The 115343-nt window shown below is 61.4% G+C and carries 105 protein-coding genes and 2 tRNA genes (2 of these 107 running past the window's edge); 49 read left to right on the forward strand and 58 right to left on the reverse strand.

Features of this window, described 5'->3' with window-relative positions; translation table 11 throughout:
• From E0H22_RS21280 to E0H22_RS21290, 3 genes are all read left to right on the forward strand, one after another.
• Nucleotides 1–136, forward strand: partial view of an NAD(P)H-quinone oxidoreductase gene (locus tag E0H22_RS21280; RefSeq protein ID WP_233022962.1) — the final stretch only. 860 nt of this gene lie to the left of the window's left edge; only the last 136 of its 996 coding nucleotides appear in the window; the start codon falls outside the window, past its left edge; the stop codon is at nt 134–136.
• A gap of 135 nt (nt 137–271) precedes the next feature.
• Nucleotides 272–3151: an EAL domain-containing protein gene (locus E0H22_RS21285; protein WP_233026465.1), complete on the forward strand. Its 2880-nt coding sequence runs from the start codon at nt 272–274 to the stop codon at nt 3149–3151.
• Between the two features lie 114 nt (nt 3152–3265).
• Nucleotides 3266–4849, forward strand: a complete 1584-nt coding sequence (locus E0H22_RS21290) for a glycosyltransferase 87 family protein (protein ID WP_233022963.1) — start codon at nt 3266–3268, stop codon at nt 4847–4849.
• A 2-nt stretch (nt 4850–4851) separates the two neighbouring features.
• Here E0H22_RS21290 and E0H22_RS21295 read toward each other — a convergent pair whose 3' ends face one another.
• Nucleotides 4852–5508: a YqgE/AlgH family protein gene (locus E0H22_RS21295; RefSeq protein ID WP_233026466.1), complete on the reverse strand. Its 657-nt coding sequence runs from the start codon at nt 5506–5508 to the stop codon at nt 4852–4854.
• 183 nt (nt 5509–5691) lie between these two features.
• On the opposite strand from E0H22_RS21295, the gene E0H22_RS21300 reads away from it, so the two are divergent.
• Together E0H22_RS21300 and E0H22_RS21305 are read left to right on the forward strand one after the other, a co-directional pair.
• Nucleotides 5692–6528, forward strand: a complete 837-nt coding sequence (locus tag E0H22_RS21300; RefSeq protein ID WP_233022964.1) for a protein-disulfide reductase DsbD domain-containing protein — start codon at nt 5692–5694, stop codon at nt 6526–6528.
• Between the two features lie 130 nt (nt 6529–6658).
• Entirely contained in the window at nt 6659–8035 is a 1377-nt protein-coding gene (locus E0H22_RS21305) for a flippase (RefSeq protein WP_233022965.1), read from the forward strand.
• A gap of 48 nt (nt 8036–8083) precedes the next feature.
• Here the strand turns inward: E0H22_RS21305 and E0H22_RS21310 are convergent, their stop codons facing one another.
• From E0H22_RS21310 to cysG, 11 genes are all read right to left on the reverse strand, one after another.
• Complete coding sequence (locus E0H22_RS21310; RefSeq protein ID WP_233022966.1) at nt 8084–8872, reverse strand: 3-hydroxybutyrate dehydrogenase; 789 nt, start codon at nt 8870–8872, stop codon at nt 8084–8086.
• Nucleotides 8873–8899: 27 nt separating this feature from the next.
• Nucleotides 8900–10054 carry a DUF3734 domain-containing protein gene (locus E0H22_RS21315; RefSeq protein ID WP_233026467.1) on the reverse strand — a complete coding sequence of 385 codons (1155 nt, stop codon included), beginning with the start codon at nt 10052–10054 and terminating at the stop codon, nt 8900–8902.
• A gap of 106 nt (nt 10055–10160) precedes the next feature.
• Nucleotides 10161–10673, reverse strand: a complete 513-nt coding sequence (locus E0H22_RS21320) for a CAP domain-containing protein (RefSeq protein WP_233022967.1) — start codon at nt 10671–10673, stop codon at nt 10161–10163.
• 223 nt (nt 10674–10896) lie between these two features.
• Entirely contained in the window at nt 10897–11934 is a 1038-nt protein-coding gene (locus E0H22_RS21325) for a sulfate/molybdate ABC transporter ATP-binding protein (protein WP_233022968.1), read from the reverse strand.
• Entirely contained in the window at nt 11924–12817 is an 894-nt protein-coding gene (gene cysW / locus E0H22_RS21330; protein ID WP_233022969.1) for a sulfate ABC transporter permease subunit CysW, read from the reverse strand. Before cysW (E0H22_RS21330) ends, E0H22_RS21325 begins: the two co-directional genes overlap by 11 nt.
• A 6-nt stretch (nt 12818–12823) precedes the next feature.
• On the reverse strand, nt 12824–13612 hold the full coding sequence (cysT, locus tag E0H22_RS21335; protein WP_233022970.1) for a sulfate ABC transporter permease subunit CysT: 789 nt from the start codon (nt 13610–13612) through the stop codon (nt 12824–12826).
• Nucleotides 13613–13726: 114 nt separating this feature from the next.
• Nucleotides 13727–14716, reverse strand: a complete 990-nt coding sequence (locus E0H22_RS21340; protein ID WP_233022971.1) for a sulfate ABC transporter substrate-binding protein — start codon at nt 14714–14716, stop codon at nt 13727–13729.
• Between the two features lie 258 nt (nt 14717–14974).
• A complete protein-coding gene (locus E0H22_RS21345; protein WP_233022972.1) occupies nt 14975–15487 on the reverse strand; it encodes a DUF934 domain-containing protein in 513 nt (170 codons plus the stop codon).
• Nucleotides 15474–17129 carry a nitrite/sulfite reductase gene (locus E0H22_RS21350; protein WP_233022973.1) on the reverse strand — a complete coding sequence of 552 codons (1656 nt, stop codon included), beginning with the start codon at nt 17127–17129 and terminating at the stop codon, nt 15474–15476. The genes E0H22_RS21345 and E0H22_RS21350 overlap by 14 nt, the downstream gene beginning before the upstream one ends.
• An 11-nt stretch (nt 17130–17140) precedes the next feature.
• A complete protein-coding gene (locus tag E0H22_RS21355) occupies nt 17141–17455 on the reverse strand; it encodes a DUF2849 domain-containing protein (protein ID WP_233022974.1) in 315 nt (104 codons plus the stop codon).
• Nucleotides 17452–18888 carry a siroheme synthase CysG gene (cysG, locus tag E0H22_RS21360; protein WP_233022975.1) on the reverse strand — a complete coding sequence of 479 codons (1437 nt, stop codon included), beginning with the start codon at nt 18886–18888 and terminating at the stop codon, nt 17452–17454. The genes E0H22_RS21355 and cysG overlap by 4 nt, the downstream gene beginning before the upstream one ends.
• Nucleotides 18889–19194: 306 nt before the next feature.
• Between cysG and cysP the strand changes: the two genes are divergently transcribed.
• From cysP to E0H22_RS21380, 4 genes are all read left to right on the forward strand, one after another.
• Nucleotides 19195–20208 (forward strand): thiosulfate ABC transporter substrate-binding protein CysP, encoded by a 1014-nt coding sequence (cysP, locus tag E0H22_RS21365; protein ID WP_233026469.1) that lies wholly within the window; start codon nt 19195–19197, stop codon nt 20206–20208.
• 236 nt (nt 20209–20444) lie between these two features.
• Entirely contained in the window at nt 20445–21272 is an 828-nt protein-coding gene (gene cysT / locus E0H22_RS21370) for a sulfate ABC transporter permease subunit CysT (RefSeq protein WP_233022976.1), read from the forward strand.
• Nucleotides 21272–22138: a sulfate ABC transporter permease subunit CysW gene (cysW, locus tag E0H22_RS21375; protein WP_430715177.1), complete on the forward strand. Its 867-nt coding sequence runs from the start codon at nt 21272–21274 to the stop codon at nt 22136–22138. Before cysT (E0H22_RS21370) ends, cysW (E0H22_RS21375) begins: the two co-directional genes overlap by 1 nt.
• A 126-nt stretch (nt 22139–22264) precedes the next feature.
• Nucleotides 22265–24427 carry a malate synthase G gene (locus tag E0H22_RS21380; protein WP_233022978.1) on the forward strand — a complete coding sequence of 721 codons (2163 nt, stop codon included), beginning with the start codon at nt 22265–22267 and terminating at the stop codon, nt 24425–24427.
• A gap of 252 nt (nt 24428–24679) precedes the next feature.
• Here the strand turns inward: E0H22_RS21380 and E0H22_RS21385 are convergent, their stop codons facing one another.
• Together E0H22_RS21385 and E0H22_RS21390 are read right to left on the reverse strand one after the other, a co-directional pair.
• Nucleotides 24680–25315, reverse strand: coding sequence for a DUF2865 domain-containing protein (locus E0H22_RS21385; RefSeq protein WP_233022979.1), 636 nt, complete (start codon nt 25313–25315; stop codon nt 24680–24682).
• Between the two features lie 36 nt (nt 25316–25351).
• The gene (locus E0H22_RS21390; RefSeq protein WP_233022980.1) at nt 25352–26134 is read right to left on the reverse strand and encodes a L,D-transpeptidase; all 783 of its coding nucleotides are present in this window, start codon (nt 26132–26134) and stop codon (nt 25352–25354) included.
• A 254-nt stretch (nt 26135–26388) separates the two neighbouring features.
• Here E0H22_RS21390 and E0H22_RS21395 point away from each other — a divergent pair, with 254 nt between their 5' ends.
• From E0H22_RS21395 to E0H22_RS21405, 3 genes are all read left to right on the forward strand, one after another.
• Complete coding sequence (locus tag E0H22_RS21395) at nt 26389–27450, forward strand: AI-2E family transporter (RefSeq protein WP_233026471.1); 1062 nt, start codon at nt 26389–26391, stop codon at nt 27448–27450.
• Between the two features lie 82 nt (nt 27451–27532).
• Nucleotides 27533–27925: an ElaB/YgaM/YqjD family protein gene (locus E0H22_RS21400; RefSeq protein ID WP_233022981.1), complete on the forward strand. Its 393-nt coding sequence runs from the start codon at nt 27533–27535 to the stop codon at nt 27923–27925.
• 92 nt (nt 27926–28017) lie between these two features.
• Nucleotides 28018–28497: a hypothetical protein gene (locus E0H22_RS21405; RefSeq protein WP_233022982.1), complete on the forward strand. Its 480-nt coding sequence runs from the start codon at nt 28018–28020 to the stop codon at nt 28495–28497.
• 60 nt (nt 28498–28557) lie between these two features.
• Here E0H22_RS21405 and E0H22_RS21410 read toward each other — a convergent pair whose 3' ends face one another.
• On the reverse strand, nt 28558–29001 hold the full coding sequence (locus E0H22_RS21410; protein ID WP_233022983.1) for a hypothetical protein: 444 nt from the start codon (nt 28999–29001) through the stop codon (nt 28558–28560).
• 596 nt (nt 29002–29597) lie between these two features.
• On the opposite strand from E0H22_RS21410, the gene E0H22_RS21415 reads away from it, so the two are divergent.
• Nucleotides 29598–30578: a Bug family tripartite tricarboxylate transporter substrate binding protein gene (locus tag E0H22_RS21415; RefSeq protein ID WP_233022984.1), complete on the forward strand. Its 981-nt coding sequence runs from the start codon at nt 29598–29600 to the stop codon at nt 30576–30578.
• A gap of 175 nt (nt 30579–30753) precedes the next feature.
• Here E0H22_RS21415 and E0H22_RS21420 read toward each other — a convergent pair whose 3' ends face one another.
• Nucleotides 30754–31551, reverse strand: a complete 798-nt coding sequence (locus tag E0H22_RS21420) for a response regulator (RefSeq protein ID WP_233022985.1) — start codon at nt 31549–31551, stop codon at nt 30754–30756.
• Between the two features lie 239 nt (nt 31552–31790).
• Between E0H22_RS21420 and E0H22_RS21425 the strand changes: the two genes are divergently transcribed.
• Nucleotides 31791–32006: a NepR family anti-sigma factor gene (locus E0H22_RS21425; RefSeq protein ID WP_233022986.1), complete on the forward strand. Its 216-nt coding sequence runs from the start codon at nt 31791–31793 to the stop codon at nt 32004–32006.
• Entirely contained in the window at nt 32006–32554 is a 549-nt protein-coding gene (locus E0H22_RS21430; protein ID WP_233022987.1) for a sigma-70 family RNA polymerase sigma factor, read from the forward strand. The genes E0H22_RS21425 and E0H22_RS21430 overlap by 1 nt, the downstream gene beginning before the upstream one ends.
• Before the next feature lie 81 nt (nt 32555–32635).
• Here the strand turns inward: E0H22_RS21430 and E0H22_RS21435 are convergent, their stop codons facing one another.
• From E0H22_RS21435 to urtA, 14 genes are all read right to left on the reverse strand, one after another.
• The gene (locus E0H22_RS21435) at nt 32636–34285 is read right to left on the reverse strand and encodes a CHASE domain-containing protein (protein ID WP_233022988.1); all 1650 of its coding nucleotides are present in this window, start codon (nt 34283–34285) and stop codon (nt 32636–32638) included.
• 358 nt (nt 34286–34643) lie between these two features.
• Nucleotides 34644–35273: an urease accessory protein UreG gene (gene ureG, locus E0H22_RS21440; RefSeq protein WP_233022989.1), complete on the reverse strand. Its 630-nt coding sequence runs from the start codon at nt 35271–35273 to the stop codon at nt 34644–34646.
• 474 nt (nt 35274–35747) lie between these two features.
• A complete protein-coding gene (locus E0H22_RS21445) occupies nt 35748–36551 on the reverse strand; it encodes an urease accessory protein UreF (RefSeq protein ID WP_430715178.1) in 804 nt (267 codons plus the stop codon).
• Entirely contained in the window at nt 36475–37098 is a 624-nt protein-coding gene (locus E0H22_RS21450) for an urease accessory protein UreE (protein ID WP_233022990.1), read from the reverse strand. The genes E0H22_RS21445 and E0H22_RS21450 overlap by 77 nt, the downstream gene beginning before the upstream one ends.
• 67 nt (nt 37099–37165) lie before the next feature.
• Nucleotides 37166–37465: a putative quinol monooxygenase gene (locus tag E0H22_RS21455; protein WP_233022991.1), complete on the reverse strand. Its 300-nt coding sequence runs from the start codon at nt 37463–37465 to the stop codon at nt 37166–37168.
• A gap of 266 nt (nt 37466–37731) precedes the next feature.
• Nucleotides 37732–39444 (reverse strand): urease subunit alpha, encoded by a 1713-nt coding sequence (ureC, locus tag E0H22_RS21460; RefSeq protein ID WP_233022992.1) that lies wholly within the window; start codon nt 39442–39444, stop codon nt 37732–37734.
• A 1-nt stretch (nt 39445) separates the two neighbouring features.
• The gene (locus E0H22_RS21465; protein WP_233022993.1) at nt 39446–39751 is read right to left on the reverse strand and encodes an urease subunit beta; all 306 of its coding nucleotides are present in this window, start codon (nt 39749–39751) and stop codon (nt 39446–39448) included.
• 7 nt (nt 39752–39758) lie between these two features.
• A complete protein-coding gene (locus E0H22_RS21470) occupies nt 39759–40061 on the reverse strand; it encodes an urease subunit gamma (protein ID WP_233022994.1) in 303 nt (100 codons plus the stop codon).
• Nucleotides 40062–40089: 28 nt separating this feature from the next.
• Entirely contained in the window at nt 40090–40917 is an 828-nt protein-coding gene (locus E0H22_RS21475; RefSeq protein WP_233022995.1) for an urease accessory protein UreD, read from the reverse strand.
• Between the two features lie 11 nt (nt 40918–40928).
• Nucleotides 40929–41624: an urea ABC transporter ATP-binding subunit UrtE gene (gene urtE, locus E0H22_RS21480; RefSeq protein ID WP_233022996.1), complete on the reverse strand. Its 696-nt coding sequence runs from the start codon at nt 41622–41624 to the stop codon at nt 40929–40931.
• 2 nt (nt 41625–41626) lie between these two features.
• Complete coding sequence (gene urtD, locus E0H22_RS21485) at nt 41627–42442, reverse strand: urea ABC transporter ATP-binding protein UrtD (RefSeq protein WP_233022997.1); 816 nt, start codon at nt 42440–42442, stop codon at nt 41627–41629.
• Entirely contained in the window at nt 42442–43611 is a 1170-nt protein-coding gene (gene urtC / locus E0H22_RS21490; protein WP_233022998.1) for an urea ABC transporter permease subunit UrtC, read from the reverse strand. The genes urtD and urtC overlap by 1 nt, the downstream gene beginning before the upstream one ends.
• A 205-nt stretch (nt 43612–43816) precedes the next feature.
• Entirely contained in the window at nt 43817–45427 is a 1611-nt protein-coding gene (gene urtB, locus E0H22_RS21495) for an urea ABC transporter permease subunit UrtB (RefSeq protein WP_233022999.1), read from the reverse strand.
• A 175-nt stretch (nt 45428–45602) separates the two neighbouring features.
• Nucleotides 45603–46925, reverse strand: a complete 1323-nt coding sequence (urtA, locus tag E0H22_RS21500; protein ID WP_233023000.1) for an urea ABC transporter substrate-binding protein — start codon at nt 46923–46925, stop codon at nt 45603–45605.
• Nucleotides 46926–47447: 522 nt separating this feature from the next.
• On the opposite strand from urtA, the gene E0H22_RS21505 reads away from it, so the two are divergent.
• The 3 genes from E0H22_RS21505 to E0H22_RS21515 all read left to right on the forward strand — a co-directional run bounded on the left by E0H22_RS21505 (nt 47448) and on the right by E0H22_RS21515 (nt 49750).
• A complete protein-coding gene (locus tag E0H22_RS21505) occupies nt 47448–48926 on the forward strand; it encodes a DEAD/DEAH box helicase (RefSeq protein ID WP_233023001.1) in 1479 nt (492 codons plus the stop codon).
• A 25-nt stretch (nt 48927–48951) separates the two neighbouring features.
• Nucleotides 48952–49233, forward strand: coding sequence for a translation initiation factor IF-1 (infA, locus tag E0H22_RS21510; protein WP_211910085.1), 282 nt, complete (start codon nt 48952–48954; stop codon nt 49231–49233).
• 304 nt (nt 49234–49537) lie between these two features.
• Entirely contained in the window at nt 49538–49750 is a 213-nt protein-coding gene (locus tag E0H22_RS21515; RefSeq protein ID WP_016842648.1) for a cold-shock protein, read from the forward strand.
• Between the two features lie 107 nt (nt 49751–49857).
• On the opposite strand, the gene E0H22_RS21520 is transcribed toward E0H22_RS21515, so the two are convergent.
• From E0H22_RS21520 to E0H22_RS21535, 4 genes are all read right to left on the reverse strand, one after another.
• The gene (locus E0H22_RS21520; protein ID WP_233023002.1) at nt 49858–50460 is read right to left on the reverse strand and encodes a TadE/TadG family type IV pilus assembly protein; all 603 of its coding nucleotides are present in this window, start codon (nt 50458–50460) and stop codon (nt 49858–49860) included.
• Between the two features lie 16 nt (nt 50461–50476).
• Nucleotides 50477–51034 (reverse strand): TadE/TadG family type IV pilus assembly protein, encoded by a 558-nt coding sequence (locus E0H22_RS21525; protein WP_233023003.1) that lies wholly within the window; start codon nt 51032–51034, stop codon nt 50477–50479.
• A 157-nt stretch (nt 51035–51191) separates the two neighbouring features.
• Complete coding sequence (locus E0H22_RS21530) at nt 51192–51707, reverse strand: pilus assembly protein N-terminal domain-containing protein (RefSeq protein WP_233023004.1); 516 nt, start codon at nt 51705–51707, stop codon at nt 51192–51194.
• Nucleotides 51708–51869: 162 nt separating this feature from the next.
• Nucleotides 51870–52718, reverse strand: a complete 849-nt coding sequence (locus E0H22_RS21535; protein WP_233023005.1) for a sterol desaturase family protein — start codon at nt 52716–52718, stop codon at nt 51870–51872.
• Nucleotides 52719–53003: 285 nt separating this feature from the next.
• Between E0H22_RS21535 and E0H22_RS21540 the strand changes: the two genes are divergently transcribed.
• The 10 genes from E0H22_RS21540 (at nt 53004) to E0H22_RS21580 (ending at nt 61821) form a co-directional block, all read left to right on the forward strand.
• Entirely contained in the window at nt 53004–53168 is a 165-nt protein-coding gene (locus tag E0H22_RS21540; RefSeq protein ID WP_233023006.1) for a Flp family type IVb pilin, read from the forward strand.
• 85 nt (nt 53169–53253) lie between these two features.
• Nucleotides 53254–53388: a hypothetical protein gene (locus E0H22_RS25970; RefSeq protein ID WP_283818747.1), complete on the forward strand. Its 135-nt coding sequence runs from the start codon at nt 53254–53256 to the stop codon at nt 53386–53388.
• A gap of 76 nt (nt 53389–53464) precedes the next feature.
• On the forward strand, nt 53465–53989 hold the full coding sequence (locus tag E0H22_RS21545) for an A24 family peptidase (protein WP_233023007.1): 525 nt from the start codon (nt 53465–53467) through the stop codon (nt 53987–53989).
• A 122-nt stretch (nt 53990–54111) separates the two neighbouring features.
• Nucleotides 54112–54906 carry a Flp pilus assembly protein CpaB gene (gene cpaB / locus E0H22_RS21550; RefSeq protein WP_233023008.1) on the forward strand — a complete coding sequence of 265 codons (795 nt, stop codon included), beginning with the start codon at nt 54112–54114 and terminating at the stop codon, nt 54904–54906.
• 14 nt (nt 54907–54920) lie between these two features.
• Nucleotides 54921–56369 carry a type II and III secretion system protein family protein gene (locus E0H22_RS21555; RefSeq protein ID WP_233023009.1) on the forward strand — a complete coding sequence of 483 codons (1449 nt, stop codon included), beginning with the start codon at nt 54921–54923 and terminating at the stop codon, nt 56367–56369.
• A 14-nt stretch (nt 56370–56383) separates the two neighbouring features.
• Entirely contained in the window at nt 56384–57118 is a 735-nt protein-coding gene (locus E0H22_RS21560) for a CpaD family pilus assembly protein (protein ID WP_233023010.1), read from the forward strand.
• Nucleotides 57115–58386, forward strand: coding sequence for a CpaE/TadZ family protein (locus E0H22_RS21565; RefSeq protein WP_233023011.1), 1272 nt, complete (start codon nt 57115–57117; stop codon nt 58384–58386). The genes E0H22_RS21560 and E0H22_RS21565 overlap by 4 nt, the downstream gene beginning before the upstream one ends.
• Nucleotides 58387–58407: 21 nt before the next feature.
• Nucleotides 58408–59850, forward strand: a complete 1443-nt coding sequence (locus tag E0H22_RS21570) for a TadA family conjugal transfer-associated ATPase (RefSeq protein ID WP_233023012.1) — start codon at nt 58408–58410, stop codon at nt 59848–59850.
• A gap of 12 nt (nt 59851–59862) precedes the next feature.
• Nucleotides 59863–60837: a type II secretion system F family protein gene (locus tag E0H22_RS21575; RefSeq protein WP_233023013.1), complete on the forward strand. Its 975-nt coding sequence runs from the start codon at nt 59863–59865 to the stop codon at nt 60835–60837.
• Between the two features lie 9 nt (nt 60838–60846).
• Nucleotides 60847–61821 (forward strand): type II secretion system F family protein, encoded by a 975-nt coding sequence (locus E0H22_RS21580; RefSeq protein ID WP_233023014.1) that lies wholly within the window; start codon nt 60847–60849, stop codon nt 61819–61821.
• A 12-nt stretch (nt 61822–61833) separates the two neighbouring features.
• Here the strand turns inward: E0H22_RS21580 and E0H22_RS21585 are convergent, their stop codons facing one another.
• Nucleotides 61834–62643 (reverse strand): tetratricopeptide repeat protein, encoded by an 810-nt coding sequence (locus E0H22_RS21585; RefSeq protein WP_233023015.1) that lies wholly within the window; start codon nt 62641–62643, stop codon nt 61834–61836.
• A gap of 165 nt (nt 62644–62808) precedes the next feature.
• On the opposite strand from E0H22_RS21585, the gene E0H22_RS21590 reads away from it, so the two are divergent.
• Both E0H22_RS21590 and E0H22_RS21595 read left to right on the forward strand, forming a co-directional pair.
• Nucleotides 62809–64191, forward strand: coding sequence for a leucyl aminopeptidase family protein (locus E0H22_RS21590; RefSeq protein WP_233023016.1), 1383 nt, complete (start codon nt 62809–62811; stop codon nt 64189–64191).
• Nucleotides 64184–65026, forward strand: coding sequence for a C40 family peptidase (locus tag E0H22_RS21595; RefSeq protein WP_233023017.1), 843 nt, complete (start codon nt 64184–64186; stop codon nt 65024–65026). Before E0H22_RS21590 ends, E0H22_RS21595 begins: the two co-directional genes overlap by 8 nt.
• On the opposite strand, the gene E0H22_RS21600 is transcribed toward E0H22_RS21595, so the two are convergent.
• The 7 genes from E0H22_RS21600 to E0H22_RS21630 all read right to left on the reverse strand — a co-directional run bounded on the left by E0H22_RS21600 (nt 65010) and on the right by E0H22_RS21630 (nt 74153).
• Nucleotides 65010–65657, reverse strand: coding sequence for an NUDIX domain-containing protein (locus tag E0H22_RS21600; RefSeq protein ID WP_233023018.1), 648 nt, complete (start codon nt 65655–65657; stop codon nt 65010–65012). The genes E0H22_RS21595 and E0H22_RS21600 overlap by 17 nt on opposite strands.
• Nucleotides 65658–65661: 4 nt before the next feature.
• A complete protein-coding gene (locus E0H22_RS21605; protein ID WP_233023019.1) occupies nt 65662–67299 on the reverse strand; it encodes an ABC transporter ATP-binding protein in 1638 nt (545 codons plus the stop codon).
• A 9-nt stretch (nt 67300–67308) separates the two neighbouring features.
• A complete protein-coding gene (locus E0H22_RS21610; RefSeq protein ID WP_233023020.1) occupies nt 67309–68487 on the reverse strand; it encodes an ABC transporter permease in 1179 nt (392 codons plus the stop codon).
• Nucleotides 68487–69596 carry a microcin C ABC transporter permease YejB gene (locus E0H22_RS21615; RefSeq protein WP_233023021.1) on the reverse strand — a complete coding sequence of 370 codons (1110 nt, stop codon included), beginning with the start codon at nt 69594–69596 and terminating at the stop codon, nt 68487–68489. Before E0H22_RS21615 ends, E0H22_RS21610 begins: the two co-directional genes overlap by 1 nt.
• A 1-nt stretch (nt 69597) precedes the next feature.
• Nucleotides 69598–71457 (reverse strand): extracellular solute-binding protein, encoded by a 1860-nt coding sequence (locus E0H22_RS21620; RefSeq protein ID WP_233023022.1) that lies wholly within the window; start codon nt 71455–71457, stop codon nt 69598–69600.
• A gap of 14 nt (nt 71458–71471) precedes the next feature.
• Nucleotides 71472–73373, reverse strand: a complete 1902-nt coding sequence (locus tag E0H22_RS21625; protein WP_233023023.1) for an extracellular solute-binding protein — start codon at nt 73371–73373, stop codon at nt 71472–71474.
• Nucleotides 73374–73601: 228 nt separating this feature from the next.
• Complete coding sequence (locus E0H22_RS21630) at nt 73602–74153, reverse strand: c-type cytochrome (RefSeq protein ID WP_233023024.1); 552 nt, start codon at nt 74151–74153, stop codon at nt 73602–73604.
• Nucleotides 74154–74399: 246 nt separating this feature from the next.
• Here E0H22_RS21630 and E0H22_RS21635 point away from each other — a divergent pair, with 246 nt between their 5' ends.
• Together E0H22_RS21635 and E0H22_RS21640 are read left to right on the forward strand one after the other, a co-directional pair.
• Nucleotides 74400–75140 carry a 3-deoxy-manno-octulosonate cytidylyltransferase gene (locus tag E0H22_RS21635; RefSeq protein ID WP_233023025.1) on the forward strand — a complete coding sequence of 247 codons (741 nt, stop codon included), beginning with the start codon at nt 74400–74402 and terminating at the stop codon, nt 75138–75140.
• A 21-nt stretch (nt 75141–75161) separates the two neighbouring features.
• Complete coding sequence (locus tag E0H22_RS21640; protein WP_233023026.1) at nt 75162–76037, forward strand: prephenate dehydratase; 876 nt, start codon at nt 75162–75164, stop codon at nt 76035–76037.
• 48 nt (nt 76038–76085) lie between these two features.
• Here the strand turns inward: E0H22_RS21640 and E0H22_RS21645 are convergent, their stop codons facing one another.
• Together E0H22_RS21645 and E0H22_RS21650 are read right to left on the reverse strand one after the other, a co-directional pair.
• Nucleotides 76086–76493: a YciI family protein gene (locus tag E0H22_RS21645; protein WP_233023027.1), complete on the reverse strand. Its 408-nt coding sequence runs from the start codon at nt 76491–76493 to the stop codon at nt 76086–76088.
• 82 nt (nt 76494–76575) lie between these two features.
• Entirely contained in the window at nt 76576–77592 is a 1017-nt protein-coding gene (locus E0H22_RS21650; RefSeq protein ID WP_233023028.1) for an LLM class flavin-dependent oxidoreductase, read from the reverse strand.
• 404 nt (nt 77593–77996) lie between these two features.
• Between E0H22_RS21650 and metF the strand changes: the two genes are divergently transcribed.
• Nucleotides 77997–78893 (forward strand): methylenetetrahydrofolate reductase [NAD(P)H], encoded by an 897-nt coding sequence (gene metF / locus E0H22_RS21655; protein ID WP_233023029.1) that lies wholly within the window; start codon nt 77997–77999, stop codon nt 78891–78893.
• Between the two features lie 2 nt (nt 78894–78895).
• Nucleotides 78896–82774, forward strand: coding sequence for a methionine synthase (gene metH, locus E0H22_RS21660; protein WP_233023030.1), 3879 nt, complete (start codon nt 78896–78898; stop codon nt 82772–82774).
• Nucleotides 82775–82903: 129 nt separating this feature from the next.
• Here the strand turns inward: metH and E0H22_RS21665 are convergent, their stop codons facing one another.
• Nucleotides 82904–83884, reverse strand: a complete 981-nt coding sequence (locus E0H22_RS21665) for a magnesium transporter CorA family protein (protein ID WP_233023031.1) — start codon at nt 83882–83884, stop codon at nt 82904–82906.
• A gap of 421 nt (nt 83885–84305) precedes the next feature.
• Here E0H22_RS21665 and E0H22_RS21670 point away from each other — a divergent pair, with 421 nt between their 5' ends.
• Entirely contained in the window at nt 84306–84989 is a 684-nt protein-coding gene (locus E0H22_RS21670; protein WP_233023032.1) for a L,D-transpeptidase, read from the forward strand.
• Nucleotides 84990–85048: 59 nt separating this feature from the next.
• Here E0H22_RS21670 and E0H22_RS21675 read toward each other — a convergent pair whose 3' ends face one another.
• Nucleotides 85049–86077 (reverse strand): extensin family protein, encoded by a 1029-nt coding sequence (locus E0H22_RS21675; RefSeq protein ID WP_233026475.1) that lies wholly within the window; start codon nt 86075–86077, stop codon nt 85049–85051.
• Between the two features lie 191 nt (nt 86078–86268).
• On the opposite strand from E0H22_RS21675, the gene E0H22_RS21680 reads away from it, so the two are divergent.
• Entirely contained in the window at nt 86269–87897 is a 1629-nt protein-coding gene (locus tag E0H22_RS21680; RefSeq protein WP_233023033.1) for a fatty-acid--CoA ligase, read from the forward strand.
• 46 nt (nt 87898–87943) lie between these two features.
• Here E0H22_RS21680 and E0H22_RS21685 read toward each other — a convergent pair whose 3' ends face one another.
• Complete coding sequence (locus E0H22_RS21685) at nt 87944–88399, reverse strand: GatB/YqeY domain-containing protein (RefSeq protein ID WP_233023034.1); 456 nt, start codon at nt 88397–88399, stop codon at nt 87944–87946.
• A 102-nt stretch (nt 88400–88501) separates the two neighbouring features.
• Nucleotides 88502–90139, reverse strand: coding sequence for a glycosyltransferase family 39 protein (locus E0H22_RS21690; protein ID WP_233023035.1), 1638 nt, complete (start codon nt 90137–90139; stop codon nt 88502–88504).
• 218 nt (nt 90140–90357) lie between these two features.
• On the opposite strand from E0H22_RS21690, the gene carA reads away from it, so the two are divergent.
• Nucleotides 90358–91548, forward strand: a complete 1191-nt coding sequence (gene carA / locus E0H22_RS21695) for a glutamine-hydrolyzing carbamoyl-phosphate synthase small subunit (protein ID WP_233023036.1) — start codon at nt 90358–90360, stop codon at nt 91546–91548.
• Nucleotides 91549–91729: 181 nt separating this feature from the next.
• Nucleotides 91730–92215: a PaaI family thioesterase gene (locus tag E0H22_RS21700; protein WP_233023037.1), complete on the forward strand. Its 486-nt coding sequence runs from the start codon at nt 91730–91732 to the stop codon at nt 92213–92215.
• 58 nt (nt 92216–92273) lie between these two features.
• Here the strand turns inward: E0H22_RS21700 and E0H22_RS21705 are convergent, their stop codons facing one another.
• Complete coding sequence (locus E0H22_RS21705) at nt 92274–92795, reverse strand: Dps family protein (RefSeq protein WP_233023038.1); 522 nt, start codon at nt 92793–92795, stop codon at nt 92274–92276.
• A 236-nt stretch (nt 92796–93031) separates the two neighbouring features.
• On the opposite strand from E0H22_RS21705, the gene E0H22_RS21710 reads away from it, so the two are divergent.
• The 5 genes from E0H22_RS21710 to E0H22_RS21730 all read left to right on the forward strand — a co-directional run bounded on the left by E0H22_RS21710 (nt 93032) and on the right by E0H22_RS21730 (nt 99044).
• Nucleotides 93032–93727 (forward strand): class I SAM-dependent methyltransferase, encoded by a 696-nt coding sequence (locus tag E0H22_RS21710; protein WP_233023039.1) that lies wholly within the window; start codon nt 93032–93034, stop codon nt 93725–93727.
• 83 nt (nt 93728–93810) lie between these two features.
• Nucleotides 93811–93887, forward strand: a tRNA-Ala gene (locus tag E0H22_RS21715).
• A gap of 262 nt (nt 93888–94149) precedes the next feature.
• Complete coding sequence (carB, locus tag E0H22_RS21720) at nt 94150–97614, forward strand: carbamoyl-phosphate synthase large subunit (protein ID WP_233023040.1); 3465 nt, start codon at nt 94150–94152, stop codon at nt 97612–97614.
• 214 nt (nt 97615–97828) lie between these two features.
• The gene (gene greA, locus E0H22_RS21725; protein ID WP_233023041.1) at nt 97829–98305 is read left to right on the forward strand and encodes a transcription elongation factor GreA; all 477 of its coding nucleotides are present in this window, start codon (nt 97829–97831) and stop codon (nt 98303–98305) included.
• 337 nt (nt 98306–98642) lie between these two features.
• A complete protein-coding gene (locus E0H22_RS21730; RefSeq protein ID WP_233023042.1) occupies nt 98643–99044 on the forward strand; it encodes a DoxX family protein in 402 nt (133 codons plus the stop codon).
• A gap of 105 nt (nt 99045–99149) precedes the next feature.
• On the opposite strand, the gene E0H22_RS21735 is transcribed toward E0H22_RS21730, so the two are convergent.
• Complete coding sequence (locus E0H22_RS21735; protein WP_233023043.1) at nt 99150–99629, reverse strand: Lrp/AsnC family transcriptional regulator; 480 nt, start codon at nt 99627–99629, stop codon at nt 99150–99152.
• A gap of 258 nt (nt 99630–99887) precedes the next feature.
• Between E0H22_RS21735 and trxB the strand changes: the two genes are divergently transcribed.
• Both trxB and E0H22_RS21745 read left to right on the forward strand, forming a co-directional pair.
• A complete protein-coding gene (trxB, locus tag E0H22_RS21740; RefSeq protein WP_233023044.1) occupies nt 99888–100853 on the forward strand; it encodes a thioredoxin-disulfide reductase in 966 nt (321 codons plus the stop codon).
• Nucleotides 100854–100892: 39 nt separating this feature from the next.
• Nucleotides 100893–101786, forward strand: coding sequence for a LysR family transcriptional regulator (locus E0H22_RS21745; protein ID WP_233023045.1), 894 nt, complete (start codon nt 100893–100895; stop codon nt 101784–101786).
• 316 nt (nt 101787–102102) lie between these two features.
• On the opposite strand, the gene E0H22_RS21750 is transcribed toward E0H22_RS21745, so the two are convergent.
• Nucleotides 102103–104358, reverse strand: a complete 2256-nt coding sequence (locus tag E0H22_RS21750) for a heavy metal translocating P-type ATPase (protein ID WP_233023046.1) — start codon at nt 104356–104358, stop codon at nt 102103–102105.
• 616 nt (nt 104359–104974) lie between these two features.
• Between E0H22_RS21750 and E0H22_RS21755 the strand changes: the two genes are divergently transcribed.
• A complete protein-coding gene (locus E0H22_RS21755; protein WP_233023047.1) occupies nt 104975–107368 on the forward strand; it encodes a bifunctional diguanylate cyclase/phosphodiesterase in 2394 nt (797 codons plus the stop codon).
• 72 nt (nt 107369–107440) lie between these two features.
• Here E0H22_RS21755 and E0H22_RS21760 read toward each other — a convergent pair whose 3' ends face one another.
• The 3 genes from E0H22_RS21760 to E0H22_RS21770 form a co-directional block, all read right to left on the reverse strand.
• A complete protein-coding gene (locus E0H22_RS21760) occupies nt 107441–108121 on the reverse strand; it encodes a ParA family protein (RefSeq protein ID WP_233023048.1) in 681 nt (226 codons plus the stop codon).
• A gap of 207 nt (nt 108122–108328) precedes the next feature.
• Nucleotides 108329–108700, reverse strand: coding sequence for a hypothetical protein (locus E0H22_RS21765; protein WP_430715293.1), 372 nt, complete (start codon nt 108698–108700; stop codon nt 108329–108331).
• A gap of 106 nt (nt 108701–108806) precedes the next feature.
• Entirely contained in the window at nt 108807–109094 is a 288-nt protein-coding gene (locus E0H22_RS21770; RefSeq protein ID WP_233023050.1) for a hypothetical protein, read from the reverse strand.
• Nucleotides 109095–109292: 198 nt separating this feature from the next.
• Here E0H22_RS21770 and E0H22_RS21775 point away from each other — a divergent pair, with 198 nt between their 5' ends.
• Nucleotides 109293–109940: an SGNH/GDSL hydrolase family protein gene (locus tag E0H22_RS21775; protein WP_233023051.1), complete on the forward strand. Its 648-nt coding sequence runs from the start codon at nt 109293–109295 to the stop codon at nt 109938–109940.
• Nucleotides 109941–109954: 14 nt separating this feature from the next.
• Here E0H22_RS21775 and E0H22_RS21780 read toward each other — a convergent pair whose 3' ends face one another.
• The 4 genes from E0H22_RS21780 to E0H22_RS21795 all read right to left on the reverse strand — a co-directional run bounded on the left by E0H22_RS21780 (nt 109955) and on the right by E0H22_RS21795 (nt 111682).
• Nucleotides 109955–110179, reverse strand: a complete 225-nt coding sequence (locus E0H22_RS21780; RefSeq protein ID WP_233023052.1) for a hypothetical protein — start codon at nt 110177–110179, stop codon at nt 109955–109957.
• Between the two features lie 123 nt (nt 110180–110302).
• Nucleotides 110303–110379, reverse strand: a tRNA-His gene (locus tag E0H22_RS21785).
• Nucleotides 110380–110555: 176 nt separating this feature from the next.
• Nucleotides 110556–110990 (reverse strand): phasin, encoded by a 435-nt coding sequence (locus E0H22_RS21790; protein WP_233023053.1) that lies wholly within the window; start codon nt 110988–110990, stop codon nt 110556–110558.
• Nucleotides 110991–111307: 317 nt separating this feature from the next.
• Complete coding sequence (locus E0H22_RS21795; protein WP_233023054.1) at nt 111308–111682, reverse strand: phasin; 375 nt, start codon at nt 111680–111682, stop codon at nt 111308–111310.
• A 358-nt stretch (nt 111683–112040) separates the two neighbouring features.
• Here E0H22_RS21795 and E0H22_RS21800 point away from each other — a divergent pair, with 358 nt between their 5' ends.
• Both E0H22_RS21800 and E0H22_RS21805 read left to right on the forward strand, forming a co-directional pair.
• On the forward strand, nt 112041–115145 hold the full coding sequence (locus E0H22_RS21800; protein ID WP_233023055.1) for a PAS domain-containing protein: 3105 nt from the start codon (nt 112041–112043) through the stop codon (nt 115143–115145).
• Nucleotides 115146–115329: 184 nt separating this feature from the next.
• Nucleotides 115330–115343 carry the 5' portion of a Fe(3+) ABC transporter substrate-binding protein gene (locus E0H22_RS21805; protein WP_233023056.1) on the forward strand. 1000 nt of this gene lie beyond the right edge of the window, so 14 of the gene's 1014 nt are visible here — the first part of the coding sequence; it begins with the start codon at nt 115330–115332; the stop codon falls past the right edge of the window.

A 115343-nucleotide genomic window follows, 5' to 3' on the forward strand; every position in this document is an offset into this window, starting at 1 on the left:
CAAGGTGCTGCCGCTGCTGAAGAGCGGCAAGGTCAAGCCCTTGATGGACAGCACTTTCCCGCTCGAGAAGGCCGCCGAAGCGCACAAGCGCATGGAAACCAGCGCACATATTGGCAAAATTGTGTTGGCGGTTTAGCACGGGAGAACCGCGCCAAAGCCTTGGATTTGTTCCATTTTCGTGTCATTGATCCTGTCTTCGACAATCGACCCGCAGATGACTTGCCTCCGGGCTTCGGCGCGGTCCACGGATTGGTGATCGCGGAACATGACTTTGCGTTTGGTCAGGTGGCTTGCGCCCGTTGCGCTCGGCCTCATGATGATTGTTGCCGCGGGTCCTGCGCGCGCCGTTGATGCCGTGAGTGTCCGCGGCGATGCGCCCGCCATCGATCTCACCGGCGTTCTCGACTTCCAGCACAGCGAGACCGACCGCATCCAGGTGTCCACCGCGCCCGGCACTGACGGCATCGTCCGCCGCATCGAGGTGCGCGGTCGCGAGGGCGGCCAGAACTGGGTGGTGTTCGCGCTGGCTAACAACACCGACGATCAGCTCGACCGCCTGATCGTCGCGCCGCATTACCGCATGGTGAATTCGGGCCTGCTGTGGCCCGATCTCGGCCTCTCGCGCATCGCCACCATCACGCCATCGACCGGCGATCGCCCCGAGCGACAGGACTCAGCCACCGCGGACGTCTTCCGCGTTACGCTCGATCCCGGCTCCGTCATCACCTTCGTCGCCGAACTGCGCACCGACAAGCTGCCGCAGCTCTATCTGTGGGACCCCGAAGCCTACAAGGACAAGGTCAACTCCTTCACGCTGTACCAGGGCATCGTCATCGGCATTTCCGGGCTGTTGGCGCTGGTGCTGACGATCCTGTTCGTGGTGAAGGGCAGCATCATGTTCCCGGCCGCGGCAGCGCTCGCCTGGGCCGTGCTGGTCTATATCGGCGTCGATTTCGGTTTCTGGGGCAAGGTGCTCGACATGTCGTCGGGCGCGGAGCGCGTGTGGCGCGCATCGGGCGAAGCGATCCTGGCGGCGACGCTGCTGGTGTTCCTGTTCGCCTATCTCAATCTCAACCGCTGGCACGTGCGCTATTCGCATATCACGCTGGCCTGGCTGGTGTTCCTCGGCTCGCTCGTCGGTCTCGCGCTGTTCGATCCGGCCGTCGCATCGGGCATTGCGCGCATCTCGCTGGTGCTGATCGCCTTCGCCGGTTTCGGCCTGATCGTCTATCTCTCGACCCACGGCTTCGACCGTGCCGTCTTGCTGATCCCGACCTGGTTCCTGCTGGTCGTGTGGGTGATCGCATCGGGCATGGCGGTGGGCGGTGCCGTGACCAATGACATCGTCGGCCCTGCCCTGCTCGGCGGCCTTGTACTGATCGTGATGCTGATCGGCTTCACGGTGATGCAACACGCTTTCGCCGGCGGCGGCGCCACCAATGGCATCGTCTCGGACGTCGAACGCCGCGCGCTCGCGCTCACCGGCTCGGGCGACCTGATCTGGGACTGGGACGTCTCCGCCGACAAGGTGTTCACCAGCGCCGAGACCGAGGCTCTGCTCGGCCTCAAGCGCGGCACACTGGAAGGCCCGGCCTCCGATTGGCTGGAAATTCTCCACCCGCTCGATCAGGACCGTTTTCGCGCGGCCTTGGACAGTGTGCTCGACCAGCGCCGCGGCCGTCTGGTGCAGGATTTCCGCCTGCGTACGCCTGACGGTCATTTCATGTGGTTCGCGCTGAAGGCACGCCCGGTGGTCGGCTCCGACGGCGAAGTGACCCGGGTGGTCGGCACACTCACCGACGTGACCGAAATCAAGAATGCCGAAGAACGCATGCTGCACGATAGCGTGCATGACAATCTCACCGGGCTGCCGAACCGGAAACTGTTCATCGACCGCCTGACTGCGCTGGCGAATTTCTCAAAGACCTTGCCGACACCGCTACGGCCGACGGTCATGGTGATCGACCTCGACCGCTTCAAACAGGTGAACGACTCGGTCGGCATCGCCGTCGGCGACTCCATCCTGCTGACGCTGGCACGCCGCCTGACTCGCATCCTGAAGCCGCAGGATACGCTGGCTCGTATCGCCGGCGACCAGTTCGGCCTGATCCTGATGTCCGAACAGGACAGCGCCAAGATCACGGCCTTCGCCGAAACCATCCGCAAGACCATCCGCGCGCCGATCGCATTCAACGACCGCGAGATCTTCCTTACCGCATCGATCGGCCTTGCGCTGTCCGATCCGGCCACGCCACTGACGGACGAGCTGATCAAGGATGCCGAGCTTGCGATGTATCATTCCAAACGCATCGGCGGCGACCGCATCGACGTCTACAAGCCGGCCATGCGCGCCCGCAAGACCGACCGCCTGACGCTGGAATCCGAACTGCGCCGCGCCATCGAACGGCAGGAAATCACCATCCTCTATCAGCCGATCGTCCGCCTCGAGGACCGCTCGATCGCCGGCTTCGAGGCGCTGGCGCGCTGGGATCATCCCAAGCTCGGCCGCATGTCTCCGGTGGAATTCATTGCGATCGCGGAAGAGATCGGCCTGATCATCGATCTCGGCATGTTCGTGCTCGACCAGACCGCGCGCCAGCTCGCCATCTGGCAGCGCGCCATGCGCGCCCGCGATCCGATCTTCGCAAGCGTCAACGTCTCGTCCCGCCAGTTGCTGCGTCACGATCTGCTGCACGATATCCGCACCGTACTGTCGCGCTCCTCAGTGGCGCGCGGAACGCTGAAACTGGAACTCACGGAATCACTGGTGATGGAGAATCCGGAACACGCGGCCCAGATGCTGCAGCGTATCCGCGAGCTCGGAACCGGGCTGTCGCTGGATGACTTCGGCACCGGCCATTCCTCGCTGTCCTATCTGCAGCGCTTCCCGTTCGACACGCTGAAGATCGACCAGTCCTTCGTCCGCACCAATGGCCGCGGCGCACGCCCCGTCATTCTGAAATCGATCATCGCCATGGCGCATGACCTCGGCATGCAAGTGGTGGCCGAAGGGGTCGAGACAGACTCGGACGCCGTGGAGCTGTATCAGCTCGGTTGCGAATACGCCCAGGGCTTCGCCTTCGGCGAGCCGATGGATGCCGATGCCGCGATGCGCCTGCTGACGGAAGAACGGCTGGAAGCGGCGAGCTGAGAATCGCCGGCATACGTCAACGCACCATCGCGGTCTCCGTCCCCCCTTAGCAGATCCTTAATGACCCGCGCGTAGTTAGCCTGTCGTCGCATCCCATGGCTGCGGGGGGATTTGGTGACAACCATCGCCGTCGATGAACAACGCCCCATCGCTCTGTCGTCGCAGACGACCCGGCTGCATCCGGCGCTCGTCATCGCCGGCAGCATGGCGCTCGGCGCGGCCTATGCCGGTTATGCCGGCGAGGACGTCAACTGGGATTGGCAGAACTATCACCACTACAATGTCTGGGCGCTGCTGAACGGCCGCTACGACTACGATGTAGTGCCCCCGGGTTTCCAGACCTACTTCAACTCCTACATCTATTTTCCCTGGTACTATCTGCGCGAAACATTGCCGCCGATCGCCGCCGGCATGATCATGGGCGCGGTGCACGGGCTCAATCTGGCACTGATCTACTGGCTGGCACGTCGCCTGCTCGGCAATGCCATGAGCACGCTCGCGATCGCTGCGATCCTGCTACTGGCGGCGTGCGGCCCGATGACGCTCTCGGAAACCGGCACCAGCTTCGCCGATATTCTCACCTCAATTCCGATCATCGCAGGCCTGCTGCTGATGCTCGCGCGCGACGATGTCGAGCCACGGCACTATATCGGCGCCGGCCTTCTTGTCGGCCTCGCACTCGGCCTCAAGCTCACCAATATCGTCTTCGCGCTCGGCCTCGGCGCAGCGGCGCTGGCGACGGTGCGTCCGACCCTGGCGATGATCTATCTCGCCATCGGCGGGGCGATCGGCAGCACGATTGGCGGCGGTGCATGGGGGCTGATGCTGTGGCGCGAATTCGGCAATCCGTTCTTCCCGCTGCTCAATAGCCTGTTCCCGTCGCCGGAAATGCCGGCAACGACGATCCTCGATCGCCAGTTCATCCCGCACGGCATTCTCGATGCGCTGGCCTATCCGTTCTACTGGCTGGCGGGCGACTATCGCAGCTCCGAATTTCCCTTCCGCGATGCGCGCTTCGCGATCCTGATACTGCTGATCCCGATAGCGATCGCCGCGCGCATCAAGGCCAGGCGCCCATTGTTCTCGCGGCGCGAGTGGCAGCTGACCATCTTCTTCATCGTATCCTATGCGGTGTGGCTCGCCCTGTTCGCGATCCACCGCTACATCGTCGCGCTCGAACTGCTCACGGCGCCGCTCATCGTGATCGTATTGCTGCGCTGCCTGGATGCGCTGGGCACGTCACCCGCCGGCCGATTCGCGCAGCTCGCGAGCGTCGCCATCGCCGCGGCGGCAGCGCTCTGGCTGCAGCCCGCCGACTGGTGGCGACGTCCTTGGTCGATGCCGTATCGGCCGGCCATTCCGGCGGAGCTGTCGCAGCCCGCGGCCTATCTGCTGCTCGACAAACCGCTCGCCTTCATGGCGCCGTTCCTGCCCGCCGGCTCGCGCTTCTATCAGGTGGCCGATATCGCACTACCAATCCTGCCCGGCGGCAAATTCGACCGGCGCATGCGCGCCGCGATGACGGAATCGCTGCCGGGCGGCGTGTGGCAGATGCATATCAAGGGGAGGTCGCCACGCAGTGAGGCGCTCGCAACCTACGGGCTAACGGTCGATGACAAGCGGTCATGCGTGGAGATCGAAGGCCCGCAACTGATGACGATGATTGTCGTCTGCCCGTTGGTCCCGGCCACACGCTGACGTCAGGCGTGGCCGGCTTCGGCCGACAATGTTCCCGGCGCCACGCCAATCTTCCGCAATGCGCGCATGTATTTTTCGTCGATATCGGCGCCGAAGATCAGATCGTCGTCGGCCGCGCAATGCAGCCAGCCGTTGCACTGGATCTCGTTTTCAAGCTGGCCCGGCGCCCAGCCGGCATAGCCGAGCGCCAGAATGGCGTGCTTGGGCCCGCCACCATTGGCGATTGCCCGCAGGATGTCCACGGTCGCCGTCAGGCAGATGCCGTCATCGATGGGGAGCGTCGCATCCTGGATGAAGAAATCGCTGGAATGGAGGACGAAGCCGCGGCCGGTTTCCACCGGCCCCCCCTTCAGCACCTTCATGCTTTCGGCGCTTTCCGGAAGTTTGATGTTGTCGGCATCGTCGATGATGTCGAGCTGCGCCAGCAGTTCGGGAAAATCGATGCTTCCGGCCGGACGATTGACGATGATGCCCATGGCGCCTTCGGAAGAATGAGCACACACATAGATCACCGAGCGCGCGAAACGCTCGTCATCCATCACCGGCATCGCGATCAGGAGCTGGCCATCGAGATATCTGCCGGCGTCATCCGAAGCGCCGAACCCGGCTGCACGCGGCTTGGCGGGGCTCTTGCGGCTTCGCTTGCGAGTGGGTTCCATCAGCAAGGCGCTCTCATGTTATCGGTTTATCCTGATCTTGAGGCCATTCGGTGTCAATCGGCCTCGGGTCAATCGCTTTGGATCAATCACTTTGGGAAACGCGCAACAGAACGGCATCACAAGCAGTTCAATAGCTTAAGTTAGGTTTGAAGTTATGACAGGCTACCCCTGTAAGGACGTTCGATGATCGTTTCGGTTCCGCATCACATTGTCGCTGCCTGCGCCGCCGGGCTCTTGCTGGCCTCTGCGGCACATGCGGAAGACGCGTCGCCGTGGCAGACGGACAGTCATTCGCAAATCAGGCTTGTGGCAGGCTCGCGGACCGGCCCTGTCATGCTTGGCGGAATCGCAATCCAGCTGCAGCCGGGCTGGCACACCTATTGGCGCAACCCCGGCGATTCCGGCGTGCCGCCGCGCTTCGACTTCTCGAAATCCGACAATCTCGACAGCGTCACGATCCTCTGGCCCGCGCCGGTGAAATTCGACGACGGCGCCGGCGGCGAATCGCTCGGTTACGAAAAACACGTGTTGCTGCCCATGCGCGTAGTGGCCAAGGATCCCGGCAAGCCGGTGGTCGTGCGCGCGGCCATATCCTATGCGGTATGCGAGAAGATCTGCATTCCGGTGGAGGCGAACGCCGAATTGGCCTTCACCAGCGTTGCTTCGACCGAGGACGGCGCATTGATGGCAGCTCTCGATACCGTCCCGAAACCGGCGAATATCGGCGACAATAATCCGTTCACCGTGCGGGATGTAAAACGTGACGGTAAAAATGTATTGGTCGATGTGACCGCCCCTGACAGCAAGGCAGTCCAGCTCTATGTCGAAGGGCCGACACCTGATTGGGCGCTCCCGATCCCGAAGCTCGACAAACACAGCGCACCGGGCATGAAGCGCTTCAGTTTCGAGCTCGACGGCCTGCCTTCGGGAGCTACGGCAGACGGAGCAGCGCTGAAGCTGACACTGGTCGGCACCGACCGATCCTACGAGTACAATGTGACAGTGCCACCGGCTCCCTGATGGCCGGCATCGCCTCAGCCGGAACGGCCGACGAGCAAGCTGCGGGCCGGGCTGCCACCCGAAATTAACGTCTCCTTGTTATGCGGGGCTCCTGCCGCGCATTTGCTGTTCTGCGGCCGAGGAGCCCGTCGTGGCCGTGATGGAGACCGATCCCGCCCAACCGACGCCGCCTGCCGGGCTCAAGGCCCGCCTCCGCGGCCTGTTCTCGGGCTCCGGCGAAGCCTCGCTGACGCGCCGGCTGGCCGGCACGATCTTCCTGATTCGCGTTATCTCCGCCGGCCTCGCTTACTTCTCGCAGATATTGCTGGCGCGCTGGATGGGCTCGGGCGACTACGGCATCTACGTCTATGTCTGGACCTGGGTTCTGCTGCTCGGCTCGATGCTCGACTTCGGCATCGCGGCGTCAGCGCAAAAGATCATTCCGGAATATCGCCTGAACGGTGATTACGCGCTGCTGCGCGGCTTCTTGTCCGGCAGCCGCTGGATGACCGGCGTCGTGTCCGGCGTCATTGCACTTCTGCTCGCCGGTCTGGTCAAACTGCTGTCGCCCTGGATCGACGCCAACACCATCGTGCCGCTCTATCTCGGCTGCCTGACGCTGCCAGCTTTCGTCGTCGCCAACACCCAGGACGGCATCGCCCGCTCGCATGACTGGATGCGGCTCGGCCTGATGCCGCAATTCATCGTGCGGCAGGGCCTCATCATCGGCTTCACTGCCGGCGCCTTCGCGCTCGGCCTGCAGCTTGGCGCCGTCGTCGCGATGGGCGCGAGCGCCGCCGCCGTGTGGCTCGCGATGATCGGACAGATGATCGTGCTGAATCGCCGGCTTGGTGCGCATGTCGAGACCGGACCGAAGGCGCACGACTATCGCGGCTGGCTGAAGGTTTCGCTGCCGATCCTGCTGGTGGAGAGCTTCTATCTGCTGCTGTCCTACACCGACGTGCTTGTGCTCGAACGCTTCGTATCCTCCGAGGAAGTCGGCGTCTATTTCGCAGTCGTGAAAACGCTCGCGCTGGTGTCGTTCATTCATTACGCGATGTCGGCGACCACGGCGCATCGCTTCACCGAGTATCACACGTCGGGGGACAAGGAACGGCTTGCCGCCTATGTGATGCATTCCATCAAATGGACATTCTGGCCGTCGCTCGCCGCGACGCTGGTTTTGCTCGCATTCGGCAAGCCGTTGCTGTGGCTGTTCGGCCCGCAATTCACCGGCGGTTATGACATCATGTTCATCGCCGCCATCGGACTTGTGGTCCGCGCAGCCATCGGGCCGATGGAACGATTGCTCAACATGCTCGGTCATCAGAATGCCTGCGCAATGGCTTACGCCTCGGCCTTCGTGATGAATTTGGTACTGTGCCTGCTGCTGATCCCGTATTTCGGTGGCCATGGCGCAGCGGCGGCGACATCGATCGCGCTGACGTTCGAGACGGTGCTGCTGTTCTGGATCGTGCGCCAGCGGCTGGGGCTGCATGTGCTGGCATTCGGGAAGCGCTCTTCTTAACCTCTCCCCGTTCTCTACGGGGAGAGGTTAAGGCCTGCACGTCACTGCTTACGCCGCCGTCCAGCCGCCGTCGATGGACAGGTTCGTACCTGTGATCTGCGCCGCTTCATCCCCGCATAGGAACAGCGCCAGCGCCGCCACCTGCTCCGACGTCACGAATTCCTTCGTCGGCTGCGCTTCCAACAGCACGTCGTTGATGACCTGTTCCTTGGTCAAGCCACGCGCCTTCATCGTGTCCGGGATCTGCTTTTCCACCAGCGGTGTCCAGACGTAACCGGGCGAGATGCAATTGCAGGTGATCTTGTGGGTCGCGACTTCCAGCGCCACGGTCTTGGTGAGACCGGCGATACCGTGCTTGGCCGAGACATAGGCCGACTTGAAGGGCGATGCGACCAGCGAATGGGCCGAGGCCGTATTGATGATGCGGCCCCAGCCGCGCTTCTTCATACCCGGCACCACGGCGCGGATGCCATGGAAGGCGGAAGACAGATTGATCGCAATGATGGCGTCCCATTTCTCGATCGGGAATTCCTCGATCGGCGAAACAAACTGGATGCCGGCATTGTTGACGAGGATGTCCACCGCGCCAAAAGTCTTCTCGCCGAGCTCGATCATCCCAGCGATCTCCACCGGCTTGGTCATATCGGCCGGCGAATGGATCGCCTTGACCTTGTAGTCGCTCTCGATCGCCGCGCGTTCCTTCTCGATATCGGCCGGGGCGCCCATGCCGTTCAGGACGATATTGGCACCGGCGCTGGCGAAAGCGCGCGCATAAGCGAGGCCGATGCCGCTGGTCGAGCCGGTGACAACGGCGGTCTTGCCCGTGAGATTGGTCATGCAAAGTCTCCTGCTGGGTGAGGTCGATTATGGTTTGTCGTCGGCGCAGAGATCGTAGGTGACCATCGACTGATCCGCCTGTGGGCGCTCGAACCATTCCTTGTGGCGCATCGAGCGCTCCACATCGCGGCTGCCGGCCTTCCAGTGTTCCGTCATGCCGAGGCGCGAGAAATTGTAGTCCTTGGACGACGACTCGTGCGTCTTGCTACGATAGATCAGATGCACCACCGTGACGGTGTTTTCCTTCGCCGCTTCCGACAACAGCGCGACATTGGGGTCCTGCTTCAAGTCCTCGGGCAGCTTGCCGATGAGATCGCGCAACGCCTTCCGAATATTGTGAATGCGCTTGTTCTTGTCGGTGGTCATGCGCGTGCGGCTGGAATAGCGGATATCCTTCTCCCGCTCCTGCGCCTCGAACATGGATTGCGGCAGCGGCCCCCGCGCGCTGAACAGATCGACCTGGAAGATCAGAAGGTCGCTGGCGACGTCGTCGAGCACGAAGTCGAGGGGGGTGTTGGACGCGATGCCGCCGTCCCAGAAATGCTCTCCCTCGATTTCGATGGAGGGGAAGCCCGGCGGAAGCGCGCCGGAGGCCATGATGTGCTCGGGGCCGATCTTTTTGCCGAGCGTGCGAAAGATCTCGTTGTCGAAATAGGTGAAGTTGCCGGTGGTGACGCTGACCGCACCGACGCTGAGACGCGTCTTGCAGTCATTGATGCGATCAAAATCGACCAGCCGTTCCAGCGTCGCCTTGAGCGGCGCGGTGTCGTAAAAGCTTTGCGATTGCGGGCTGCCCGGCGGCCAGAACGGAGCCGGTGGAATCCGCGGCATAAAAAAGCCCGGCACGCCGAAAGCCGCGATCATCGCGGCGCTGCCTTCGTTAAAGGCCGAGCGTGTATGCTCGTCCGGGATCACCGGGCTCCAGGGCACCGGCGACGACGCCATCTCCCAGAATTCGCGCAGTTTGCCGATCCGCTTGTCGCGCTCATTGCCGGCGATGATCGCGGCGTTGATAGCCCCGATGGAAATGCCGGCAATCCAGGCCGGCTCGAAATCGTGGTGGCAGAGCGTCTCGTAGGCACCAGCCTGATAGGAGCCGAGCGCGCCGCCACCCTGCAGGACCAGCACACGCTTGGCTTGTGACGGTTTGGAAGTGGCTGCATCTGGGATGGGAGCGGACATGTCCATGGTGGGAACCGACGGTCGCTTCGAGGAACCGCACCGTGGCCCCGCGATCCCGCGGCGTCAATTGCCGAGGCCGCGGTGGCAGCATCACAAAGCCTTCAGCTCAGCGCGGCTTTTCGGTTTCGGCCAGGATCATGGTCCAGAACACCTTGTATTTGGTGTTCGGCGCATAAATCGCAGCGATTCCCAGCTTGGAGACGCCGGATTTCAGCATATTGGCCCGGTGCGGCGGCGAATCGCGCCAACCCGAAAAGGCTTCCGCAAGGGTGTGATAACCGGCGGAGACGTTCTCTACCGCGACCGTGGCCGGATAGCCGCCGGAATTCAGGCGCTTCGCAAGCGGCGCCTTCACATCATGATCGAGCTTGTTCTTCTTGGCCATGGCGGTGGACTGATCCTCCGCCAGCGCCATCAGGCCTGGATCGACCGTCACCGGCCCGAGGCCGTTGTTCTGTCGGTAGAGCGAGATCATCTGTGCTGCCGCCTGCGGATCTAGCTTGGCGCCGCCATTCGCCATGCTGAGATACATGGTCGGTTGATCAGGGACCTGATCCACTGCGGTTCCGCACCCCGCCAGCAACGCCATTCCTAGACTGGCCAGAGCCACCCGCTTCATCGACAATCCCCCAAAATCGAGGAGCCGTTGTTGCACACCAACCGTGGCCGAATGGTGAACGGAAAGGAAATTGCGGAGCGCTAATCCTCCTGATGTCGTCACCCGACTTGATCGGGTGCCCCAGTATACGGCAGCGCCAGTGTGCTTCTCGAAGGCCGGTGTCTACAGGATCCTTCGCTTTCGCGGAGGATGACAGGCCGAGTGCATAGCGGACCCCGCTCTCTCACTGCCCCGCGAAAATCCGGTAGCGCCGAGGCTGCAGGCTGACGGAATCGCCGGTGGCGAGCGGTCGATCGCGCGGTGCATCGATTTCGACCAGCGTGTCGCCGCCGTCCAGCGCGATATCGGCGCGCTGGATCGGGCCGAAGGTTCGGACCCGGCGCACCGTGCCCTCGAGAGCGCCCTCCCCCACAGCTCCAATGGCCATATCATGCCGGCGCACGAACAGCTGTGAGGGCCCCGCAGCGCCGCCCGCTTCGATATTGAGCGCACGCGCCCCAAGCTTTACTTGTCCGCCCTGCACATCCACCGGCAGCACGATGGATTCGCCGATGAAGCTATGCACGAAAGCCGAGGCCGGATTGTCATAGACATCGCCGGGCGTGCCGATCTGTTCGATCTTGCCTTTGTCCATCACGACGATGCGGTTGGCGACCTCGAGCGCTTCTTCCTGGTCATGCGTGACAAAGATCGAGGTGACGTGAATCTCCTCGTGCAGCGTGCGCAGCCATTGCCGCAATTCCTTGCGCACTTTCGCATCGAGCGCGCCGAAGGGCTCGTCGAGCAGCAGGATACGCGGTTCGATGGCAAGCGCGCGGGCGAGCGCGATACGCTGCCGCTGGCCGCCGGAGAGCTGGCTCGGATAGCGATCGGCGAGCCAGTCGAGTTGCACGAGATCGAGCAGTTCCTTCACCCGCGCGCGGATCTGCGCCTCGGTCTTGCGGATGGAGCGCGGCTGCACGCGCAGGCCGAAGGCGACATTCTCGAATACGCTCATATGGCGGAACAGCGCGTAATGCTGGAAGACGAAGCCCACGTGACGTTCGCCGGCGCCACGCTCCAAAGCGTTCTCGCCATCGAATTTCACTTCGCCGGAATCAGGCCAATCGAGCCCTGCGATGATCCGCAGCAGTGTCGTCTTGCCCGAACCCGACGGGCCGAGCAGAGCCAGCAGCTCACCCTTCGCGACCTTGAGATCGACATTATCGAGCGCCTTGAAGGCACCGTACTGCTTCACGATATTCCGTACTTCAATCGTCACGGTGCGAATGTCCTTGTTCGATCCGGCCTTCGAGAATGATCTTCGCGACCAGCGTCACCAGCGCCAGCATGGCAAGCAGCGACGCGATCGCGAATGACGCCACCAGTTGATACTCGTTATAGAGGATTTCCACCAGCAGCGGCATGGTGTTGGTTTCGCCGCGGATATGGCCCGAAACCACAGAAACCGCGCCGAACTCGCCCATCGCCCGCGCATTGCAGAGCAGGACGCCGTAGAGCAATCCCCATTTGATGTTGGGCAGCGTCACGATGAGGAAGGTTCGCCAGCCGCTGGCGCCGAGCGAGATCGCGGCTTCCTCCTCCTGCGAGCCCTGCTCTTGCATCAACGGGATGAGTTCGCGGGCGACGAAGGGGAAGGTAACGAAGGTGGTTGCCAGCACAATGGCCGGCGGCGCAAACAGGATCGTGATGCCGTGGGCGATCAACCACGGACCGAAATAACCCTGGGCACCGAACAGCAGCACAAAGACGAGGCCGGAAATAACCGGACTGACCGAGAACGGTAGATCGATCAGGGTGACCAACAGCGTCTTGCCGCGGAACTCGAATTTCGCAACTGCCCAGGCTGCTGTAACCCCGAAGACCACATTTAGGCTGACCGAAATCAGCGCAGTGAATAGCGTCAGCTTGATCGCCGACCACGCCTCGGCCTCACCGAGCGCACTGAAATAGAAGCTGGCGCCGCGCGAAAACGCTTCCGAGAATACCAGTATCAGCGGCAGCACGACAAAGACGGAGAGAAACGTCACGGCAAAACCGATGACGACGCTGCGAACCCACAAGGGTTCGGTTCGGAAATCTTTCTTAACCGCGCTCACGCGCCGTTCTCCGATCTCGGCTGTGTCTATCGTTGCTACGGTCATATCAGATCAACTCGCTGCGAGCGCGCGTGTTTGTGCCCAACGCTGCAGCCGGTTGAGCAGGAAAATGATGATAAACGACGCCACCAGCATCACGACCGCGATCGCGGTGGCGTCGGCATAGCGGAATTCGGATAACCGGATCACGATCAGCAGCGGCGCGATTTCCGAGACATTCGGCAGATTGCCTGCGATGAAGATGACGGAGCCATATTCTCCGACCGCACGGGCGAAGGCGAGGGCAAAGCCGGTCAAGATCGCCGGCGTCAGACTCGGGATGATGACACGCGTCACGGTCTGCCAGCGCGTTGCCCCCAGGCAGGCGGCCGCCTCCTCGATCTCTGTATCGAGATCGATCAGCACCGGTTGCACCGTGCGCACGACGAACGGAATGCCGATGAACACCATGGCGAGAAAGATGCCGATCGGCGTAAAGGCCACCTTGATGCCGAGCGAGGCCAACGGCGCGCCGAGCCATCCATTCTGTGCAAACAGCGTGGTCAGTGCGATGCCCGCCACCGCCGTTGGCAATGCAAAGGGGATATCGACGATAGCATCGAAGATCCGGCGGCCCGGAAAACGGTAGCGTACCAGCGCCCAGACGACGACGAGGCCGGCGACAAGATTAACCAACGCAGCGGCGAACGCGAGGCCGAACGAAATCTGCAGCGCATGCAAGGTGCGGCGACTGGTGACGGTGTCAATGAACTGCGAGAAGCCGAGCTCGCTCGTCTTCACGAACAGACCGGCCAGCGGAATCAGGATCAGCAGCGAAAGCCACGTCAGGGTCAACCCCATGCTCAGGCCAAACCCCGGCAAGGCACTTCGTTTCGATACCGCACTCACAGCAAGCCCTCTGGAAAATGCGAAGCACCCAGGCCGGTCGACGGCCTGGGTGCCCGTCGCGGCCAATCAGTTCTTGTAGATCTTGTCGAACACGCCGCCTTCGGCGAAGTGCTCGCTTTGCGCCTTGGTCCAGCCGCCGAACACATCATCGATGGTGAACAGATCTACCTTAGCAAAATTTGCTTCGAACTTCTTCGCAATTTCCGCGTCGCGCGGGCGATAGAAATTGCGGCCGGCGATTTCCTGGCCTTCCTTCGTGTACCAGTATTTCAGATAGGCCTCGGCGGCCGCTTTGGTTCCCTTCTTGTCGACCACCGTATCGACCACCGCGACCGGCGGCTCGGCGAGAATCGAGATCGACGGCGTAACGATTTCGAACTTGTCCTTGCCGAATTCGGCCAGCGCCAGATAGGCCTCGTTCTCCCAGGCCAGCAGCACGTCACCGACGCCGCGCTGAACGAACGTAATGGTCGAGCCGCGCGCGCCAGTGTCGAGCACGGGCACATTCTTGAAGATATTGCCGACGAATTCCCTCGCCTTGTCCTGCGAACCGTATTTCTTCAGCGCATACCCCCAAGCGCCGAGATAATTCCAGCGGGCACCGCCCGAGGTCTTGGGATTCGGCGTGATGACGCTGACGCCGCTCTTGATCAGGTCGTCCCAGTCCTTGATTGCCTTCGGGTTGCCCTTGCGCACCAGGAACACGATGGTCGAGGTATAGGGCGAGGCATTCTGCGGCAATCGCTTCTGCCAGTCCTTCGCCGTCAACCCCTTGTTGGCTACCGCATCGATATCATAGGCAAGCGCCAGCGTCACGACATCGGCCTGAAGGCCATCGATGACCGAGCGGGCCTGTGCGCCCGAGCCGCCATGCGATTGCTTGATCTCGATGCTCTTGCCGGTTTCCTTCTGATACACCGCAGCAAAAGCCTTGTTGAAATCGACATAGAGTTCGCGCGTCGGATCGTAGGACACGTTCAGCAGCGTGACATCGGCGGCAAAAGCTGAGCTGGCCCATAGCAGCGATGCAGCGGCGATGGCGAAGCGACGGATCATGCGAGACCTCCATGGACCGGATGGCAACAGCACCACCCCGGCAACGCAGCAAGGTTCGAAAAGTTGGAGCGCGAAGTCAACGAAAGCAGATTTCAATGATCCGCCGATGACGACGGCAATCTGCCACAAAACCGCCACTCACGAGAATGCGGCAATCTGCCGATCCGTCACTGCAAGTAGCGGAGCGGCGAAGCAATCCGGACGTCGCTCGACGGAAGACCCGGATCGCTTCGTCGCAAGGTCTCCCTGCAATGACGATTACTGAACATTCGCCGCGTGACGCGCCTGCATGCGCCGGTGCAGCGCCGTGACGCGGCCATCGCCGGTCGGTTGATAGAACACCGTGTAACGCTTCACTGTCGCTGCAAAGGCTTCAGCATCGGCCTCCTTCTTCACTTCGAACGCATCGAAGCCGGCACGCAGCATCAGCACGAACTGGTCGCGCAATACCTGGCCGATGGCCCGCAACTCGCCCTTGTAGCCGTAACGCTCGCGCAGGAGCCGTGCCTGGCTATAGGCACGCCCATCGCGAAAGGTTGGAAACACCAGCGCGACGACAGCAAGCTTCTCAAGGTAAGGCACGAGTTCGTCGAGATCGCGATTGTTCGGCCAGATGACGCCGGTCGGCGCGTTGCGCGCGGCCAGCCCGCCCGGATCTTCGAGAAACCGCGTCGCCGGAATCAGCGCTGCACCCTCCACCGGAAGCGCGCTGTCATCGGCCACGTGGACGAAGCTGTCGGCAACGATGGCGCCTTTCTTAACGAGTGGCATAAACACGCTCCTTGAACGGCTCGACGCCGAGACGTTCGACGGTCTGATAGAACAATTCATCCGGCCGGGCTCGCAGCGCCAGATAGGCTTCGACGATGTCCTCGATGACGTTCGCCACATCATCGTAGGGCACCGCCGGTCCGATCAACGTGCCGACCACCGCCCCCTCATCCGCGCGGCCGCCGATGGTGATCTGGTAGAATTCCTCGTTGTTTTTCTCCACGCCGAGAATGCCGATGTGGCCGACATGGTGATGGCCGCACGCATTGATGCAGCCGGAGATATTGATGTGCAGCCGGCCGATCATTTCCGCAATGTCGTGATTGGCGAAACGGCGCGTGAGTTCCTGCGCGATCGGGATCGCGCGCGCATTGGCAAGCGAGCAATAGTCGAGGCCGGGACACGCGATGATATCGGTGATCAGGTTCACATTCGGAGTCGCCAGGCCGAGCTTGTCGAGCTGTCGCCACAATGCCGGCAAATCGCGCTTGGCGACATTCGGCAGCGCAAGGTTCTGCTCATGGCCGACGCGGATTTCGCCGAAGGAATATTTTTCCGCAAGATCGGCGACGGCGTCGAGCTGATCCGCGGTGGCGTCGCCAGGGGGGGCGCCCACGGGCTTCAGGGAAAGCGTGACGATGGCATAGCCGGGCCGCTGGTGCGGCGCGACGGAGTTCTTCAGCCAGCGCTCGAAATGCGGATCGGCTGAAGCCGCCAGCAATTCGTCAGGCGCATCCGGGAGTTTCTCGTAATCCGGATAGCTGAAGCGCGAGCGGATATCGGCAACCACTTCGTCGTCGAGCTCCAGCGCGCTATGGCGCATCGCCTGCCATTCCTCTTCGACCTCCGCAGAAAACTTCTCGATGCCGAGTTCATGCACGAGGATCTTGATGCGCGCCTTGTAGATATTGTCGCGGCGGCCATACTGATTGTAGACGCGCAGGATCGCCTCGACATAGCTGAGGATGTCGCGGCCTGCCACGAACGGCTTGATCACCTTGCCGATGAACGGCGTACGGCCGAGTCCGCCACCGACCAGCACTTCGAACCCGGTCTCGCCGGCCTCATTGCGATGGATACGCAAGCCGATGTCATGCACCCTGATCGCTGCGCGATCATGATCCGCCGCTGTGATGGCGATTTTGAACTTGCGCGGAAGATAGGTGAATTCCGGATGCATGGTCGAGTATTGCCGCAGCGTCTCGGCCCAGATGCGGGGATCCTCGACCTCGCCCGGCGCCACACCCGCCCATTGATCGGTGGTGACGTTGCGCACACAATTGCCCGACGTCTGCATCGCATGGATGCCGACCGACGCGAGTTCTTCCAGCGCATCGGGCAGATCGGCGAGCTTGATCCAGTTGAACTGGATGTTCTGCCGCGTAGTGAAGTGACCATAGCCGCGGTCATAGCGCCGCGCCACATGCGCAAGCTTGCGCATCTGCGGCGACGACAGCGTGCCATAGGGAATGGCGACGCGGAGCATATAGGCGTGCAGCTGAAGATACACGCCGTTCATCAACCGCAGCATCTTGAATTCGTCTTCGGTCAGTTCACCGGACAGACGGCGCTTCACCTGATCGCGGAATTCGGCGACCCGCTCGTTGACGAGCGTACGATCGATTTCATCATAAGCATACATGTCGAAAACCTTCAGGCCGGAACCGGCAGATCGATGGTGACGCCCTTGCGGCGAATGCGCTCGCGCAGATTGCCGGGCTCGACGGCGCCGTCTGCCTTGACGATCACCGGGGCGATATAGGCGCCGATGGCACCGAGATCATCGGCCGCGGACTCGGCGAGCAACGCACGTGCATCATCGGCGGTGCGCACGATGGCCGCCAGAGCAAGATCAGGCGTCCAGCCTTTGCTGGTGTCGCGATAGATCACAACGCCATCCCAGGTTCGATTGGCAGTCACCACCGATGGGCCGGTGATCTTGATTTTCTGTTGCAGTGGAGAGGTCATTCGGCAGCTACCAAAATGCTGGAGACAAACTTTTTGACGTGAGCGGCACGCCAGGGCGCGGAATGCGCCACGACATCGCCGATGATGAGGATCGCCGGGCCGCTATCGATCTGCCCGACCAGTGCCGGAAGATCGTCGAGCGTACCGACCGCCGCCTGGGCGTCGGGCCGGGTCACCCGCGCGAACACGCCGACCGGCGTTTGCGGCGAGCGGCCTGCCGCCATGAGACCTTCACGGATCGCAGGCGCGGCGGTCATGCCCATATAGACGACGATGGTCATTTTCGCGTCCGTAAGGACGGACCAATCGACTGCACCGGCATCTCGTTCCTTATGCGCCGTGAGGAAGGTGATGCGCAACGCCTCACCTCGATAGGTCAACGGAGCTTCGAACATCGCAGCGGCGCCAAGACCCGCCGTGATGCCGGGGATGACGGAATAGGCCACACCGGCCTCGCGCAAATGTTCGATCTCCTCGCCGCCGCGACCGAAGATGAAGGGATCGCCGCCCTTGAGGCGTACGGCGCGCTGGCCGGCGCGCGCGGCCTCGACGAGCAACTGGTTCGTAGCATCCTGCCCGATGCCAGGCTTGCCGATGCGGCGACCGACCGGCACGCGCGAGGCATCGCGGCGGATACGGTCAAGAATTTCCGGCGACACCAGCTCGTCGTAGAATACGATATCGGCATCCTGCAGCGCGCGCAGCGCCTTGACGGTGAGCAGATCGGGATCGCCGGGGCCTGCACCGACCAGCGTGACATGACCTTCTGCGCGCCCTTCATGCAACGCACCGGCAAAAGCCGGGAGATCATCGATCGCGCCCAGCGCCCGGTCGGCATCGGGGCGGCGGCCGGCAAGTACTTTCGCGCCGATCTCGCCGTCGACGATGCGCTCCCAGAACCGGCGGCGCAGCGGCGCCTCCGTGATCCGCTCATTGATCGTCTTGCGCCAGCGCCCGATGAATGTTGCGAGATCGCCGATCCGCGCCGGCAGCACGCTCTCGATCATTTCGCGCACGCGCCGCGCCACCACCGGCGACGTGCCGCCGGTGCCGACAGCAACGACGACATCGCCGCGATCGACGATGGCCGGGAAGATGAAAGTGGAATTGGCGAGGTCATCCATCACATTGACGGGCAGCCCGACCGCCTTCGCACGCAGCGCCATCATCGGGCCGAGATCGCCCGCGCCCGCGCACATGACCGCGATGACCCCCGAGAGATCGGCTGCGAGCGGATTGCCCTCGGCGAATTCGATCGCATCGACGGCCACGGCATCGAGCCCGGCGAGATCGCGATCGCCGTCGATCGCATACCAGCGGACCCGCGCATTGGCCGCCAGCAACAACCGCAGCTTGGCGCGCACGAACTCCCCGGCGCCGATCAGGAGGATCGGTCCGGCCTGCAAGTCGAGAAAGACAGGCAGATAGCGCATACGCACTCCGCTGCCCCGAAACTTCGGGGTTGACTGAAATTATTTTCTATATATCTCTCGATTGCGCGGCGTAAAGAGAAGATTATTTCTTCTTCGAGCCGTTCTAATTATAGAACTTTTTATCTTCGAACACCACGCGCCAGAGACGGTTCTTCTCCTCAACCGCGCCGCCGCTCCCCCCGTTGCAGGAAAACGCAAACGGGGCACGGTCGCGGCGGAGCAAATTTCGGACCGCTCGAAGGGCAAAATGCCGCAGCTATCCATGACCGATCCGCTCAACGCAGGGGACTTTTCGTGAACCGCCTTTTGACCACCTTCACAGCCGGCCTCGGCCTTCTCGCCATCGGCGCCACCACACCGGCCCAGGCGCAGACGCCGACCACGCTGCTCAACGTCTCCTACGACATCGCGCGCGAACTCTATGCCGAGATCAACGCCGCCTTCATCAAGCAGTGGAAGGCCAAGACCGGCCAGGACATCACGATCAATCAGTCGCACAACGGCTCGTCGCGGCAGGCCCGCTCGATCCTCGAAGGCCTCGAGGCCGACGTCGTCACCTTTAACCAGGTCACCGACGTGCAGGTGCTCTACGATCGCGGCAAGCTGATCCCGCAAGACTGGGCATCGCGGCTGCCTAACAATTCCTCGCCTTATTACTCGCTGCCCGCTTTCCTGGTGCGCGCCGGCAATCCGAAGGGGATCAAGGACTGGGACGATCTCGTGAAGCCCGGCGTGCAAGTGATCTTCCCGAATCCGAAGACCTCCGGCAATGCGCGCTACACCTATCTCGCCGCCTATGCTTTCGCGAAGAACAAGTACGGTGCCGATAAGGCCGATGAGTTCATTAAGAAGCTCTTTGCCAACGTCCCGGTGTTCGACACCGGCGGTCGCGCGGCCACGACGACTTTCGTCGAGCGCGGCACCGGCGACGTGCTGATCACCTTCGAGGCCGAAACGGCGTCGATCCGCGATCTCGCGGGCAAGGATGCCGGCGGCAAGGATAAATTTGAATCGGTGGTGCCACCGACCAGCGTACTCGCCGAATTCCCGGTCACCGTTGTCGATAAATATGCAGAGAAGCACGGCACCAAGGCGCTCGCGACAGCCTATCTCGAATTCCTGTATTCGCCGGAAGGCCAGGCCATCGAGGTCAAGGGCTACAACCGCGTCGTCGACAAGGACGTGATGGCGAAGAACAAGGACAAGTTCCCGGATGTGAAGCTGTATCGCATCGAGGATGAATTCGGCGGCTGGGACAAGGTCAATGCCGAACACCTGAACGCGGGCGCCAAGCTGGACACCTTGTTCGGCGGGAAGTGAGACGCAAGCCTCACACTCCGCCCTCATCCTGAGGAGCCGCGAAGCGGCGTCTCGAAGGATGGCCGCGAGCTCCAGAGCCCGACCAGCTCATGGTTCGAGATGGCGCCAAGAGGCGCCCCCTCACCATGAGGGACTGAGTTGGGTTCGGCTTATTCCATTTTCACCTGAATACTTTAAGAGAGGCCCGGGAACGCCAGAACGTTCCAGGGCCTTTTCACAATCGGGTTCTCATCCACTTGCGACGCACCGTCATCCCCGGCTTCCGGCTCTCGCTCGGCATCACCCTGCTCTATCTCGGGGTGATCGTGCTGCTGCCGCTCTGCGCGCTGATCCTGAAGGCGTCCGATGTCGGCCTGGTGCAGCTCTGGGGCATCCTGTCGTCACCGCGTACATTGTCCGCGATCCGCGTGACCGTCACCATGGCGCTTGCCGCCACCGCCTTCAACGCAATCTATGGCCTGCTGCTCGCCTGGGTGCTGGCGCGCTACCAGTTTCCCGGCAAACGCATTCTCGATGCGCTGGTCGATGTTCCCTTCGCGCTTCCGACGGCGGTCGCAGGCCTCGCACTCACCGCGCTGCTGTCGAAGAATGGCTGGTTCGGCGCACCACTCGAGAGCCTCGGCATTCAGGTCGCCTATACCCCGCTCGGCATTGCGATTGCCATGGCCTTCACCAGTATCCCCTTTGTGGTACGCACGGTGCAGCCGGTGATCGAAGACCTTGGCACGGATGTCGAAGAAGCCGGCCGTTCGCTCGGCGCCAGCGATTTCCAGATCCTGTGGCGCGTCATCTTTCCCGCTATCTTCCCGGCCTTTCTTGCCGGCTGCTCGCTCTCCTTCGCGCGCAGCCTCGGCGAATTCGGCGCGGTCATCTTCATCGCCGGCAACCAGCCGATGAAGACCGAGATCGTGGCGCTGCTCACTTACATTCGCCTCGAGGAGTACAATTACGAGGCTGCCGCAGCGATTGCCGTGGTGATGCTGGCGATGGCGTTCACGATGCTGATCGTCACCAATGCCGTGCAGGCGTGGAACCTGCGCTATCTCGGCAAGGGAGAAGCATGATGAACGATCGTCCCCATGGCGCATGGATGGTGACGCCCGTCGGCGCCGGCCCTGTCACGCGCCGTGTCGTGCTTGGCGTCGTCTTCGTGCTGACGCTGCTGGTGCTGATCGCGCCGCTGGCCCTGATCTTCTCGTCGGCGCTGTCGCAAGGCTTCGAGGTCTTCTTCCGCAATCTCACCGAGCCCGGCACCCAGCACGCCATCCTGCTCACCGTCGTCACCGCATTGATCGCCGTGCCCGTGAACATCCTGTTCGGTCTTGCCGCCGCATGGTGTGTTACGAAATTTACATTCCCCGGCCGCACGTTGCTGATCGCGCTGATCGAGCTGCCCTACTCCATCTCGCCCATCGTCGCCGGCGTGGCCTATCTCTTCGTCTATGGCACCACCGGCCTGTTCGGACCGATCATCGAAATTCTCGGCATCAAGATCATGTTCGCGCTGCCGGCCATCGTGCTGGCCTCGATGTTCGTCACCGCGCCTTTCGTCGCGCGCGAACTGATCCCGCTGATGCAGGTGCAAGGCACGGACGAGGAAGAGGCCGCAGCAACACTTGGCGCCTCCGGCTTTGCGACCTTCATCAAGGTGACACTGCCCAATGTCCGCTGGGCCGTGCTCTATGGCGCGATCCTGTGCAACGCGCGGGTGATGGGCGAATTCGGTGCAGTGTCGGTGGTTTCCGGCAATGTCCGCGGCCAGACCACGACCTTGCCGCTGCAGATTGAACTTTTGTATCAGGACTACAATGTCGCCGGCGCCTTTGCTGCCGCGACGGTGCTGACCGCGGTGGCACTGTTCACCATTCTGATCAAGGTGGTTCTGGAGCGTTTCTCGCCGGAACATCACGGCCACGCTCCCGGTCATTGATCCCGGGGCTTTCCCGCCCCCCTCCTTTGGCGTTAAAACGTCCCAAGGCTGCCGCTCTTTCGGCAGTTTTCGCCTGCACTTCCCAAAATCAGAGCTTAATTGCCGCCTTTCCGAGAGAAACGCATCATGAAACGCATCGACGCCCACGGTCTGCAGATCGCGCCCGTCCTGTACGACTTCATCGCCAACGAGGCCACCCCGAAGACCGGGATCGCGCCCGATGCGTTCTGGGCCGGCGTAGCCGGCATCATCAAAGATCTCGGCCCGAAAAACCGCGAACTGCTGAAGGTGCGCGACACGCTGCAGGCCAGGATCGACGACTGGCACCGCGCCAACAAGGGCAAGGCATTCGACCTCAATGCCTATACAGCGTTCCTCAAAGAGATCGGCTATCTGCTCCCCGAGCCCGCGACCAAGCCGGTCGAGACCGCCAATGTCGACGAAGAAATCGGCAAGATTTGCGGCCCGCAGCTCGTTGTGCCGCTGACCAATGCCCGCTACGCCCTCAACGCTGCCAATGCGCGCTGGGGCAGCCTCTACGACGCCTTCTACGGCACCGATGCGATCCCGCACGATCCCTCGGAATCCGGCAAGGGCTATAACAAGGCCCGCGGCGACAAGGTGATCGCAAAAGCAAAGGCTTTCCTTGATCAGGCCGTGCCGCTCGCCGCCGGCAGCCACACCGATGTCACCGGCTACAGCATCGTGTCTGGGCAGCTCTCGGCCAAGCTCAAGAGCGGCAACATCACCGCGCTGAAGAACGAATCCCAGCTCGCCGGCTATCTCGGCGATCACGCCGCACCGAATGCCATCCTGCTCGTCAACAATGGCCTGCACGTCGAAGTGCAGATCGACCGGACCAGCCCGATCGGCAAGGACGATCCTGCCGGCGTGTCCGACATGCTGATGGAAGCCGCGGTCTCCACCATTCTTGACATGGAAGACAGCGTCGCCACCGTCGATGCCGACGACAAGGTTCTGGTCTATCGCAACACCCTCGGCCTGATGAACGGCACGCTGTCCGCCGACTTCGAAAAGGGCGGCAAGACGCTGACCCGCGCGCTCAATGCCGACCGTACTTACAAGACGCCGTCAGGCAAGGACCTCACGCTACACGGCCGCAGCCTCCTGCTGATGCGCAATGTCGGCCACCACATGTTCACCGATGCCGTGCTCGACAGCCGCGGCGAGGAAATCCCCGAAGGTCTCCTCGACGCCGCCGTGTCCGGTCTGATCGGCATTCACGACCTCAAAGGCACCGGCAAGCTGCGCAACAGCCGCACCGGCTCCATCTACATCGTGAAGCCGAAGATGCACGGCCCGGACGAAGTCGCACTCACCTGCGAAGTGTTCGGCCGGGTCGAGAAAATGTTGTCGCTGCCCGAAAACACCATGAAGATCGGCATCATGGACGAGGAGCGCCGCACCACGGTGAACCTCAAGGCCTGTATCCAGCAGGCCTCCCAGCGCATCATGTTCATCAATACCGGCTTCCTCGACCGCACCGGCGACGAAATCCATACGTCGATGGAAGCAGGCCCAATGATCCGCAAGAACGACATGAAGGCGACGCCGTGGATCAAGGCCTATGAAGAGTGGAACGTGGATACCGGCCTGCTCGACGGTCTTCCCGGCCATGCGCAGATCGGCAAGGGCATGTGGGCCGCGCCGGACAAAATGGCTGACATGCTGACACAGAAAATCGGCCACCCGCAGGCCGGCGCCACCACCGCATGGGTGCCCTCGCCCACCGCGGCAACGCTGCATGCGCTGCACTATCATCAGGTCAATGTCATCGCCCGCCAGCAGGAACTCGCCAAGGGCGGCGCGCGCGGCAAGCTCAGCGACATCCTCTCCATCCCGGTATCGCAGTCGAACTGGGCGCCGGACGATGTGAAGCAGGAGATCGACAACAACTGCCAGGGCATCCTCGGCTATGTCGTGCGCTGGATCGACCAGGGCGTCGGCTGTTCCAAAGTGCCGGACATCCATGGCGTCGGCCTGATGGAAGATCGTGCCACCCTGCGCATCTCGGCCCAGCATCTCGCCAACTGGCTGCATCAGGGCGTGATCACCAAGGATCAGGTGATGGAGTCGCTGAAGCGCATGGCGGTGGTGGTCGACGAGCAGAACAAGGGTGACGCTGTCTACAAGAACATGGCGCCGTCATTCGATGGCGTTGCATTCAAGGCTGCCTGCGATCTCATCTTCGAGGGCCGCACGCAGCCGAACGGCTACACCGAATACATCCTCACCGCGCGCCGCCGCGAAGCCAAGGCCATGGCCTGACCGCAGCTCGCAGCGATGGCCGGGTCTGACCCGACCATCGCCTGGCTCCAAGCCCCACATTATCGGGATACAACCACCGGCGGCCGCTCGAACTGCGCACGTAGCGACTTCGGCGCCGGTGTAAAGTTCAGCGCCGCACCGCTTCGCTTTTTACCGGGGCTCGCGACCATCAGGCCGCCGTCCACCGATACGATGTCGCCCTTGCGAAGGGTCGGATCATCTTCGGCTATGCAGATCAACTACAAACCAACATCAATTTTGCGCCACCACCGGTACACGCTCATACTTGGCGCGCACCGATCGCGATGCCGGCGACATATTCAGCGATGCACCGCTCTTGTCTGCACCGCGGCCGGTGACCATCAGCCCGTCCGCGCTGGCGACGATATCGCCTTTGCGCAGAGTCGGATCGTTCTCCAGTTTGACGGAAGCAAGACCGATTTGATCCTTGCCATTACAGGTACACCCCGCAACCAGCTCGGTACGATACCTGAACGCATTTGGCAGTTCGGAATACGACTTGCCGCCCTCTGTGGTCGCAGAGTCGATACTGCTGCCGTAAACAACTTTAGTATCGCTCGCCGGACAGAAACTGTTGCATGACGCCGCACGGCTTTGGTTATCGCTCGCCGTAATCGGGAAATAACGACCGTCACAGGTCCGTACGCAATAGGCTTGACGCTCAACAGCGACAGAGCGTGGAGACTGCCGTATCCGAACCGGTGCCCCCTCATGCGCGTAAGGTAATGAGATGTCCGGCGCAGGAGCATGAAAAGCTCCGCCAAACAGTGCCGCGAAGAAATCCTGAGCCTGTACGGCTGGCACAGCGCCCAGCATCCATATCGCCACACCAGTGCCCAAGGCCAGCCTGAATGATATCCGGGTCATGGAGCATCCCCACACACGACAGAAGGATTTTTCTGCTCAGTACAACGACGACGCCGAGAGATTCATGGCCTCGCGGCCCATGCCCCCCTGTGCAGATGCCGGACGCACCGAAATGACCGTTCGCGAGGCCGTCGTGTTCGAAGCCGATGCGTGGCGCGACGTGCCGGATTTCGGTAGCACGACAACTTTGGTGCCAACGCTCACGCGGCTGAAGAGGTCCTGCACGTCTTCGTTGGTCAATCGGATACAGCCCGACGAAACGAATTTGCCGATGGTGGTCGGGTCGTTGGTGCCGTGAATACGATAGGCACTGGAGCCGAGATACATTGCACGCGCACCGAGCGGATTGCCGGGTCCGCCCGCCATGAAGCGCGGCAGATAAGGCTGGCGACGGATCATCTCTGCCGGCGGATGCCAATCCGGCCATTCCGCCTTGCGCGTCACCGTTTCGGTGCCCGCCCAGGTGAAGCCCTCACGGCCGACCCCTACGCCGTAGCGGATCGCGCGGTTGTTGCCGAGGATGTAGTAGAGTTGGGTGTTGCCGGTATCGATCACGATCGTGCCCGGTACCTGATTGCTCACATAGGAAACCTCAGCACGGCGCAGGCGTTCGGGCATCACATAAGCCGCGGCATCCCGCTGCTGCTCCGGCGTGACCATGATGTTGTCTTCGAGAAAGCCATCCTGCGCGGTCGGCGCGTAGCTCATCATCTGAGCCGACGCACCGGAGGTAAAGGAGGGCGCGACCAGCAGTGCTGCAGCAAGCGCAAACGCGCTCGCGCCGCGCAGCGCAACCGTGCGGGAAGATGCGTGTGACATAGGACTGCCCCGTGTGAATGACGCGCGGATAACACCGTGTCAGTCGCGCCGGTTCCGCCGCGGGTTCATTGAAAAGGCGATTTGTCAATCAAGCCGCCATCACGGTTTCGCGACGGAACTTGCGCGATAGCGCCTTGTTGTAGCGCCATCCCCGCGAAGCCTTGCCTTGGCTCCGCCAGCGGAGGTGGCGTCCCGTGGTTACATTCGTGAGCAAGGTCCGCTCTTCTCCCGACCAGACAACCGAAGTCCCAGATCTGAAAAGCGATATCGGGCAGCTTCCGGTCGTTCCCGGCACAGACGTCATTGCCTTTGCGCTGGTATCTTTGCTGGCAATCTCGGTAATGACGGTGCTGTACGTCGCCAAGGCTTTCTTCCTGCCGGTCGCGACCGCGTTCATTGTCGGTACGATGCTCTCTCCGGCAGCAAACTTCCTCGAGAAGCGCCGTATTCCGCGCGCTGTGTCGGCAGTATTGATCGTTGCCGGTGTCGGCGCCACGGCAGTCTTTATTATCGGCCTGATCTCGGCGCCGTTGATTGAATGGACCAATCGCATGCCGGAGCTCGGCGCGCGACTGAGAGAGAAGATGCAAATCTTCGATCGGCCTTTGGCGCTGTGGCATCAATTTCAGGGCCTGTTCGGCGATAACGAGACACTTTCCGCCGCCCAGTTCAAGCTTCCGAAGATCGACTGGATGCAGCCGACCGTCGAATTTCTGACCCCGACCTTCACCGAATTTCTGCTGTTCTTCGCTACCCTGGTTCTTTTCATCGCGAGCTGGAAGGATCTGCGCCGCGCGACGATCATGAACTTCAGCAATCACGAGGGGCGGCTGCGTACGCTGCGCATTCTCAACGCTATCGAAACGAGACTTGGCGACTATCTGCTCATGGTCACCATGATCAATTTCGGCGTCGGCATCGGCACCGGTATCATTTGTGCCGTCACCGACATGCCAAATCCTGCCGGACTTGGCGCACTGGCCGCGACGCTGAATTTCTTCCCGATCATCGGACCGGTGGTGATGTTCTTCATCCTGGTGGTGGTCGGCATCATCACTGCCTCAACGCTGGGCGCCGGCTTGATCGCAGCAGCTCTGTTCGTCGGCCTGACATTCATGGAAGGTCATTTCATCACGCCCACCATCATCGGCCGCCGACTACAACTCAACGCGCTGGCAGTGTTCGTAGGCCTCGCCTTCTGGACCTGGCTGTGGGGGCCGATGGGCGGCTTCCTGGCGGCACCGATCCTCATCGTCGGCCTGATCCTGAAGGAGCATTTGATGCCGCTCAATGCGCCCCAGTTGCCCCAAGAGTAAACTCGCGCGATCCATGGAACTTACGACGTGACAGATCGTTTTTGCTGCAAATTCCGGTTCTTGTTTCCGAGAGGAGCTTCGGATGTCCGACGACGATGCCTTGAGCGAGTTGAAGAAGCTGACGGACAAAACCACCTATAGCCGCCTGCAGAAGGATCTTGCCGCCGTGAAAAACGATGTCACCGCCCTTACCGAACAGATCACCGACGCCCTCAATGCTTTCACGGGCCAAGCGAGCAAGCAGGCACGCCGAGGTGTCAAGCAGGCCCGCGATCGCGCCGACGATATGATGTCTGATCTGCAAGATCGCGGGAGCGCCGTCTATGACGATCTGCGCGAGCGCGGAAACGCCGCCTACGACGCCGCCTCCTCCATGGAAGAGTCACTGGAAGATGCAATCACCCAGCGTCCGCTGGCCAGCGTCGGCCTCGCACTGGGCCTTGGCGTGCTGATCGGCATGGCCTGGCGCCGTTAACTGCAACGGCGACAATCGGGAAACATCGGGCTGGCGGCGCCGCAAGGCACCGCCGGTTTTCTTATGATGACAGGGCGAAGACGGGGCTTGCGATGCTACAGCGTTATATCGACGATCTTAAACACAGCACCGGCGCCAGCCTGCGCATGACCTCTCTGGTCATGATCGCAGGCTTTGCCGGCTTCATTGCGCTGTGTTTTGCCTGCGCCGCGATTTTTATCGCAATGCTGCAGCATCATGGCGCCATCGCCGCCTGCCTGACAGTCGCCGGCACTTTCGCGGTTGTCTCCGGCATTTTCGGTCTGGTCTATGCTCAAAGGCAAAAACGCGCGCGCGAGCGGGCTGCAGCTGCGGCCCGCGCGGCAGCACGCGCTGCCGCGAACGCGCCTCTGATCGATCCCATGGTGATCGCCACCGGCATCCAGATCGCCCGTACGGTCGGCTTGAAGAAGCTGGTGCCATTGCTCGCCTTGGTGGGCGTCGCGGTGGGCTATATGGCCAACCGGAACGCCAATTCCGCCGAGAGCGATGACAACGAAAACGGCAGCCCCGATGAGGCTGCCGGCGACTGATTTCCCGAAATCTCTTGCGGCAACCGTGTGGCAGCCCAGCGGCAATCACTGCCGCAAGAATTATGTCACGCAACGGGCCGGCTGCAGTGATCGAGCCACCTCGGTGAGCATGCTGACCGGCGGCTCGCAGGCCACCGTCGCCTTGCGCGGCTTGCCATCGACGGGGACCGCCTTGGTGCTGGCCGACTTGTCCGGTTGAACCTTTTCGAGACCGACCTTCGGAGCCGGATCGGCCAGACGCAGCAACACCGACGTACCCGTCAAATCATAGACCTGAAACGACAGCGTCCGCCCTCGATCGAGACTCGCCGGCACGCTATCGCGATCGCCCTTCGCTGTGCGATTCACCATGGAATTAAACGCGGATGGAATGGCGGTATCGCGTTCCGTCAATGTGCCGCGAAGACTGCTGCCAGAGAGATCATTACCGGAGGCGTATTGAATGGCGCCGAACATGGCCGCGCCGCTGACCAACCCCACCACAAGACTGGACACCTTTGACATGTGAGCCTCGCATGAACGCTCTGAAACGCTACCCTGCCCACGTCTGCGCGTGGCGTCGTTGTATTAGAACGTCGGTCAAGCCCGCAGGTTCATGGGATTCATTCACTTAACCGTGCTTTAAATATTTGACGTTCCGCGGAACGCTTTTCCCGCGCCGGAGTCATTATGGCAGCCGGTCGTCCCCCTGCCCCAAAGACCGGCGACGCGGGGCGTAGCCGTGGTGATGCCGGCTTTGCCTCGCATTCTTTTGGGCATTATTCCGAAGCGCTGTTTGTTCGGATCAAATTCCGTATCGCCCTTCCCCGCCAATAGGACTTCGGACCAGCCGCCCGCAACAAGCCGGTACACGGAATGGCGCGCGCGGCGATCAGCACTACGAGCTGGACCAGGGCAGCGAGCTTGACGCCTTCCAGGAACGCCACGCGCTTTTCGCAGCACGAACGACGCCCGCGGCAAATCCGCTCAGCGGCAGCGCTTGTTCGCTTGTCCCGCGCTCGCTAGCCTCACACCGTGTGGATCGCAGCACAGACTGCGACGGCATGCCTTCGCTGCGGTGCAGAAGGAGGCAATCAATAAAAACAATAGGGAGGACTACGATGAACAAGGCGATCACGCGTCGAACGTCTCTGATCCTCGGTGCATCCGCACTCTTCGCTCCGCAAGGGCTGCGCGCTCAAACGACATTACCCGACAAACCCATTCGCCTCCTGGTCGGCTTCCCCGCCGGCGGCGGCACCGACGTGATGGCGCGATTGATCGCCGAGCCACTGCGGCAGCGCACCGGCCGCAATATCGTCATCGAGAACAAGGTGGGCGCATCCGGCACCGTGGCCGGCGCAACGCTTAAATCCAGCCCGACCGATGGCAGCGTGATCTGCTACATGCCCTCCGCCACTGTGATGCAGAAACTCTCGATGGTTGCCGTGCCGTTCGATCCGCAGGCCGACATGGTGCCGATCACCATGGCCGGCACACTACAGACCGTCTATTGCGTATCCCCCACCATCGGCGTCAGCACGCTGGCGGAGTATGTGGAATGGCTGAAGAAGAATCCGACACGCGCGTCGTTCGGCTCCACCGCGATGGGATCGAGCACGCATTTCTTCGGGCTAATGATCGGCCAGGCGCTCGGCCGCCCGCTCGAGGCCGTCGCCTATCGCGGCGCGGCGCCGCTGGTGTCGGACCTGCAGGGCGGTCACATCACCGGCGGCTGCGGATCGATCACCGATTTCATCGATCACCATCGCCAGGGCGTGGTGAAGATCCTGGTGACGTCGGGTGCGCGACCGACGGCCTCGGCGCCGGACCTGCCGACCGGTGCAAGCCTCGGCTTTCCCAATCTTCAGCTGTCCGGCTGGTACGCCTTCTTCGCCCCGGCGGGGACGCCGCCGCATATCGTCGAAGCCTGGGGCAACGAATTGCGACCAGTACTGGAGCTCCCGGAAATCAAGAAGCGGCTCGCCGAGCTTGGGCTCGAGGTCGAGACATCCACGCCGAAGCAATTCACCGAGCGTCTGAATAGCGACATGGTGCAGTGGCAGAAAGTGATGGATGCGGTGGGATATAAGCCGACGTGATGCGAGGGCAGAGGGTGAATGAACCCTCGGTCGCGCGAAACGCCCGATGACAAACTCCGCGTCATCCACGGCGGAGTTGAGCTCGCGGATTCCGTCTTCGGCTCATCCGCCCTACGGTTCTGGACATATGAAAGGCCAGGGCACCGCCCCGGCCTTTCGTGTTTTGTTTCGGCTTTTACGACGCCTTGGCGTTTCTGTTCTTCGAGTTGCGCTGGAAGAACAGCGCCTGGCTCGCCACCGCCGACACCATTGCAGGCTGGAACGGCTTCGAGATCAGGAAGGCCGGCTCAGGGCGCTCGCCGGTGAGGAAGCGCTCGGGATAGGCCGTAATGAACACAACCGGCACCTGGAAGGTGCGCAGCAGCTCGTTCACCGCATCGAGGCCCGACGAACCATCGGCGAGCTGGATGTCGGCGAGAATCAGACCCGGCTTTTTGTTCTGCGCCAGCGCGATCGCATCCGCGTGGGTACGGGCCACGCCGATGACATTGTGGCCGAGATTCTTCACGAGACTCTCGAGATCCATCGCAATGAAGGTCTCGTCCTCGATAATGAGAACGTCGGTGGCGATCTCCGCGGCCATTTCGCGGCCCGCGGTGTCGGCCAACCCGCGCACCTCGGCGACATCGGCGTCGAGAATGAAGGCAACCTCCTCTTCCGAGAAACCTTCGAGCGACAACAGCAGAAAGGCCTGGCGCGGCAGCGGCGTGATGTTGGAGATTCGCTTCTCCGACGCCTGCACCGGCACCACCTCGGCGGCATCGTTCATCGACACCGAGTTCCAGATCTGCGTAAACAAACGAAACAGGCCGGCACGCGGACCATGGCGTTCATCGAGCAGCGACGCATCCTGTAGCAGCGCTTCCAGCATGGCGCCGACATAAGCATCGCCCGAGGCCTGATTACCCGTGAGCGCACGGGCGTAGCGCCGCAACAGCGGCAAATGTTCAGCAACGAGCTGTGATCGGGACATCCCCACTCCAATCTGTTCTTTTGCGCGGTTCCTGCCCTGTCACGGCAGAAGGCACCGGCACGCGCGCCCCGGCGCCTGATATGACAGACTACGCTTGTCCCCTACGAAAAGTTCCACGTCGCCGGAACTTTCGGCTGCGCTCCGCATTAGAACAGCAAGAAACGCCGCAAAGGCTTCAAAAATCAAGAAAATTTCTCAAAAACCAGGGACCAGATCTTCTGGGGAATGTGGAACGGGTCATGAAAGATGTGAAGCCTAAGGGCGGATTGAACGCCGAAATCCAGTCCCGGATCGGGCATCAGCTTCGTGCGATGTATGACGATGTCGTGAGGCAAGGTGTCCCGGACCGGTTCGCCGATATGATCCGCAAACTTGATGGGGCGGAGGCCCAGGCTCAGCTTGCGAGCGAAGCCCGGATCGGCGGCGGTACGGCCAAAACCGAAGGAGGGGAATAATGCCTCTCACAGACTCTCTCCGCGACGACATCCTGGCGTCGGTCCCAAGCCTGCGCGCTTTCGCCATTTCACTCTCGGGTAACGGCGATCGCGCCGACGATCTCGTGCAGGAGACACTGCTACGCGCACTGGCGAATATCGACAGTTTTCAGGTTGGCTCCAACCTGCCCGCATGGTTGTTCACGATCCTGCGCAACCTGTTCCGTTCCGACTATCGCAAGCGGCGCCGCGAGGTGGAAGATGCCGATGGCAGCTATGCCAAAACACTGAAGACCCAACCGGCGCAGAACGCGCATCTGGAATTCGAGGAGTTTCGCGCGGCACTCGACAAGCTTCCTCAGGACCAGCGCGAGGCGCTTATCCTCGTTGGCGCCTCAGGCTTCTCCTACGAGGACGCCGCCACGATCTGCGGCTGCGCGGTGGGCACGATCAAGAGCCGCGTCAACCGCGCGCGCTCGAAACTCAGCGCTCTGCTCTATGTGGATGGCGCGGAGGACTTCGGCCCGGACGATACGGTCCGTGCCGTCATCGGCGGCTCCGGAGGCTAGACCTGGAGGCAGTCCGATCAACTCAAAGGCGGTCGCTTCGGCGGCCGTTTTTTGTCTTCTCCCCGCTTCTGGAGCGAGCAATCACCGCACGGGCCGCGCCAATGCTTCGGTGCGGCCACGCTCGGTCATGTCGACCACCGTCTCCATCGGCGCAGTGAGTTCATAGACATAGGAGACTTCGGTGAAATAGCGCTTCGCCGTTCCGCCCAGTGCCTCCGGCGCGACACGATCCAGCAACACGACACCGAAATCGGAATCGACGCGGCGTGTCGCTTTGCTGGTATTGAACTCCTCCCATCGGAAGTGAAACTGATCGCCCTTCTCGCCGCCAACGATCTCCCAATGCGCGACGATGTTCGGGTGCTTGCCGACGAGCGACAGGCCTTCATCCGAATGGGAGGCGAGTTCGAAAAACAACAGCGCCAGACTTTGTGCCGCGCGCGAGCTGATACTGATATCCGGCCCCTGCACCGCGATGCGATCCGCATGCGGAATGGCACGCGCCTCGAACAGGCCCTTCAGCGGCACGCCCTGCCACTGGCTCTCGCTGAGCAGCGAGACCACATGCGACATCGCGTGAATCCGGCCGATGAGGAGATCGCGCGCGCTGTCCATATCAGAGCCATGGCGCAGCGTACGCGTGACGATGGACTGGATCACCGCCAGGATGTTCTTCACGCGATGATTGAGTTCGTCGATGACAGCGGTAAGCCGGCGCTCGAAGCCGATCCGCATCTCCACCTCGCGGCGCAGCCTGATGTTGCTATAAGAGACGTAGCCGAACATGCCGCAAATAACAGCGGTGAGCGCGAGGCCGAGGCCGCCGACGAATGTCGCCGTGCGGCGCGCGCGCAGATCGGTATCCATCTTCGGATAGTAGCCCAGCGACCAGTCTCGGCCACCGAAAGTAACGGTACGCAAGATCGCCAGCGAGGGGCCATTCGCGATCAGTGCGCGCGCACGCACATTGCCGTCGTCATCGGCGACGATCTCACCATCGGGTACACGAGGGTCCTTCAGCGCCACCGAAAACAGGGACATCTCATCATTGGCCAGCATCAGCGAACCAAGCTCATAGGAGAACGAGACGAAGCCCGCCGCAATCGAACTGCCCTCGGGCAGCACAGGTGTCACCAACACCACGCCGAGCGGGCCGTTCTCCCGTTGCAACGGCGTCGGATCGGAGGCGACCGGACGACCTTCTTCATTCGCGCGAACGATGGTCGGCCCCATCACCCGCGAACTGTTGAGCGCGCGGCCGGCGAAACCTTCCGTCACGGAATTGCGCGGCTCGAGATCCATCAGCACGTCGAGCGTCTGGCTGCGCAGTTGCGCATCCAGCGGCGTATCGTCGAAATTGCGGATGGTGGGGTTGCGATAGCCGGCAGTCGCGAGATCGGCGGCAGCACCCGCAATTTCGCGCGGCTGCAGGCGCGCGATCCAGCCCGCCATCACGAAATCGGTTTTGAAAGCGTAGATCGAGGCGCGGAGCGGCTTCAGCATGTCCGCCTTCATCACCGTCGGAGACCGGAACAGACCGGCGGCGACCCGCGCGAGCAGTTCGCGCTCCGTCAGACGCTCCTGGACCAGGCTGGCATGAATATCCACGCCCCGCGCCAGCGCGATATTCTCGATCGCCAGCTCCTGATCGTGGACACGATAAGCCGCGAAGCCGGAGAGGCCGATCCCGATCAGTGCCAATAAAGCGATGATGAAACCCAGCCGGACCACGCGCCCACTCGGAATGTGAGAAATACTGCCGGTTCAGCGGCCTAGGAGTATGCAAATCACGTCAGGACAAAATAGTTCCAGAAACATGGAACTTTCTTATACCGGTGCACGGCGCGCGCAAACAGGCTTAAGAGATTGCTCACAGCGCAATCCCCGCGTGTCTCCACACCAACTTATGCGCGTAGTCGATCCCTGAGAGAACATGAAATCGTGTCTCGGACGCGATGCGGCGTTCCAAGGGAAGCTTCGCAGGCATGCCGCATCGCAGAGCCGGCCATAATGGACTCCGGGCGCCTCGTACGATCCCGGTTCTGCGCAGCAGCGCCAGAGCGCTGCATCGCGCCCGGGATACAGTCGTCTAAGCAGGGGCTTTTGCCTTGAGGCCGCCCTTGGCTTCGATGAAGGCAATGATGGTGTCGAGCCCGGACCGGATCTTCATATTCGTCATGACAAAGGGCCGGGTGCCGCGCATACGCCTGGCGTCGGTATCCATCTTCTCGAGCGACGCTCCGACATGGGGCGCAAGATCGACCTTGTTGATGACGAGCAGATCGGAGCGCGTGATACCGGGGCCACCTTTGGACGGAATCTTGTCGCCGGCGGAGACATCGATGACATAGATGGTGATGTCGGCAAGCTCAGGCGAAAACGTTGCGGCGAGATTGTCGCCGCCGGATTCGATCAGCACCAGATCGAGATCGGGAAACTTCGCCCGCATGTCGGCGACGGCGGCGAGATTCATCGAAGCATCTTCCCGGATCGCCGTGTGCGGGCAACCGCCGGTTTCGACGCCCGCAATGCGATCCGGCGTCAGCGAGCCGGAGCGCACGAGATATTCGGCATCCCATTTGGTGTAGATATCATTGGTGATGGCCGCGATGTCGTAGCGCTCGCGCATGGTCTTGCAGAGCAGATCCATCAGCGCCGTCTTGCCGGAGCCGACCGGACCACCGATGCCGACGCGGAGAGGACCGTGAGAGATGGACATGTCAGTTGCTCGCTGGGTTTGGAATAAAATGACGGCCCTCATCCTGAGAGCCTGACTGGAAATGCGGTCGGTAGTTTGGCGCTGCTGGCCGCCCAGGCGGAAGGCAACGCAATCCGCCCCTCATGGTGAGGAGGCCTAGCGGCGCAATTGCGCCGCTGACAGCGCCGTCTCGAACCATGAGATGGCTTGGCTCGGAGTCTTTTCGGCCATCCTTCGAGACGCCGCTACGCGGCTCCTCAGAATGAGGGGCGGAGAATCTTGATCCTGAGCTGAACGGGCATTGTTCCGAGCAAAAGCAATCGAAAACCACCTCGACCGCTTTATGGGTCAGACTTTGAGGAGCGCGCGACTTCGAGCGCGTCTCCTTGCAAATGGCAAAGCCATTCGCTGGGGATGACCACAATCTCATCATGGTTCGAGACGCGCGCCAAGGGGCGCTCCTCACCATCAGGTCCGGGTGCAAGTCGCCTGCACTCATGACCGGAACAGCCGCGTATATTGCGTCTCGTGACGCATGCTGGCGATATCCGAACGGAACGTCGCGCCGCCGAGATCGTCGAGCGAGGCGGTCATCGCGCAATGGCCGGTTTCGACGACGATGGGCTCCAGCGCCGCCAGCACACGCTGGCTGTCGGTCTGGCCGAGCGGCACGAGGCGCGCGCCAGCGGAAATCCAGTTCGAGACGACGGCGTGGAAGAACGCATGCATGGTCGGCGCCAGCGGAACGCCATGGGCGGCGCTGACAAGGCCGACGGCGACGGGATAGACGATGGGACCATCGCAAGCGGCAATGAGCTGTCGCATCGCTTCGTGCGGCCAGGCGTTGAGCGAGATGTCGATGAAGGCCCTGCCCTGTGTCGACGTCTCAAGCAGGCGTTCTTTCGATGGCGCAAAGGCGCTGGCAAGTTCAGCGATGTCGCGCAGCGCCTTGTCGTCGCCCGTAGCGGCGGCGCGATGGATGTGCGCGAGAAAGACGCCATCGCAGAAACCGGCGCCATCCGACAGCATGGCCGACAACCAATCCCGCAGCGAGGCCGCATCGGCGATGTCACCGGCTTCCACCGCCCATTCGATACCGCTGGAATAAGAGAACGCGCCGACCGGAAATGACGGCGACAGCCATGTCATCAGCCGATACAAAGCCGCGCCTTCATCGGCGGACAACGTCGTGGGTTCGGCCAACCGCGCTGTGTCCGCCGGTTTACTTGTGGCCATGAGCATGGGAATGCCCGTGGTGATGATGACCGTGGTCATGATCGTGGCCGCAATGTTCGTCATGGACGTGACCATGATCATGCTTGCCATGCGCATGACCGTGATGATCGTGATCGTGGCTGCAACTCCGATGGCCGTGATCATGATGGGCATGATCATGATGGGCGTGCGACTGATGCGCGGGCGCATAGGCGCCACCTTCGGGATCGAACGGCGCCTCGATCTCGATGACACGGGCGCCGAGACCCTTCACCATCTCCTCGATCACATGATCGCGGCGGATGCGCAGACCTTTCGCCATGATCTGTGTCGGCAGATGGCGATTGCCGAGATGCCAGGCGAGACGCACGAGATGACCGGGATCGGTGCCGCGAATCTCGATCAGCGGCTCGGGTGCAGCCACCACCTCCACACGGCGACCGTCTTCCAGCACCAGGGCATCGCCGCCGCGCAAGGCGACGGCGTTTTCCAGATCGAGCAGGAATTCCAGTCCGCGCGTTCCCGTCATCACCATGCGGCGGCGATGGCGATCGTCGAAGTCGAGAACGACGGTGTCGATGGCCGCTTCAATCCAGTTGTATTGGCCGATGACGGCAGTCGCGCGGATCATGTTGCTCTCTCGTCAGCAAAGTAAGTCGTCATTGCGAGCTTTACCGGCGCTCGCAATGACGAGGACATTAGCGCACCACGACATCGGCCGGGGTGATGATTTCGATCTTCGGCGGCGCGGCGAAGCATTTCACCGCGACACGGCCGAATGCCTTCATATGCTCCTGCGTCCGGTGCGGCACCAGCGCCTCGGCATTCTCCCACTGCTCGACAAACACCATGCGGGTCGGATCGGTGACGCTCTCATGAAGATCATAGGCGATGTTGCCGGGCTCCTTGCGGGTTTCGGCGATACAAGCCTTGGCTGCTTCGATCAGTTCGGCGCGGGCTTCGGGTTTCACGGACAGAGTGGCAACGACGTAGATCAAGGGGAGTCCTCCCGGTTTGTTGTTGTGGCTGAACATGCCGGGCGGGACATTAGGGGGTTATCCGGAGCGGAGGAAGGGGCTGCTTCTTCTCCCTCCCCGGAGCGAAGCGAATGGGGAGGGTGGCACGATTGCGAGCGTTCAGTGAGCATCGTGACGGGTGGGGTAGCGCCATAAGCTCGATGTCACGTCGGCGCCCCACCCCGCCTGTCGGCGGACCCGCGCCCCACTGCGCAGCTTCGCCGCTTGAGGGAGGGAGGCCACTGGCTTCAATACATAAAATAGCGCTGCGCCATTGGCAGCACCTCGGCCGGCTCGCAGGTCAGCAGTTCGCCGTCCGCGCGCACTTCATACGTCTCGGGATCCACCTCGATCTTCGGTGTCGCGCTGTTGTGGATCATGCTCTTCTTCGAGATGCCGCTGCGGACATTTTCCACCGCGTAGAAAGATTTTTGCACGCCGAGCTTCTTTCCGAGACCGGAAGACGCCGCCGCGCCTGAGGTGAACACCACCGACGAGGCCGTCCGGGCGCGGCCGAAGGCGCCGAACATCGGTTGATAATGCACCGGCTGCGGCGTCGGGATCGATGCATTCGGATCGCCCATCGGTGCAGCGATGATGCTGCCGCCCTTGATGACGAGATCCGGATTCACGCCGAAGAAGGCCGGCGACCACAGCACGAGATCCGCCATCTTGCCCTTCTCCACCGAGCCGATCAGCTTCGATACGCCATGGGCGATGGCGGGGTTGATGGTGTATTTGGCGATATAGCGCTTGACGCGAAAGTTGTCGTTGTTGCCCTTTTCCTCTTTCAGGGCGCCGCGCTGCTTCTTCATCTTGTCCGCAGTCTGCCAGGTGCGGATGATGACCTCGCCGAGCCGGCCCATGGCCTGCGAATCCGACGACATCATCGAGAGCGCGCCAAGATCGTGCAGAATGTCCTCCGCGGCGATCGTCTCCTTGCGGATGCGGCTTTCGGCGAACGCAAGATCCTCCGCAATGGATGGATCGAGATGATGGCACACCATCAGCATGTCGAGATGCTCGTCGATGGTGTTGCGCGTGAACGGGCGCGTCGGATTGGTCGAGGACGGCAGCACGTTCTTCAGGCCGGCAACCTTGATGATGTCGGGCGCGTGGCCGCCGCCGGCGCCTTCGGTGTGGAAGGCATGGATGGTGCGGCCCTTGAAGGCCTTGATCGTGTCCTCGACAAAGCCGGATTCATTCAGCGTGTCGGAATGCAACATCACTTGCACGTCGTAATCGTCGGCGACGCTGAGGCAGTTGTCGATGGCGGCGGGCGTCGTGCCCCAATCCTCGTGCAGTTTCAGCGCGCAGGCGCCAGCCTTGATCATTTCCACCAGCGCTGCGGGTTTGGCTGCATTGCCCTTGCCGGAAATGCCGAGATTGACCGGAAACGCGTCGAAGGACTGGATCATCCGCGCGATGTGCCACGGCCCGGGCGTGCAGGTGGTCGCAAAAGTGCCGTGCGACGGGCCGGTGCCGCCGCCGAGCATCGAGGTGACGCCCGCCATCAGCGCATGCTCGATCTGTTGCGGACAGATGAAATGGATATGGCTGTCGAAACCGCCGGCGGTGAGGATCTTGCCCTCGCCGCCGATCACATCGGTGCCGGGACCGACATTGATGGTGACGCCTGGCTGGATATCGGGATTACCGGCCTTGCCGATGGCATGAACCAAACCGTCCCTGATCGCGACGTCGGCCTTCACGATGCCCCAGTGATCGACGACCAGCACGTTTGTGATCACGGTATCGACCGCGCCCTGCGCGCGCGTCGCCTGCGACTGACCCATGCCGTCACGGATCACCTTGCCGCCGCCGAACTTCACCTCCTCGCCGTAGATGGTGAAGTCCTTCTCAACCTCGATGATCAGATCCGTATCGGCGAGCCGCACTCGATCGCCGGTAGTGGGGCCGAACATGTCGGCATAGACGGAGCGCTTGATCTTTACGGGCATCTCAGAGCTTCCCCATCACGTCACCGCGAAAACCATAGACGGTGCGCTTGCCGGCGAGTTCGACGAGCTTGATGTCGCGGGTCTGGCCGGGCTCGAAACGCACCGCCGTGCCGGCGGCAATATCGAGGCGCATGCCGCGCGCCTTCTTGCGGTCGAACTTCAACGCCGGATTCGTCTCGAAGAAATGATAATGCGAGCCGACCTGGATCGGACGGTCGCCGGTGTTGGACACCGACAGCGTAATCGCCTTGCGGCCGGCGTTGAGCTCGATCTCGCCATCCTGAATGAACATTTCGCCGGGGATCATGCGGGCCTCACCGAATGGGTTCGTGGACGGTGACGAGCTTCGTCCCATCGGGGAACGTCGCTTCCACCTGAATGTCGTGGATCATCTCGGGGATACCGGCCATGCACTGATCGCGGGTGATGACTTCGGCGCCGAGCTTCATCAGTTCGGCCACCGTGCGACCGTCACGCGCCCCCTCGACGATGAAGTCGGAAATGATCGCCACCGCTTCGGGATGGTTCAGCTTGACGCCGCGCTCTAGCCGGCGGCGCGCGACCATGGCGGCCATGGAGATCAGCAGCTTGTCTTTCTCGCGAGGGGACAGGTTCATCGAAATTCTCTGGCCAATTCCTGGTTGTTTAGTTCAGCCACATGCGCGGCAGCATCGCACCCGATTGCGACAACAGCGCCATCATGTCGGTCCGCAACTGCGCGGCATCTTGCGCACAGATGCGGGCCATTGCAAATCCGTTCCAGCAGGAGATGCCAACCTCGCAACCGGCCTGCTCGGCGACAGCACGCAGACGCTCCAGCAATACCTCATCGCCGGGCACGATCAGTGCCGTCGCGATCGCAAGCCCGCCATTGGCGATGGCCGGCTTCGCCAGCTTCGCGCCGATGTCGCCATCGAGACGCACATTCTCGGCGAAGACCAGCCGGCCGCCGCGGCGCAAGCGCCAGCGGTCAATGAACGAGCCCGACCGCATGGCCTCGCCCATGGCGGTGCGGCCGAACACGACGATCTCGCACAAAACCAGTGAGGCGGTTTCGGCCAGATCGATATCGATGCTGCGTGCGGTGCGCGCCTGATCGAACAGGATGGTCTCCTGCGGCAGCCAGCTCAGATGCGCACCGGCTTCGGCGCGTAGCGAGATATTGATCTCGGCAGCAGGACCATGGGAACGATAGACCTTCTCAGCAGCGGCCGTGGACAGGGTGAGACGCGCGCCTTCGCCAGCCGTGATGTCGATGTCAAAGCGATCACCGCCTGCGGCACCGCCGGCGGTGTTGACGAACATCGCAGTGAGTCCGTCATCCTCCGGCGAGGGAAAGCGGACGCGGAGCGAGCCGGATTCGTGGAGCTGGCGGCGGCGGGTACGCCCCTCGACCAGATTCACATCGAACACGACAGCGCCACGGGCGCGATTGGCGGCAAAGCTCGCGGATGAGGCGAGAGCGTCCTGCATTTGCACTCCGACTACAAAGCCATCTGGCGGCTGATTTCGGCGGGATCGAGATTCGCACGATCGCAGCTATATTTCACCGCGCCGCGATCCATCACCGCGAAATTGTCGCCGAGTTCGCAGGCGAAGTCGAGATATTGCTCCACCAGAACGATCGCGATGGTGCCAAGCGAGCGCAGATAGGAGATCGCGCGGCCGATATCCTTGATGATCGAGGGCTGGATGCCTTCGGTGGGCTCGTCGAGCAACAGGAGTTTCGGCCGCATCACCAGCGCGCGGCCGATGGCGAGTTGCTGCTGCTGGCCGCCGGAAAGATCGCCGCCGCGACGACCGAGCATGGATTGCAACACCGGGAAGAGCGAAAACACGTCATCCGGAATGGTACGGTCGGCGCGCTTCAGCGGCGCGTAGCCGGTCTTGAGGTTTTCCTCCACGGTGAGCAGCGGAAAGATCTCGCGGCCTTGCGGGACAAAGCCAATGCCGCGGCGGGCGCGCTCGAACGGCTTCAGCTTCGAGATATCCTGCCCATCAAAGGAGATAGAGCCACCGGAGATCGCCTGCTGACCGACCATGGCGCGGAGTAGCGAGGTCTTGCCGACGCCATTGCGGCCCAGCACGCAGGTGACCTTTCCGGGCTCCGCCGAAACGGTGACGCCGCGGAGTGCCTGGGCGGCGCCGTAGTGAAGGCTGATATTGTCGACGTTCAGCATGCTCAGCGTCCCAAATACACTTCGACCACGCGTTCGTTGGTCGAGACATCGTCGATGGTGCCTTCGGCCAGTACCGTGCCTTCGTGCAGACACGTCACCTTGACGCCGAGTTCGCGGACGAAGGTCATGTCGTGCTCGACCACCATCACGGTTTTGTTGTCGCGATTGATCGCCTTCAGGAGTTCGGCGGTCTGGTGCGTCTCCACATCGGTCATCCCGGCCACCGGCTCGTCCACCAGCAGCACCTTCGGGTCCTGCGCCAGCAGCATGCCTATCTCGAGCCACTGCTTCTGGCCGTGCGAAAGATTCCCGGCGAGACGATCGCGCGCGTCGGTGAGACGGATGGTCTCCAGCACCTTGTCGATGCGCTCGGCTTCGTTGCGGCTGCCGCGCCAGAACAGCGTGCCACGAACGCTGTGATCGACATTCAACGCCAGCAGCAAATTATCCTGGATGGTCTGGCTCTCGAACACCGTGGGTTTCTGGAATTTGCGGCCGATGCCGAGTTTTGCGATTTCAGTCTCGTCGAGCAGCGTGAGATCATGGGTGCCATCGAAATAGACGTCGCCCTCGTCCGGCTTGGTCTTGCCGGTGATGATATCCATCATGGTGGTCTTGCCGGCGCCGTTGGGGCCGATGATGGCGCGCATCTCGCCGGGGGCGAGCACCATCGAGAGATTATTGATGGCATGGAAGCCATCGAAGGAGACGTGCACGCCATCGAGATAAAGCTGAGCCGAAGTGATGCGCTTCTGACGCGCTTCGGCCTCGCGGGCGGCGACCTGCGGATCGACCGCGATGAGTTCGGCTGTCACCATCACGCCTTCTCCAGATCGGGTTTGACGACGCCATCTTCCGCAGAAGCGCTGTCGGCATCGGCGGCGTCGCGGGCCTTGCGGCCCTCCTGCCAGGCATTGACGGTGCCGATGATGCCTTTGGGCAGCAGCAGCGTCACCAGGATGAACAGTGCACCCAACATGAACAGCCAATACGGCGCCAGCGCGCCCGACGTGAAGAACGTCTTGGCATAGTTCACCACAACGGCACCAAGCGCGGCGCCAACCAGCGTGCCGCGACCACCGACGGCGACCCAGATGACGGCTTCGATGGAGTTGCCCGGCGCGAACTCACCGGGATTGATGATACCAACCTGCGGCACATAGAGCGCACCCGCGACTCCGGCCATGCAAGCCGACAGTGTGAACACGAACAGCTTGTAAGATTCGACGCGATAGCCGAGGAAACGTGTGCGCGACTCCGCATCGCGCACCGCAATCAACACCTTGCCGAGTTTTGAGGTGACAATGGCGCGGCACACGACGAATGCGAGGATCAGAGCCAGGCAACTCGCCACGAACAAAGCAGCGCGGGTGCCGTCGCTCTGGATATTGAAACCCAAAATGTCCTTGAAATCGGTCAGGCCGTTATTGCCGCCGAAACCGAAATCGTTGCGGAAGAAGGCGAGCAGCAGCGCATAGGTCATCGCCTGGGTGATGATCGAGAGATACACGCCGGTGACGCGCGAACGGAAGGCAAGCCAACCGAAGCCGAAAGCGAGTAGGCCCGGCACCACCAGCACCATCAATGCGGCGAACCAGAACATGTCGAAACCGTACCAGTACCAAGGCAGCGCCTTGTAGTTCAGGAACACCATGAAATCCGGCAGCACCGGATTTCCGTAGACACCTCGCGCGCCGATCTGACGCATCAGATACATGCCCATCGCATAACCGCCGAGCGCGAAGAAAGCGCCGTGACCGAGCGAGAGGATGCCGCAATACCCCCAGATCAGATCGATGGAGAGGGCGAGGATGGCGTAGCAGACATATTTGCCGAACAGCGAAATCAGATAGGTCGGCACCTGCAGCGGCGAATTCGCAGGCAGCAGCAGATTGAGCAGCGGCAGCACGATGCCGACGGCGGCGACGATCAGGATGAAGATCGTCGCGCTGCGATCGAGGGTACGGGTGAGGAAATGCGGGGTCATGCGAAGGCCCCCTTGGTCGAGCCACATGCACCGACACCCTCATGGTGAGGAGGCGCTCGTTCAGCGCCGTCTCGAACCATGGAGGAGTGTGGGGTCATCCCTTGCCAATGGCTTTGCCATTCGCAAGGAGACGCCGCTGCGCGGCTCCTCAGGATGAAGATAGAGTTTGGGGCGGCGTCGAAGCGCATGTCGTTGAGAGCCATCATCATGCTTCGATGGCCCTGCCCTTAAGCGCAAACAACCCGCGCGGGCGTTTCTGGATGAACAGGATGATCAATACCAGAATGGCGATCTTTCCGAGCACGGCACCGGCGACAGGTTCGAGGAACTTGTTGGCGATGCCAAGCGACAGCGCGCCGACCAGCGTGCCCCACAGATTGCCGACGCCGCCGAACACCACGACCATGAAACTATCGATAATGTAGCTCTGGCCGAGATTGGGCGAGACATTGTCGATCTGCGACAGCGCCACGCCGGCAATGCCCGCAATGCCGGAGCCAAGTCCGAAGGTGAGCGCATCGACACGCGACGTGGCGATGCCCATGGAGGCCGCCATGCGACGGTTCTGCGTCACCGCACGCATTTCAAGACCCATGGCCGTATAACGCAGCATCGCCAGCAGGATCAGGAATACGGCAAGCGTGAAGCAGAGTATCCACAGCCGGTTATAGGTGATGGTGATCTGGCCCAGCTCGAAAGCGCCGGACATCCAGGAGGGATTACCGACCTCGCGATTGGTCGGGCCGAACATGGTGCGGACCGCCTGCTGCAGCACCAGCGACAGGCCCCAGGTGGCGAGCAGCGTCTCCAGCGGACGCCCGTAGAGGAAACGGATGACGGTGCGCTCGATGACGATGCCGAGAATGCCGGCGACGAGGAATGCCAGCGGCACGGCGATCAACAGCGAATAGTCGAACAGGCCGGGGTAGGAGGTGCGGATGATGTCCTGCACCACGAAGGTGACATAAGCGCCGATCATCACCATCTCGCCATGGGCCATGTTGATGACGCCCATGACGCCGAAGGTGATGGCAAGGCCGATAGCGGCGAGCAGCAACACCGAGCCGAGCGAAAGGCCGTACCATGCGTTCTGGCCGATGGACCACAAGGTCTGCCGGCTGTTGATGGCGGTGATGGCGCTGGCGACGGTGCGGGCCACGCCGACGCTCTGGTCCGCCGGCAGTCCGGTGAGCACGGCGAGCGCGTCCTGATCGGCGCGGGCCTTGATGACGGCGATGGCGGCGATCTTCTCGGCCTCGCTCGCATCTTCCTTGTAGAGGACGATGGCGGCGCGGGCTTCGGTGAAGGCCTGCTTGGCAGCCTTATTGGTTTCCTTCTCCAGCGCAGTGTCGATCACCGGCAGCATGGACGCTTCGTGGCTCTTGAACACCGACTGCGCCGAGGCGATCCGCTTGGCGGGATCAGGCGACATCAGCGTCAGACCGCCGAGGGCGGATTCGATATTGCGGCGGAGGCGGTTGTTGAGGCGCACCGCGCTGGCGCCGGCGGGCACTTCAGTGACGGCAGCGCCGCTGGCGGCATCGATGCTCTTGCCATCGGTGCCGGTGATGTAGACTTTCTTGCTGTCCGGATCGGCGAACAGACGGCCATCCTGCAGGGCGCTGATGATGGCGAAGGCCTGCGGATTGCCCGATGTTGCGATGATGCCGACGGCTTCATCCGTATCGGAGAAATCGTCATTGGCGAATTTGGCGACGGCGTCCTCGAAAGGATCGGCCAGTGCCGGAATGGCGAATACGGCCAGCAGCAGGCAGGCGAGCGCAATCGCACGGCAGCGTTCGAAGAACTGAGTCACGAGTAGAACCCCGGCAGAAGAAAGGGAAGAAGGCGGCGGTTGAACCGCCTTCTTCAAGTCTCGGGAGGAAACATCATCTCCGTCATTGCGAGCGCAGCAAAGCAATCCAGAAAGTCTGGAACTGGATTGCTTCGTCGCTACGCTTCTCGCAATGACGGGCGGGTAGCGAGAGAACCTACGACCCCTGACCGCCACACTTGTTGGTCTTGGTGTTGTAGTTGCCGCACTTCTTGCCGACCCAGTCGCCGATCAGGTCCTTGGAGCCATCGAGCTCCTTCGACCAGGCATCGCCGGCCACCAGCGACGGGGTCTTCCAGACCACGTCGAACTGGCCGTTGCCCTTGATCTCGCCGATGAAGACCGGCTTGGTGATATGGTGGTTCGGCAGCATCTTCGAGGTGCCACCGGTAAGGTTCTTGGCCTCGATGCCCGGCAGGGTGTCGATGACCTTGTCGGCTTCGATGGACTTGGCCTTCTCCACCGCCTTCACCCACATGTTGAAGCCGATCACGGTGGCTTCCATCGGGTCGTTGGTCACGCGCTTCGGGTTCTTGGTATAGGCCTGCCAGGCCTTGATGAACTTCTCGTTCTCCGGATCCTTGATCGACTGGAAGTAGTTCCAGGCGGCGAGATGGCCGAGCAGCGGCTTGGTGTCGATGCCGGCGAGCTCTTCTTCACCCACCGAGAACGCGACCACCGGAATGTCGGTCGCCTTGATGCCCTGGTTGCCGAGCTCCTTGTAGAACGGGACATTGGCGTCGCCATTGATGGTGGAGACCACGGCGGTCTTCTTGCCGGCCGAGCCGAACTTCTTGATGTCGGCCACGATCGTCTGCCAGTCCGAATGACCGAACGGCGTGTAGTTGATCATGATGTCTTCCTGCTTGACGCCCTTCGACTTCAAGTAGGCTTCGAGGATCTTGTTGGTGGTGCGCGGATAGACATAGTCGGTGCCGGCCAGCACCCAGCGCTTCACCTTCTCGTCCTTCATCAAGTAATCGACGGCCGGGATGGCCTGCTGGTTCGGAGCAGCGCCAGTGTAGAACACGTTGCGCTCGGACTCTTCGCCCTCATATTGCACGGGGTAGAACAGAATGCTGTTGAGCTCCTTGAACACCGGGAGCACCGACTTGCGCGACACCGAGGTCCAGCAGCCGAACACGACGGCAACCTTGTCCTTGGTGATCAGTTCGCGGGCCTTTTCGGCGAACAGCGGCCAGTTCGAGGCGGGATCGACCACGACGGCTTCCAGCTTCTTGCCGAGCACGCCACCCTTTTTGTTCTGCTCATCGATCATGAACAGGACGGTGTCCTTCAGCGTGGTTTCGGAAATCGCCATGGTGCCGGACAGCGAATGCAGCACGCCGACCTTGATGGTGTCGTCGGCCGCCTTCGCGCCGGACACAGCCGACAGGCCGAGCGCCAGACCCGTGGCGGCGGCCATCAGGCTGCGCCGGGATAGCGGCTTGGAAAATGAATGAGTGAAGTGGCGGATCATATGCGGTCTCTCCCTGGACGCAGACGAATTCACTGCGAACGGCCCCACGGCCGGACACCCAAGGAATCGCAAGAAGTGTGCCAGCACCCCTTTACTCGTTAAGTTATTGGTAAGCCTGCATAGTTTTGGATCGCTGTCATGACCACAAAATCATCTTGATTATTTTATATGCAATCTTTTTGATCGCGACTGCGGCAAAATGCTCAAAACAAGTGCATAAATCCCTTCATGTCTAATTTTCTCGCAGCGACATCATGTCATTGCCAGGATGCACGCAGGTTTATCTTGAATCCTCCCAGATGGTGTTCCATATGACTGACACGACCTTGAGAATCATCGGGTCCTTGCGAGCCGCGTGTTCTGATCCCGCCTTCCTCTGATTGCAGAGCACCAGCGGTTTCTGGCTTGCCTCTTCAGCTAACCAGAACGACGCCCCAAACACGCGGGTGTCTCCAAGACACACCGCGTGCGCCGCTGGCACATCTGCCGGGCGTGATACGCCTTTATGGAAAGACCAATCTTTTGACCACCTTCCAGGAATTCGGCCTCGCCGATCCCATCACCCGTGCGCTCAAGGAAGAGAATTACGTCACCCCGACCCCGATCCAGGCCCAGACCATCCCGATTGCCATCACCGGCAGGGACGTGATCGGCATCGCCCAGACCGGTACCGGCAAGACCGCTTCCTTCGCACTCCCGATCCTGCATCGCCTGCTCGAACACCGCGCCAAGCCGCAGCCCAAGACCTGCCGCGTGCTGGTGCTGAGCCCGACCCGCGAGCTGTCCGGCCAGATCCTCGACAGCTTCAACGCCTATGGCCGCCACATGAACCTGACGTCCGCCCTGGCGATCGGCGGCGTGCCGATGGGCCGCCAGGTCCGCGCCGTGATGCCGGGCGTCGACGTGCTGGTCGCCACGCCGGGCCGCCTGCTCGACCTCGTGCAGGGCAACGCCCTGAAGCTCAACATGGTGGAATTCCTCGTCCTCGACGAGGCCGACCGAATGCTCGACATGGGCTTCATCAACGATATCCGCAAAGTCGTCGCAAAGCTGCCGATCAAACGCCAGACGCTGTTCTTCTCGGCCACCATGCCGAAGGACATCGCCGATCTCGCCGAGCACATGCTCAAGGACCCGGCCCGCGTCGCCGTGACCCCGGTATCGTCCACCGCAGAGCGGATTTCCCAGCGCATCCTGCTGGTGGATCACTCCGCCAAGGCTTCCACCCTCGCCGGCATCCTCAAGGCCGAGCCGATCAACCGCGCGCTGGTGTTCACCCGCACCAAGCACGGCGCCGACAAGGTCGTGAAAATCCTCGAAAAGTCGGGCATCCCGGCCGCCGCCATCCACGGCAACAAGTCGCAGAACCACCGCGAGCGCACGCTGGCGGCATTCCGTACCGGTGAAATCCGCACCTTGATCGCCACCGACATCGCTGCCCGCGGCATTGACGTGGACGGCATCACCCATGTCGTGAATTTCGACTTGCCCAACGTGCCCGAGACCTATGTGCACCGCATCGGCCGCACCGCGCGCGCCGGGCGGGAAGGTGTGGCAATCTCGCTTTGCGCCGGAGAGGAAATGGCGTATCTGCGCGATATCGAAAAGCTGATCCGCATCGCGCTTCCAAAGGAAGACCGTCGCACCCCCGGCAAGAACGACGTGGGGCCGTCGCCTTCCCAGAACCGCGGCGGCCAGCGCAACGGTCGCTCCGCCCAGCACGCTCATCGCAGCCAGGACGGAGCCCCCGGCAACAAGAACCAGCGCAGCCGGCGCCGCTCCCATGGCGGCAATGGCGGCGCCTCGCAACCGAACCGCGATCATGCGCGGAATGAGAATTCACGGCATGAACATGCACGGCACGAGCCGAAACCGCGTCCCACCCAGCACGGTGGCGCATCTGCAAAGGAAGGGACCATGCAGGGCGTGGCCTTCCTTCACCGGCCAAGCCGCCCGAATTCACCCGCTTCCACCCCCAACCGCAGCCAGCGTCAGCGTTAACCGTCGACCGATCTGGAGCTATTGAATGGCCAAAGAAGAGCTGATCCAGTTCGAAGGACTGGTGACCGAAATCCTTCCCGACGCACGCTATCGCGTGCAGCTCGATGCCGGACACGAGATCATTGCCTACACCGCGGGCAAGATGAAAAAGAACCGCATCAAAACCCTCGCGGGTGACCGCGTGACGATCGAGATGTCGCCCTACGATCTGGAAAAGGGCCGCCTGATCTTCCGCCACAAGGACGAACGTCCGGGTGGCGGCCCGCCTCGATCAGGCCCGCCGCGCGGCAATTTCCGCCGCCGCTGAGCATCGGACGTTTATTTCTGTCGACAGTTTACTTCGCAGCATCAACCCCGCCGCGCATGACAGCACCCGTCATGCGCGGAACCGGGGCGAATTCGCTTATTCGTATGCAATCAAAAAATCGTGCGCGGCTGGATTGTCTTGGGGAATAGCTTCCCTTAATGTGATCCTATCGATTTTCGGCCGGACGACTTCTCTATACCCCGGTGCAGCCGGTCTAGACTGACGACCCTTCCAAAAATTCGATGCCAACCAACCTGCGTCCAATACGTGGGTTTCGACTACTATCTTGAGAAGGGACTACCTCGTGAGCATGGGAACCGTGAAGTGGTTTAACGCCACCAAGGGTTATGGCTTTATTCAGCCGGACGAAGGCGGGAACGACGTGTTCGTGCACATCAGCGCCGTCGAGCGCGCTGGCCTCGGCACGCTGCGTGAAGGCCAGAAGATCAGCTACGAAATCGTGGCCGATCGCCGTTCGGGCAAGTCGTCGGCGGATAATCTCCGCGCTGCCGGCTAACGATTTTCTGCAAGCACTGCGCTTGCGGACGATCGTCCATAATTCGGAAGGCCGCGCTTCATGCGCGGCCTTTCTCGTTTGTACACGCTTGTACGCAAAGGTTGCGATCAGCCTCCGCTCGGTGTGCAGGTCGATCCAAGCATGACACAGGTCATCTGGCGGGGCTTGGTGAACGCAATTTCCGACGCAGTAACGCCCGCCTTGTTAAGAACCCATCCGATGGTCGGCACATAGTTATATTTAATATCGCCCACAATCAGATACTGGTTCGCAAGCCAGTTGCCCGACGAATCCTTACCGACCAGGCCAGCAGGCACGGAGTAGACGGTGTTCTTCGATAATGGCGTGCTGCCGCGGCTCCACACCACCTTCGCAGTCTTGCTGTTCGGATCGAGATAGACCTGATGGATGGTCGCCTTCATCTGATTCTTGTCGTAGGGCGTCAGCATCGCACCTGCGATGGTGAAGAAGTTCGTGACATCGCTTTCCTGCACCGCCGTGTAGCGCGACGTCAGATCCGACATCGACTGAGCGATCTGACTCACCTTGCGATCGACCGCGAAATAATTCGCAACGTCGGTGATGCCGAACAGCATCAAAAGCAGCAGCGGGGCGATCATCGCAAACTCAATCGCGACAATGCCGCTATCGTCATGCCGCAAGGATCTCATCACGCGACGGACATTTCGCAGAGTTGCACGCTTGCGCATTTCTCGATCCCTGCCGTTACTGAGGACCAAGTGCGGCCGTTGCCGCGAGAAGCCGCTTGTTGGTCGAAGTCCCACGATCGATATTGGCGATGTTGTACCCGAGCCCCGTCACATAGAGCGGCCACTGGTAGAAGGCGCGCACGACCACCGTTTTGCTGGTCGGAGTGTTCGAAGAATAGGCGGGCGGCTGATAGACGAAACCGTTCGAAACGTACTTGCCGCTGGCATCGATCGGATCGTTAATCGTGATACTTGTGCCGGGATCGTATGAGCGGACGTCGATGTCGAGCTTCGTACAATCCATCAGCACGGAGACGCGGGAGCAGATCGCCGATTTGAAATCGGTCGCGCTGGTGGTCTGGCTCGTGTAGACGAGCCGTGCACCATCCTCCACCCCGGTCTCCAGCACCTGCCCAGCCATGAAGACCAGGCCGGTTTCAATGACAGCGAAAATCAGCGCGAAGAAGATGGGGGCTATCATCGCGAACTCGACCGCAGCCGAGCCATCCTGGCTGCGGCGGAAGGATCGTAGCCGCTTTGCGACAACGGCAATCGAGATGATCGGTATCAGCATCTGCAAAATCCGGACGGGATGGAAATATCTACCGTCAGGCTGTACCGAAAACTGATTGTAGAAGTGTTTCGCCGGATCGCAACAAACCAGGCGGATCGGTTAACACGTTGTTAACTATCGCCAATACGGAGCCGCGAATCGCGGCCCGGATCGACGATCAGTTGACCCTGCCGGTCGTTCCCGTCGCGGAGCCGCTGCTCGCCGCCTGCCCACCGATGGCGCCCGCCTGATCCATCGCCGACTTGAAATAGGTCTCGGCATCCCCAAGCGTGACGCGTCGCGCGCATTCCGGCGTGCAACTATAGGATTCCCGCGCCATACCACGATAAACAGTGACGACCTTGTCCGCCGGGCCTTCGACCTGGACGACGCGATCCATCAGCACAGCACCGCTACGATCCAGTGCGATCACGTTGGTGGCGCCGTAACCCTTGCCCGTGACCACGACCATGCCACCCGGTTGCAGCGTGACATCGGCGATCAACGGGTTGCCGATGACGATGGTGGCGATCTTCTCTGGAAACTTGACGAGCCTGGCCTGATCGACACGGACCGAGATCATGTCGTCGGCAGCGGCCGGGAGGCCCGCAGCGGGAAAGAGAACGAAACCGACGGCAAGTGCCCGGATGATCAGGGCCGCCGAGGCGCGGCAACGCGACAATAGAAATGACATCCTGTACTCCGGGACGATACGAGCCGGCCTAAGCAAATACGCAGCGGTGCCGGCGCCCGACATGGCGAATCTGCCGTTAATTGGTGAAGGAACAGCAAACGGCGATATCGATCGGACGATCCGGAAACGATGAAGCCCGGCGATAGGCCGGGCTCGATCACGTCATTGCTTGGCCGCCGCGCTCAATTGCCGGAACGGATAGGCCAGTTGTCCGCCGATCTCCTTCGGCAACGGCTCGCCATCGACGCCGTAGTTGTCGGGCAGCTCGCCCTCCGGCATTCGGAAGGTGCCGAACAGGATATCCCAGAGCGGGAAGGTGCCGGCGAAATTGGTGTTACCGCCTTGCTCCAGCGAGGTGTGATGCCAACGATGGAAAACCGGCGTAGCGATGACATATTTGAACGGGCCAAGGGTCCAGTTCAGATTGGCGTGGACGAAGGCCGAGTGGAAGGTCGTGAAGGGGCCGACCCACAGCATGATATTCGGCGAGATACCGGCCATCAACAGCATCACATCCACGGCGACCGTGCCGAGGAATAGATTGACGGGGTGGAAGCGCGCGGCCGAAATCCATTCCACCTCCTCGGAGGAATGATGGATAGCATGGTACTTCCAGAATTCACCGCCATGATACATCCGGTGAAACCAGTACAGCAGGAAGTCCGAGGCCACCAGAAAGAGAATAGCCTGCACCCAGAGCGGCAGCTGAGCCAGCGGACCGTGGCCGTTGTCGTAGAAGGCGATCAGATCGTCCGCACCATGGATATTGAAGACGACCGCTGCGCCGAGCACCAGAAGCCCGATGCGCACCACGCGCGTGATCAGCGGCACGAAGAACCAATAACAGATGTCGGTGACGATCTCGCTCTTGCGCCACCACGGCTTGCCCGGATTGCACGCCCAGAAATGCGTAAGCACCGTGAATACAACGGCGAGAACGATCGTGATCGGGACCACCTTCATGATGGTATCGCCGAACATGTGCAGCACTTCCATGGGCAATGTGGACATCTCGAAGCTCGCGGTTTTCCTATCTCAGAGTTACCGCGGCATACTTAAAGAGCACTAAACCAACCCGTAAAAGCGCGGTGTGATGGCACCTAAGCCGTTCTGTCTTCGCCTTAAGTAGGCATTTACCGTGCACAAGAAGAGACAAATGCTATCGACTTTCATCAATCGAATTAACCGCACTGCAATCCCAAACTCCTAGGGTCTGCGCATGGTCACGGTGCTGAGAACGCCGGGGAGACCAGGCATCTAGATCGACAGCCACGTGCACATATGGAGTTTTCGATTATGAAGAATATCGTTTCGCGTTTCCTCAAGGATGAGTCCGGCGCCACCGCAATCGAATACGGCCTGATCGCCGCCGGCATCTCGCTCGCCATCATCGCGGTCGTGAATGGCCTCGGTTCGAACCTGAACGGCAAGTTCACGTCGATCAACAGCTCTCTCAAGTAAATTCTCGACGTGGTTGCAAGAAAGGCTCCGGTGCTCCGGAGCCTTTTTTGTTGGAAAGCTTTTATCCGTTCGACCAGGTCCACCCATGAAACATAGTGCAGCCCAGCGCTCCCTCCGTCACACGCTGGCGATCTCGCTACGCGACCCCGCGGGGCTCGTCTGCGCGGCGCTGCTGCTCGCGTTGCTGGCTGTGATCGAACGGATCGCAGCGGTTTGGTAAATAGTTTCTTGTTTTCCGATTGTTCATTTCTACCGGCTACGCTCCGCCGTCGTTTCCGCACGGGCCACCAACAGCCATGATCCTCGATTTGACACGCCTCCTGCTGTTTCCGGGTCTGATGGCCTATGCGGCGATCAGCGACCTTTTCACTATGACGATCTCGAATCGAATCTCGATGCTGCTCATCGCCGGCTTCGCTTTCGTCGCGCTTCTCAGCGGCATGAGCCCAACCACTGCCCTGCTGCATCTTGGTGCGGGCGGCCTCGTGCTGGTGATCGCCTTCGCGTGTTTCGCTTTCGGCTGGATTGGCGGCGGCGATGCCAAGCTCGCCGCCTGCGCCGGACTATGGTTCGGCTTCGATCATCTGTTGCAGTACCTCATTTATGCGTCTCTGTTCGGTGGCGCGCTGACGCTGCTGCTGCTGCAGTTCAGGCAATGGCCGCTGCCCTACGCGCTGGGCCGGCAGGAATGGTTGCTGCGCCTGCATCACAAGGAAAGCGGTATCCCTTATGGCGTCGCGCTCGCGCTCGGCGCATTGCTGGTCTATCCGGAAACCCAGTGGATCAAGGCGGTGGATCTCGGCCGCCTCGCGCTGGGCTGATACCGGCTCAAAATCGTTAACTCGATTTAGATACCGCTCATTAACCATGCTTTGACGAATAACTGCTCAACTCCACACCACAGCGACAGGTGCGTCGCGGCGTAATGTGGAAAGTGAAGCGTATGAATACCGCACGTATAGTGGTCCTCGCCATTGCACTCGGCGCTGGCAGCGTGGCGCTGTATCTCGCGAGCTCTTCCGACGCCCCGCCCCCTCCCCCGCAGGTTGCAGAACTTCCCACCACGGATGTACTTGTCGCCAAGGGTGACATCGCGCTCGGTCAGCCGATCGGCCCAGATGACATGCAGTGGCAGTCATGGCCGACGAGCGCCGCCAGCGCCAATGTGATCAGCCGTAATACGCGTCCTGAAGCGATGACGCAGATGGCCGGCGCCATCGCACGTTCCCCTTTCATTGCCGGCGAGCCGATCCGTGAGGCCAAACTCGTGCGGGCCAACGGCGCCGGCTTCATGGCCGCCGTGCTGCCCTCGGGCATGCGTGCCGTCTCCACCGAAATTTCACCGGAAACCGGGGCCGGCGGCTTCATCCTGCCGAACGATCGCGTCGATGTGATTCTGTCAAAGCGCGACAAGGGCCCCGATAGCGGCGGCGCCGACGGCGTCACATCCGAAATCATTCTCAGCAATATCCGCGTGCTCGCCATCGATCAGGCGCCGAAGGAGAAGGACGGGCAAAACACCGTGGTTGGCAAGACCGCGACGCTCGAACTGAAGCCGGAACAGGCCGAGCTGCTCGCCCGCGCCCGCCAGAGCGGCACCCTCTCGCTGGCGCTGCGTGCACTGGCCGATGCCAATGCGCCGGAAGCGCCCAGTGAAGATCCAGGCACCCGCCGCCGCGGCAGCACCGTCAACATCGTCCGGTACGGCATTCCGTCGACCGCGACGATCACGAAGTGACAAGGACGCAGACGATGAAGCTGAAGGCAACGAGCGGATCGATGCGGAGCACGATAGCCCGCGCGCTCTCGGTGACAGCCATCGCGGCGCTGACGCTCGGCTCCGTACTGCCGGTCGCAGATGCCGCCGACTACGGCGCCAACAAGGCTATCGGCGCCGGGCAGCTGAATGCGCGCTTCCTGCCGCTCGGCATCGGAAAGTCCGTAGTGATCGATCTTCCGCGCGATGTGAAGGACGTGCTCGTCGCCGATCCGAAGATCGCCAATGCCGTGGTCCGTTCGGCGCAGCGCGCCTACATCATCGGTGCGACCGTCGGACAAACCAATATCATCTTCTTCGACAGCGCCGGCCAGCAGATTGCCGCCTATGACATCGCGGTGACACGCGATCTCAACGGCATTCGCGCCGCACTGAAGCAGACGCTGCCGACCGCCGATATCCGCGTCGAAGGCCTCGGCGATGGCATCATGCTGATGGGCTCTGCTGCCAGCCAGGTGGAAGCCCAGCAGGCGGCCGATCTCGCTGCGCGCCTCGCCGGCGGCTTGGATAAGGTCGTCAACAACATCGCGGTGCGCGGGCGCGACCAGGTGATGCTGAAGGTGACGGTCGCCGAAGTTCAGCGCAATATCGTCAAGCAGCTCGGTGTCGACCTGTCGGGCAAGCTGAGTTACGGCACCTCGGTCGTCAGCTTCAACAATGCCAATCCGTTCACCGCGAGCGGCAAGAACCTGGTCGATGGCAACTCCATCGCGGCTTCGTTCGGCGCTGGCCCGTCCGTTACGGCCACGCTCAAGGCGATGGAGAACGCCGGCGTCATCCGCACGCTGGCTGAGCCGAGCCTGACCGCCATTTCGGGCGAGACGGCTAATTTCTTGGCCGGTGGTGAATTCCCCGTCCCCGGCGGCAATACGTGCGATCCCACGACGCGGATCTGTACGACCCAGATCAACTTCAAGAAATTCGGTATCTCGCTCGGCTTCACGCCGGTGGTGCTGAGCGAAGGCCGCATCAGCCTGCGCGTGGCCACCGAGGTCTCAGAACTGTCGCAGGAAAACTCGGTTTCCATCAGCGGAACCCAGATCCCCGCCATCAAGACCAACCGCGCAGATACCACGCTGGAAATTCCCTCGGGTGGCTCCATGGCCATGGCCGGCTTGATCAAGCAGCAGACCAAGCAGGCCATGAGCGGCTTGCCCGGCATGGCGCAGGTGCCGGTGCTCGGCACGCTGTTCAAGAGCCGCGACTATGTCAACAATAACACCGAGCTGATGGTGATCGTGACGCCTTATGTCGTCCGCGCCGTCGCGCAGAAGGATTTGTCGCGGCCGGATGACGGCTTCGTCGACGCGTCCGATCCGCAGGCCGACCTGCTCGGCACCGTCAATCGCATCTACGGCGTACCGGGCCGCAAGCCCGAGCCCGCCCGCGGCTATCGTGGCGCCTTCGGATTCATCACGGATTGAGGCCGGGAGATCAGATGACCCAGACAAGCAACATCCCGCGCAGCCTCGCCCTCGCCGCCGCAATCGTCGGCGCAACCATCGCGCTCGGCGGTTGCAGGACCGTGGCGCAGGATGACGTCGCCACCAGCGTCCCGAGCGACTATCGCCTGCGTCATCCCATCGTGGTGGAAGAGCGGCTGCGCAGCACCGAAGTGTTCGTCGGCAGCTTCCGCGGCGGTCTCACTGCGACTCAACGCGCCGATGTCATCGCCGTCGGTCAGAGCTGGCTGCGCGAAGGCACTGGTGTGATTACGGTAGAAGTGCCGGCTCACACGCCCAATGCGCGAGCAGCGCAGGAATCCAATCGCGAGATACGTTCACTGCTGGCCGCCACCGGGGTGCCGGCAAATGCGGTCGCGGCTCGCACTTACACTCCAAACGATCCGCGCCAATTCGCCACGATCCGCCTTGGCTATCCGCTCGTTGCCGCCACCGCTGGCCCCTGCGGCACATGGCCTGAGGATTTGAGCGCGTCGATCAAGAACAAGAGCTATATCTCCAACCGTCCCTATTACAATCTCGGTTGCGCGTCGCAGCGCAATCTCGCCGCGATGGTCTCCAATCCGTCCGACCTTGTGCAGCCGCGACCGGAAACGCCGGTCTATGCGGCTCGTCGAACCTATGCACTCGACAAGTATCGTCAGGGTCAAGCGACAGTTACCACCTATCCGGATGCGGATAAGAACAAGATCAGCAACGTGGGCCAATGATCAGCTACGCGCAAAAGACAGACGACGAGCAGCCCGTCACCGCACCGGTTCCGGCAACGGAGGAGCATATCGCGCCGGCGCCCCGGGTGTCAGTTCAGGCGTTCTGCGAAACCGTCGAGACCGCTTCGGCCGTGCAGGCAGCAGGTGAGGATCGTCGCATGGCCAAGGCGCATCTGAAGATTCAGATGGGCGGTATGGCTGCAGCCATCGAGGCGTATCGTTCCGCGCCAACGCCGAACGTTATCCTGCTCGAGGCCGAGCCACGCACCGACATTCTCGGCGGACTCGACCAGCTCGCAACCGTCTGCGACGCAGGCACCCGCGTCATCGTGATCGGCAAAGTTAACGACGTCACGCTGTACCGTGAGCTGGTCCGCCGCGGCGTCAGCGATTATGTGATTGCGCCGGTCGTCACCATCGACGTCGTCCGCTCGATCTGCGGCCTGTTCTCCGCACCGGAAGCCAAGGCTGTCGGCCGCATCATCGCCGTCGTCGGCGCCAAGGGCGGTGTCGGCGCGTCCACCATCGCACACAATGTCGCCTGGGCCATCGCCCGCGATCTGGCGCTAGACTCCGTAGTCGCCGATCTGGACCTCGCCTTCGGCACCGCCGGCCTCGACTACAATCAGGACCCCCCGCAAGGCATCGCGGATGCGGTGTTCTCGCCGGACCGTATCGACACTGCCTTCATCGACCGCCTGCTGTCGAAATGCACAGATCATCTCAGCTTGCTGGCCGCGCCGGCAACGCTGGAGCGCGTCTACGATTTCGGCACCGAAGCCTTCGATTCCATCTTCGATACGCTGCGCTCGACGATGCCCTGCATCGTGCTCGACGTGCCGCATCAATGGACCGGCTGGACCAAGCGCGCGCTGATCGGTGCCGATGATATTCTGATCGTCGCCTCGCCGGATCTGGCCAATCTGCGCAACACCAAGAATATGTACGACCTGATCAAGGCCTCGCGACCGAACGATCGGCCGCCGCTCTATTGTCTCAATCAGGTCGGCGTGCCGAAACGTCCGGAAATCAGCGCCGCCGAATTCGCCAAGGCCATCGAGACCCCGCCAATCGCGACCATCCCGTTCGAACCGCAGATCTTTGGCGCCGCCGCAAATAACGGTCAGATGATTGCCGAGGTCTCGGCCAATCATCGTACCACGGAGATGTTCCTGCAGATCGCCCAGCGGCTGACCGGCCGCGGCGAGGCGAAAAAGCCGCGAGGCTCCCTTCTCGCGCCGCTGCTGGAGAAGTTGCGGTCAAAGTGACGTACCGCAAGGAGTTGAGTCGTGTTTGGTAAGCGTAGTGGAATAGAGACCGAGCTTCGTCCCCTTCGGCCCGCCAGCTCTCCGCCGGCTGCGCCATCCGCATCGGCTGCGCCGATCGTCTCCGCACCGCCGCTCTCTCCCGCACGTGCTCCCGCGGCGCCGGTCCCCGAGCGCCGCTCGGACAACTATTATCAGGTCAAAGCAACGATCTTCGGCGCGCTGATCGAGGCAATCGACCTCGCCCAGCTCGCCAAGCTCGACAGCGAATCGGCACGCGAGGAAATCCGCGACATCGTCAACGAGATCATCGCGATCAAGAATATCGTGATGTCTATCGCCGAGCAGGAAGAGCTGCTCGACGACATCTGCAACGACGTACTCGGTTACGGTCCGCTGGAACCACTGCTGGCACGCGACGACATTGCCGATATCATGGTCAACGGCGCTGGCACCGTATTTATCGAAGTCGCTGGCCGTATCCAGAAGACCGGAATCCGCTTCCGTGACAATCAGCAACTGCTCAACATCTGCCAGCGCATCGTCAGCCAGGTCGGCCGCCGCGTCGACGAGTCTTCGCCGATCTGCGACGCCCGTCTCGCCGACGGTTCGCGTGTCAACGCCATCGTGCCGCCGCTGGCGATCGATGGTCCCGCGCTCACCATTCGTAAGTTCAAGAAGGACAAGCTGACGCTGGATCAGCTCGTGAAATTCGGCGCAATCTCCGCGGAGGGCGCGCAGATCCTGCAGATCATTGGCCGTGTCCGCTGTAATGTCCTGATCTCCGGCGGTACCGGCTCCGGCAAGACGACGCTGCTAAACTGCCTGACCAACTACATCGACGATGACGAACGCATCATCACCTGCGAAGACGCTGCCGAACTGCAGCTGCAGCAACCGCATGTGGTGCGCCTGGAAACCCGCCCGCCGAATATCGAAGGTGAGGGTCAGGTGACCATGCGCGAGCTGGTACGCAACTGTCTGCGTATGCGTCCAGAACGTATCATCGTCGGCGAAGTCCGCGGGCCGGAAGCATTCGATCTCTTGCAGGCGATGAATACCGGCCATGACGGATCGATGGGCACGCTGCACGCCAACAACCCACGCGAAGCCTTGTCCCGCTGTGAGTCGATGATCACCATGGGCGGTTTCTCGCTGCCGTCGCGCACCATCCGCGAAATGATCTGCGCCTCCATCGATGTCATCGTGCAGGCGGCGCGCCTGCGCGACGGTTCGCGACGCATCACCCACATCACCGAAGTGATGGGTATGGAAGGTGACACCATCATCACCCAGGACGTGTTCCTATACGACATCGTTGGTGAGGATGCGAATGGCAGCATCATTGGTCGTCATCGATCCACCGGGATCGGCCGCCCCAAATTCTGGGAACGTGCGCGCTATTACGGCGAAGAGAAGCGACTTGCCGCAGCGCTGGACGCAGCCGAAGTTGCGGCGAACATCTAAGGGGAGCAGCCGATGAACATGCAGGCGCTCGCACTGGCTTTCATGGCTTCGGTCGCGGTCGGCGGCCTCGCCTGGGTCTTCCTCTATCCCCAACTGTCCGGCGAGAAGAAGGCCGAGGAACGCCGCTCCTCGATCGCGCGGACTGAGCCGAAGGCGCGTTCGGTCGATCGCGCACAGCGCTCCAGGCGCGATCAGGTCGAGACATCCTTGAAGGAAGTCGAGGCACGCAACAAGGAAAAGAACAAGGTGCCGCTGGGCACCCGTATCGCGCAGGCCGGGCTCGACTGGAGCGAGCAGAAATTTCTCGTCATCTCCGGCATAATGGGCCTGTTCGCCTTCGCGATAACCGCATTGTTCGGCGGCGGCCTGTTGGCGGGCGCTGGTCTCGCTTTCGCCGCCGGCTTCGGGCTGCCACGCTGGTTGCTCGGCTTTCTCAAGAAGCGCCGCGAAAATGCTTTTCTGCTGGCGCTGCCCGATGCAGTCGACGTCGTGGTCCGCGGCATCAAGGCCGGCCTGCCGCTGTTCGACTCCCTGAAGGTCGTCGCTGCGGATGCGCCGGAGCCGCTGCGCAGCGAGTTCAATGCCATCATCGAAACCCAAACCATCGGCATGCCGCTCGGCGACGCCTGTGCACGCCTCTATGATCGCATGCCGCTGCCGGAGGCCAATTTCTTCGGCATCGTGATCTCGATCCAACAGAAGTCGGGCGGCAATCTATCGGAAGCACTTGGCAATCTTTCCAAGGTGCTGCGCGACCGCAAGAAGATGAAAGAGAAGATCCAGGCGATGTCGATGGAGGCCAAGGCTTCGGCCGCCATCATCGGTTCGCTGCCGCCAATCGTTATGCTGCTCGTCTATCTGAGCACGCCCGACTATATCTCGCTGCTTTGGACCCATCCGACCGGCCGTCTGATGCTGGCAGGCTGCGTGGTGTGGATGAGCTGCGGCATCCTGGTCATGAAGAAAATGATCAATTTCGATTTCTGATGGTGCGTCATGGTTGATCTGCTGATCGCAAAGCTGCACGACACCCGCTTCATGATGATGCTCATGGCGGCCGTCGCCGTGACGGCAACTGCCTATACGTTGCTGGTGCCGCTGTTCGCCAGCGACGGGCTGGCCAAGCGCATGAAGGCCGTTGCCAGCGAGCGCGAGCGGCTGCGTCAACGCGAGCGCGACCGTATAGCCAATACCGGAAAGGTCTCGCTGCGACAGACGCCGAAACAAATCGTTTCCAAGGTCGTCAGCGACTTCAATCTCACCAAATGGCTGGCCCAGGAAGCGGCCCTCGACAAGCTGGTGATGGCCGGTTACCGCGGTCAGGCGCCTTACGTCACCTTTTTGTTCTTCCGTCTCGTCACACCGATTGCCTTTCTGATACTTGCGATCCTCTACGTATTCGTCATCTCCCGGATGGAGCAATCGCTCCCCGTCAAGATCGGCATGTGCGTCGGCGCGACCTGGTTCGGTATGCAGGCGCCGATGATCTTTCTCAAGAATGCCATCACAAAACGCCAGCTTTCGATCCGCCGCGCCTTTCCCGACGCTCTCGACCTGCTGCTAATCTGTATCGAATCCGGCATGTCTATCGAGGTCGCGTTCCGCCGCGTCTCCATCGAGATTGCCTCGCAATCGATCCCGCTCGCAGAGGAATTCACTCTGACCACAGCCGAGCTGTCCTATCTGCAGGATCGCAAGGTGGCGTATGAGAATCTCGCCAAACGCACCGGCCTCGAAGGCGTGAAATCTGTATGTCTCGCGCTGATGCAGTCGGAGCGCTACGGCACGCCGCTTGGCCAGAGCTTGCGCGTGATGGCGCAGGAGAATCGCGACATGCGCATGAACGAGGCGGAGAAGAAAGCTGCAGCCCTGCCGCCGAAGCTCACGGTACCGATGATCCTATTCTTCCTGCCGGTGCTATTCGTGGTCATTCTCGGGCCGACCGGCATCAAGGTCGCCGCGATGCAATGAACGATGAAGCGCTTACGAGCGCTTCGCGTCGTCCTGGCCGCTGAAACGCGCGCCGGCCTTGTTGCTCAGCATCTGCTTGAGATAGGCGACGTTGGCAGCAGCTTCATCTGGCGGCAGATCGGCACGAACGATCGTCTCAGCCTCGCTGAAGCGGCCCTGCAGGCCGACGACGAGTCCCAGATTTTGCCTGACGCGCGGATCCACAGTCCCGCGTCCCTGCTGTGCCCGGCGGAGCGTCGCTTCGGCCAGCGGCAGATCCTTCGACAGCATGTAGGACAGGCCGAGATTCGACAACACCGAGGGTTCTTCGGGCCGGATCTTCAACGCGTTGTCATAGTAGCGGCGTGCTTCGTCGTGTCGTCCCATCTGGTCGAGCGCAGCGCCCTGCGCCGACAGAATGCGCCAGTCGGGATTGGCCGGTGAATGCGCGGTACCGAGCACTTCGAAAGCGCGTTCGAAATTTCCGGCATCGGCGAGGGCACGGCCATAGCCGGCCATCAGCGCCTTGTTGCCGGGATTGTTGAGTGTCGCCTGTTCGAACACGGAGACAGCCTGCGCGCGTTGCCCGTTGGCGCGCAGCGCCTGGCCATAGCGCATCGCAGCGTCCGCATCGCGCGGATTGGCGCGGAACCGCTCGCCATAGACCCCAATGTCGCGCACAGGATCGACGGGCGGACTCGCCGGCGACGCTTCGGCGCGCGTGCCGATGGAACCGGTGATGTCGGACATGCCCGCGGTCTTGCAGCCGGCAAGGCCGGCGGCCAGAATTGCCGTCGTGGCAGCAGTCACGAGAAACCGCGCAACACAGAAGGGCTGACGCATGGCACTTTGACTCAAGAATGATCCGAATGATCGAACAGATTGGGTCAGCAATAGAGTGTTAACCCTAATGGCTGGTTAATCGGAACGTCCGCTATCATATCCCCGGTTACCACCTCTTGACGCGTTCGGCCGCATAATGGCCTCTTCTCAGCTGCGAGCCTCGCCATGCACTCTACCCTCGACTTATCCCCTATCACACCGGCGATCCCGATCACCTTCGTGACCAAGAGCACCTGGCCGGAGATCGCAGCGACGCTGCCCGCACCGGCAAGGGCGTTCGCCACGGCCAGTGGCTTTTCCAGCAAGCCTGGCGTGTGGCTGGCGCTCCCCGATAGCGAGGGCGCTATTGCGCAGGTGCTGTTCGGGCTCGAGGACAAGGATGCCAAGCATCACGACCTGTTCCGCGCCGGTGTGCTACCAAACGTTTTGCCTCCCGGCACCTATCGTTTTGCCAACGCCCCCCACGACACGCGTCTTGCCGTGCTCGCTTTCATGCTGGGCACCTATCGCTTCGGCCGCTATCGCGCGAATGAAGCGCCGAAGGTGAAACTGGTGCCGCCCGGCGGCATCGACATCGCCGAGGTCAGTCGCATCGCGGAAGCCGCCGCCCTGGCACGCGATCTGATCAATACGCCGTCCAACGACATGGGGCCAGCAGAACTAGCAAAGGTGGCAGAGGAGCTCGCCACACGATTCGGCGCCAGCTTCAACTGCATCACCGGCGATGATCTCGCCGCGCGAAATTTTCCACTGATTCATACCGTCGGCATGGCCTCGCCCCGCGCACCGCGTCTGATCGATTTTTCCTGGGGCAATCCGGCTCACCCGAAGGTGACGCTGGTTGGCAAGGGTGTCTGCTTCGACACCGGCGGGCTCGATCTCAAGCCGTCCTCCAGCATGTTGATCATGAAGAAGGACATGGGCGGCGCAGCCAATGTGCTCGCGCTCGCACTGATGATCATGGACGCCAAGCTCAAGGTACGCCTGCGCGTTCTGATTCCTGCGGTCGAAAATGCGGTCGCCGGCAATGCTTTCCGCCCGCTCGATATCTTTAAATCGCGCAAGGGACCGACAGTCGAGATCGGCAATACCGATGCCGAAGGGCGCCTCGTGCTCGCCGACGCGCTTGCACTGGCCGACGAGGAAGAGCCGGAGCTGCTTATCGATCTCGGCACCCTCACCGGCGCCGCGCGGGTTGCATTAGGCCCGGAACTGCCGCCATTCTACACAAATGACGAAGAGCTTGCTCTCGAGGTGGCGCGTGCTGCAAAAGAGCAGAACGATCCGTTGTGGCGATTGCCGCTTTGGGCCCCGTACGACGCGTGGCTCGATTCGAAGGTCGCCAATATCAACAACGCGCCATCCGGGGGCTTTGCCGGCTCAATCACCTGCGCGTTGTTTCTGCAGCGTTTCGTTGAATCCGCCAGGAGCTGGCTGCATGTGGACATCTATGGCTGGACGCCCTCGGCGAAGCCCGCACGCCCCGAAGGGGGCGAATGCCAGGCGGCCCGCGCAATCTATGCGCTGCTGATTCAGCGCTATGGATAAGCGCCTCACCCCTGCACGACCCGATGTTGCCGCCAAGTATCTTGAAGGCAAAGTTGAAGCCGCACGCTTCGTCACCGGCGAGGAATTCGAGATCACCGACGGCGCAACTGCGATGCGACGCGATCCTTTCGCTGGCGCAATGCTCGATACGCAGGCGCTGCGCGGCGAGCGCGTTACGATCTACGACCGCAACGACGAAGGCTGGGCCTGGGGCCAGCTCAATTCGGACGGCTATGTCGGCTGGATTTCAGACCTAGCACTTTATCCTCCGGGTCCGGCACCCACCCATAAGGTAACGGCCTTACGCACCTTCGCCTTTCCCGGTCCATCGATCAAAATCCCGCCGATGGACACGCTGCCGCTCGGCGCGCGACTTTCCATCGCGAGAATGACTGATGCCTTTGCCATCGCCAGCAACGGTCATCACATCCCGAAGCAGCATGTCGCCGAACTCGGCTTCATCGAACCGGATTTCGTCGCTGTTGCCGAACGCTTTGTCGGAACGCCATATCTTTGGGGCGGAAAAACCAGCCTCGGCATCGACTGCTCGGGTCTCGTGCAAATGGCGCTGACCGCCGCTGGCACCGGCTGTCCGCGCGACAGCGACATGCAGGAAAGCGGTCTCGGCCGTGCCTTATCCCCGGCTGAGAGCCAAACACTCAAGCGCGGCGATCTCATCTTTTGGCAAGGCCATGTCGCTATCGTTCGCGATGCCCATACCATCGTGCACGCCAACGCGCATCACATGATGACGGCGATCGAGGATACACGAGGTGCCATCGCACGGATCGCTGCAGCCGGTAGCTCGATTACGAGCATCAAACGGCTGGATTAGCCGCTTGCTCGAAATAATCCTGTAGGCGATCCCGGTGCAGCGCCAGCCATTGCAGGGCGCTGATCATCAAACCGTTGAAAACTTGCGCCTGCTCGAGGGCCGCGATGGCTGCATCGATCGTCACGATAAACGGGCGCGTATCTTCGTGTTCGTCGGCAAGGCCACCGCGCTGTGGCACTTTGCTGCTATCGATGAACCCCAGAAAGAACGTCACGAGTTCATCGGTGATCCCCGGTGTCGGCAATACGCTGTAGAGTTCGATCAGTCGGTCCGGCACGATGCCGATCTCCTCACGGCATTCCCGCGCGGCTGCCGCGACGGCCCTCTCGTCACCATCGATACGCCCCGCGACGATTTCGACCATCTCGCCATGCCCGGTGGCGAGATGCGCCGGCAGGCGGAACTGGCGCAGCAGCACGATTTCGCCACGACCGAGATCGACGGGCAGAACGGCGGCGACGCGACCGGCGCGCAGCACGTCACGTTGCTGACGCAAAGTCTCGTCATGGTCACGAATGATCGCAATGTCATAGCGCTCGTAAGGCAGATAGCCCTTCGCAATCGTGACCGATGGCGACACCGCGACATCCATGACGCGATCCGCAATACCATCCTTGTTATCGGTAGACATGGTGCTATTGCGCCACTGCACCGCCCGGCACCGCCTCGATGCGGAAGGCAGCGGCGAACAACGCGCGGGTATAGTCGGACTTCGGATTCTTGAACAGCTCGACAGCGGGGCCCTCTTCCACCACCCTGCCATGACGCATCACGATCAGATGGCTCGCCAGCGAGGCGACCACGCGGAGATCGTGGGAGATGAACATATAAGTGAGATCGCGCTTGCGCTGCAGCTCGCGCAAGAGATCGACCATCTGCGCCTGGAACAGCATATCGAGCGCACTGGTCGGCTCGTCGAGCACCACGAAGCTCGGCTCAAGCACCACGGCACGTGCGATCGAGATCCGCTGGCGCTGGCCGCCCGAGAACTCGTGCGGGTAGCGGAATCGCGTGGCCGGATCGAGACCGACATCCTGCAGCGCCTTGACGACGCGCGCTTCGCGCTCATCCTCGGAGAGCGCGCGCTGATGTACGCTGAGTCCCTCGGCAACGATGTCACCAACGGACATGCGTGGGCTGAGTGCGCCAAAAGGGTCCTGGAACACGATCTGCATGTCACGGCGGAAAGGGCGCATCTGCTTGAACTGCAGGCCCTGGATATCCTTGCCAAGAAACACGATCGGCCCCTGCGACGAGATCAGACGCAGCAATGCGAGTCCGAGCGTCGTCTTTCCCGAGCCCGATTCGCCGACGACGCCTAACGTCTCGCCCTGGCGAATTCTGACGCTGACACCATCGACGGCCTTCACATGTCCAATAGTCTTGCGCAGCAGCCCCCGCTTGATGGGAAACCAGACCTTGAGGTCATCGGTGGATATCACCACCGGCGCATCCGGCTGCGGCGGCGCAGGGTCGGGCTTCGGTTCGGCTGCGAGCAGCGCCTTGGTGTAGGGATGCTGCGGCGAGGTGAAGACCTGCTCCACAGGCCCCTGCTCGACGATCTCGCCGTTCTTCATCACGCAAACCCGCTCGGCGATACGCCGGACGATACCGAGATCGTGAGTGATGAACAGCAGGCTCATGCCGAGTCGCCGGCGAATGTCGGCGAGCAGCGCAAGAATCTGCGCTTGCACGGTGACGTCAAGCGCCGTGGTGGGCTCATCGGCGATCAACAGATCCGGTTCGTTGGCGAGTGCCATTGCGATCATCACGCGCTGGCGCTGGCCGCCCGAGAGCTGATGCGGATAGCTGCCGAGCCGCGTCTCCGGATCGGGAATCCCGACCTGTGTCAACAGTTCGAGGACGCGCGCGCGGGCTGCGGTGCCACGCATGCCGTTATGCAGCTGCAAAATCTCGCCGATCTGCGCACCGATGGTGTGCAGCGGGTTAAGCGAGGTCATCGGCTCCTGGAAGATGATCGAGATGTCATTGCCGCGGATGGCCCGGATGTCGGTCTCGGACATCCCGAGCAGATCGTGCCCCTTGAACCGGATCGCACCCGATGGATGCGAGGCCATCGGATAGGGCAGCAGCTTCAGCACCGACAGCGCGCTGACCGATTTACCCGAACCGGACTCGCCAACGAGCGCGACGCATTCACCGCGCTTGATGTCGAACGAGACCTTATTAACAGCAACCGATGTGTCGCCACCCTGATGGAAGGTAACCGAGAGATCACGCACGTCGAGCAAGGGCTGGTTGATGGCATCCATATCTCAGCCCTACCTGAACGTCTTACGCGGATCGAAAGCATCGCGCACCGCTTCGCCGATGAAGATCAGCAGCGACAGCATGATCGCCACCGCAAAGAAGCCGGTGAAACCGAGCCAGGGCGCCTGTACATTGGCCTTGCCCTGCGACAGCAGCTCCCCGAGCGACGGCGAGCCAGGCGGCAGACCGAAGCCGAGGAAATCGAGCGCCGTCAGCGTCATCACTGAAGACGACACGATGAAGGGCAGGAATGTCATGGTGGCGACCATGGCATTGGGCAGCAGGTGTCTCACCATGATACTGCGATTGGAGACGCCCAGCGCCCGTGCCGCAGTGACATACTCAAAATTACGCCCGCGCAGGAATTCGGCGCGAACCAGACCGACCAGCGAGACCCACGAGAAAAGCAGGAGAATACCGAGCAGCACGAAGAATCCAGGCACCAGCACCGCCGACAGGATCAACAGCAGATAGAGCGATGGAATCGAACTCCAGATCTCGATGAAGCGTTGGAAAGCGAGATCGACCCAGCCGCCGAAATAGCCCTGCACGCCACCGGCGGCGACGCCGATGATGGAGGACAGGATCGTCAGTGTGAGTCCGAACAGCACGGAGATGCGGAAGCCATAGATCAGGCGCGCAACGACATCGCGGCCCTGATCGTCAGTACCCAGCCAGTTGTATTCGAGATCGCGGCAGCCCTTGAGCCCCTTCTTCTCGACCACTGGCTTGCATTGCTCTTCGGTGAGCATCCAGGTCGGTTTCGACGGCGCCGGGGTCGGCAGGTCGAGATTATGGGTGTCATAGGAATAGCGGATTGGCGGCCAATATATGCTGCCGCCCTTCTCGGCGATCAGCTTCTGCAGGAATGGATCGCGATAATCCGCGGCGGTTTCGAAATCGCCACCAAAGGTGGTTTCTGAATAGGTGACGATTGAGGGGAAATACAGTTTGCCATCGAATTTGATCAGGAACGGTCGATCATTGGCGATCACTTCCGCAAATAGCGAAATGACGAACAGAAGCGAGAAGATCCAGAGCGACCAATAACCACGCCGGTTGGCTTTGAAATTTTGCCAGCGACGCCTGTTGAGCGGCGACAGGCCCAGCGAACGACGCGACGGTGGCACGGCCCCGCCGAGTGGCGTCTGCGTAGTGGTTTCGACAGGCATGGGAGCTGTGACGGTCATCAGACTTCCCGCACCTCGAAATCGATCCGCGGATCGACCCACATATAGGCCAGATCGGAGATCAGGCCGACGATCAATCCCAGCAGTGAGAAGATGAATAGCGTGCCGAACACCACGGGATAGTCGCGGTTGAGCACGCTCTCGAAGCCGAGCAAGCCGAGACCGTCGAGTGAAAAGATCGTCTCGATCAGCAAGGCACCGGAGAAGAATGCACCGATGAAGGCGCCTGGAAAGCCGGCGATGACGATCAGCATGGCGTTGCGGAAAACGTGACCATAGAGCACCTGCCGCTCGGTGCACCCCTTGGCTCGGGCGGTCATTACATACTGCTTGCGGATTTCATCAAGGAACGAGTTCTTGGTCAGCAATGTCGTGGTGGCGAAAGCGCTGAGCCCCATCGCAACCAGCGGCAGCGTAATGTGCCAGAAATAGTCAATGATCTTCCAGTACCACGGAAACTGGCTCCAGCCGTCCGAAGTCAGCCCGCGCAGCGGAAAGAGGCTCCAGAACGAACCGCCGGCGAACAGGATGATCAACAGAATCGCGAACAGAAAGCCTGGAATCGCAAAGCCGATAATGATCACAGCCGAGGTCCAGGTGTCGAATCTCGATCCGTCCGCAACAGCCTTGCGGATGCCGAGCGGTATCGAGATCAGATAACTGATCAGCATCATCCAGATGCCGAGCGACATCGAGACCGGCAGCTTTTCCTTGATCAGTTGCACTACCGATGTATCGCGAAAATAACTCTTGCCGAAATCGAAGCGCGCGTAATTCCAGACCATCAGCAGAAAACGTTCCGGCGCCGGCTTGTCGAATCCGAACTGCTTTTCAAGATTCTTGATGAAGGCAGGATCGAGCCCCTGCGCGCCGCGATACTTCGAATTCACGGCATCCGCACCCGCCCCGGGTTGGGCACGGCTGCCGAAATCGCCGCCCGATGAAGAACCGGATGCGCGCGACGCTCCTGTATCCGCGCCGCTCATCTGCGCAATGACACGCTCGACAGGACCGCCGGGCGCGAACTGCACCACGACGAAGGACACCAGCAGGATGCCCAGCAGCGTGGGAAACATCAGCAACACCCGGCGTGCGATATATGCGGTCATCTTATTTCGCCTGCTCGGTCGCCGTCTTGTCGGCTGCGGCCCACCAGAGATCGGGCGCAACCGTATCGAGATATTTCGGCAATTGCGCGGGATGACCGAACACATCCCAATAGGCCAGCCGATGTTTGTTCGAATACCATTGCGGCACCCAGTAGCGACCGGCACGAATGACGCGATCGAGCGCACGTGCAGCGAAAACGAGCTTGGCGCGGCTCTCCGCAGCAATCACCTGCTCGATCAGCGCATCGACCACGGGGTCGGCAATGCCTGACAGATTCTTCGACCCCTTGGTGGCGGCAGCCTGAGATGTGAAGAACGGACGGAGCGAATCTCCGGGTACGGTCGAAAAGCCGAAACGCTCGATCGTCATGTCAAAATCGAAATCGTTACGCCGGGCCTGCTCCTGCACGGGATCGACGAGACGTAGATTCGCTTCAATGCCGAGAGTGCCGAGATTCTTGATATACGGCATGTGATGCGCCTGGAAGTTCGGCTCGTCGAGCAAGAACTCAATCTTGAACGGTTCGCCTTGCGCGGTCATGCGCTTGCCGTTCTTCATCACGCAGCCAGCTTCGTTGAGCAACTGGATCGCCTTGCGCAGCAGCGTACGATCTTGCCCTGAACCGTCGGACACCGGCGGCATATAGGGGTGATCGAACACCTCGGCCGGCACCTTGCCGCGGAACGGTTCGAGCAGGGCCAGCTCTTCCGGCGAAGGAGCGCCCACCGCCATCAGATCGGAGTTCTGAAATGGCGAGACCGTGCGTTCGTAGGAACCATACATGACGGTTTTATTGGTCCACTCGAAATCGAACGCGTTGCCCAGCGCCTCGCGCACGCGCGAATCCTGAAACTTCGCCCGGCGTGTATTAATAAACCAACCCTGCGCACCGGATGGCCGGTCATCCGGAATAATCTCCTGCTTGACGCGCCCTTCCTTGATAGCCGGAAAGTCGTAACGCGTGCTCCAGATGCGCGAGGTGAATTCCTCACGGAACAGATAGTTGCGCCCCGTGAAGCCCTCGAAAGCGACATCGCGGTCACGATAGAAATCAAACCGGACAGTATCGAAATTATAGTGACCGCGGCACACTGGAAGATCCGCGCCCCACCAGTCCTTCACACGGTTGAATTCGATGAAGCGACCGACCTCAAAGCGCCCGACCTTGTAAGGCCCGCTACCGAGCGGCGTATCCAGTGTCGATTCGTCGAACTCCCGCTTCGCATAATAAGCCTTTGAGAAGATCGGCAGCCCAGCCACGAACAGCGGTACGTCACGGCCACGTCTTTCGGCAAATGTCACCACCAGCGTGGCATCGTCGGACGCTTCCGCCTTCACAACGTCGCGCATCTGCTGGGTGATGATGGGATGGCCTTTGGCCTTGAGCGTGGTCAGCGACCAGGCTGCGTCGTGGGCAGTGAGCTTGCTGCCATCATGGAAACGCGCTTCCGGACGCATGGTGAAACGATACACAAGACCATCCGCAGAAATCTGCACGGACTTCACCGCGAGACCATACATCGCATCGGGCTCATCGGCGGCGCGGACCATGAGCGTCGTGAATGTGAGCCCCATCCCCTGCGCACCGTCCCCCTTCAGCACATAGGCGTTCAGCGAATTGAAGGTCTGGAATGACTGATTGAAAGCCTTCACCGATGGGATGGTCGAAAACGTCCCGCCCTTCGGCGCCTTCACATTCGCATAGTCGAAATGCGGAAAGTCGGCGGGATATTTCAGATCGCCGAAAGCAGACATGCCATGCGCTTCGCTGCTGCCCTGCGCGAGCGCCGGGCTGAAGCGCGATGCTGCGATGGCGCCGAGGCCGAGACCGAGTACGTGCCGACGATTGAGCTGCGCCATGCGCGACAGCCTCCTCAAGAGCGCCCGCCGGTCTTCGCCGCCTTTTCCGCATCCCACCACCAGATCGAAGGAAAGCCGGACTGACCATATTTCGGCGGTTCGGGTGGCCGCCCAAAGCGATCCCAACGCGCGGTGCGAACCTTGTTGTAAGTGAACTGCGGAACGACGAAGTGATTCCAAAGCAGGACACGGTCCAGCGCCTTGGTCGCAGCCACGAGATCGGCGCGGTCCTTGGTAAAGATCACGCGTTCGATCAGCTTATCGACGGCCGGATCCTTGATGCCGACAACGTTGCGCGAACCGGGCACGTCTGCAGCCTTCGAGCCCCAGAAATCCCTCTGCTCGTTGCCTGGCGACAGCGATTCCGGCCACAAAGCCACAACGATATCGAAATCCCAGCTTCGCTGCCTGTTTTCATACTGAGTCGCATCGATGGTGCGCACGGTGACGCCGATGCCGAGCCGTTCCAGCGATGGCTTGAAAAACAGCGCGATGCGCTCAGAGCTCGGATCGTCTCCGAGCAACTCGATCTCGAACGGCGCACCGGTGCTGGCATTGACGAGCCTACGATCGCGAATCTCGTAGCCGGCAGCCTTCAACAACTGTGTCGCTTCGCGCAGATTTGCTCGCACATTCTCGGCGTTGCCGCCGACCGGATTGGTGTAAGGCTTGGTGAAAACCTCGGGGGGCACCTCGGCGCGCACCGCCTCCAGGATTTCGAGCTCCCTGCCCTCGGGCAGGCCGGAAGACGCCAGTTCGGTGCCTTCGAAATAACTCGCAATGCGCTTGTACTGGCCGAAGAAGATCTGCTTGTTCATCTCCTCAAAATCGAAGGCGTAGTTCAGCGCGCGGCGAACGCGCGCATCCTTGAACTTGTCGCGACGGATATTCATCGCAAAGGCCTGCATGACACCCGAGGAACGATTGGTGAATTCTTCGAGGATCACGCGCTTTTCGGTGGCGGCCGGGAAATCATAGGCGGTTGCCCAGTTCTTCGCGCTGTTCTCGGTGCGCCAGTCAACCTGATCGCCCTTGAACGCTTCGAGCGCGACCGTACCGTCACGGAAATACTCGTAGCGGATCTCATCGAAATTGTACTTGCCGACATTCACGGCCAGCTTTGCGCCCCAATAGTCCTTCACGCGCTCGACGACGACATTGCGTCCCGGCGCGAAGTCCTTGATACGATAGGCTGCGCTTCCAAGCGGCAATTCGAGCGTCGTGCTGCCGATATCGCGCTTCTGCCCGGAGGCGTTGGTGCCCTCCCACCAATGCTTCGGCAGCACCGTGAGCTGACCGACGATCTGCGGCAGTTCACGATTGCCGGGCCCGTCGAACGTGAATTTCACGTCGCGATCGCCGACCTTCTCGGCCTTCACCACATGGCTGTAGTAAGCGGAATATTGCGGCGAGTACTTTTTGAACGAGTCGAGCGAGAAGATCACGTCTTCAGGCGTGACGGGTTTGCCGTCGTGCCATTTCGCCTCGGCGCGCAAGCGATAGGTCACCCACGAATAATCCTCGGGATGACTGACGGCTTCGGCGAGCAGACCATATTCGGTCGAGACTTCGTCGAGCGAGGGTGTCGTCAGGGACTCGTAGATCAGGCCGACCGCGCCGGCAATGTTGCCCTTCACGCCAGCCACCGCGATGTTGAAATTATCGAAGGTGCCGAGTGCGATCTGACGCACGGTGCCGCCCTTCGGCGCGTCCGGGTTGACGTAGTCGAAACGCTTGAAGTTTGCCGGATACTTGATCTCCCCGAACAACGACAGTGCGTGCCGCCATTCCGCTCCACCCGCAGCGGGCTGCGCTCGCGCAACTCCGGTCACCGGGAGACTGCCGACCCCGCCAAGCACAGGCGTCAGGGCGGCGAAAGCGGAGGTCTTCAGAAGACGGCGTCGGGAGATTGTCAAAGTGCTGAATCCTGTGAACCGGGAGCAAGTAGAACGGTCATATGAGGCGAGGGTTCGACCGATTATGCCGGCTTTTCCGCAAGATACCACCCGTCGCGCCAGTTGCATCCTAAGCCTTTGCGGCCAAACGTCCCGCTTAAGCTTTGGTAATGCGGAAACGACGACGGCCGGGCTTTTGGCCCGGCCGTCGATCGAACATAAAATGTGACGAAAACGCGTTATGCGCGGCTATTTCGCCGCCGTCGGCAGCGGCACCGGCGTATCGGCCAGCGTCGCCAGATAGGCGATCAGGTCGGCCCGCTCGCTGTCCTTCTGGATACCGGCAAAGCCCATGGCGGTGCCGGGCACGGTGCCCTTCGGATTGGCGATGAACTTGTTCAGCTCCTCAAAGCTCCAGCTGCCGCCCTTGGCCTTCATGGCCGCAGAGAAGTTGAAGCCGTTACGGCCCTGGCCGATATGGTCGTTGATGACGCCATAGAGGTTCGGACCGACGCGGTTCGGACCGCCCTTTTCGAAGGTGTGGCAGGAAGCGCACTTCTTGGCAGCCGTCTGGCCCTTCTCCACCGAGGCGGTCTGCAACAGTTTCTCAATCGGCTCGGAGGGCGCAGCCGCTGCCTTGGCACCGCCGCCGGCAGCCTCTTCCTTCACGGCGATATCGTAGCCGGGCTTTTCCAAATGCTTCGGCGTGAAAACGGCCTGGGCGGCAAAATTCGTCGCCATCAGCACAAGGCAGGTGCCGAGAATGGCTCCCATGATCTTGTTAAGTTCGAAAGAGTCCATATTCGGTAAGCCCCACGCCCGTTTTAGGTCATTGGAAGGCCGCTCCCACGGCCTCGACGCGCCCATGAATCACGTCTACAGGCCCAGTCAGCCTGCCCAGTCGAGATAACGGTTTGCCCTGGTTCTGGCAACCCGTATAAACGCCGCGCCGCCGGGCTTGCCTTTGATCTGCATCATGGTTTTCCAGGCCCGACAGACGGAATTCGAGCCAATTTTGCCAAGCTTCAGTTACCAAACCGAACTGCCATGACCGATGCCCGCACCCTGGTGCTCATTCCCGCCCGGATGGCCGCGACGCGCCTGCCCGGCAAGCCCCTGCTCGACATCGCGGGCCTCCCCATGATCGTGCACGTCGCGCGCCGCGCCAGCGAGGCTGCCATCGGCCGCGTGGCCGTCGCCACGGATACACCGGAGATCGCTGCGACCGTGACGGCGCACGGCTTCGAAGCTGTCATGACCTCCCCGGACCACCCGTCGGGCTCGGACCGGATCTTCGAGGCGCTGGGGAAGCTCGATCCGGCAGGAACCGTACAGACCATCGTTAATGTGCAGGGCGATCTGCCCACCATTCCACCTGGCGACATTGCTGCGGCCGTGCGCGTGCTGGACGATCCCAAGGTCGATATCGCCACGCTGGCTGCCGAAATCCGGAAGGACGGGGAACACACCAATCCCAATGTGGTGAAGCTGATCGGCTCGCCCATCGGTCCGAGCCGGCTGCATGCGCTGTATTTCACCCGCGCCACCGCGCCTTATGGCGAGGGCCCGCGCTATCATCACATCGGGCTCTATGCCTATCGCCGCGCGGCGCTGAAAGGCTTCGTCAAGCTCGCGCCCTCGACCCTGGAGCGGCGCGAAAAGCTCGAACAATTGCGTGCCCTTGAGGCCGGCATGCGGATCGATGCGGCCATCGTGGACTCCGTCCCGCTCGGCGTCGATACCCCCGAAGACCTCGAAACCGCTCGCCAGCTGCTGGCAAACCACTGACCGGCTGATACAAGGTCCGCCATGACCATTTCCCAGAAACAGATCACGAAAGTCGCCTTCCAGGGCGAACCCGGCGCGAATTCCCACATCGCCCTCGTGGAGGCCTTTCCGCAGGCCGAACCGTTACCGTGTCCGACCTTCGAGGATGCGCTGGCCGCCATCGCCTCTGGCGAAGCCGATCTTGGCATGATCCCGATCGAGAATTCGATCGCCGGCCGTGTCGCCGACATCCATCATCTGCTGCCGGCATCCGGCCTGCATATCGTGGGCGAATGGTTTATCCCGATCCATCACCAGCTGATGGCGCCGCGCGGCGCCAAGATCGAGGACATAAAGACCATCGAAAGCCACGTCCATGCGCTCGGCCAGTGCCGACGACTGATCCGCAAGCTGGGCGTGAAATCCGTCGTCGCCGCCGATACGGCGGGCTCGGCCCGTATCGTCGCTGAACGCGGCGACAAGAGCTGCGCTTCGCTGGCCCCCCGTCTTGCCGCGGAAATCTACGGCCTCGATATCCTGGCCGAGGACGTCGAGGACGAGAGCCACAACACCACGCGCTTCGTGATCCTGTCGAAGGACTCGCAGTGGGCGGCGCAAGACTCGGGTCCGTCGCTGATCACTTCATTTGTGTTCCGGGTGCGCAACCTGCCCGCCGCGCTCTACAAGGCCCTCGGCGGATTCGCGACCAACGGTGTCAACATGACCAAGCTGGAAAGCTACATGGTCGATGGCGAGTTCTTCGCCACGCAGTTCTATGCGGATGTCGATGGTCATCCCGACGACCGCAACCTCGCTTACGCGCTCGAAGAGCTGAAGTTTTTCTCACGCGAATTCCGGATTGTGGGCGTCTATCCCGCGCATCCGTTCCGCGCGACCTTTGGCGAGCCAACGAGTTGAGGCGCGTAGCCCGGTTTGGCTATGCGCCATCCGGGCTGCGTTCCGCCTTCACGAGATTCCTCTCACATGATCTGCCAGGCTGTGCGTCGCTTCCTTGGGTGCGCCCGGCAGGAATAACTGCACCGGACGGATCTCATATACGGCCGTCGGATTCACCCGACGCAAATTGCGCGCGACTGCAATGGCATCTTCGCGCGTCGCACATTCGACGACATAAAAGCCAAGCAACTGTTCCTTGGTCTCGGCGAATGGCCCATCGATAACCACGCCCGCACCAGGCCCACGCAGCGTGAACGCCCCCTTGGTGCCGCCGAGCCGCGCCGCAGGACCCATCGTGCCGTCGCCCGTCAGCTTGTCGTGGATCTCGTGCAGATCGGCCATGACGGCCGTGTCCTGTTCGGCCGTCCAGGACACGACGACATTTTCGACGTGATAGGCCAGAATTGCATAGAGCATGAATTATCCTCTTTTTTGGTGGCGCCGCCTCAAGGACGATTACTGCCAGGGGATTCCGACATCATCCTATGAAAATGTCCGCTCAGGATGCAGCCTTCCCCAATTGAAACGCGTCGGACAGCAAGCTGTAAGACCGTTTCCGCGCTTCATGATCATACATGGCGGTCACCACCATCAGCTCATCCGCCTGACACTGCACGATCAACGGCTGCAGCTTTTCCCTTACCGTTGCCGGGCTTCCGACGAACAGCCGCGACCGGTTGCGTGCGATCTTCACCTTCTCGGCGTCGCTATACGGATAGGCGAGCGCCTCCTCGACACTCGGCAACGGCGCATATTCGCCGCGGTCACGACGCAGGCGATTGAGATCGGCGGACGACGCCAGCCGGTCGGCTTCCTCATCGGTCTCGGCGCAGATCACGGCCACCGCGAGAATCGCCTGCGGGGCCTGCAGCCAGGTCGAACTCTGGAAGCGGGCCCGGTAATGCACCATCGCATCGGCGGCATCGTGGGACGCAAAATGGTGGGCAAAGGCGAAGCCCATCCCGACCTGTGCGGCGAGATCGGAGCTGAAATCGCTGGAGCCGAGCAGCCAGATGGGCGGCAGCGACACGTCATTCGGCATGGCCACAACGTTGTTGTACGGATGCCCTTCCGGAAACCGCCGCGTCTCCCACAACAGCAACTCGCTAAGCCGTTCGAGAAAATCATCGCCTTCGCGGCCGGCCATCCGGTTACGCAGCGCATAAGCGGTCGCGCCATCGGTGCCTGGCGCGCGGCCGAGACCGAGATCGATGCGGCCGGGAAACAACGCCTCCAGCATCCTGAAGCGCTCAGCCACCATCAGCGGCGCGTGGTTCGGCAGCATCACGCCGCCGGAACCGACGCGAATCCGCGACGTCGCTGCCGCGATCTGGCCGATCATGATTTCCGGCGCGGGGCTAGCAACGGAAGCGAGATTGTGATGCTCGGCCAGCCAGTAGCGGACATAACCGAGTCCGTCCGCATGTTTGGCGAGGTCGATGCTGTTGCGCAGCGCCTGCGACGGCGGCGTGCCTGTGGTGACGACCGACAGGTCGAGAATGGACAATGGAATCATGCCGAGAGGCTAGTGCCTCCGGATGGGACAGCAAGCACAGCCAGTTCGGCTGAAGATCGCATCGGTCGGACCTGCTTATTGGGCCGAATTTGAACAATTTTCATTGTCTAGCACAAATGCCCACGGAAATTTTTCGAACACTTCGGCAGCGCTCTTATTATTTATCTTTTAAAATCAAATATATAATTATAATTCTACCGATCATCTCAGAGTTCAAGTCTGCCCACCAGACTGATATCGAAAGGGAATTGTCTGACTTAATACGATTAATTGGGCCAATTCCCACCAAATATCAAGCGTTGATGGGCTATTTTGTCGGGAGACCTTCGCTTATTTTGTGCAACGCAACCAAACAGCCCGACGCCCAACAACCGGTGCCGCCCGATGCGGCGGTGGAGTTCGAGATGACCGAGACGACCCCGGCCACCCCCAACCTTCCGAACATCTCCTTCGAGTTCTTCCCGCCGAAGACCGAGGAGATGGACCGTACCTTGTGGGAGACCATCGAACGGCTCGCCCCCCTCTCCCCGTCTTTCGTTTCGGTGACCTATGGCGCCGGCGGCTCGACCCGGGAGCGTACCCACGCCACCATTGTCCGCCTATTGAGGGAAACAAACCTAACGCCAGCCGCGCATCTGACCTGCGTGGGAGCGCCAAAAAGCGAAATCGACGATGTCGTGTCCCGCTATCACGAGGCCGGCGTTCGCCACATCGTGGCGCTGCGCGGCGATCCGACCACCGGCATCGGCACCCGATATGTGGCCCATCCGGATGGCTACAAGACGTCTGCCGATCTCGTCGCGAGCATCCGCAAGCGCTATCCCGATATCGACGTCACCGTTTCTGCCTATCCCGAGAAACATCCGGAGAGCGCGGACTTCGATGCTGATATCGATGTCCTGAAGGCCAAGGTCGATGCCGGCGCGACGCGCGCCATTACCCAGGTGTTCTTCGATAACGACCTGTATTTCCGCTATCTCGACAAGGTGCGCGCCCGCGGCATCGGGATTCCGGTGCTGCCCGGTATCATGCCGATGCACAATTTCAAGCAGGCGAAATCCTTCGTCACGCGCGCGGGCACCACCGTGCCGGATTGGCTGGCCGCAAAATTCGACGGCCTCGACGACGATGCCGAAACCCGCAAGCTGGTCGCTGCGACTGTCGTGGCCGGCCAGGTGCAGAAGCTCGCCAAGGCCGGCGTCAACGACTTCCACTTTTACACCATGAACCGCGCCGATCTGGTCTTCGCGATCAGTCATCTCCTCGGCTTCCGTCCGAATGGCGCGCGCAAGGCTGCTTAATCATGTCAGTGCCCGTTTCTTCCAAGCGAATCGAACTTTTCAAGGCCGCAAGCGAACGTATCCTCGTGCTCGACGGCGCCATGGGCACCGTGATCCAGGGTCTTCAGTTCGATGAAGCCGCGTTCCGCAGCGAGCGCTTCAAGAACTTTCATCGCGACGTCAAAGGCAACAATGACCTGCTGATCCTGACCCAGCCCGAGGCGATCGAAAACATTCACGCGGACTATCTGCGCGCCGGCGCTGACATCGTCGCCACCAACACCTTCTCCTCGACCTCCATCGCGCAGGCCGATTACGACATGGCCGATCTCGCCTATGAGATGAGCCGTGACGGCGCGCGCCTGGCCAAGAACGCCGCCATCAAGGTGACTGCCGAGGACGGCAAGCCGCGCTTCGTCGCCGGCGCCATCGGCCCGACCAACCGCACCGCTTCGATCTCACCTGATGTTGCCAATCCCGGCTATCGCGCCGTGACCTTCGACGATCTGCGCGTCGCCTATAGCGAGCAGATCAACGGCCTGCTCGACGGCGGCGCCGACCTCCTGCTGGTCGAAACCATCTTCGACACGCTGAATGCCAAGGCCGCGCTTTATGCCATTGCGGAAATCTGCGAGGCGCGCGGCATCGATGTGCCTGTGATGATCTCCGGCACCATCACCGACAAATCCGGCCGTCTGCTGTCGGGCCAGATGCCGGAAGCGTTCTGGAATTCGGTGAAGCATGCCAAACCCGCCACCATCGGCTTCAACTGCGCGCTTGGCGCGGAAGACCTGCGCGCACATATCGCCGATATCGGCCGTGTCGCCGACACGCTCGTCTGCGCCTATCCCAATGCCGGCCTGCCCAATGAATTCGGCCAGTATGACGAGACGCCGGAATATATGGCGAAGCTCGTCGGCGAGTTCGCATCCAGCGGCCTCGTCAATATCGTCGGCGGCTGCTGCGGCACCACGCCGGCACATATCGCCGCCATCGCCAAGGCGGTTGCGCCGCATAGGCCACGCGTAATCCCGACCATCGAGCCGCGCCTGCGCCTGTCCGGCCTCGAACCATTTGAATTGACCTCGACGATCCCGTTTGTGAACGTGGGCGAGCGCACCAATGTCACCGGTTCGGCGAAATTCCGCCGCCTGATCACCGAAGGCGATTATGCTTCGGCGCTGCAGGTGGCGCGCGATCAGGTCGAAAACGGCGCGCAGGTCATCGATATCAACATGGACGAGGGCCTGCTCGATTCAGAGAAGGCGATGATCGAGTTCCTCAATCTCGTCGCCTCCGAGCCCGACATCGCGCGCGTGCCGGTCATGGTGGACTCGTCGAAGTTCAATGTGATCGAGGCCGGCCTGAAATGCATCCAGGGCAAGGCGATCGTCAATTCAATCTCCATGAAGGAAGGCGTCGAGAAGTTCATTCACGAAGCGAAGATCGCGCAGCGCCATGGCGCCGCGGTCGTCGTCATGGCCTTCGACGAAGTCGGTCAGGCCGACACCTTCGAGCGCAAGATCGAGATCTGCAAGCGCGCCTATGACATTCTCGTCGGCGAGCTGAACTTCCCGCCGGAAGACATCATCTTCGACCCCAATATTTTCGCCATCGCGACGGGCCTCGAAGAGCACAACAATTACGGCGTCGATTTTATCGAGGCGACGCGCTGGATCCGGACGAACCTGCCGCATGCGCATATTTCCGGCGGCGTTTCCAACCTCTCCTTCTCGTTTCGCGGCAATGAGCCGGTGCGCGAGGCAATGCATTCGGTGTTCCTGTATCACGCCATCAAGGCGGGCATGGACATGGGCATCGTCAATGCCGGCCAGATGATCGTTTATGACGACATCGATCCCGAGCTGCGCCAGGTCTGCGAGGACACAATCCTCAACCGCGATCCCGGCGCCTCCGAACGCCTGCTCGAACTTGCCGAGAAATTCCGCGGCCAGACCAAGCAGGTCAAGGAGCAGGACCTCTCCTGGCGCGAATGGCCGGTGGAGAAGCGGCTGTCGCACGCGCTCGTTCACGGCATCACGCAGTATATCGACGAGGACACCGAAGCCGCGCGGCTCACTGTCGAGCGGCCGCTGCATGTCATCGAAGGCCCGCTGATGGATGGCATGAACATCGTTGGTGACCTGTTCGGCGACGGCAAGATGTTCCTGCCGCAGGTGGTGAAGTCCGCCCGCGTGATGAAACAGGCCGTCGCGTATCTGATGCCGTTCATGGAGCAAGAAAAGGCCGACAATCTCGCCAAGGGCGTCGGCAGCGAAGGCGGACGTTCGTCCGCCGGCAAGATCGTGCTCGCCACCGTGAAGGGCGACGTCCACGACATCGGCAAGAACATTGTCGGCATCGTGCTCCAGTGCAACAATTTCGAGGTCGTCGATCTCGGCGTCATGGTTCCGGCATCGAAGATCATCGAGACTGCCAAGGCCGAAGACGCCGACATTATCGGCCTCTCGGGCCTGATCACGCCGTCGCTGGACGAGATGACCTTCCTTGCGGGCGAGATGGAGCGGCAGGGCTTGAAAATGCCGCTGTTGATCGGCGGCGCGACAACGAGCCGCGTCCATACGGCTGTGAAGATCGACCCGAACTACAAGGCCGGCGCCGTCGTGCATGTGAACGACGCCAGCCGTGCAGTCGGTGTCGCCTCCTCACTGCTGTCGGCAGAAAAGGGCGAGGAATATGCGGCGGGCATTCGCGCGGATTATGCGAAGATTTCCGCCGCGCATTTCAAGGCGCAGCAGGACAAGAAGCGCCTGACCCTGGCGGCGGCGCGCGGCAATGCGCATGTGGCTGATTTCAGCAAAACCGTGCGCAAGCCGACCTTCCTGGGCATCAAGACTTTCAGCGATTACTCGCTGGAAGAACTCGCGGGCTATATCGACTGGACGCCATTCTTCCAGACCTGGGAACTGGCCGGACGTTTCCCGGGCATCCTGACCGACAGCGTCGTCGGCGAGGTCGCGACCTCGCTCTATAACGATGCGCAGAAGATGCTGAAGCAGATCGTGGACGAGAAGTGGTTCACCGCCAAGGCGACCGTCGGCTTCTGGCCCGCCAATGCCGTCGGCGACGATATTCGTCTTTATGCCGATGACAGCCGTAGCGCCGAGATCGCAACACTGCACACGCTGCGCCAGCAGCTCGAAAAGCGCGAAGGCCGCTCCAACGCCGCGTTGTCCGATTTCATCGCACCAAAGGAAACGGGCGTTGCCGACTATATCGGCGCCTTCGTCGTCACTGCGGGGATCGGCGAAGACATCATCGCCGATCGCTTCAAGAACGCCAATGACGACTATTCCTCGATCTTGTGCAAGGCGCTGGCCGACCGTCTCGCCGAAGCCTTTGCCGAGCGCATGCACGAACGCGTGCGCAAGGAGTTCTGGGCCTATGCGTCGGACGAGGACATCTCGACCGACGACCTGATCCTGGAGAAGTATCAGGGCATCCGTCCTGCCCCCGGCTATCCCGCACAGCCCGATCACACAGAGAAGGCAACGATCTTCAGGCTACTCGATGCGGAGAATACCGCAGGCGTGAAGCTGACAGAGAGCTATGCGATGTGGCCTGGCTCGTCGGTATCAGGCCTCTATTTCAGCCATCCCGAGAGCTATTATTTCGGCGTCGGCAAGATCGAGCGCGATCAGGTCGAGGATTACGCCGCGCGCAAGGGCATGGATATCGCCGCCGTCGAACGCTGGCTGGCGCCGATCCTGAACTACATTCCAGGCTCCGGCGCCCTCGCACGGGAAAAAGATGCCGCCGACAAGTTCGCAGCGCAAACGCCGGCCAATGACGAAACTTCCGCCGATCCCGCCACGCATCCGCCAGGCTGCAACTGCGCAGTGCACCTGATGTATCGCGGCAAGGCTGTCGGAGCGAAGTAAACGAAAGGGCGGATGAGCCCCCGGGTCGCGCGAAGCGCGCCCGATGATAAATTCCGCGTCATCCGCCCTTCTTCGCTACACGCACGCGGCCGGCGGATTACGCCTCCGGCTCATCCGCCCTACGGCACGTCACAGCCACTTCTTCCACTTGAAGAAGAAATACGGCACCACCGCTGCGAAGAACATCATCAGGATCGCCATCGGATAGCCGTGGTCCCAATTGAGCTCCGGCATGATCTTGAAATTCATGCCATAGACCGACGCGATCAGCGTCGGCGGCATCAGGACGACGGCCATCACTGAGAACAGCTTGATGATGTTGTTTTGTTCCAGATTGACCACACCGAGCATGGCGTCGAGCGTGAAAGTGATCTTGCTCGACAGGTAGGAGGCATGGTCGGTGAGCGAGACCACGTCGCGCTGCATGGTCTTGAGCTGGGCGCGCATGTCTTTCGACCATTTCACGCCGTCCGCCTCGGCGGTCACAAAGGTGACGAGACGGCCGATGGAGACCAGGCTTTCACGCACTTTCGAGGTCAGGTCGCCCTTGCGGCCGATGGCGATGAGGATCTCGGAATAGCGTTTCGCGTGACCGGTGCGCTGCGATTCATCCGGCTCGAAAATATCGTGGCTGACCTGATCGATATCGGCGCCGACCCGTTCCAGAATATCTGCGCAGCGGTCGATCACAGCATCAAGCAATTCGAGCAGCACCGTTTCACCATTGGCGTTGGCCGGGGCGTTGCGGCCCAGCTTCAGTTCCACCGAATTGAACGGTTTCGGCGCGTCATAGCGCACCGTAACCAGACGTTGACGGGTGAGGATGAAGGTGACGGCGGTGACACGCGGGTTCTCGCTGTCGGAACCGCACATCAAGCTGGCGGTCATGTAGCGGGCACCGTTCTCGATATAAAGACGGCTGGAGATTTCAATCTCCTGCATGTCCTCGCGGGTCGGTATTTCCACGCCGGCCAGCTTCTCCACTGCCTTGTCTTCGCCGGGCGATGGCTTCACCATGTCGATCCACACGGCATTGTCCGGCAAACTCGACAGATCGGTCGGCACGGATTTCCGAAGGGCGTGATCGACAGGGGTGAAGACAGCCAGCATGGCAACTCCGCGATGGTTGAAGATGCAAAAATCAAGGGAACCGCTGCGCGGGCGGCTCGGACCGAATCGGTGGGAGGGCAAAAATGCCCGAGACGGATGCCGCCCTCATGACAGCCTTCTTGCACCGCGCCAACCCCATAGATGCGTGAAAGTCACGAACCATCCGGCTGCCGGGGCACCCTAACATGTGATTTGCCAATCACAGCTTCGGGAGAAGCCGTGAAGATATGTAAAACCTTGCCCGACGCTGAGAAATTTCTGCGGCAAATATGACACAGGTCGCAACCGCATGCTGCAGCGCGTATCTGGCCGCTGGAATCACCGGAAAATTCAGCGATACTGGGCTTAACGGAATCGTGGCGTTTAGGGGCCTATTTTGAGGACGTAACATGCGTCCGGGCCTAGCAGCTGGAACAAGGTTATGTCTCTCAAGATTCGACTGGGTTTGATCGTCGCCGCCGGCATCATGCTGTCTGGCTGCATGCAAACCACCGCCATGTATCAGCCGGCACCGGAATCGACCCTGAAGCCGAATGACAAGGCCCAGCTCGCCAAGGCGAAATATGCCAAGGTGACCCCGCCGGAGCCATTCCGCCGCGCGATCGTCGATTTCCATCGCAAAGAGCTACCTGGCTCGATCGTGGTCGATTCCGACAATCACTATCTCTATTTCGTGCAGGACGGCGGCAAAGCGATCCGCTATGGCGTGACCGTGGGCGAAGAAGCTCTCGCGTTCTCGGGCGTGGCCCGCGTCGGCAACATGGCCGAATGGCCGAAATGGACCCCGACGGCCGACATCCACAAACGTATCGAGGGGCTGCCGGCCTCGGTGCCCGGCGGTGTGGACAACCCGCTCGGCGCGCGAGCGCTTTATCTCTATCAGGGCAACAAGGACACGCTATTCCGTATCCACGGCACCAATCAGCCGGAGTATATCGGCGCGTCGATCTCGTCCGGCTGCATCCGCATGACCAATGAGGACGTGATCGATCTCTACAGCCGTGTGAAGCCGGGTGCCCTGGTCGTCGTGCTGGAGCCGAAGGCCGGCGACTCGCCGTATAATTCGAAGCTGGCCCTGCAGGGTGGCGGCGGTACGCCCTACTAAGCTTCTTACATTCCGATCAGAAAAAGCGCCGGCGACCCCGGCGCTTTTTTCGTAATGGGCTAATGCAAATCGAGCGGAAAAGGCGCCTGCGCACGTTGCTTGCGCGGCTTTTTGGCTTTGGCCGTCGATTGCTGCCCGGGTTTGGCTTTCAGTTGTTCCGATTTTGCCTCTTCGGCCTGCTGCGCCTTCTCCAGCTCGGCCTGAGCTTCCGACTGCGCCGGCGCAGGCTGCGCGCCGGGCCGGTCTTCAGGCGCAGACTGCCTGCCTTCCGCGGTTTCCCGTTGCGGTGCCTCGGCCGGACGGGGAGCCGGCATCAAAGGCGCGATCAGCGGCCACGGATCCCAGACATCCCATTGGCAGATGCGATAGCCGCCGCGGCGTTCGGCAAGATCGAAATGGATGTGATCTTCATGAAAGCCGTCCGATCCTGGCCCAAGCACGGTAGGAAAGCGCGTGCAAAGTGACAGAAGCACCTTTTCGCGCAACACACGCGGCGTATTGCGTTCGGTCAGCGCGATGGTCTGGCCATTGGCGAGCTTCAGCCCGCGAACGTCCAGCGCATTCGCCCGGCCATGCTCGGACAGTTTGGCGCCCTGCACACGGTTCCGGCCACGGCAGCTGAAGGAGTCGAAATTATCGATTTCGAGCAGTTTCGTGTTGAGGCTGCCGGCCAGCGGCGCCATGTCCGTGCGCACCCAGTCGGCCACCGCCGCGGCCATACTGCAGCGCATGGTGGCGGCGGGCTTGAGCGGTACCCTCGTCTTGTCCAGCAGCACGATCGCTTCCAGACGAACCAAATCGGGACCGCCACAGGCGCCCGGGCCGTTGATATCCGGAATGCTCGGCGCGATTGCGATGTCCTCACCCAACGCCAGCCGGCAAGCCGACGGCGGCGGCGGTTTGGGAGATTTCTGCTCCGTCGACTTTTGATCGGCCGCCTCGTTCTCAGGCTGCGCAGGCGGGACACCGGATTGACCGGAGTCTTTCATGGAGCTTTCCGGCTCGATCTGCTGCATTTCGGCGGGACGTGGCTTCGGCAGCGGGACGCGGGTTGTCAGATAGGCCTGTGCCGGCATTGCCGAAATCATGAGCAGCACCAGCACCGCTCCAATTGTCGTTTGGTCGCAGCGGGATAGACCAAAAGTCGATTTTCGGGCCGCTTTCCCCGCGCTACACTTCATGGCAAGACCTTGTTCCCCAACGATAGGCAAACCCGTCGTGGGCGCTGCGGTTCCTTAGCGGAGGCGCGGGCAGAACAGCAATACGGAGGAGGAATCGAATGCGCGGCTTGATGCAAGACTGGCCCCTGTTGTGTCATCGGATCATCGATCACGCAGCGAAGAATCACGGCGAGCGCGAGGTCGTCACCCGCTCCGTGGAAGGGCCGATCCATCGCACCAATTATGCCGAGATCCGCAAGCGCTCGCTGAAAGTGGCGCAGCGGCTCGACAAGGAAGGCATCGTGCTCGGCGACCGCGTCGCCACCATTGCCTGGAACACCTGGCGACATCTCGAGGCCTGGTACGGCATCATGGGCATCGGCGCCATCTGCCACACGGTCAACCCACGCCTGTTCCCGGACCAGATCGCCTGGATCATCAACCATGCGCAGGACCGCATGGTGATGACCGACCTCACCTTCATCCCGATCCTGGAAAAGATCGCGGACCAGCTGCCGAGCGTCGAGCGCTACATCGTCTTCACCGACAAGGCACATATGCCGGCGACCACGCTGAAGAACGCGGTCGCTTATGAAGAGTGGATCAACGAGGTTGATGGGAACTTCCAGTGGAAGGAGTTCGACGAGAACACCGCTGCGGCCATGTGCTACACATCGGGCACCACCGGCGATCCGAAGGGCGTGTTGTATTCGCACCGTTCCAATGTGCTGCATTCGCTGATGGCCAACAACGGCGACTCGCTCGGCACCACCTCCAAGGACACGATGCTCCCCGTGGTGCCGCTGTTCCACGCCAACAGCTGGGGCATCGCCTTCTCCGCACCGTCCATGGGCACCAAGCTGGTGATGCCGGGGGCCAAGCTCGACGGTGCGTCAGTCTATGAACTGCTCAGCACCGAGAAGGTGACCTACACCGCAGGTGTGCCGACGGTATGGCTGATGCTGCTGCAATACATGCAGAAGGAAAAGCTGACACTGCCTGACCTCAAAGTGGTGGTATGCGGCGGTTCGGCGATGCCACGCGCCATGATCGAAACGTTTGCAAATATGGGCGTCGAGCCGCGCCATGCCTGGGGCATGACGGAAATGTCGCCACTCGGCACCGTTTGCGTCTTGCAGGGTCAGTTCAAGGAACTCGATGGCAGCGCCAAGTTCGACATCCTGCAAACCCAGGGCTTCTCGCCGTTCATGGTCGAGATGAAGCTGGTCGATGACAATGGCAATCTGGTCCCGAACGATGGCAAGACCTTCGGCCGTCTGCTGGTACGCGGCCCGGCTGTGGCGAAGGCCTACTATCGGGTCGACAAGAACATCCTCGACGACGAAGGCTATTTCGACACCGGCGACGTCGCGACGATCGATGAATACGGCTATATGCGGATCACTGATCGCTCGAAGGACGTCATCAAGTCTGGCGGCGAATGGATATCGTCGATCGATCTCGAGAATCTTGCAGTCGGACATCCTCAGGTGGCGGAAGCGGCCGTGATCGGCGTCTTCCATCCCAAATGGGACGAGCGCCCGTTGCTGATCGTCCAGCTGAAGCCGGACCAGCAGGCGAGTCGCGAAGACATCCTGAAATATATGGATGGCAAGATCGCAAAATGGTGGATGCCGGACGATGTGGTGTTCGTCGATGCGATCCCGCATACGGCCACCGGCAAGATCCTGAAAACCGCGCTGCGCGATCAGTTCAAGGAATACAGCCTGCCGACGGCGGCGGCTTAGTCTGATCTAATCTCTCCCCGCAAAGAGCGGGGAGAGATTAGAGAAATCAGCCGTTCAGCGCGGCCTTCACCAGGCCGCTCGCCCTACCGAAATCCATCTGGCCGGCATATTTCGCCTTCAGGGCCGCGATCACCTTACCCATGTCCTTCATTCCGGCAGCTCCGAGCTCGGAGATCTCGGCGGCAATCGCAGCCTGGGTCTCATCTTCCGACATCTGCTGCGGCAGATAGGCGGTGATAACCGCGATCTCCTCGCGCTCCTGCGCAGCGAGTTCGGCGCGGCCGCCCTTGTCATAAAGCTCCACCGATTCCTGGCGCTGCTTGATCATCTTCTGCAGCAAGCTGAGCAGATCGGCATCGCTGAGCGGCGGCTTGCCCTGGCCGCGAGCATCGATATCCGCGTTCTTGATGGTCGAATTGACCATACGCAGGGTGGAAAGTTTACGCTCGTCCTTGGCCTTCATGGCCTCCTTGACGGCGGCATTGATGTCATCGCGCAGCATATGCGTCTCCTTGTCGGCGCCGCTCAGCGGCGCCCGAATTGTGCCGGTGACGATCTAAGCGCTTTGCCGGGACGGCACAACATGCCGACCACGAGCCGGACGTCAGGGCACCGGGCGGCGACTGCTGGAGGAGAAATCTTCCGCCGCATCGCTGCGCAGATCACCCGGCGTGCCGCCCTTCGACCCACGCGGCAGCACCATCAGCGCAGCAATCGTGGTCGGAATGCCCGGCCTGCCCCACAACGTCGGCTGGACATCGAACTCGACACGAAGATTCCGACTGTCGATTTCCGAGACTTTCGCCAGCCAGTCCATACAAACCGGATCCGATGCGAAACAGGCCCCGACCCATCCCCGCCCAAGCGTTTCAGGCCGCGGCATGCCCCAAGTGTATTGAAAGCGGAATGGCCGGCTGTAGCGTGGATGGTCGGGACTATAGAAGGCGGTCGCAAAAGCCAGACCATCATCGCCACTCACCTGAGCCAGCGGAAGATCTGTCGCCTGATGCCAGCGCTTGGTCAGTTCGAGCGCAGCGAGACGGTAGTAAGTACGCTCATTGGGGCTAACCCCGTTACGCTGAATAGCGTGGATCGGCGCAGCGACGACGATGGCAATGATCGCGCTTCCCGCCACCCAGGCTGCGAGATTGACGACGAAGAAGCGCTCCAGCGTGAAGCTGGCTCCGCAGACGATGAGGATGACCGGCAGGAAAAGACCCTGTGCAGCCCAGATCGACGGCATATTGGTGCCGAGCGCCAGCGCCGTGATGGGTGGCAACACGATTGTGCCGACAAATACCCAGAACAATAAAACGAGCCCGGACGGCAGGGCATGAAGGTCCGAAAAGAACCGCCCGAGTCGACGCCCCGCCGAAAGCGTCCAGGCGATCGCTGGAACCGCAAGCGCCGCAGCGATACCAAGCAGGAACATGGTCGCCTCGCCAAGAGAATGGCGAAAGCCAAAACCACCCTGCTGCCGCAGTGGATATGTGAGAGTCTGGCCGTCATTCAGGGCCAGCCAGTGCAAATGCGGGCCAAGTACAACCAGCCCCACCAACGTCGAGAGCCACGGCGCCGCCGACTTGAAATAGGCGGCGCGCCGCGGATGCGCGAACGTCGCGAGCGCGAAACTGGCAATCAGGAATACCGAATAATATTTGCCGAGCATGGCCAAGGCTGCCAGTACGCCCGTGGCGATCGACCAGCCGATCCTACGGGTCTCGAACGAGCGCAGATGGCAGTACGTCGCGAGCGGCCAGATCGTCAGCAGCACACTGTTGGCATTGAAACGCTGGGCGTAGAATTGATACACCGGCGTCAGCATCAGCAGCATCAGCACGACGGCCCGTGCATCGCCGCGCACGAAGCGCCGCGTAATCAGATCGACTGCAAACAGCGCTGCTGCCGCATTGGTCATGGACAGCAGCTGGAACGACCAGTCGGTGAGCGGGAAAACCCGTGTCCATAGCCAGGCTACCCAGCCCATCAGCGGGGGATGCTTGGCATTCCCCCAAGCGAATTCCCGTCCAAGAGTCCAGGTTTCCAACGCGTCGGCATGCAGGTCGCCGCTCTGATAGGCGATGACGAGGAACAACCACCACGCCGCGGCAAAGCTGACTATCAGAAAAGGGATCGCCCAGCCTCTTTCGATGCCGTCGAGCCATGCCAAGAATGGGCGGCGCCAACGCGCCGGCGCCGCGGCCGAACGTGCGGCCATGGCGGCGAAATAATCGAACCGCACGGAAATATCCGGAAATATCCAGTGGAGGGGTGCTAACGGCTAATCGGGCGCTCAGCAAGCGACGTTCGACATATTTGGCTAATTCAACCTTTAATTAAGTTGATCCAACGTCTCACACCCCGCCGGGCCCGCCGTGAAGGAGCAGGCCGGGTTCCCGCGTGTGAATCCCGCCGATCCGGCTTTGACGCCGCTGGGCCGCGGGACTATGTAGTCCTCTCATGACCCCCACAGAAACATCCCCAGCCTGGCCGGACCACAAACCGACCGCGCTCCTCGTGCTCGCCGATGGTACCGTGCTGGAGGGCTTCGGCCTCGGCGCAGAAGGCCAGGCCGTCGGCGAAGTCTGCTTCAACACCGCCATGACCGGCTATGAAGAGATCCTCACCGATCCCTCCTATGCCGGTCAGCTCATCACCTTCACCTTCCCGCATATCGGCAATGTCGGCACCAACGACGAGGATATCGAGACGGTAAACATGGCGGCGACGCCCGGCGCGCGTGGCGTGATCCTGCGCTCGGCGATCACCGATCCGTCCAATTTCCGCGCCTCCCGGCATCTCGATGCCTGGCTCAAGGCTCGCGGTATTATCGGCATCTCCGGCATCGATACCCGTGCCCTTACTGCGCTGATCCGGACCCAGGGTATGCCGAATGCCGTCATCGCCCATGCCCGGGACGGAAAGTTCGACCTGCACGGGCTGAAGGAAGAAGCGCGCGAATGGCCCGGCCTCGAAGGCATGGACCTGGTACCCATGGTCACCTCCGGCCAGCGCTTCACCTGGGACGAGACGCCTTGGGAATGGAACAAGGGTTTTGGCCGCCAGGACAAACCAGAGTTTAATGTCGTCGCCATCGATTATGGCATCAAGCGCAATATCCTGCGCCTGCTCGCCGGCGAAGGATGTAAGGTGACGGTCGTTCCCGCCACCACCTCGGCTGACGAGATCCTGGCGATGAAGCCGGATGGCGTTTTCCTGTCCAATGGCCCGGGCGATCCTGCCGAAACCGGTAAATATGCCGTGCCGGTCATCAAGCAGGTGATCGACTCCGGACTGCCGACCTTCGGCATCTGCCTCGGTCACCAGATGCTCGGCCTTGCGGTCGGCGCCAGGACCAAAAAGATGCATCAGGGCCACCACGGTGCAAACCACCCCGTCAAGGACGAGACCACCGGCAAGGTCGAAATCACCTCGATGAATCATGGCTTCGCGGTAGATGAGACGACACTGCCCAAGGGCGCCAAACAGACCCACATCTCGCTGTTCGATGGCTCCAATTGCGGCATCGAACTCGAAGGCAAGCCGGTGTTCTCAGTGCAGTACCACCCGGAAGCATCGCCCGGCCCTCGAGATTCGCACTATTTGTTCAAGCGGTTCGCGGATCTGATGCGGGCGCAGAAGGCGTCGTAAGACGCCGAACCTTCCGCGGTCATTGCGAGCGCAGCGAGGCAATCCAGCTTTGCTGCGCTTTTTGTTTCTGCGCTTCTGTATCGCAGCGCCCCTCCCACGATAGATACAGATCGACGAAAAGCCGTTGGCGAAGGTGTCGCGTTTTTTGTATGATACCCATCATCGTAAACCAGGGAACGCCATGATCGACCAGCCCTCCTCCTTCGGCGTCGTCTCCCCTGCCGTGCTCGCCTCGATGTCCGGCCTCGATTTCGTGCGAAAAATGTTCGCAGGCGACCTGCCGCAGCCGCCGATCATGGAGAACGTCGGGCCGTTCGACTCGAGCGCCGAACATGGCCGTGTGGTGTTTCACAGCGTTCCCGGCATTCGGCACTACAATCCGATCGGCTCGGTGCATGGTGGCTACGCTGCGATCCTGCTGGACTCCGCGATGGGCCTTGCGGTGCATTCGACGCTGCCGCCCGGCTCCGGCTATACCACGCTGGAATTCAAGATCAGCTTCATCCGCGGCATGAGTGAAACCACAGGCACCATCCGCACCGAAGGCAAAGTGCTTAATGTCGGCCGCCGCGCCGGCACGGCGGAAGCAAGGATCACGGATAACAAAGGACGTCTGCTCGCGCACGCGACGACAACCTGTCTGGTGTTCGAGCTTCCAAAGAGCTGACAATAAGAAGCCCCCTCCTTCCGGAGAGGGCTATCGGTAGCGTTTTGATCGACGACAATTATCTCTCGTTGGCGCCTTCCTGGCGGCTGGCCTCGAACAAGAACCAGGTGCGGCGCTCGGTGTCGTCGATGTAGTTTTCCAGAAGACTGGCGCTGGCGACGTCGTTGGCGTCGTCGCAGACCTTATGCGCCTTGCGCAACGCGGCGGCCATCTTCTTGTTGTCTTCCATCAGCTCGTGCAGCATCTCGATGGGCGGCACGTAGTCTTCGTTGTTATCCTTGATGGTCTGCACCTTGGCGATCTCGCCGATCGAGTGCAGCGTGCGACCGCCGATCTTGCGCACGCGCTCTGCGAGCGGATCGGTGGTCGCGAAGATCTGGTCCGCGTGATCGTCGAGCAGCAGATGGTAGTCACGGAAATGGCGGCCCGAAATGTGCCAATGGAAATTCTTCGTCTTCAGATAAAGCGCGAAGGCGTCGGCCAGGAGACCATTGAGCGCTTTTGTGACTTTCTCCACGCCATCCGCGGCAAGGTCTGTCGGGGTGTTGAGATCGGCGGCGATTTTCGATTTGGTGCTCACGTGCGATACCTTCCTATGAACGCGGTCACTGTGGCCAGGCGGGATTGATCGCGCGGAACTGTCTGCGACCAACGGTCCGCCGTGTTGAATGCCCGTGTCTTCGATGACTCCAAAACGTCGAAGTGGCTTGTCGGGTAAAAGGCGTTTCCAAGTTGCCTGGAACGCTTTAGACGGTTTCAACGCAGGACAAGTGTAAGGGTTCCCCTGGAGGGAACAAGGACAAGGCGCGCCGCTGCATGGAAGATTGGATCGATTATTACGATTCCACCCACACGATTTACGCCAGCAAACACCACCGTGACGTCCATTTCGAACTGATCGCCCGCGACATCGCCGGTTACATCCTGTCCAAGGACGCCACCGTCCTCGACTATGCCTGCGGGGAAGCATTGTCGGCCGGCAAGATCGCCGAATCCTGCGCAGAACTCATCCTGGCCGAACCGGCACCGAAGGTGCGTAGCCGGGTGGCAGCGCGCTTTGCGACCAATCCGAAGATCATCGTGCATTCGCTCGACGAGCTCCGCGATCTGCCCGCCGGCTCGATCGATCTCGCCGTCATGAATTCGGTCGCCCAGTATATGACCCAGCACCAGCTGGAAGAGGCCCTCACCATGGTGAAGCGCTTGCTCAAGGCGGACGGCCAACTTGTGGTCGGCGATGTCTTGCCGCCGGAGCTAGGGATGATGACCGACGTACTGGCGCTGCTGCGGCTCGCCACCAAACACGGCTTCCTCTGGGACGCGCTCCTCAGTCTGGTCAAAACCGCCCTGTCCGACTACCGTCAGTTAAGGGCAACGCTCGGTCTGCAGCACTACAGCGCGGCGGACATGATTGCCAAACTTGAGGCAGCAGGATACCGAGCGACGCGCGCCAAGATCAATATCGGCCACAATCAGGCCCGGATGACGTTTGTCGCGCATCGGATCGGTTGATTAGGATCTGAAACGTTAAGGTTAAGAAAACCTTTGTAAAACTGCTGGTAGATCAGCCGTCTGTGATCGATCACAGTGAGAGTGGCCCGGTGGCGGAAATGTCTACGCGGGGGCGAGTGCATCGCTTCATATCCTGGTTCAAGTCCAGGCTGGGCCTCCATCTCTTCGCCGCCTCCGGCGGCTTCGGCTCGGCGAGCTATCATCGGCCCGGGCTTCTCCACAGGCGGGCTCGCCACGCCGTATCGTGGAGCGCGAAGGCGGGTTCAAAAGCCTTCCCTGCCCCGTTATAGTGGTCTAAAGACAGCCGCGCGCGAAGACTGACCAGCTCCTTAAGGGATCAAGGCCCAGTCAGGCGCCCGGGCCGAGGGACGCGCGACTGCGCGCCCTTTTTTTGTGCCGATTTGTCACCACCGCGAGACGTAATGCCAAAACGTACCGACATATCCACCATCCTGATCATCGGCGCCGGTCCCATTGTGATCGGCCAAGCCTGCGAGTTCGATTACTCCGGCACGCAAGCTGTCAAGGCTTTGAAGGAAGAGGGCTATCGCGTCGTTCTCGTGAATTCCAATCCGGCTACGATCATGACCGATCCGGATCTCGCGGACGCGACTTATATCGAGCCAATCACGCCCGAGATTGTCGCCAAGATCATCGAGAAGGAGCGCCATGTCATTCCGGGCGGCTTCGCGCTGTTGCCGACCATGGGCGGCCAGACGGCGCTAAACTGCGCCCTCTCGCTGCGCAAGCAGGGCACACTGGATAAATTTGACGTCGAGATGATCGGCGCCACTGCGGAAGCCATCGACAAGGCGGAAGACCGCCAGCTGTTCCGCGAGGCCATGACCAAGATCGGACTGGAGACACCGAAGTCCCGCCTGGCCAATGCGTCGGACCTCAAGAAGCAGTATCGCGACCAGTATCTTGCCGAAAAGGCAAAGCTCTCCGGCGAAGCCCTTGCCGAGCATGAGCGCCAGTGGGATCTCCACGAAGCTGACCGCCGCAAGCGCTATCAGGAGCATGCCCTCGGTCAGGCGTTGATGGCACTGTCCGAGATCGGCCTGCCGGCGATTATCCGCCCGTCCTTCACCATGGGCGGCACCGGCGGCGGTATTGCCTATAACCGTGAAGAGTTTTTGGACATCATCGAGCGCGGTCTCGATGCGTCTCCGACCAACGAAGTGCTGATCGAAGAGTCTGTGCTCGGCTGGAAAGAGTACGAGATGGAAGTCGTCCGCGATAAAAAGGACAACTGCATCATCATCTGCTCGATCGAGAACCTCGATCCGATGGGCGTCCATACCGGCGACTCCATTACCGTCGCACCGGCGCTGACGCTGACCGACAAGGAATATCAGATCATGCGCGACGCCTCGCTGGCGGTGCTGCGCGAGATCGGCGTCGAGACCGGCGGCTCCAACGTGCAGTTCGGCGTCAATCCTGCCGACGGCCGCATTGTCGTGATCGAAATGAATCCGCGCGTATCGCGCTCGTCGGCACTGGCCTCGAAGGCCACCGGCTTCCCGATCGCCAAGGTCGCAGCGAAACTCGCAATCGGCTACACCCTTGATGAAATCGCCAACGACATCACCGGCGGCGCAACCCCGGCTTCGTTCGAGCCGACCATCGACTATGTCGTCACTAAGATTCCGCGTTTCGCCTTCGAAAAGTTCCCGGGCGCCTCGCGTACGCTGACCACCTCGATGAAGTCGGTTGGCGAAGTGATGGCCATCGGCCGTACCTTCCAGGAATCCCTGCAAAAGGCGCTGCGCGGTCTCGAGACCGGCCTTACCGGCCTCGACGAGATCGAGATCGAGGATCTTGGCCGGGGCGACGACAAGAACGCCATCCGCGCCGCCCTGGGCACGCCAACGCCGGATCGCATTCTGCAGGTCGGTCAAGCCATGCGCCTCGGCTGGACCGATGAAGAAATCTTCAACTCCTGCAAGATCGATCCGTGGTTCCTCGCTCAGATGCGTGGCATCGTGGAAGCGGAAGCCAAGGTGAAGGCTCACGGCCTGCCAACCCACGCCTTCGGCATGCGTTCGCTGAAGGCCATGGGCTTCTCCGATGCCCGCCTCGCGGTGCTCGCCGGCAAGACCGACGCGGAAGTGAAGGCGCTGCGCCGCTCACTCAATGTGCGTCCGGTGTTCAAGCGCATCGACACCTGCGCCGCGGAATTCGCCTCGCCGACCGCTTACATGTACTCGACCTATGAGTCGTCTTTCGCCGGCAATTTCGCCGATGAGAGCCAGCCGTCGGATCGTAACAAGGTCATCATCCTTGGCGGCGGTCCGAACCGGATCGGCCAGGGCATCGAGTTCGATTATTGTTGCTGCCATGCCTGTTTCGCGCTGGCGGATGCCGGCTATGAGACGATCATGGTCAACTGCAATCCGGAGACCGTGTCGACCGACTACGACACCGCGGATCGCCTCTATTTCGAACCGCTGACCGCCGAAGACGTGCTCGAAATCATCGATACCGAGCGGCAAAATGGCAAACTGCATGGCGTGATCGTGCAGTTCGGCGGCCAGACTCCGCTGAAGCTCGCGCGCGCGCTGGAAGCCGCCGATGTACCGATCCTCGGCACCTCGCCGGAGGCCATCGACCTCGCCGAAGACCGCGACCGATTCAAGCGCATCCTCGATAAGCTGAAACTCAAACAGCCGAAGAATGGCATCGCCTATTCGGTCGAGCAGGCACGTCTCGTCGCTGCCGATCTCGGCCTGCCGCTCGTTGTGCGCCCCTCTTACGTTCTCGGCGGCCGCGCGATGCAGATCATCCGCGAGGAAAGCCAGCTCGGCGACTATCTGCTCGGTACCCTCCCCGAGCTGGTGCCCGCCGACGTCAAGGCGCGCTATCCGAACGACAAGACCGGTCAGATCAACACAGTGCTCGGCACCAATCCGCTGCTTTTCGACCGCTATCTCTCCGACGCCATCGAAGTTGACGTGGACTGCCTCTCGGACGGCAAGGACACATTCGTCGTCGGCATCATGGAGCATATCGAAGAGGCCGGCATTCACTCCGGCGACTCCGCCTGCTCGCTGCCGCCGCATTCGCTCGATGAAGCAATGATCGCAGAGCTCGAACGTCAGACCCGCGAACTCGCGCTGGGTCTGGACGTGATCGGTCTGATGAACGTGCAATTCGCGGTCAAAGACGGCGACATCTATGTGCTCGAAGTCAATCCACGTGCCTCTCGCACTGTGCCCTTCGTCGCCAAGGTGATGGGCATGCCCGTCGCCAAGATCGCCGCACGCATCATGGCCGGCGAGAAGCTCGCCGACTTCAAATTGACGAAGCGCAAGCTACAGCATGTCGGGGTGAAGGAATCGGTCTTCCCGTTCGCGCGCTTCCCCGGCGTCGACACGGTGCTCGGTCCGGAGATGCGCTCCACCGGCGAAGTGATGGGCATCGACTCATCGTTCGAGATCGCTTTCGCCAAGAGCCAGCTCGGCGGCGGCACCCGCGTGCCGCGCAAGGGCACGGTGTTCGTCTCCGTGCGTGAGGACGACAAGACGCGCATTCTCGATGCGGTGAAGCTGCTCGCATCGAGCGGTTTCAAGGTCGTCGCCACGTCAGGCACCCAGCGCTTTCTGGTCGACAACGGCGTTGCCGCCGAAAAGATCAACAAGGTGCTGGAGGGTCGCCCGCATATCGTGGATGCCATCACCAATGGCGAGATACAGTTGGTGCTCAACACCACCGACGGTCCGCAGGCGCTGGCCGACAGCCGCTCGCTGCGGCGGGCTGCCCTCTTGCATAAAGTACCATATTACACCACACTTTCAGGGGCCGTGGCGGCTGCCCAGGGGGTCCGTGCCAATATGGGCGGCGACCTTGAGGTCCGCACATTGCAGAGTTACTTTTCCGAAGCCTGACCTCGAACCGGCGCGGCAATCCGGATTGAGGTCGGTCAGGAACAGGTCATGACGGGAACCAGCCGGTCATGAGCCGGTTCTGTTTTGGCGCCTGAATCCTGCATCTGCGCCGGCTGCAACGACAGCCCCGCATATCCCCTGCAGGCCGATTTCACGGACTGAAGAGTTTCGCCGCACGCGCAAGCGTGCGGCATGACGTTAAAGGACGAAGAGAATGGTTGAGAAGGTCCCGATGACCGCTAACGGTTTCGCTGCCCTCGAAGTCGAGCTGAAGGAGCGCCAGACGGTGCACCGTCCGCGCATCATCGAGCAGATCGCCGAAGCGCGCTCTCATGGCGACCTCTCCGAAAACGCCGAATATCACGCGGCGAAGGAAGAGCAGTCGCATAACGAAGGCCGCATCAGCGAGATCGAAGACAAGCTCGCACGCGCCGACATCATCGACATCAGCAAGCTCAGCGGCGACACCATCAAGTTCGGCGCTACCGTCACACTGATCGATGAGGACACCGAGAAGAAGACGGTGTGGCAGATCGTCGGCGAGCCGGAAGCCGATGCCAAGAATGGACGCATCTCGATCACGTCGCCTCTGGCGCGCGCACTGATCGGCAAGAGCAAGGGCACCTCCGTCGAGGTAATCGCCCCAGGCGGATCGAAGGCCTATGAGATTGCCAAGGTGGAGTGGCGCTAACCCAGCCCGTCCGCAACTTGCAGGACATCAAAATTCAGGCCGCGCTTACAGCGCGGCTTTTTTGTTGCCACCGCGCACGTTTGGCGCCGGCGCCAATTGCGCAATCCCGGTGCCGTAACAACGGCCACAACGCACATCCAGAAGATGCAGTTCGGCCGCGAAACACCAGCCGGCAGGGAGCCTCACCGGATAGGCACAGGCTGCAATCATCGGGCTTCACGATGCCAGCAAGGTTGGAAAATTCTTAAGATCACGGCGGTTTTCACACGAGAGTGACCAGTACTTTGTCTGGAGGCGATGCTAGAACTGATCCGTCATTCACAGGGGGACATATGACATGGACCAAGCCTTCGCTAAATTTCAGCCACTCGCATTGAGCCTGTTGCGCTTCATCACCGGCCTCGTGCTGCTGCAATATGGCATCGCCAAGATCTTCAAATTTCCGGTCGTACCTTACTTCGCCAACATCCCGCCATTGATCACGGTGGCCGGTGCGATCGAACTCATCGGCGGCGCATTGCTGCTGCTCGGCCTGTTCACACGCCCGGTCGCCTTCATTCTCTCGGGCCAGATGGCTTGCGCCTACTTCATCGGCCATATGTTCAAGGGCGCTGATCCGGTGTTCCTGCCGCTGCTGAATGGCGGCACGCTGGCTATCGCGCTGTGCTTCACCTGCCTCTATATCGCGACCGCCGGCGGCGGTCCGATCAGCGCCGATGCGGCGATCAAGAAGAGCTGAGGATAATCTTGTAGGGCGGATTAGCCGAAGGCGTAATCCGCCGGCCGAGCCCGTGTGGCGAAGGTCGGCGGATTACGCTTCGCTCATCCGCCCTACGGCTCCGAGCTACTCCGCGTCCTTCAATTCCAACGGCACGGCTGCAGCATATTTCGAATTGTGCAGCACCAGCGATGTCCTGACATTGCGCACATGAGGCGCTGCCGTCAGCTGGCTGACAAAGACCTGAAACGTCGCCATGTCGGGCGCCACGCATTTCAGGATGAAATCGATCTCGCCGGACAGCATCCAGCATTCGCGCACCAGCGGCTCCTTGCGGACGAAATCCTCAAACGCCTTGAGATCGGCATCGGCTTGGCTGGAGAGATGCACCGAGGCGAATACCGTGACATCGAAGCCCAGCTTCCGCGGATCGAGCAACCCCCGATAGCCCTGGATATAGCCGGCCTCCTCGAGCGCGCGGACCCGCCGCAAGCAGGGCGGCGGCGAGATGCCGACCCTTTTCGCCAGTTCCACATTGGTGATTCGGCCGTCGGCCTGAATCTCGGCGAGGATTTTGAGATCGATCTCGTCTAGGCTTTTCGACACGCCGGGTCCCGCTGGTATTCGGAGCAATCAGTCGCGACTTGTTTAGCGCAGACGCCACAACTGGCGCAATTTTATTGCGCGTGCATTGCAGAAATTAAGCCTTCGCGGGGGAAAAATAGACGCCGCGAATTGCAATTCTTGCATAGCTCACCAGATATTCTAGAATTCCTTTCAACGACTTCGCGCCGCTGCGATCGGATCGCCGGCACATTTCGCACCAAGCGCTGACTTTATTGCCCTGCGGAAGGGGACTCGACCATGGCTGCCGCCATTCATGCCAAAGTCGTCATCATCGGCTCCGGTCCCGCCGGCTACACGGCTGCTATTTACGCTGCGCGCGCCATGCTCGAGCCGATCCTGATCCAGGGTATCCAACCCGGCGGCCAGCTCACCATCACAACCGATGTCGAGAACTACCCGGGCTTTGCGGATGTGGTTCAGGGTCCGTGGCTCATGGAGCAGATGGAGAAGCAGGCGCACCATGTCGGCACCAAGATTGTCACTGATCTCGTCACTCACCTGGATCTCTCGCAACGCCCGTTTCGCCTGACCTGCGATTCCGGCGACAGCTATATCGCTGAGACCGTGATCCTCGCCACCGGCGCTCAGGCGCGCTGGCTCGGCCTTCCCTCGGAAGACGCCTTCCAGGGCGGGGGTGTCTCGGCCTGCGCGACCTGTGACGGCTTCTTTTATCGTGGCAAGGAAGTGGTCGTGGTGGGCGGCGGCAACACCGCCGTGGAAGAAGCGCTGTTCCTGACCAATTTCGCCTCGCAAGTCACCATCGTGCATCGCCGTGACCATTTCCGTGCTGAGCGCATCCTGCAGGAGCGCCTGTTCAAGCATCCTAAGATCAAGGTGGTGTGGGACAGTGCGATCGACGAGATCTGCGGCACCCAGGGTCCGGCCAAGGTGACGCATGTACGTCTGAAGAACGTCAAGACCGGCGTCACCACGGAACTACCTGCCGACGGCGTTTTCATCGCCATCGGCCATGCACCGGCGACCGAGCTGGTGAAGGGTCAACTCAAGCTGAAGCCCTCCGGCTATGTCGAGGTCGCCGCCAATTCCACCGCGACCTCGGTGCCTGGCGTGTTCGCTGCCGGCGATGTCGCCGACGAAACCTATCGCCAAGCCGTCACTGCGGCCGGCATGGGCTGCATGGCGGCGCTGGAAGCCGAGCGTTTCCTCGCTGCACATGCCCACGACCGCGCAGCAGCCGAGTAATTCACAACTGTGCCACGAACCCGCAACGGATCTACGGATATGGATTGGGATAAGCTGAAGGTGTTTCACGCGGCGGCGGAAGCGGGAAGCTTCACGCATGCAGGGGAGCAGCTTGGGCTGTCTCAGTCGGCGGTATCGCGCCAAGTCTCCGCGCTGGAGCAGGAACTAGCGGTCTCGCTGTTCCACCGCCATGCGCGCGGCCTGATCCTGACCGAGCAGGGCGACCTGCTGTTCCGCACCGCCCATGACGTGTTCATGCAGTTGCAGGCGGCCCGCGCCAAGCTCACCGACAGCCGCGAGCGCCCCAGCGGCGACCTCAAGGTCACCACGACCCCAGGGGTCGGCATCAACTGGTTGATTCCTCGTCTGGGCGAATTCACCGCGCTCTATCCTGAAATCCGCATCTCGCTGATCGTCACCGACGAGGAACTCGATCTCTCCATGCGCGAGGCCGATGTCGCGATCCGCACCCGCAAGCCGACCCAGCCCGACCTTATCCAGCGCAAGCTGTTCGCTATGGGGTTCCACGCTTATTGTTCGCCGGAATACATCAAGCATTTCGGTACACCGCGTACCCTCGATGAACTGGATGGACATCGCATCATCATGCTGAGCGATGCGCAGGTGTCTCCGCACCTGCAGAACCGAAGCTGGCTGATCGATGCCGGTCGCAACGGTAACGGGCCGCGCGAGGCCTATTTCAAGGTGAACAATATCCTGGGCCTGATGCGCGCCTGCCAGCAGGGTCTCGGCATCGCAGCGTTGCCGGACTATTTGGTCGAAGAGAACGACCGCTTGGTTCAACTCTTCAGCGAGTCGGATTCGATTCAACTCGACACGTATTTTGTCTATCCGGAAGAGTTGAAAACCGTGGCGCGCGTGCAGGTATTCCGCGACTTCATCGTCAGCAAGGCACAGCGCTGGCCGTCGTAACCCGCTAAATATAGCGCCCGCTTTTTATCAGGGCAGGCATGCCCACGCTGCTGGCATGTCTGACATGACAAGTCATGCGTTGCTGTAGGACGGCTGTGGAGATCATACTCATCAAACGCTGAGGCTCGTGCCGCGCATTTGTCCCCCTCCTCCAGTGGTGCGGGTCTCAGTTATCCCTCTTGGAAGGTGATTGTGTCGGCCTCTCGAAGGCCAATACCTCGAAGCCGGGCTCGAAAGAGACCGGCTTTTTTTTGCTCCGGGCCGATCGATGGCAGGACGGCGTTGAACTTAACGCTACGTCCTGCCTTCATTGCGATCAATCCAGCCTGATCTTCGCCAGTCGCAGCGCGTTCCCGATCACGCTGACCGACGATAGCGCCATTGCAGCGGCGGCGACCATTGGCGACAACAGGAGGCCGAAAACCGGATACAGCAGACCCGCTGCAACCGGCACACCCGCCACATTGTAGATGAAGGCAAATGCGAGGTTCTGCCGGATATTGCTCATCACGGCTTTCGATAGTTCCCGCGCACGCACGAGCCCCATCAGGTCGCCCGCCAGCAATGTCACACCCGCGCTCTCGATTGCGACGTCGGTTCCCGTGCCCATGGCAATGCCGACATCAGCTGCAGCCAGTGCAGGCGCGTCGTTGACGCCATCGCCGACCATCGCAATCCGCAAGCCTTCGTCGCGCAAACGCGTGACAACATCACTCTTGCGTTCCGGCAACACGCCCGCCTCGACCTCGTCGATCTTCAACGTCTTTGCAACGGCTTTCGCCGTTGTCGCATTGTCGCCGGTGAGCATGACGACGCGCAGTCCGTCAGCCCGCAGTTTTTCAAGCGCGCCCTGCGCCGACGGTTTCACTGGATCGGCAATCGCCATGACACCCGCAACGCGGTCATCGACAGCCACGAAGATGGCGGTCGCACCATTCTGCCGCGCCTGCTCGGCAACATCATCGCATGGCGTGGTATCCACCTTCAATTCGCTCATCAGCATGGCATTGCCCAGCGCGACGCGCTTGCCATCGACGACACCCCACGCGCCCTTACCCGATGGCGAAGCGAAGTCGCTGGCATCGCTCAGCAACACATTGCGTTGCTTTGCTTCGTCAACGATAGCCTGCGCCAGCGGATGCTCGCTGGAACGTTCGATGCTTGCAGCAAGCTGCAGAAGGTCACTTTCGCTGAACCCGTCCGCAGGCGTGATGCCGACCAGCTTCGGCTTGCCTTCCGTGAGCGTCCCTGTCTTGTCGATGACGATGGTGTCGATGCGTTCCAGCCGCTCCAAAGCCTGGGCGTCACGCACAAGAATGCCGGCATGGGCGCCGCGGCCGACGCCAACCATGATGGACATTGGCGTTGCGAGACCGAGCGCGCATGGGCACGCGATGATCAGAACGGTAACGGCCGCAACCAATGCAAACGCCAGCCGTGGCTCCGGCCCCAGGGTTGCCCAGGCAATGAATGCGATCACGGCCACCACGAGTACGGCCGGCACGAACCAACCGGCAACTCGATCTGCGAGACGCTGAATCGGCGCGCGCGAGCGTTGCGCCTTGGCAACCATATCGACGATCCGCGAGAGCATCGTATCGCGACCGATCTTGTCTGCCTGCAGCACCAGCCCGCCGCTTTGATTGACGGTGCCACCGATCACACGGGCGCCTTCGACCTTGCTCACCGGCATGGACTCGCCGGTGACCATGGATTCATCGACGGAGGAATGCCCCTCAGTCACGACGCCATCGACCGGAATTTTCTCGCCCGGCCGCACGCGCAGCAGGTCGCCGATGGCAATCGCATCGATCGCGATGTCTTCGTCACCATCCTTGCCGATGCGTCGCGCGGTCTTCGGGGCAAGCCCGAGCAGCGCGCGGATCGCACCCGAGGTCTGGTTGCGCGCACGCAATTCGAGCACCTGCCCCAACAGCACCAGCACCGTGATGACCGCAGCCGCTTCGAAATACACGGCCACCGCACCGTGATGATCGCGGAATGCAGCGGGAAAGACGCCGGGCGTCAAAGTCGCGACGACGCTGTACACCCAGGCCACGCCGGTGCCCATGGCAATCAGCGTGAACATGTTGAGATTGCGCGTCACCACCGAGCGCCAGCCGCGCTCAAAAAAAGGAGCGCCCGCCCACAGCACCACTGGCGTCGCCAGAACGAGCGAGATCCAGTTCGACGTTGTCTGCGATACCAGATGCATCAGACCGAGATGCGCGCCCATTTCCAGCACGAAGACTGGCAATGTCAGCGCCAGCGCGATCCAAAAGCGCCGCGTCATGTCGACAAGCTCAGGATCCGGCTTGTCGTCGAGCGAGATTTGCTCCGGTTCAAGCGCCATGCCGCAGATCGGACAACTGCCAGGTCCCTCCTGGCGGACCTCGGGGTGCATCGGACAAGTATAGATGGTGCCGGCCGGCACAGGCGGGGCAGGCTCTTTCGGCTTCAGGAAGCTCTCTGGATCGGCTTTGAAGCGTTCGCGGCAGCGCGCGCTGCAGAAGAAGTATTCCTGGTCCCGATAGGTCAGGCGATGCTTGGCCGTCGCCGGATCGACACTCATGCCACAGACCGGATCGATCGCTTTGGCCGGCCCGGCCTCATTGTGATGGTGGCCGTGCGAACAGCATCCGCCGTGCTTGTGGCCGGCGTGCGCGTCGTGCCCTGTATGCGTGTGAGTTGTCCCTGACACCGTAACCTCGCCTCTCCAGACATATACCCTACGGGGGTATATGGACCTGTCGCGCGGGCAAATCAAGGCCACCCGTCAAACCGCCTAAGCAGATCGCAATTACGAACGCCGCGACGGCGAAAAACGAACTGGCCGACGGGATGCATCGGCTACTGTGTCGGACAGGCCACCTGTCGACGACGCGAAATCGCAGAGCTGGACGAGAAGAGTGAACCGGGCCGATCAAATGACCGCGGACACCTGTGCGTCGCGACTTTATCAGCACGGTTGACGGGAGGTTACCCGTTTCACTCTTTTTGGTTGCTGATTGAATAAAACACGCGCAAGAGGACAAGCCTTCGGCGTCAAAAACACATCGCTTTACCGCTGGACGGCAACACGCCCCTGGGCGCTCCGATCGGCGAGCCGATAGGTATTTACGTGTCTTTACATACTTACATCTAGCGTCCCGCGCAGTTTCAGTGCTTCCATCTGCGGTACGCATTTCATGCTCACTATTTATAACTGCATCGCCAATGCCCACGATCTTCGTCTCGTCGGGCTTGCGGCCGTCATCTGCGCGATCGCATCGGTCACTGCCGTCACCCTGCTGCGCCACGCGCGAAATGCGGAAGGCGGCATGAGCTATCTCTGGCTCGGCGTATCCGCGATCTCGACCGGATTCGGCATCTGGGCCACGCATTTCGTCGCCATGCTGGCGTTCACCCCCGGCATCCCGAGCGGCTACAATATTGTGCTCACAGCGGTCTCGCTGGTCGCGGCGATCCTGCTCACCGGTACAGGTCTCGCCATCGCGCTCATCCCCAATGTCCGCATCGCTCCTGCCGTTGGCGGCAGCGTCGTTGCCGGCGGCATCGCTGCGATGCATTACACGGGCATGGCCGCCTTCGAAGTGCAGGCCACCATGCATTGGGATGTCGCGCTGGTGATTTCGTCGATCGTCGTCGGCGGTGCGCTCGGCGCTCTCGCGCTGCCGGTCGCCCTGCATAGCGACGGGGCATCGTGGCGCATCGGGGGTGCGCTGTTGCTGACGCTGGCCATCTGCAGCCATCATTTCACTGCAATGAGCGCCGTCACCATCATTCCCGACTCGAGCATAGCGATCTCACCGCTGTCGGTCCCCGCCCCCTGGCTCGCGCTCGGCGTAGCTCTGATCAGTTTCGCCATCATCGGGCTTGCCGTGGGCGGAATCGCGCTCGACATCCGCGACCGCCGCCGCACCGATCTCGAAGCCGATCGCATGCTCGGCCTTGCCAATGCGGCGATCGAAGGTTTGATCGTGTGCGATGGCGACACCATCGTCACGGTCAACAACAGCTTTGCCGCGCTGGCCTGCGCTTCGACGGAAAGTTTTGCCGGCAAGCGTCTCGATGCCTGCTTCCCCGATGACCTGCCGCGCGCAGGCCTGATCTCGCGACCCGATCAACCCGTCGAAGCGAGTCTTCGTGCAGGCCGCGGCCTCCCCGTGCCGGTCGAACTCATCCAGCGGCAGATCGATTTCGCCGGCCGACCGCATCAGGTGATTGCTGTGCGCGATCTCCGTGCACGCAAGGAAGCCGAGCAACATATTCGTTTCCTTGCCCATCACGACGCGCTCACGGGCCTGTCCAATCGCAGCTACTTCAACGATCGCGTCGATGCCGAAATCGCAAACATGCAGCCTGGGCGGAAGCACGCGATACTCTGCCTCGACCTCGACCGTTTCAAGGAAGTCAACGATCTGTTCGGTCATGCGGCCGGCGACAATGTCCTGCAGACTGTCGCAGCGCATGTCGGTAGCCTGCTTGACGACGGCCAGGTGATGGCCCGCCTCGGCGGCGATGAGTTCGCGATCCTGATGCCCAACATCCGGCACAACGCTGCCGCAGAGAAAATGGCGCAGCGGGTGCTCGAAATACTGCGCGAGCGCGACGATGCTTCCGAACTCGGCAGCGTCTCCAGCAGCATCGGCATTGCACTTTATCCTGACGACGCCGACGACCGCGAGTCCGTGCTGGCGCATGCTGACACCGCGCTGTACCGCGCCAAGTCCGACGGCCGCGCCACCTATCGCTTCTACGAGACCGGCATGGGCGATGCTGTGCGTGACCGCCGCATGCTGGAGCACGACCTGCGCGGCGCCGTCGCTGGCGATCAGATGAGCCTCGTCTATCAACCTCAGGAAGGCATGCAGCGCGGCGCGGTGATCGGCTTCGAGGCGCTGCTGCGATGGACCCATCCAACCCGCGGCATGGTATCGCCCGCGATCTTTATTCCGATCGCGGAAGAAACCGGCTCCATTCTCGAAATCGGCGAATGGGTCATGCGCACCGCATGTACGGAAGCCGCGAGATGGAAGCGGCCACTGACCATCGCAGTGAACGTATCGGCCGTGCAAATCTATCACGACAATTTCGTGCCGATGGTCCACCAGATCCTGTTGGAGACGGGTCTTGTGCCATCGCGCCTTGAGCTCGAAATTACAGAAACCGCGCTGATCCGCGATCTCAACCGCGCGCTCTCTGCGCTGCGCCGGATCAAGGCGCTCGGCGTGCGCATCGCCATGGACGACTTTGGAACCGGTTATTCGTCGCTGTCGAACCTGCGCGCCTTTCCGTTCGACAAGATCAAGATCGACGGCTCGTTCATCAAATCGGTTAACAATAACGGTCAGGCGGCGACCATCGTCCGCGCCGTGGTCGGTCTTGGCCGGGGATTGGGGCTGCCGGTGCTGGCGGAAGGTGTCGAGACCGAAGCCGAACTCAAGTTCCTCAACGAGGAGAAATGCGACGAGGTACAGGGCTATCTGCTCGGGAAGCCGGCGAGCATCGATCATTTCGCCCATGTGACCGAAGGCCTGCCGCAGCAGTCACCGATCTCAGTCGACGCCCAGGTCGCCTGATTCCGTCACAAACAAAAAAACGCGCGAGGATATCGCGCGTTTTTTTTTCGAAATTGGAGGAAGCGGAAACGATCAGGCCGCCTGCTTGTGCATCGCTCCGGATGCCGATGCCTGACCGCGAATGGCTTTGATCGAACGCTCGATCGCCGACCACAGCTTGCTGATCTCGCTGGCCGCGCGACCATCCGCCGAATATTCGCGGGCGCCTTCGCCCTGACCGAGTGCGAGCAGCAGATCCGCACGGTTGGTGATCTGCCCGGACCAGACCGGCGCCTTGAATTTGGCGAGGGCTTCGCGGGCGAGCGACACGATACGGCTTTCCGATTCATCGCGACGCGCCGGGGCGCCGTTGATGACCACCGCATAAGGTTTGCGTGCCGAACGGCAGGACTGAATCGTCGCCTGCACGGCATCGACGTCAAACACGCCGGGACGCGCGGGGATGATCACCATGGTTGCATTCTTGATGGCGTCATCGACGACAGCCGACGTATTCGGCGGTGTGTCGATAAACACCCATTCGACACCATCGCGCTTTGCGGCTGCGATGATTTCGGAGACGCTGCGGTTCGCCACCTTCAACGGCGGTTCATTCGTTCCGCGGAGCTTGTGCCAGAGAGTGAGCGATCCCTGCGGATCGGCGTCGATGAGCAAACATGATCTCGTCGGCTTGTGTACTTGAGCTGCAAGATGAGCAGCCAGGGTGCTCTTGCCTGACCCGCCCTTACGCGATGCGAGAACAATGACGTTCATATGTTGGCCTCCAGATTGACCCCGGCGCCGAAAATGAATCAGTCTGCTGATTCGTTAAAGCATATTTTCGTCATCGCCCGGATATATGTGCCTGTATTCTCTTGGATGTTGGGTTTGAGTCACAGGTTGCGGCGCAACAGCGCTGAAAGTGAGTCATTGTTAGTACGCTTGCCGTCATATTTGTTGCGGCAGCACGATGTCCGGATGTTACTTGGCGCGGGGATGCTTTTGCGAGGCTTGCGCGTTTTGCGAACGATCTTCCGGTTTCTTCGCCTGGCGCTCCAGCCATTTGCGCTCGAGCCAACCAAGCAACTGGGCGACCGGTTTCTGTAGTGGCGCGATATCCTGTGCGATCAGAATGAGTCCGAGTGGCAACATCCAAAGCCCTAGAATGGGCAAAAAGCTGAGAATGCCGCCGATAATGAGCAGAATGGCCAATGGAAAGCGCACAAAACGCGACGACGGCCTGCGCAGCCAGCTCACAAACCGCGCGGGTCTCGCCGGCAACTTGGTCTCGAACCAGATGAAGTGCCGATCGATCTCCGCCTTGTAGTCGATATCCGTGTCGTTCAAATTGATCTCCTGGACCTGAGAAATGTGGCGCCCTGCGCGTGGTCCCAACGTGTCAGTTTGTCACGGATTCATGGCCGAATTCGCAGCCGCGACGTGTAGCGCCACCCGAGCGTCAGGTCTGACGTTTTGCCGCTCTCGCCTTGCGCGGCTTCGTCGCCGGTTTGCGCGTGCTAGCACGCACGGGCTCGAAGAACTGCGCGCAGCCGGGACTCAGTTGCGCCTGCTTCTGCACCATGCATGCCGTGACGCGATCGACATCGGGAATGGCCGAACTACACAGCCTGAAAGCATCGCCCGCACACAACGCCTGTTGGTCGGCCGTATAGTCCTGCGCCTGCGCTGCTCCGCAGCTCGTCATCAACATCACCACGAACAATGCCGCCTTCACGCTTCCCGACATCACCCTCTCCCTGATGAGTATGTCGGAGAGTGTCGATGACCTGCGCCGACTTGGCAAGCCGCGATCCACCTGCGGCAAGAATGCCTGAGCGACCGGACTTGTCTTCGTGGCAGTCCTGTAGTTTCTGCTGACCAGCCCGCCCCAAAGCAACGGTTCCGGAACAATGATTGCACGACGAACAAATATGGCAGCTGCCACATGAATGCCGTTCGCGTCGGTATCGTCGCCTCGCTGCTCCTCTGCGTCTGGCTCGCCTGGCCGAAAGGGGAGAGTAGCACGCCGCCACGCCCGCTGCTGATCAAGTCGGCGCTGAAGGATGCGAAAGATCCCATCGTCGTGCTCGGCGACAGCATCGTCCGCCAAGCGCAGTTGCCGCGCGCGCTCTGCAAGCGCCCGGTGATCAATGCAGGCATCGACGGCTCGACCACATCGAGCGGCCTCGACGGCATGCTGAAGAAGGCCATCGGCGACAAAAAGGCCGCCCTGATTGTCGTTTCGCTCGGCATGAACGATGCGGAGACGGCAGATAGCGTCGAAAGCTATCGGAAGAACTACACGGCGCTGTTGACGGCGCTGAAGACGATGACATCACGCCTCGCCCTCGTTGCGATCACACCGCTGGAAATCGGAAAACCGGAGGTAGGCCATCGCACGCCGCAGAGTATCGACGGCTATAACGGCGCATTGCCCGACATCGCTCGCGAGGCCGGCGCGTCGGTCATCGCCCTGCCGCCGATGCCTGCGGGCTTCACCAGTGACGGCGTGCATCTGAACGCAAGCGGCGCCGCGATCTGGAACAAGGCGATCAGCGACGGCATCACCGGCACCCTCTGCCCGAACGGCTGAGGCTCTTTTCCGGCTTACGCCTCATTGACGCCGACGCCCCGCGCATCGAGCTCGCGCTGCCCCTTGTCTGTTATCGCATATTTCGCACCGGGCATGCTCTCGCCGGTTTTGACGACCAGTCCCTGCGCGATCAACCCATCGATCACCACCTGTTTGTCGGCATCAGGGGCGAATATGGCGGCACGCGCGATATCGCACATCACCGCAATCCCGGCATTGCTGATCTTAATCGTTTCCATGACCACCCTCCCCTTTTTCAGGAAAACGCGGGGGTACGGACCGTCGTTCCGCGAAGCTCAAGGCAGCGCAGACCGGCCGCAGGCGGGAGAATGGAGAAAACGTGCGAATTTCGGGAATCTCATTGGTACAGTTGGGTGGGCTCGAACCACCGACCTCCTGTTCCACAGACAGGCGCTCTAACCAACTGAGCTACAACTGCATCCTTGGCGGCCCCGACCGAAGCGGGGCGGCGAACGGGGCGGAAACTAGGTGCAACGCCTCTTTTTGGCAAGGCCGCGATTGCACCGAAAACGGGATTTCTCAGGTAAAACAAAAGCCCAAAACGAAAGCCCGGACCAAAGCCCGGGCTTCCGATGGTCGAATCGCTTCGCGCCCTCAGGCGGCAGGCTGGAACAGCTTGTTGGCGCCGGTCTTGATCGGTTCGGCGGTGTCGGCTGCGATCTTCTGGCCGAGCTCGGCGAGCTGCTTCGACTGGCCGGTGAAGGCCTCGAACTGGCTCTTGGCAAAACCGGACCACAGCTCCAGCGCCTGCGACGGCGATTTCACGCCAATCAGCGAATGGGCGAAATCGAAGCCGGCGTTGGCGTTGGTCTTGGCAATATCGATCAGGGTCGCCGAAACTTCGGCAGCGCCCTTGCTGGCGGTGCTGATCACGGCTTCCACAGTGCTGTTGTGGGTTTCTGCCGCGTCCTTGAACTTGGCATAGCCTTCACGGGCCTGGTTGACGCCCTTTTCGGCGAAAGCGCGCACCTGCTCCGGCAATTGGAACGGAATAACGGAAGAGGAGAACGGATCGGTCTGGTCGGCCATAACGTGCATCCTTCTAACAAACAACAATAGGGTGAAGTGACAGTCCGCGGATCGCCAAACGGCCTCGTTGCCGAAGATCGCCCCCGCGGAAGTATCGTCTGCCGCCTCAAATCTGGGCGGCGTCTGAACGTAGTTACAGCAATATCATGTCCGATTTGTGCAATGCAATAGAATATTGCGGTGCAATATTGCATGCGCGTCCAAAAAAGACGCGCACCGATGGTCAATCGGCAGAGCTTGCCATTATTGATTGTATTTAGATACCCGAACTGCCCAGTTTTACGTCAGCAACCGGGAGGGCGTCGAATTTATTCGCTTCAACTTTTGGGTTGCGTGGCATCCATGGCGGCGCGGCTGACAATCTGGCCCATCTCGCTTGCTTGATCCGCCAGCGACTTCATCTGGCTCTGAACATATTCGCTCTGCAAGCGCATGACATCGCCGAGATCTTTGGCGTGCAGCAGTTTCTGGGCATGATCGAGCGAGGCCGCAACGTTCTGTTCGGCGAAGCTGATTGCCTTGGCGCTCACGTCCTTGGCGCTGGCGCGAACGCTCTCACCGCGATTCTCGAGGGAAGCTGCCGTCGAGTGCGCATTCGCCATAAACTTTTCGAATGCCTGACGGGCCTGATCGAAGCTGGCCTCGGCCATCGCGCGCATTTCCTTGGGGATTTCGAACCTGTTCTCGGTCATGTGCCTCTCCCTGATCGCGGACGAGATCCGGCGTCCCGTCTCGGTGCATCGACTTGCAGACTAGCTTCGCTCGGCATCGCCGTTATGACGCCCGACGAAGTCATGGCCCCACTATCGTGGACCTTTGTCATGCTTTTGCAACATCCAATGCCGGACTGCGGCGATTGGTTCAGCACATCAAGAACCCGGACCTCAAATTAACGTTGTTCTCGCTTAGGCCTGTGGGAAGCGCGGGCAGACATGGACCTCGTCGCGCCCGCGCGCGATACTAACGAAGTGTTAAGCATGTTGCCGTTTGCCCGGCAGATCATACCGTTCGGACGAGGCAGACCCCAGGCGACTCAGCCATGAAGTGCCGATGAGCAGTGCGAGACGACAGTTGCGAGGTGTGGACGATGCACGGCTCGCCATGCATGCCACCAGCGCCCAGCCGGCCTGGCTGTGGTCGCTCGACGGCACGCGGGTGCTCTGGGCCAATCCTGTCGGTGCAAGGCTGTTCGGCGCCCGCAATGCAGCTGATCTGTTCACGCGCGAATTCGGCCCTGCCGATCCACATCGCCGCCAGATCGCGCAACTCGCTGGTCGTATCCAAGCCAGCGACACCACGCGATTGGAGCGGCTGCGCGGTTTCGGAGCCTCCCTCGGCGGTCTGATGACCTGCGCCTGCACGCGCCTGGACTTTGCCGATGGCGAAGCCGGCCTGCTTATCATCGCCGCCGACGCAATCCCCGGCCGCGGCATGTCGCTGATGGAGCGGCTAGAGAAGCTCACCGACGGAATCGATACGCCGATCGCCGCCTTCGCACGCGATGGCCTGTTCGCCGGCGCCAGCGACACGGCACGCGCACTGCTCGGCTTCCGCAATCTCGCCGATGCCGGCCTCAACGCGGCGCGCGATCACGCGCTGAAGGACGGCCGGGCGGAAACGCCGATCGGCTTCGGCCGCATGGTGCTGCAGCGCGTCGGCAGCGGCAGCGATATCGGCCTTGTCGCGCTGATTGCACCGGGCGCAGTGCATCCGGCGCCGCGCGAAGAAGATCTCGCAACTGCCGAACAGGCCGACGACACCTTCGACGACCTGTTCGCCACGACGGAAACCACAGCGCCCCAGCGGGTCGCAACCAGCCCTGCTCCGCCCGAAGCGCAAGGCATCGTCGCCCCGCCCGTGCTCGAAGCGCTGCCGCCGCTCGCACCGCGGACCACACCGCTGCGCTTCGTCTGGCAACTCGACACCGACGACATCTTCAGCATCGATTCCGGCGACTTCCTCCGCCTCATCGGGCCGGACGCGACAGCAATGTCCGGCCGCAAGTGGAGCGACATCTCCGCCGAATTCGCCCTCGATCCCGATCATCGCTTCGCACAGGCGCTCGCCACCCAGAAGACCTGGAGCGGCGTTGCGCTGTTTTGGCCGGTAGGGAATGGGAAGCGTCTCGCCATCGAACTGTCGGCGCTACCGCTGCAAAATCGCGATCGCGGCTTCGCCGGCTATCGCGGTTTCGGCATCTGCCGCGATCTCGACGGCATGAATCGCCTGATCGCGCAGCAGCATCCGAAGCCGAACGATCCCCCGCCGCGACCACCGTCCGCCGATCTGGCGCAGGCTGGCCCGGCCGACACGCGCATCGATGCCCGTAACGCACCACCCGACAACCACACCGCAGAGCCGCCGCCGACAGAACCGATCCAGACAGACGAAGCGATCCGCACCGTGCAGCCCCCTGAAAACGTGGTTCAGTTCCGACCGGGCGATCCGAAATCGCCGGGGCTTTCGCCGGGCGAGAACAGCGCCTTCAACGAACTCGCACGCCAGCTCTCGGCGCGGCTGGAAGCTGAGACAGGCCTGATCAGCACGCCTTCGATCGCGCCAGAAGAAACCATCGACCCTCCGGAGAGCGAAACGGAAGCGCCCGCCGCCTGGCTGACCACGCCGCCCGCCGCCCCGCGCGGCGAGATGGGACGTGACCGCATGCTTCTCGATCTGATGCCCGTGGGCGTCCTGATCTATCGCCTGGACCGTCTGGTCTATGCCAATCCCGCCTTCCTCGCTCAAATGAACTATCCGACGCTCGCAGCGCTCGAAGACGCTGGCGGCCTCGATACGCTGCAGGTGGAACCGGACGTCTCGGCCGCGTCGAGCGCATCCGATGGCGGCACCACGGTGACCATCGCGGCCAATGACAAGGCCGGCAACGGCGCCCTGCGCGTGCCGGCCGCAGCGCGGCTGCACACCATCAGCTGGGACAATGAACCCGCGCATGTGCTGATTTTCGAGCCCGCACAGGCCGGGGCGATTTTGCCCGCCCCAGCACCGGAGCCCGCAGCCGAAGAGCCGCTGCTTCCCGGCCACATCGATGCGGAAGATCTCGGGGCAATCCTCGACACCATGGCCGAGGGTGTCGTGATGTTCGACGCCGAGGGCAACATCAATTCCTGCAATCGCAGCGCCGAGGCACTGTTCGGCTATGACGGCGAACTGCTGACCCAGCGCAATATCGTCGATCTGTTCGTTCACGAGAGCCGCCGCATCGTCGCCGATTATCTGACCAGCGTGCGGCAGGCGGGAGGCGCCGGCCTGCTCGATCATGGCCGCGAGGCGCTGGGACAGGTGCGTGCCGGCGGCCTCGTGCCGTTGTCGCTGATCATCGGCCGCACCCGCGCCAGCGGTCCGAATTTCTTCGCCGTGTTCCGCGATCTCACTCAGATCAAGAAGACCGAAACCGAACTCCTCAGCGCTCGCCGGCAGGCTGATCGCTCTGCGACGGCCAAGGCCGATGTACTCGCGCGCATCAGCCACGAAGTCCGCACGCCGCTCAATGCCATCATCGGCTTCGCCGATGTGATGATCGACCAGCGTTTCGGCCCGCTCGGCAATGACCGTTACGGCGAATATCTGCGCGATATCCGCGCTTCAGGCGAACGTGTCATCGCCATCGTCAACGATCTGCTCGACCTGTCGCGCATCGAGACCGGAAAGATCGACCTCGCTTTCTCCACCCAGAATCTCAACGAGATGGTGGAGCAGTGCGTCGCGGTGATGCAACCGCAGGCCAATCGCGGCCGCATCATCATTCGCACCTCGCTGTCGCACCTGTTGCCGACCATCGTCGCGGACGCCCGCGCGCTGCGACAGATCACGCTGAACCTGATCGGCAACTCGATCCATCTGGCCAATGCCGGCGGGCAGGTAATCGTCTCCACCGCACTGTCCGATCAGGGTGATGTCGTGCTGCGCGTGCGCGACACCGGCCATGGCCTCAACGAGACCGAGGTGGCGGCAGCGCTGGCGCCGTTCCGCAGTGCAGGTCCGAGCGACACCGAAAGCGCCGGTGTCAGCCTGTCGCTGACCAAGGCGCTGGTCGAAGCCAATCATGCCCGCTTCCAGATCAAGAGCGCCCCGAGCTCCGGCACGCTGATCGAGGTGGCGTTCTCGAATGCAGGCAATGCCGCGATGAAAGCGTAATACTGCTCACGGCCGGCCGTACCAGACCCTCGCGGATCGCGTGCAAGACAGGCCGCGACCGCCGTCCCGCCGACACTAATCTAGAATTGGTCTAGACTTTGAGTTTAGCGACATTCCGCCGCTCACGCCCGGCGACTGACTACGCTACTGACTTCGGCCTTACCTTCCTTTGCCGGAGCCCCCCATGATCAAGCGTAC

It is taken from the genome of Rhodopseudomonas boonkerdii, from assembly GCF_021184025.1.
Taxonomy (GTDB): Bacteria; Pseudomonadota; Alphaproteobacteria; order Rhizobiales; family Xanthobacteraceae; genus Tardiphaga; species Tardiphaga boonkerdii.

Coding starts and splice junctions, on each gene's coding strand:
- E0H22_RS21295 (WP_233026466.1), bottom strand. CDS start 5,508: ATGGAACCCACTCGCAAGCGAAGCCGCAAGAGCCCCGCCAAGCCGCGT.
- E0H22_RS21300 (WP_233022964.1), top strand. CDS start 5,692: ATGATCGTTTCGGTTCCGCATCACATTGTCGCTGCCTGCGCCGCCGGG.
- E0H22_RS21310 (WP_233022966.1), bottom strand. CDS start 8,872: ATGACCAATCTCACGGGCAAGACCGCCGTTGTCACCGGCTCGACCAGC.
- E0H22_RS21315 (WP_233026467.1), bottom strand. CDS start 10,054: ATGTCCGCTCCCATCCCAGATGCAGCCACTTCCAAACCGTCACAAGCC.
- E0H22_RS21320 (WP_233022967.1), bottom strand. CDS start 10,673: ATGAAGCGGGTGGCTCTGGCCAGTCTAGGAATGGCGTTGCTGGCGGGG.
- cysW (WP_233022969.1), bottom strand. CDS start 12,817: ATGACCGTAGCAACGATAGACACAGCCGAGATCGGAGAACGGCGCGTG.
- cysT (WP_233022970.1), bottom strand. CDS start 13,612: ATGGGGTTGACCCTGACGTGGCTTTCGCTGCTGATCCTGATTCCGCTG.
- E0H22_RS21340 (WP_233022971.1), bottom strand. CDS start 14,716: ATGATCCGTCGCTTCGCCATCGCCGCTGCATCGCTGCTATGGGCCAGC.
- E0H22_RS21345 (WP_233022972.1), bottom strand. CDS start 15,487: ATGCCACTCGTTAAGAAAGGCGCCATCGTTGCCGACAGCTTCGTCCAC.
- E0H22_RS21350 (WP_233022973.1), bottom strand. CDS start 17,129: ATGTATGCTTATGATGAAATCGATCGTACGCTCGTCAACGAGCGGGTC.
- E0H22_RS21355 (WP_233022974.1), bottom strand. CDS start 17,455: ATGACCTCTCCACTGCAACAGAAAATCAAGATCACCGGCCCATCGGTG.
- cysG (WP_233022975.1), bottom strand. CDS start 18,888: ATGCGCTATCTGCCTGTCTTTCTCGACTTGCAGGCCGGACCGATCCTC.
- cysW (WP_430715177.1), top strand. CDS start 21,272: ATGAACGATCGTCCCCATGGCGCATGGATGGTGACGCCCGTCGGCGCC.
- E0H22_RS21380 (WP_233022978.1), top strand. CDS start 22,265: ATGAAACGCATCGACGCCCACGGTCTGCAGATCGCGCCCGTCCTGTAC.
- E0H22_RS21385 (WP_233022979.1), bottom strand. CDS start 25,315: ATGACCCGGATATCATTCAGGCTGGCCTTGGGCACTGGTGTGGCGATA.
- E0H22_RS21390 (WP_233022980.1), bottom strand. CDS start 26,134: ATGTCACACGCATCTTCCCGCACGGTTGCGCTGCGCGGCGCGAGCGCG.
- E0H22_RS21400 (WP_233022981.1), top strand. CDS start 27,533: ATGTCCGACGACGATGCCTTGAGCGAGTTGAAGAAGCTGACGGACAAA.
- E0H22_RS21405 (WP_233022982.1), top strand. CDS start 28,018: ATGCTACAGCGTTATATCGACGATCTTAAACACAGCACCGGCGCCAGC.
- E0H22_RS21410 (WP_233022983.1), bottom strand. CDS start 29,001: ATGTCAAAGGTGTCCAGTCTTGTGGTGGGGTTGGTCAGCGGCGCGGCC.
- E0H22_RS21415 (WP_233022984.1), top strand. CDS start 29,598: ATGAACAAGGCGATCACGCGTCGAACGTCTCTGATCCTCGGTGCATCC.
- E0H22_RS21420 (WP_233022985.1), bottom strand. CDS start 31,551: ATGTCCCGATCACAGCTCGTTGCTGAACATTTGCCGCTGTTGCGGCGC.
- E0H22_RS21425 (WP_233022986.1), top strand. CDS start 31,791: ATGAAAGATGTGAAGCCTAAGGGCGGATTGAACGCCGAAATCCAGTCC.
- E0H22_RS21430 (WP_233022987.1), top strand. CDS start 32,006: ATGCCTCTCACAGACTCTCTCCGCGACGACATCCTGGCGTCGGTCCCA.
- ureG (WP_233022989.1), bottom strand. CDS start 35,273: ATGTCCATCTCTCACGGTCCTCTCCGCGTCGGCATCGGTGGTCCGGTC.
- E0H22_RS21445 (WP_430715178.1), bottom strand. CDS start 36,551: ATGACGAACATTGCGGCCACGATCATGACCACGGTCATCATCACCACG.
- E0H22_RS21450 (WP_233022990.1), bottom strand. CDS start 37,098: ATGATCCGCGCGACTGCCGTCATCGGCCAATACAACTGGATTGAAGCG.
- ureC (WP_233022992.1), bottom strand. CDS start 39,444: ATGCCCGTAAAGATCAAGCGCTCCGTCTATGCCGACATGTTCGGCCCC.
- E0H22_RS21465 (WP_233022993.1), bottom strand. CDS start 39,751: ATGATCCCCGGCGAAATGTTCATTCAGGATGGCGAGATCGAGCTCAAC.
- E0H22_RS21470 (WP_233022994.1), bottom strand. CDS start 40,061: ATGAACCTGTCCCCTCGCGAGAAAGACAAGCTGCTGATCTCCATGGCC.
- E0H22_RS21475 (WP_233022995.1), bottom strand. CDS start 40,917: ATGCAGGACGCTCTCGCCTCATCCGCGAGCTTTGCCGCCAATCGCGCC.
- urtE (WP_233022996.1), bottom strand. CDS start 41,624: ATGCTGAACGTCGACAATATCAGCCTTCACTACGGCGCCGCCCAGGCA.
- urtD (WP_233022997.1), bottom strand. CDS start 42,442: ATGGTGACAGCCGAACTCATCGCGGTCGATCCGCAGGTCGCCGCCCGC.
- urtC (WP_233022998.1), bottom strand. CDS start 43,611: ATGACCCCGCATTTCCTCACCCGTACCCTCGATCGCAGCGCGACGATC.
- urtA (WP_233023000.1), bottom strand. CDS start 46,925: ATGATCCGCCACTTCACTCATTCATTTTCCAAGCCGCTATCCCGGCGC.
- infA (WP_211910085.1), top strand. CDS start 48,952: ATGGCCAAAGAAGAGCTGATCCAGTTCGAAGGACTGGTGACCGAAATC.
- E0H22_RS21520 (WP_233023002.1), bottom strand. CDS start 50,460: ATGCGCAAGCGTGCAACTCTGCGAAATGTCCGTCGCGTGATGAGATCC.
- E0H22_RS21525 (WP_233023003.1), bottom strand. CDS start 51,034: ATGCTGATACCGATCATCTCGATTGCCGTTGTCGCAAAGCGGCTACGA.
- E0H22_RS21530 (WP_233023004.1), bottom strand. CDS start 51,707: ATGTCATTTCTATTGTCGCGTTGCCGCGCCTCGGCGGCCCTGATCATC.
- E0H22_RS21535 (WP_233023005.1), bottom strand. CDS start 52,718: ATGTCCACATTGCCCATGGAAGTGCTGCACATGTTCGGCGATACCATC.
- E0H22_RS21540 (WP_233023006.1), top strand. CDS start 53,004: ATGAAGAATATCGTTTCGCGTTTCCTCAAGGATGAGTCCGGCGCCACC.
- E0H22_RS25970 (WP_283818747.1), top strand. CDS start 53,254: ATGAAACATAGTGCAGCCCAGCGCTCCCTCCGTCACACGCTGGCGATC.
- E0H22_RS21545 (WP_233023007.1), top strand. CDS start 53,465: ATGATCCTCGATTTGACACGCCTCCTGCTGTTTCCGGGTCTGATGGCC.
- cpaB (WP_233023008.1), top strand. CDS start 54,112: ATGAATACCGCACGTATAGTGGTCCTCGCCATTGCACTCGGCGCTGGC.
- E0H22_RS21555 (WP_233023009.1), top strand. CDS start 54,921: ATGAAGCTGAAGGCAACGAGCGGATCGATGCGGAGCACGATAGCCCGC.
- E0H22_RS21560 (WP_233023010.1), top strand. CDS start 56,384: ATGACCCAGACAAGCAACATCCCGCGCAGCCTCGCCCTCGCCGCCGCA.
- E0H22_RS21565 (WP_233023011.1), top strand. CDS start 57,115: ATGATCAGCTACGCGCAAAAGACAGACGACGAGCAGCCCGTCACCGCA.
- E0H22_RS21575 (WP_233023013.1), top strand. CDS start 59,863: ATGAACATGCAGGCGCTCGCACTGGCTTTCATGGCTTCGGTCGCGGTC.
- E0H22_RS21580 (WP_233023014.1), top strand. CDS start 60,847: ATGGTTGATCTGCTGATCGCAAAGCTGCACGACACCCGCTTCATGATG.
- E0H22_RS21585 (WP_233023015.1), bottom strand. CDS start 62,643: ATGCGTCAGCCCTTCTGTGTTGCGCGGTTTCTCGTGACTGCTGCCACG.
- E0H22_RS21590 (WP_233023016.1), top strand. CDS start 62,809: ATGCACTCTACCCTCGACTTATCCCCTATCACACCGGCGATCCCGATC.
- E0H22_RS21595 (WP_233023017.1), top strand. CDS start 64,184: ATGGATAAGCGCCTCACCCCTGCACGACCCGATGTTGCCGCCAAGTAT.
- E0H22_RS21600 (WP_233023018.1), bottom strand. CDS start 65,657: ATGTCTACCGATAACAAGGATGGTATTGCGGATCGCGTCATGGATGTC.
- E0H22_RS21605 (WP_233023019.1), bottom strand. CDS start 67,299: ATGGATGCCATCAACCAGCCCTTGCTCGACGTGCGTGATCTCTCGGTT.
- E0H22_RS21610 (WP_233023020.1), bottom strand. CDS start 68,487: ATGACCGTCACAGCTCCCATGCCTGTCGAAACCACTACGCAGACGCCA.
- E0H22_RS21615 (WP_233023021.1), bottom strand. CDS start 69,596: ATGACCGCATATATCGCACGCCGGGTGTTGCTGATGTTTCCCACGCTG.
- E0H22_RS21620 (WP_233023022.1), bottom strand. CDS start 71,457: ATGGCGCAGCTCAATCGTCGGCACGTACTCGGTCTCGGCCTCGGCGCC.
- E0H22_RS21630 (WP_233023024.1), bottom strand. CDS start 74,153: ATGGACTCTTTCGAACTTAACAAGATCATGGGAGCCATTCTCGGCACC.
- E0H22_RS21635 (WP_233023025.1), top strand. CDS start 74,400: ATGACCGATGCCCGCACCCTGGTGCTCATTCCCGCCCGGATGGCCGCG.
- E0H22_RS21640 (WP_233023026.1), top strand. CDS start 75,162: ATGACCATTTCCCAGAAACAGATCACGAAAGTCGCCTTCCAGGGCGAA.
- E0H22_RS21645 (WP_233023027.1), bottom strand. CDS start 76,493: ATGCTCTATGCAATTCTGGCCTATCACGTCGAAAATGTCGTCGTGTCC.
- E0H22_RS21650 (WP_233023028.1), bottom strand. CDS start 77,592: ATGATTCCATTGTCCATTCTCGACCTGTCGGTCGTCACCACAGGCACG.
- metF (WP_233023029.1), top strand. CDS start 77,997: ATGACCGAGACGACCCCGGCCACCCCCAACCTTCCGAACATCTCCTTC.
- metH (WP_233023030.1), top strand. CDS start 78,896: ATGTCAGTGCCCGTTTCTTCCAAGCGAATCGAACTTTTCAAGGCCGCA.
- E0H22_RS21665 (WP_233023031.1), bottom strand. CDS start 83,884: ATGCTGGCTGTCTTCACCCCTGTCGATCACGCCCTTCGGAAATCCGTG.
- E0H22_RS21670 (WP_233023032.1), top strand. CDS start 84,306: ATGTCTCTCAAGATTCGACTGGGTTTGATCGTCGCCGCCGGCATCATG.
- E0H22_RS21675 (WP_233026475.1), bottom strand. CDS start 86,077: ATGATTTCGGCAATGCCGGCACAGGCCTATCTGACAACCCGCGTCCCG.
- E0H22_RS21680 (WP_233023033.1), top strand. CDS start 86,269: ATGCGCGGCTTGATGCAAGACTGGCCCCTGTTGTGTCATCGGATCATC.
- E0H22_RS21685 (WP_233023034.1), bottom strand. CDS start 88,399: ATGCTGCGCGATGACATCAATGCCGCCGTCAAGGAGGCCATGAAGGCC.
- carA (WP_233023036.1), top strand. CDS start 90,358: ATGACCCCCACAGAAACATCCCCAGCCTGGCCGGACCACAAACCGACC.
- E0H22_RS21700 (WP_233023037.1), top strand. CDS start 91,730: ATGATCGACCAGCCCTCCTCCTTCGGCGTCGTCTCCCCTGCCGTGCTC.
- E0H22_RS21710 (WP_233023039.1), top strand. CDS start 93,032: ATGGAAGATTGGATCGATTATTACGATTCCACCCACACGATTTACGCC.
- carB (WP_233023040.1), top strand. CDS start 94,150: ATGCCAAAACGTACCGACATATCCACCATCCTGATCATCGGCGCCGGT.
- greA (WP_233023041.1), top strand. CDS start 97,829: ATGGTTGAGAAGGTCCCGATGACCGCTAACGGTTTCGCTGCCCTCGAA.
- E0H22_RS21730 (WP_233023042.1), top strand. CDS start 98,643: ATGGACCAAGCCTTCGCTAAATTTCAGCCACTCGCATTGAGCCTGTTG.
- trxB (WP_233023044.1), top strand. CDS start 99,888: ATGGCTGCCGCCATTCATGCCAAAGTCGTCATCATCGGCTCCGGTCCC.
- E0H22_RS21745 (WP_233023045.1), top strand. CDS start 100,893: ATGGATTGGGATAAGCTGAAGGTGTTTCACGCGGCGGCGGAAGCGGGA.
- E0H22_RS21750 (WP_233023046.1), bottom strand. CDS start 104,358: ATGAGTGTCGATCCGGCGACGGCCAAGCATCGCCTGACCTATCGGGAC.
- E0H22_RS21755 (WP_233023047.1), top strand. CDS start 104,975: ATGCTCACTATTTATAACTGCATCGCCAATGCCCACGATCTTCGTCTC.
- E0H22_RS21760 (WP_233023048.1), bottom strand. CDS start 108,121: ATGAACGTCATTGTTCTCGCATCGCGTAAGGGCGGGTCAGGCAAGAGC.
- E0H22_RS21770 (WP_233023050.1), bottom strand. CDS start 109,094: ATGTCGGGAAGCGTGAAGGCGGCATTGTTCGTGGTGATGTTGATGACG.
- E0H22_RS21775 (WP_233023051.1), top strand. CDS start 109,293: ATGAATGCCGTTCGCGTCGGTATCGTCGCCTCGCTGCTCCTCTGCGTC.
- E0H22_RS21780 (WP_233023052.1), bottom strand. CDS start 110,179: ATGGAAACGATTAAGATCAGCAATGCCGGGATTGCGGTGATGTGCGAT.
- E0H22_RS21790 (WP_233023053.1), bottom strand. CDS start 110,990: ATGGCCGACCAGACCGATCCGTTCTCCTCTTCCGTTATTCCGTTCCAA.
- E0H22_RS21795 (WP_233023054.1), bottom strand. CDS start 111,682: ATGACCGAGAACAGGTTCGAAATCCCCAAGGAAATGCGCGCGATGGCC.
- E0H22_RS21800 (WP_233023055.1), top strand. CDS start 112,041: ATGAGCAGTGCGAGACGACAGTTGCGAGGTGTGGACGATGCACGGCTC.